Genomic DNA, 114,213 nt, shown 5'->3' with positions numbered 1-114,213 from the left:
GGCTTGTCGGAAACGTTGATGCTGATCGGAAACTTCAACGCCGCCGAGATGGAAATCCGGCCAGGCTCGATGGGATGGCCGCTGCCGGGCTTTGACGTGGCCCTGCTCGATGAGAACGGAACCCCAGTCGCCGACGGCGAAGTCGGACAAATTGCCTTTAACACCGACTCGATCCCGAACGTCTTTAAGGGGTATTGGAAAGACCCTGAAAAAACCGCCGAGCGGCTTGTTGGCCCTTGGTTTTTGACCGGCGATTTGGCGACAAAAGACGAAGACGGGTATTTCTGGTTCCAAGGACGGGCGGACGACATCATCTCGAGCGCCGGCTACCGCATCGGGCCGTTTGAAATCGAAAGCTGCCTCCTTGAGCATCCGGCTGTCGTCGAAGCAGCCGCCGTCGGGAAGCCGGATCCCGTCAAAGGGGAAATCGTCAAAGCGTTTGTCGTGCTCAGAGAAGGCTTTGCGCCGTCGGACGAGCTGGCCGACGAGCTGTCCTTGTTCGTCAAAACGCGCTTATCCAAGCATGAATACCCGCGCGAAGTCGAATTTGTCGCCGAACTGCCGAAAACGCCAAGCGGAAAAATCCAGCGGTTCATCCTGCGCAATCAAGAGCGGGAAAAATGCATCAAGGCTTGATGAATGAAAGAGGATGCCCGCAGCGGGCATCCTCTTTTTCGCTTATGTTCTCTTTTCGTCAACGCGGCGCCCTATCCTTCCGAATCTCCCTCACGACATGCCCAAGCTCCGGCAAAATGAGCTTCGTCATCGCGAGGCGCACAGCGCCGGTGGAGCCGGGAGTGCAAAAGACGGCGGTGTCCATCGCCACGCCGGCGACGGCGCGCGACAGCATGGCGGCCGGGCCGATGTCTTCGGTGTAGCTCAAGAAGCGGAACAGCTCGCCAAAGCCGACGAGTTCTTTCTCAAGCAGCGCACCGACCGTTTCGATCGTCACGTCGCGCTTGGCGATGCCGGTGCCGCCGTTCGTGAGCACGGCATCGACATCGGCGCGGCGGCAACCGTCAAGCACTGCCTCGCGAATGGCGTCCGCTTCGTCTTTGACGATCTCATAGCCGACGACCTCATGCCCGGCTTCCGTGAGCAGCTCGATCATCAGCCGGCCGCTTCGGTCGGTTTCCTCCGTTCTCGTGTCGCTGACGGTGATGACTTTGCAGCGGACGGTTTGGGGGGCTTCTTGTTTATGTTCGGTCGTGCTCATCCGTTTATGATCCCCTTTCGTTTCTTTATCTCTATCGTACACAATGGAAATACGGTTCGCAAACCATTTGTATCATAATAGACAGAATTGTTATAATATTATTAATATATATCACCACGATGATCATAGGACTTTCCGCAACCGGTTTCTCTTGTTTCCAACATCTTTGCACTCGTTTTTCTCTCCCGGCATCAACCAACATCCGACGCCCATGACGCCCAATTGTATGGAACGATCGATACACGAAACGGAAGCAATGATATCGTTTGGACAAAAAACAAGAAAAAAACTTAAGGAGGGAAAACGAATGGACTTGCGCTTGTCAATCCGATTGGACGCCATTTTGAAAGAAGGATGGGAGATGATTCGGAAACACCGCGACGACATTTTATCCGCTTGGCTGGGCAAATGCCGCGAACTGGAGGACAAGCAGCATGCCGCGGCCCAGCCTTTGCGGCTTGCCGTTGACGTGTTCTCTTCGCAATGGCTTGATCCCATGAATGATATCGATGAATGGCTGGCGTCATTTCGCCGCGAGTGGGAAAAGCGAAACGGCGGGCTGTCACCCAACCAGTCCACCGCCATTTTATCGATGATGGAAAACGCGGTTCACGAAGCCATTCAATCGGACGGTATTGTGGAATTTCGCGTTCATCAAGCCATTCAGTACGTTTTTTCGAAGCTTCATGAGTCCGTCAATGCTTCTGGCTGCCCCGAATTCGATTTGGAGCAGTTTCTTTCGCAAATCGTTTCATCCAAGCAGCTGCCGATCGCCTGGATCGCCCAGCTGGCAAGAACAGCGGACGGTGGATTCATCGTCGCCAAATGGCATGGAAGCGCGGCCGATGTGCTCACAGAAGGCGCGATGTATGGAGAGACGATTTTCGCTTTATGTGAACGCATTCTTTCCCGCATGGACGCGGGTGGAATGCGATTGATTCCGCTCCCATGGGGGAGCGATCTTTTGCTCGTTTGCGCAGAAGGGGAAGAACAACTCGTCATCCCGTTTCTTCTTCACGCTCTCGAACAGTCTCATGCCGCCCAGAAGGCCGTCATTCGCACAAAAGAGCAACATCTTTGGAAAGACGCCGTCTTGTTGTTTGACCAATGGATTATGCGGGCCAAATCGCTGAACGAAGCGATCGAGTACATTTCAACCGGATTTGTCGCTTACTTGCCGTTTGAACGATGTGCCCTGTTCGCCTATTCAAGCACTCATGAAAGCGGATTCGGATTGTACGGTTATCAACTGAACAATCATGACATCAAAAGCATTCACGAACACATCGACAGCCTTCCGTTCATTAAGCAATACATCCAGCGGCTGCAGCTGCTCGGCCGCCAGATGACGAACGTGCCGCCCATTTATGTCCGCCATGCCGCGCAAGGATTGCCGATGAAATACGTCAAGCAGTTTCAACTGGAATCGATTGTCATCGCTCCCATTTACGCGCCGTCGGAAAATCGGCTTATCGGCGCCGCCATTTTGGATTGCGGTCCGAAGACGTCCTTTCAATTGTCCAATGATCTTTACACGGCGGTGATGAAATTCGGACAAAGCGCGGGGGAGATTTTGGCCAAATGCAGCGGAGGGCGTTCCGATCTTGTTCAGCCGACGCCGCATTTATCGCCGCGGGAAATCGAAGTGCTGAAGCTCGTCGCCGAAGGGGCGTCAACGTACGAGGCGGCAAAGCGTCTCCATTTGAGCGAATACACGGTGCGCGATTATGTGTCTGCCATTTTGCAAAAAATGAACGCCAAAAACAGGACTGAAGCCATTGTCAAAGCGATTCGCGACGGAATCATTTAACATCTTTCCGAAAGAAGTCTCCCACTTTGAAACGAAGTGAAAGTGGGAGATGAATGTCGGTTGGCGTTAGCCAACGAATAGGATAGNNAGCCCCCATCTCTAAGCGAAGCGTAGGTGGTGGGTAGTTCACCGTAGCGTCGGCATGCGCGCTTCTTGCTGAAATCGGTCCACACCAACAGGGCAAGGAGCCAAACGCCTTGCCCTCTTGTTTTCTATAAGGTTGGTGAAAAAACCACCATTGCGCGAACTTGTCGCTTTCAAGTGAAAAAAGCGTTGTAGAGTTTCGCAGTTCAAGAAGAGCATTTCTTTTCTATCATTACCAACCTTCTATGTCTTTACCGTTTCCCTTCCTCATCTGCTCCCGGCGAAGGAAGCGGGGGCTGAGAACGTCCGTCCGCGCTGTTCGCTTCGGCAGCCGGTTTGGACTTCCACCATTCAACTACTGCATTCAGCCGCTGTTCAAGCTCGTTCGCCGTTTTGCGCCAAACTGCTCCGTCCGTTTCCAGCTTGTCAAGCTGTTGTTTGACGCGATCAAGCGACGAGCGCAAAGCCGAAAGAAGATTCATCGCTTTTGATTGTTCTCCAAGCTTCAACGTTTCTGTTGCATACGAAACTGCGTTCTTCCATAGAGCGTCTTGTTCCTTCCATTTCTCGATATCTTGGCGGATGGCGGCCGTTTGTTGATCGATCATTTCGTTCCACTCCTGCAGTCGAACCTTGATTTCTTCATATTGCGCTCTTTCTTCGCTTCCAGCTGTTTGTCCGCCCGCCATGGCCCGTTCAAGCTGTTGGAGAGAAGCCGAAACAGCGTTCAGCTTTTCTGCGAGCGTCCCCCATTCATCCGTTCTCGCCTTGACACGCTTCTCCAACGCTGGGACGTTTGCTTGCAGCGTCTCAACCATACGGGCGGCGCTGTTATCGCCTTGCTTTTGTTCATCCAGCTGCCAGATGAGCCGTTCCGCTTCTTGCGCGAGATCTGTTTGTTCGAGTGCGCTTTGCTCCGCTTGCGCTAGAGTTGCACCAGAAAATGAGGCCGACAGCGACATGCCGGGGATGGAGAGACGGGAGGCCGTCATCTTCGTCGCCACCAACGTGACGTCTCTCAAGCACTGCTTAATGGGAAACCCATCCAAGCAAAGGCCCCCGAACTTCAATTTCGTCACATCGAGCTTCATCCAAGTGGCGCTCGCTGTTCCTTCCGAGCGAATCGACAGCACGATGGTTCCTTGCGGCGTGTCGATGGCCCGTTCCATTGACAATCCGCTGATGTCTGCTTGGATGAACGCAATCGGAAGCTTGCCGACGATCACTTTCGGCGAACCAAGGATAATGCCCCCTAAATCGAGGATGCCGACGACTTTATCAGCATGAATGACAAATCCTTGTTCCTCCCCTGCAGCGAGTGAACGCGAACCGCCAAGCGGCAAGCAGAGGAGAAGCAGCAACGCAAGAAACGACATTTTGAGCCATTTGATGGATTTCATTGGGTTCCTCCTTTATCCTGTCATCGTTGGCGAATGCGGCGGGATCGGAGAGGCGGGGGGAGAAGAATCACTGCTTGTTTTTTCTTCCTGTTTCCCGCTCCATCCGACCACAAGCGCACCTCCTAAAAGCCCGATCACCCCTCCGATGATCAGACCTCCTGCTGCACCGACGAAAGACAGAATGGAAGCAAGAATAAGAAAGCTGCCGATGGTGACATGGCTTTGCGGTTTGATCATGCTTAAAATGGACAAAACGATCATCACCAGCCCCGTGACCAGCCCAGCCCACATCAGCCCGCTTCCAGGAAGCAGCAACATCGGAAACACGCTAATGCCAACGATCAAGACGAATATCGCGCCAATCATCCCGAGCACCGATCCTAACACAGGACGATAGCGGTTTTTAGCAAGCAAAAGCCCGACGGCGCACGGCAGCATCCAACCTAAGGCATACGACAACAGCGGCCCGACAAAGCGGGCTGCATCGTGAACAGACCAAAGGCCATAATGGAACATCGAAGCGGCGGCGATAAGCAGCAACCCTCCAACCAGCAGCGCTCCCCCCGCCCGGCGGGCAGCCGACCGCGCTTGCCGCCATGTCTCGGTCTTTCTCTTTTGCCAGCCGATGCAAATCATATATCCAAGCAACACGAAGGCAAGAACGATGGAGGACTGAACGGCCATCGGAATCGATCGCGCCCATGTTTGCCACGGCGCCGCCCTCTCAGCGACAAACAGGGCGTTTAAAGCGAAAAACGTCACGAGGGATCCACCAAAAAACAGCCAGACGTAATGAAAACGCGTGCGGATATAACGGCCTTGTTCTTCCTGGCGCACGATGAGGCGAGAGGCAACAAAAGCAGCCAGCGCGCTGCTCGCCGCCCCTCCCACCGCTGCCCCAACAACCCCGATCGACAGCCATTGACTCCCGCCAACAAGCATGCCGGGCAAAAAAGCCGCCGCTCCATATTTCGCTCGCATCAAAGCAGTTGGGCGTTCGAGAAGCGGCCAAACGGCCGCCGCGAGAACAGCGGCCAGCGCCAGTCCACCCCACAGCGCTCCTTCAATCCCTCCTTGGAGCACGATTCCGCCGATAAACGCGCCCGTCAGCGCCCCTATGACCGCAATTTGCCCAATCTCGAACATCTTTCCCATGGTCTTGCCTCCCTTTACCCGTTTTCATCTTCTCTCTCGGCAAGTGACAGCAGCGGACAAGCTGAACACTCCGCCGTCCCTCTTTCCGTCACCCCTTTGATCCACAGTTGATGCAACTTTCGACACAAGGAACAAGATCACAGATCATCCAATTCATTTTGGGAGGAATAGGAGATGAACCGCTCTCATTCAAATGATGATCAGACCGGATTAAAAGTCGCCGACACGGCTTCCGTCCTTCATGTTGGCGATCACTTTCAACTTCATGTTCGGAATCGTGATCGACCCAGCCGACATGTAATGCGTGTTCAAGCTCGGTTTGTCAAGAGTCAAGCTCGGCGCGCTCAAATCGATAACATTGAGCGGGTTGTCGGTTTTATGCTCTTGCGTCTCCAAGCCGGCAAATGACGTGCTGTCCGCTTGAATGCCGGTGACGCGCAATTTTAAATTTTGCCCGCTCACATTGCCGCCGGTAACGACAACATCGATGCTTTTAATGCCGTAAGCGCCGAGAGCCGATTCGGTGTTGATGTTTTTCGTCAGCACCAAATTGGTGATGTTCGCCGACGCCAAGTCGACGGCGGCCTGTCCCCAAGCCCCTCTTTGTTCGGTTTCACCGATGGCGGGATACAGTTTAAACCCGGTTCCCGTAATTTTATCAGCGCTGATCGTAAATCCCCCAACTCCTGAAAGCGGAAACGCCGCAAACGCCGTCCCTGACAGAAGCAACATGGCAACCAAAGCGATGACGGCGAGAAATCCCGTCCCACCCGCAATGGCAAATCGTTTTGGATTGACCGCAAACAAGCTCCCCATTTTTTCATGCCCCCTTTGTGTTCCTTCATCCGACAAGCTTTGATTCATCCCTATTCCCCCCAAAATAAATACCTTGCTCCCCTTGAAGGCAGCAGCGGTCTTGCCCACATGCCGCACAAACCGGCTGCGCCCTCCCTCGCACCTATTTCGCGCCCAATCTGGAAAAATACTGGATGAGACGCTTTCTCCCCTGTTTTTTTAGAAGATTGGTGAAAAGCCGCGTTTTCTTCAAAAAGATGGGTCCCCGAATGCACGAAAGAGCTGTTGACCAAGCTGCTCCTTGCTGGTGCATTTTCCCCAAATCACCGACCTTTTCTAGATGCGGGCGGGGGGAGGGGGCCACCCGCCCGTCCGCTCATGACTCAGCAGCCGTTTTTTCGAGCTCCTCAACGACGTCGACGCGCTTCGTGCGGCTGATTTGCTTTTTGCGGAGGTTGAACTGTTTCACCACATATCGATTCAACAAATCATAGTCGATCTCGAGCGCATATGTGCGGGCGAGCTGCTGCTGGCGCTTTCCGAGCTCGGTCAAATAGGCGACATAGCCGATGACATGCGGCCATAATTCATCCATATACTGGATAAACAACTCGTAATACCGCTCATTTTCATTGACGAGCCGCTGGATCGTATAAAGGCCGAATTGGATATGGCGGCCTTCATCCATGTTCAAGTAATCGATCCCTTGCAAAAGGCCAGGGAACAGCCCGGCTTTTTTATAAATTTGTCGGAACGTGTAATAGCCTGATTCGGCAAGCGTCCCTTCGACGATCATGTTGTAGACGGTGGCGGCGCGGATGACCGCTTCCGGCGAGTCGTCGGTGTACAGACGGTTCATCGCTTCCGGCAGCGCTTCATAAAAGATGCGTTTGTAATCATCGTTATGGAAGACGGACAAATCCATTTGCCCGATGCCGACCGCCTGCTGCCAGCGGGAAAACATCTCGACATGTTTCGCTTCATCATGCATAAACGTCGTCAAAAACAAGACATCCTCCAGCCGCCCTTGGCGCGCGAGGGCGTGGGCCATCGGCAAAATGTCGAGCGTCACCGCCTCTTCGCCGGCCGAGAAACCGGCAACAAGCGGCAGCGCGGAAATTTTTTCTTCGCTCGTCAAGCTGGCAAAATCCTTCTGATCTTGGCTGAAGTCGATGTCGGCTGGGTTCCATTTGCCGTTCCGCTTCGCTTTTTCATACAACTTATACATCGGATGCTCCCAGTCAATCGTTGCTTTCACAGTTTGAAAGCCGTCATGATGGACCATCATTATTCCCTCCTTATATCGTTCAGCTTTGATGAAATCGATCCGTCCGAATGTCCTTCGAAAGTAAAAACGTTCCGACAAGGTTTTCCCCTGCTGTTAAAACAACGTCATCGGCCGGTCATTCAAGTCGCAAATAACCGTTTTCGTCTCGAGATAGGCATCAAGCGCCTGCATGCCAAGCTCTCTCCCGAGGCCGCTTTGCTTGTACCCGCCAAACGGCGCAGTCGGCGACAGCACTTGGTACGTGTTGATCCACACGGTTCCGCTTTTCACCCGCCGCGCTAAGCGGAGCGCCCGTTTGATGTCATTCGTCCAAACCGCCGCCGCCAAGCCGTAAATCGTATCGTTGGCAATGGAGGCGGCTTCCTCTTCATCTTGAAACGGAATGACAGCGGCGACCGGCCCGAAAATTTCTTCACAGGCGATGCGCATCGATGGCGATACATCGGCAAAAACCGTCGGTTCGATGAAATAGCCGCCGCCAAGCCCCTCCAAAGCTCTTCCGCCCGCCGCGAGCCGTGCTCCTTCCTGCTTGCCGATGTCAATGTAGCGCAACACTTTCTCGTATTGCTCCCGGCTGATGACGGGGCCAAGGTCGCTGCGCGCATCCACGCCAGGCCCGACTTTCAGCTTTTTCGCTTTGCTGGCCAACAGCTCGACAAACGTTTCGTAAACCGACCGTTCGACTAAAATGCGGCTTCCCGCTTGGCACACTTGCCCGGAGTTGTAGAACACGCCAAACAGCGCGCTTTTCGCCGCCTGTTCCAAGTCGGCGTCGGCAAAGATGATGTTCGGCGACTTGCCGCCGAGCTCGAGCGTCACCCGTTTGATGTGCGGCGCGGCCGCTTGCAAAATATGGCGGCCGGTCGCCGTCTCGCCGGTAAACGCGATTTTCGGCACGCCAGGGTGGCTGACGAGCGCTTTTCCGGCCTCATCGAGTCCAGGCAGGACGTTGATGACGCCTTCCGGCACGCCGGCCTCATGGCAAATCTCAGCAAGCTTCAACGCCGTCAGCGGCGTTTCCGGCGCCGGTTTTAACACCATCGTACAGCCGGCAGCGAGCGCTGGGGCGATTTTCCATGACGGCATCAAAAGCGGAAAGTTCCACGGGGTGATGAGCCCAGCCACCCCGATCGGCTCCTTCATCGTCCACGCCATATAATCCGGCGCCGAGCCGGCGACGGAAAACGGCAGCACCTCCCCTTGCGGCTTGACGACGAGCGAGGCGAAAAAGTCGAAGCAGTCGGCGGCAAGCGGAATTTCAATAAACAACCCTAGATTGATCGGCATGCCGTTTTCCCGCGTCATGAGTTGCGCCAGTTCGTAGTGGTGCTGGCGGATCAGTTCGGCGATGCGCCGCAAGATGCGCCCGCGTTCGAGCGGCGGAATCGACAGCCAACGCCGGTCCGAAAACGCCTCTTCGGCGATGGCGACCGCTGCGTCGACATCTTTTTCCCCGGCGTTGGCCACACGGGCCGTCACTTGGCCTGTCGCCGGGTCGATGACGTCAAACATCGCGCCATCCGCCGCCGGCCGCCATTCTCCTCCAATCCATAAACCAGCTTCTGTTGTTTTCATAGAAATCATCGTCGTTTCTCCTTTCCCAACCGCTATATCGGGCGCAAAGCCGATGGAGACAGCGCGTTTTCAAGTGCTTACAGCGCCCCCTGGCGACATCCCGCCATGCATTCCCAAGCTCGCCTGCTATAGCAACAAGTCGCTCCGTCCGATTTCCTGCAAATATTCGCGGTACGCCGGGTAAATGGCGTCAAGCTGCGGCAATACTTTCAAGGCGTTCACAAGCGGCCCTTGCACTTTGATTTGCTGGCGGGCGAGCGCCTGCTGCAAATCGAGCTTCCCGAGCCAAAATTTATGCCCGACATCCGCCGTCTGCTCAAAAATGAGCTCCGGGCGCAGCGCTGTTTCGCCGCAGACAATTTTCAATTTCCTGTTTTCCTGCGCCCATGTAATTTTCGCTTCCGGCTTATGGAAAATGTATTGGACAAACGCGTCATATCCGGGCCCGAGCTCCGTCGCCGCAATCAATTCTTTTGACTCTTCCGTTTCGGCCACGCGTTCAAAAAAGCGGCCGAGAACGTCGTATACTTCCTGCTCGCTTTGAAACACCGGCATGTCAATCCCCCTCTCGTCTCGATCGTTCCACGTTTTTTCGATCCCCTTGTTTGCCCGTCCAAACACCGGCCTTCCCGTTTTCGTCCAAGGGCGGATGGAACGCCCTCTTTCCGACCGCCCAACAGCTTCTCTTGTTTGTTCACCCAAACGCACGCGGGGCGGCTTGTCGTCTCATTCTTCAAAGCGAATGATGCCGCGAATGTTTTGCCCGCTCTTTAAGGCGGCGAATCCGTCGTTGATTTGGTCGAGCGAATAGACGGCGCTGATGAGCGGTTCGAGCTTCAGCTTGCCCGCCGCGTACAAATCAAGCAGCTTCGGGTAGTCAACCGGCGGATTGCCTTGGCCAAGCCACGAACCGGTCAACGTTTTGGATTGGGACGGCAGCGAAAAGGCGTTGATCTCCACCGTTTCATGCGGCGCGGCGATGCCGACGATGACCGTCGTTCCCGCTTTTCGCGTCATGTTGTATGCGTCGGCCATCGTCTCCGGGCGGCCGATCGCTTCAAACGCATAGTCGACGCCGATGCCGTCGGTCAAGTCGAGCACGGCGCTGACGGCATCGTCCTCGCGGGCGTTGACGGTGTGCGTCGCCCCGAACGTTTTCGTCATCGCCAATTTTTCATCGACGACATCAATGGCTATAATTTGTTTCGCCCCCGCTAACGCGGCTCCTTGAATGATATTGAATCCGACGCCGCCGGCGCCGATCACCGCGACCGTGCTGCCCGGGCTCACCTTGGCCGTGTGAATGGCGGCGCCGACGCCGGTGATGACGCTGCAGCCGATCAAGGCGGCCACTTCAAACGGCACGTCGCGGCGAATCGGAATGACGGCCTGCTCAGGCACAACGGTATATTCACTGAACGCGCCGGTTGTTAAAAACTGATACACTGGCTTCCCTTGCCAAGAAAAGCGCGTCGTCCCGTCGGGCATGGTCCCGGTCGCCGTCAGCCTTGCCGCCTCCTCGCATAGATCGGGCCGCCCGGTGCGGCAATAGCTGCACGTCCCGCATGACGGCACCCAATTGAGCACCACATGGTCGCCTTGTTTGACACTTGTCACCCCTTCCCCGACCTCTTCGACGATGCCCGCCCCTTCATGACCAAGCACGATCGGCAGCGGCAGCGGGAGCGTTCCGTCGATGACGTGCCAATCGCTATGGCATAGGCCGGCTGCTTTCAGTTTCACTTTCACTTCCCCGCGCTTCGGGGCTGCCACTTCCACTTCCTCGATGAAAAGCGGCTCCCCGTAGCGGTGCAATACTGCGGCTTTTGCCATGTCGTTCCCTCCTTTTCCATCCGCCCATTACGCCCGCTTGCCGGCCATATCCGCTTCCTCTTCACGGATGCCGCGGCCCCGCAATGCATCCAAATAGGCGTCCCATTCCTGCTTGAGCGTTTCTTTCAGCTTGAAAAGGCCGATGACGAGCGGCCGGGTCGAATGGTCTTGCAAAAACACATCGCGGATGACATCCTCAAACTCTTCCTTTTTCCCCGGCAGGCCGTGGTCTTTCCCATACAGCAAATGCTTATCGAGCAACCGCCGGATCGTCGGGCTTCCCGGCCCGCCGCTTTGCCGGTAAAACGCTTCGATGCGCTTTGACATCGTCAGCTCTTCTTGTTCCTCGCGCATGTTCCTTCCTCCCTCTTTAAAATCGCGGCCGCTGTTTGCGCGTCCGGAACAGCCGCCAGCCAAGGAAAACGACCAAGATGACAGAAACGGCCAACCCGATGTTGGCGATCGTCGTTTTCTCCATGCCGAGAAACGTTCCGCCCGGGATGCTGGCGACAATAAACCCGGTGGCCATAATGATGGCAAACGCGATGAGGGAAAGCGCCAAACGGTTGGCGATTTGGTTGAGCGTATTGCGCGTCACCGGGTCGGTTTGGACTTGCACGGTCATGCGCCATTTGTTTTCGGCCATCGTCTCCAACACTTTGTTGAACCGGCGCGGGAAGGTGGCGATCATTTCCGCCGTTTCAGCGACAAGACTCGCGTTGGCGCGAAAATTAAAGCGCTTTCCGAGGATGCTTTTTAAAATTGGAATTTCATACGCCTCCACGACTTCGCCGTACGAAATTTCCGGGCAAATCCAGCGCGCCGTCCCTTCGGTGGCGGAAAATCCTTTCGCCCAAAGCGCCAAGCCGTTCGGGACTTTGCAGTAGTTGCGGAGCCCGATCGCCGTCGCTTCAAGGACGAGGCGGCCGTAGTTGTAGCGGCTGCTCCCTTGATGGGCGGACACATAGTTTAACGTCAACGTCCGCAGTTCATCTTTCAATTTGACAACATCGGTGTAAATGGTGGGCGACATCAGTTCCATAAACACTTCGGCGGCGTCTTCCGCCTGGTTGAGCTGGATGTGCAAAATGACACGCATCAAAATTTGCGCCATCACGCTGTCCATCCGCCCGGTCATCCCCCAGTCGATGATGACCGCCTTTTTCGTCCGCTTGTCAATCATAATGTTGGAACCGTGGGCATCCGCATGATAATGGCCGTCGAGCATCGTTTGCACGTAATGATGGACAAGATCGATCATGATGTTGACCCGCTCTTCGAAGGTGAGAAAATCGACAGGGAAGTCTTTAATGAGCCAGCCGTCAATGTATTCCATGATCAAGACGCTTTTCGTCGCTTCATACACGTGCGGAACCGTGACATGTTCAGCCCTCCTTTCGTACTTTTGCTTCATTTCTTGCATTTTTCTTGCTTCTTCCGTCATGTCGAGCTCATCCATGGCGCTGCTGTAATAATCTTGCACGAGCCCCCCAAGATCGAGGGCGGCCTGCAGCTCGGGCGGCAGCCGCTTTTGCAGGCGGGCGGCCATTTTTTTGATAATGGCGATATCGGTTTGAAACAGCTTTTCGACCGTCGGGCGCACCACTTTCACGGCGACGACCGGACCGTCTTTCAGCTTCGCTTTGTATACTTGGGCGAGCGACGCTGAACCGAGGGGCGTTTCGTCGATCCACTCAAACGTCTCGAGGCCGTCGGACAGCTCGCGTTCGAGAATGTATTGAATTTTGGCAAACTCGATCGGCGGCACCCGGTCGAGCAGCTTCTCAAGCTCGAGTGTCACCGGCTCCGGCAGTAAATCTTGCCTGGTGACGAGCACTTGCCCGAGCTTGATGAACGTCGGGCCGAGCTCCTCAAACGCCAGGCGCAGCCTTCGGCCGACATGGCGCCAATAGTCGTTGTCCCCTCCCTTTCCCCGCAGCCTATGGGCGATGGCGTCGCCCAGCACCATGCCGAGCCCGTTTTTGACAAGCACAGCGATGATTTTCCGCCGTCGTTTTCCCGCCGTAATGGCGGCTAGCTCCTCTTCAATGGCCGCGCCAATCGCCGCCCAGTCGCGGGCCGGTTTTGGTTTGGCCGTTTCGATCGACGCGTGCAAACGGCTTCCCTCCTCTCTGCTTTACAGCCGTTCAATAATGGTGGCGGTCGCCATGCCAAAGCCGATGCACATCACTTGCAATCCGTATTTCCCGTCCATGTCCTCAAGCTCATGAAGCAGCGTCGTCATCAACCGGGCTCCGCTCGCGCCGAGCGGATGGCCGAGGGCAATCGCCCCGCCGCGCGGATTGACTTTTGCCATATCCGGCTCGAGCTCCCGCTCCCACGCCTTGACGACGGAAGCGAACGCTTCATTGATTTCGATCACATCGATGTCATCCAAACGCAGCCCGGCTTTGTCGAGCACGCGGCGCGTCGCGGGAATGACGCCGGTCAACATCAAAATCGGATCTTCGCCGACGACCGTGCGGGCGACGATGCGGGCTCTAGGCCGCAAGCCAAGCGCTGCCGCCTTTTCTGCCGACATGAGCAGCACGCCGGCCGCGCCGTCGCTCACTTGACTCGAGTTGCCGGCCGTAATGACGCCATCTTTCGGCTGGAACGACGGCTTGAGCGCCGCCAGCTTTTCAAGCGACGTGTCGCGCCGAATCCCTTCGTCGCGGGTGAAGGACACCGTCCCCTCCTCGCCCGGCACGTCAAGCGGAATGATTTCCCGCTCAAACATCCCACGGTCGGTTGCCGCCGCCGCTTTTTCATGGCTTTGCAAGGAAAACGCATCAAGCTCTTCCCGAGACACCCCCCATTTTTTCGCGATCATCTCCGCAGAAATCCCTTGCGGCACGATGTTGTACCGACTTGTCAGCTGGCGGCTGAACCGCCCCATGTCGCTTCCCATCGGAACGCGCGTCATGCTTTCGACCCCGGCGGCGATGGCGATGTCGATGTCGCCGGCCAAAATCGCCTGCGCCGCGCTATGAATCGCCTGTTGGCTCGAGCCGCACATCCGGTTTAAGGAAAACGCCGGCACTCCGACCGGAAATCCGGCGGCGAGCACCGCTTGGCGGGCGATGTTGCCCCCTTGCTCTCCGGTCATTGTCACACAGCCGACGATGACATCTTCCACCAGGCCGGCATCCAGCCCATTTCGGTCGACAAGCGCCCGCAGCACCGGAACAAGCAAATCGACCGGATGGACGCTTGAGAGCGCCCCTTTTTTCTTGCCGATCGCCGTGCGCACGGCGTCAACAATCACCACTTCCCTCATGCCGCTCCTCCTTTTCTGTCTGAACATCGAACTTCCTTCAGCACGCCCCGAAGCGCGGCGTCCGTTTCGTCAAAACGTAAACAATTCGATGCCGCCTGAAACATTCAACCCAATCCCCGTAATGTACTTCGCTTTATCGGAACAAAGGAACACGATGGCATTGGCGACGTCTTCCGGCTCGCCCGGACGGCGGAACGCGGTGCGCTGGATCATGCGCTCATTCATTTTCGGGTTGCCCATGCGAAACGCTTCCGTGTTGATGATGCCCGGGACGATGGCGTTCACCGTAATGCCGTAGCGCGCCCCTTCAAGCGCCATGCTTTTCGTAAAGCTCAGCACCGCTCCTTTCGTCGCCGAATAGCTCGCCTGGCCGAAGCCGCCAAGCGTCCCGGCGACAGACGACATGTTGATGATCCGCCCCCATCCTTGCTCTTTCATATACGGCCATACCGCTTTTGTACAGTTGTACGTGCCGGTCAGGTTCACCCGCAAATCGCGCTCCCAAAACTCATCGTTTTGCTTTTCGATTTGCGAAACGTGGTCGAGCGTGCCGGCGTTGTTGACCAAAATATCAATGGAACCAAACTCTTCTTTGACGCGGGCAAACACTTCTTTCACTTGCTCACGGTCGGTGACGTCCATTTTGAGAGCCAGCGCCCGCCGCCCCATGGCGCGAATGTCTTCCGCTGTCTTTTCGGCGTACACCACTTTTGTACTCTGCATCACTTGTGAGAGCGGTCCATATTTTTGCGCCGTCTGTTTGCTTTCTTCATCCGATTCGAGCAAAATATCGGTAATGACGACATCCGCTCCCGCTTCGGCAAGCGCCAAGGCATCCGCGCGCCCGAGGCCGCGTGAGGCGCCGGTGACGACCGCCACTTTTCCTTTCAGCAGTTCCGCCCATGACGACATCGGTGATCCCTCCGTTTAACGTAAAAATTGCGGTTGTTTCTTTTGGAAAAACGCCGCCAGCCCAATCGCCGGCTCTCCTGTCTTAAACGTTGCTGCAAATGACGCCGCTTCGATGCCAAATCCGTCTTCTGGAAGCCCTTCGGCCGCATAGATGGCCCGCTTGGCAAGCCCCATCGCCCGTACGGCCCCTTCTGACAGTTGCTCGGCAAACGCCGCCGCCTCTTCTTCCAACCGCTCCGGGGGCGTGATGCGATGAATGAGGCCGAGTTCGAGCGCTTCTTGCGGTTCAAGCCGTCTGGCGAGAAAAATGAGTTCCGTCGCTTTCGCCCGCCCGACGAGGCGCGTCAGCCGCTGCGTGCCACCCGCGCCAGGGATCAGGCCGAGCGAGACTTCCGTCAAGCCGATTTTGCCGCCGCCCATGATGCGGAAATCGCAAGCCAACGCCAATTCGCAGCCGCCACCGAGCGCGTAGCCGTTGATGGCCGCGATGACCGGCTTCGGCATCGTCGCGAATCGGTCGAAGCAGCGCTGCATGCGGGCGCTTTGTTCGGCGATGCCCGCTTCATTGCCGGCAAACTGGGTTCCTCGCTGAATCATATCCTTTAAATCAGCGCCGGCGAGAAACGTTTTCGGATGGGCCGACGCGATGACGACAACGCGCACCCCGCGGTCGGCTTCCAATTCATCGGCTGCTTTCTCCAATTCTTCCATTAATCGCTCGCTAATGGCGTTCGCCGGCGGGTTGTCGATCATCACCCAAGCGACTCCTTTGTTTCGCCGCTCGATGCGCAGCGTTTCGTAAGGCATCGGAATTCCCCCTTTCGTTCGATCGAACCGGCAACTTCATAAATGATCATCGCTCTCCACCGCGAGCGGAGATGTTTGGGTCGCCGCCTCGCTCTTCTATACGTGCACCCCGTATGGCGCATACAACCGCCTTGCGGTGACAAGGCGTTGGATTTGTTGCGTGCCTTCGAAAATATCGAACACTTTCACATCGCGGTACAATTTCTCGACCAAATGTCCGTCAAGGCCGACGGGCCCGAGCAGTTCAAGGCACATAGCGCATACATGAAGCGCCATTTTCCCGGCCACTGCCTTGCAGATAGCCGCTTCCATCGCATTCGGCTCGCCAATGTCGGCTTTCCACGCCGCTTCCCACGTCAACAGGCGAGCAACGTCAATCTCTTGCTCCGCCTCGGCAAGCAGGGCGGCTGCTTCATAGTACAACCGTCCTTGTTTCGGGTACTCGCTGCGAACGATGTCAAGCGTATATTCATAGGCGGCGCGGGCGATGCCGACGGCCATGGCCGCGACGATCGGCCTCGTGCTGTCAAACGTTTTCATCGCCACTTGGAAGCCGGACGGGCGATTTTCGTTTGCGCTGTACAGCTCTTCACCGCCAAGCAAATTTTCATCAGGAACAAAGCAGTCTTCAAACAAGAGCTCCGCCGTTTCATTGGCGCGCAAACCCATCTTATGGACGGTGCGGGTCGCGACAAATCCCGGCGTCCCTTTTTCGACGACAAACGCCCGGTGCCCGGCGCGGCCCAACTTCGGATCAACCGTGGCGAACACGACGACCCAAGAAGCGCGGGCGCCGTTGGTGATGAAAATTTTTTGCCCGTTTAAGAGATAGCCGCCGTCCACTTTTTTCGCCGTCGTGCGGATGCCGGACGCGTCCGAGCCGGCTTCCGGTTCCGTCAAGGCGTAAGCTCCCCAGCGCGGCTCCTCCTTCGTGAAAATGGACAAAAACCGCTGCTTTTGCTCGGGCGTGCCGCTCGATTGAATCGGCGGACCGCCTAAGCCAGGGCCGGGAAGGGAAAGGGCGATGCCTGGGCATCCCCACGCGAGCTCCTCAGCGGCGATGACGGCCACGCGGTTGCCTTCGCGCTCTTTTTTCTCCTTTTTCTTTTCCGAATCAGCCGAAGCACGCCCTCCGCCAAACGAAGACGCATTCAGCTGGATGCCCATTTTGTTGACTTTTTGCAGCCATTCGTCCGGCACCCGCCCGAGCCGGTCGGCCTCCAGCGCGATCGGGCGCACTTCATGTTTAGCAAACCAATGGACGAGTTCTTTGATTTGTTTTTGCTGCGGTGAGAATTCAAAGGAAATCATGGCGCCACCCTCTCTTTCCGTTTGCCCAGCAGCTGTTCGCCGCGGCGGATGAGCCAATCCGTTTCCCGGCCGTACAGCATCACTTGCGCCTGGGCGTCGCGCATCCATTTTTCAGCCGGGTATTCTTGCACGTACCCGTGCCCGCCGAGCATTTGCACGGCCTGATCGGTGACATAGCGCAGGGAACGATGAGCTCGCGACAACGCGCTCCAGGCGTAGCCGCCCGCCTGTTCATCCCCTCGGTCAACTGCAGCGGCCGCTTGCCATACAAGCAGTTTCGCCCCGCGGCATTCGAACGCCATTTCGGCGATCGTAAATGACACCCCTTGGAACTTGGCGATCTCCTGTCCGAACGCCTTTCTTCCCGCAGTGTATTCAATGGTGTAATCAAGCGCCGCCTCCATCAAGCCGACTTCCTTCGCCGCTTCGATGACTTGGTTTCGGGCGCGCATGCGGTTGAGCAATGCATCCGCTTCCGGGCCGCGGGCCACGAGTTGTTCCGGACCGGCGTACACTTCTGCGAATCGAAGGCGAGCGATGCCGGCAGCCAGCAGCCCAAGCCTGATGTCTCCTTCTTCGATCTCCCATACTCGCTCATCAAAGGCGAGCAATACCGTTTCCTCTTCTTCGTCCCTAGCGGCGATGACCGCCCAGTCGGCTTTCGACGCCAAGCGGACTGGAGACGACACCCCGTCCACAATATATCCGCTGCCGCGCCGGCGCACGCGAATCGCTTCCTTCAGCGGTTCTTTTTGTTCCGCTTCGTCGATCCAGGCGACAGTCGGCCATCCGCCTTTCGCCATCTCCCGGTACCGGTGCCACACGCGGTGCTCGGGAGACAGACGAAAGAGGGAAGACGCCTCCCCGGCCCCCGGAAGCCCTTGAATGACGCCTAAATCGCCATAGCTGAGCGCTTGCCAGATGATCGATTGCGACAGAAGCGGCAGTTCCAAGCCTCCCCACGATTCCGGAAGCTCGAGCGTTGACAAGCCGAGCTCATCCACCCGTTCGCTCACATCAACTGAAACCGTTCGATGTTTTTCACACTCTCTTGCGACCGGCCGAATTTTCTCAACGGCTAGGCTGCGGGCAACTTGAAAAAACGCCTGTTCTTCTTTCGACGGTTGAAAGGATATCACCTTGCCCCTCTCCTTTTCCATTACGATTGAACAGCGGGAATGAACTCGCTCGCCCATTCGCGCAGCTTCTTTTTGTCGATTTTGCCGATCATCGTTTTCGGCAAATAGCCGACCTTTTTCAAAAAGCGCGGGGTTTTGTATTTCGCCAACCGCTTTTGGCAAAACTCGATCAGCTCCGCTTCCGTCACTTGGGCCCCGCGCCGAACGACGACATACGCGGCGACTTCTTCGCCCATTTTCGGTGAAGGGACGCCGACGACGCCGGCTTCCAGCACGTCCGGATGGGACATCAGCAGCTCCTCGATATCGCGCGGGTAAATATTGAATCCACCGCGAATGATGACATCTTTTTTCCGATCGACGATAAACACATACCCGTCCTCATCGATGCGCGCCATATCGCCGGTATACAACCAGCCGTCGCGCAGCGCCTGGCGGGTCTCCTCGTCTTTTCCATAGTAGCCTTGAAAAACGTTTGGACCCGACACAATCAGTTCTCCGACTTCGTTTGGCGGCAGGGGATTTCCGTATTCATCGACGACCGCCACCCGAACCCCGGGAAGCGGCAAGCCGACTGATCCAAGCTTGATCGGTTTCGTCGGATCCGTCGCCGTCACAATCGGCGCCGCCTCGGACAGACCGTATCCCTCCAAAATAAGACAGTTGAACTTGCGCTGAAACTGCTCAGCAAGTTCGGGCGGCAGCGCCGCAGAACCGGATATGCAAGCCACCAAGCTGGAAGTGTCGTACCGGTCGGCCTCGGCATAATGGCATAAAGCATGAAACATCGCCGGCACCATCGCCGTATGCGTCACCCGATGCCGCTCGATCGCTTCGAGCGCTTTTTTCGGCTCAAAATACGGCAGAAGGACGACTTGATCCCCCAAAAGGAGCGCGACGTTCATCATCGTAAATCCGAACGCATGGGAGATGGGCAATACCCCAAGGCCGACGCGTGCAAATTCGGTCGGCAGCCGCTTCGCCATCTCAGCGGCCGCTTCCGCATTCGTGGACAAATTGCGGTGCGTCAACACAACCCCTTTCGGCTGGCCGGTCGTTCCCGACGTGTAAAGCAAAGCCGCAGGATCGTTTTCATTGACTTCCGACGTCGTCAGGCTGGCAGGAGCTTGTTCCATTCTCGTTCGCAAAGAGTGAGGAGAATCCGGAGCGTCCAGCGTGACGATCATCGGAGGCGCCGGCAAGCCATTGGCGGCCTCTTTCGCTTTCGCCCACAGCATTTCCGCCGTCAGCACCACTTTCGGTTGGCAGTCTTTAAAAATGTAATGGAGCTCCTGCGTCTGCAACAGCGGCAACACCGGCACGACAACCGCTCCTGCTTTCAAGACGCCGCTAAAGGCGATGATGACTTCCGGGCTGTTCGGCATCGTTACAACAACGCGGTCGCCCGGCTTGACCCCAAGTTCAATCAATGCATGAGCCAGCTGAGACGAACGGGTATCGCATTCAATGTTCGTATATTCTTTTCCTTCGAATACCAGCAACGGATACGGTCCATATTCCTCTATGTTTCGTTTCCAAATATCCGTCAAACGCATCGTCCGCTTCTCCCCTATCGGTTTGTCAGAGGACAGCCGATTTGTCGACCGCCCTCTTTTCCTCCGTTAAGCCTGCTTTGCACTGTTGTATGCGGCGAGCACTTCTTGAAGGCGAAGCGCCAGCCCCATATCTCCGTCAATGCGAAGCCGCCCGCTCATAAACGCCTCCGTTCCGTTCAATTCCCCTTCCGCCATTTTTTTAAAATCTTCACTGTCCATGCTTAACGTGCAATCAGAAGGCTCTTGCTCCCCTTCAATGACAAATCCTGCATCCGGCCGGAGCACGACTTGGTAGACGCCGGCTTCATCGCCGCTCAAATTGAATTGATACACGGCGACAATTCCTTCCGCTCGTGAAATGTCTTCTTTCAATTGTTGATCGATCATCTGAAACACTTCTTTCACACTGGGCATATCAGTACCTCCTTAATATTTTGAACTATCAGAAATTTTTTGGCCCACTTTTACTATAAACCGCTTTCAATCATTCATCCATCCCGATGATGCTCGGATTTTTCCTTTTGCTTTTGCGTTTTCACCCGACATTTGTCCGGCCATGAAAGCGGGCTACAAAAAATTTCCATCAAACCAAACATCTAAATGACGTTTGGGGCATCACCTTCCTGTCAGCGCCGAGCTCACAAGGCATGAAGAAGTCCATCCTCACCGATCAGCTCCAAATAGCGCCGATAAAGCGGAAACGCCGGCACGATGCGCGGCAGAAGCTGCAGCGCCTTCGCTTTCGATCCTTTTGCCTTCATTTTTCCGGTCATGAGCGCCAATGGAACGTTGATGTTGCCGCCCCAAAATTGGTGGGCGATATCGCCGGTCGTCTTGATGGCAACATCAGGCGCATCGATTGCCTGCCCGAAATAAATGGCGTAGTTTTCACCGGTTTCCGGCCGCCTCGCATCGATGCTGATGACCGCCTCCGGATCGGTCAAATAAAAGACGAACGCGGCGCGGGAACGGCGGATTTGTTCTCCAATCCGATTGATTTGCTCCACCTCGTTGCCGTATTCCTGATACGCTGGATGCTGTCCCCACCAGCTGCGCAGCTCCATTTCCGTCCTTGGGCGCGACGGAATTTGCATAAACTCGCCGATCACCCGATACACATGAGCATCATCACGAAACAATGCCATATCCGTTCACTCCCTTCAATCGAGTGTGCACTCTCATTTTGGCGCGAAACGACTCCCTCCAGCAATTCCGACAATTGCCGGGAGGAAACAGGCAAAACGAAGGGAACCCATGAACACTCAACAAAGCGTATAAGCGATGAAACAAAAAAATAGCCGCCCCGTTTGTTTGAGGCAGCTGTTTTGGCCAACATGGCTGCAACGATTCTTTTTAGGACAATCTTCAGCGCATCATTAATGGTGTAAACTCTCTTTTTGTTAACGCATGCTCGTTTTTTTATCGACAAAGAAAAAAGCAACCTCCTCCCACATTCGTAATCGAATATGAAAAAGGTTGCTTTAGCATGTTTTTGCTAGTTACAAATTACGTTTTTGTTTGTAAATCTCGTCAACCCCTACAAATTCGCCAGCCGCATGACGTCGCGGGCGATCATGACCTCTTCATTCGTCGGGATGACGAGCACTTTGACCGGCGAGTGCGGATAGCTGATGAACGCTTCTTTGCCGCGCACTTTGTTTAGGATGGGATCCCAGTACACCCCCATGAACTCGAGGCCGCGCAACACTTTCGCCCGCACGACTTCGCTGTTTTCGCCGATGCCGGCGGTGAAGATGATGGCATCGACCCCGCACATGCGCGCCGCATATGAGCCGATGTACTTATGAATGCGGTTCGCAAACACTTCAAGTGCCAGTTCTGCGCGCTCATTTCCTTCGGCGGCCGCTTTTTCCAAGTCGCGCAAATCGCTCGAGATGCCGGATATGCCGAGCATGCCGCTCTTTTTGTTCAGCACGTCAATCACTTCATCGGCCGTCATTCCCGTTTTTTCCATAATGTACGGGATGAGCGCCGGGTCGATGTTGCCGGAGCGCGTTCCCATCGCCACGCCGGCTAATGGCGTAAAGCCCATGGACGTGTCGATCGACTTGCCGCCTTCAACCGCCGCGATGCTCGCCCCGTTGCCTAAATGGCACGAGATGAGGCGCAGCTGTTCGATCGGCCGGCCGAGAAGCTCCGCCGCCCGCTGGGTGACGTATTTGTGCGACGTGCCGTGGAATCCGTACTTGCGGATGCCGAATTTCGTGTAATACTCATATGGCAAGCTGTATAAAAACGACTGTTCCGGCATCGTCTGGTGGAACGCCGTGTCAAACACCGCCACGGCCGGCACGTCCGGCAGCACTTCCTGAAACGCCCGAATGCCGACGAGGTTGGCCGGGTTATGGAGCGGAGCGAGCTCGGACACTTCTTCAATTTGCTTGATGACGTCCTCGGTGATGAGCACCGAATCACTGAACTTCTCCCCGCCGTGGACGACGCGGTGCCCGATGCCGTCAATTTCGTCAAACGAACGGATAATGCCGTAGCGAATGAGCTTATCAAGCAGCATTTTAACGGCCGCGGCATGATCCGGAATCGCCGTCACTTCTTGATGTTTTTCACCGTTTACGACAATGGTGAAAATCGCGTCGTCAAAGCCAATCCGTTCGACGACCCCTTTGGTCAACACCGTTTCTGCCGGCATCTCAAACAGCTGGAATTTCAACGAGGAACTTCCCGCATTAACGGCTAGCACTTTCGCCATCGAAAACACAGCTCCTTTTTTGCCAAAATCCGCTCGCGCTTACCGTTAGTGTGCGCGATTGGGCGCCGTTTCACTATGCCTTTTTCATTGTATGCCTCCCGTTTTCGCGTTTCAAGCGCGGCTTTGTTTCGCAACCGGTTGCAAGAAAAAGTTTTTATGTTGTGAAAAATGAAAACGGAGCTGACCGAAAAGGTCGGTGAAAAACAGCGATTCTTCGATGAAGAAAAGAGCAGCATTTATCATCTTGAGCCGAGAAGACCCCACTTCCACGCGTGAGCGCAAGGGGAGGAAGATGCAACCTCTCGTTTTGTGAAGGGGCTTGACGGCCTATACGGTGATCAAAAAGGGCGTCCCGCTGCGTTTGGGACACCCTTTCTTCAACGTTCTTTTTCCTCGGTGATCCAGGCGTCGATTTTCGCCATCATCGCCTGCATCGCCGATTTGTTGGAAAACCGCGGCAGCTCGACAAGCAGCACGTGTTTTGGCTTTTTGACGTTCGGCCCTTTCTTTTGCAAAATCAACACGCTTTTTGCCGCCTGATCGTTTTGAAACATCGACAGCGGCAGCTGCAAGACTCCTTGGACAATGGCCGCCTCTTTTAAAAATTCGTTCAGCTGCCCCGCCTGCGGGCTTGAGAACAACGTATTCGGGATGAGGAAAAACAAGTAGCCGCCCTCTTTCGTATAACGCAAGCTTTGCTCGATGAACAAATGATGGGCATACGACCGGCCTTCCTTCGCTTTTAAGGCGAAGCGGGCGGCATTGTCGTCATCCGGGTAATAGCCGACCGGCAGATCGCAGACAACGACGTCAACCGGCTCAACAAACAGCGGCCTTAGGCTGTCTTGGTTAAACAGCTGCACCGGATGCTTTTGCAAGTTCGCGTTGACGTACGCCAATTTGACAAGCAGATCATCGACATCGCTGCCGTAGCTCGCCGCCTGTTTTCCCCGAAGGCCGTTTAACACCGCCGTCAATAAATTCGCCGTGCCGACGGCCGGGTCGAGGATCTTAAGCGCCAAATGCGAGCGCGTAAACTCGCGGACCAAATACGCCAAAAACAAACTGACCGCATCCGGAGTCATTTGGTGGTGCGGCTGAACATGCTTGCGCATCCCTTTTAACACCGCAAGCTGAAACGCCTTGCGGATTTCTTCGTTTTGAAACCGTTCCAGCATCAGTTCGCGATACTGCTTTTTCAGCCGTTTCGCGTTCAGCTCGCTCACCTCATCTTGCAGCACGTCGCCGTGGAACAAATTCTCCCCCGTCTCCGCGACGGCTTCTAAATACGTGCATTGCAATTCTTCTTGCAAAAGTTGGGCCGTTTCATCGAATACCGTGAACAACCGTTCGACTGGCGTCATCATCTGTACGTCCCCACCTTTCTGCCAACGTCCCTTCTGTATATTGTACGGCCGTCCGCCTCGCGCCGCAAGAAAAGCGCCGATAGGAACGGAAAAGGCCCCGAACGGGTCGGGGCCTTTTCATTATTTCGCCGCTTTCGCCGCTTCAATCGCCGCTTCGTAGTTCGGATGGTTCGTCACTTCCGGCACGTATTCGACATACGTCACTGTGTCATGGCTGTCGATGACAAACACGGCGCGGGCAAGCAGGCGCAGTTCTTTGATCAAGACGCCGTATGCTTGTCCGAACGAAACATCGCGATGGTCGGACAACACTTGAACGTTCTCAATGCCGGCGGCGCCGCACCACCGCTTTTGCGCAAACGGCAAATCGACGCTGATCGTCAACACTTTCACATTGTCGAGCTTTGCCGCTTCCTCGTTAAACCGGCGCGTTTGCGCGTCGCAAACCCCGGTGTCGAGCGACGGAACAACGCTGATCAGGCGGACGTGTCCTTTCGTATCCGCGAGCGTCACTTCCTGCAAGTTTTGATCAAGCACGGTGAAATCCGGCGCTTTGTCGCCGACTTTCACTTCGTTGCCGACAAGCGTCACCGGCTGCCCTTTAAACGTCACATAGGCCATGGGTTCTCTCCCCCTTTAGAAAAAATATGTACTACTTCCATACTAAAACGCGGAACGGAATTTTTCAACGATTTTGTCCGTTCATGACAGCGGACAAACAAAAGGCCGGACGCCAACGGTCCGGCTAAATGTCAAAGTCGTCTGCTTTTTGGCCTGCGGCGCCGTCTTTCTTGTTTTTCTTCAGCATCGCCTGAATCTTCTCAAACGCCTGCGGCGCGACATCGAGAATTTTTTCGTATAAGTGCGTGCTTTCATCCAAATGGAGCAGCTTCACCCCGGACGAGTTGACGACGAGAAACGCAATCGGCGTAATCGAGACGCCGCCGCCGCTGCCGCCGCCAAACGGATGTCCGTTCCCTTGGGCCTGCCCGTTCCCGCCGGCTTGCGCCCCTTGGTGGCCGTTTTGCTGGCCGTCAAGCATAAACTCGCTGCCGCCGGCGGCAAAGCCAAACCCGACTTTCGAGACGGTCAAAATGACACTCCCGTCAGGCGTCTCCACCGGGTCGCCGATAATGGTATTGACGTCGATCATTTGTTTTAAGTTTTCCATCGCTGTTGTCATCAGCCCTTGAATCGGATGGTTCGTCATCGTCATTCCTCCTAGTAGCCTTCATTTGCCTGCTTGGCCGCCAATGGGTCCCGCTTTGGCGGCCGCTGTCCGCGCCAATGTTTGACCACTCGCAATCCTGCTACCATAGCATGCCCGATTCGAAACTGAATCATACATAAAAACACCGTTTCTGAAGCGGCCCGATCGTAGGCCGGAACGATGGCGACAGCCGGAGTTGTTTTCATGTTCATATAGCGGCTCGCAGCACCGATGATCATGTATTTCAGCGACCAGCCAAGCCCCACGAGCAAGCCCGTTGACGCGGCGTCGCCGGTGCCGATTCTCGTTTTCCACTCCCATTTCGTAATCGTCACGTGGCGGTAAAATTGTTTCATAATTTCATGCAAGTCGACGACTTGCTCGAGAAACCGTTTCAGCTGCCGAAACAGGTCGGCGATTTTTTTTAGGGTCAATTTCCCTTTCTTTTCCTCCTTCCCGCGCGTTCCCTCCACTCCTTTTTTATGGAGAAACGCCACCCCCGGCGCATCCGAATCCATTTCTACTTTGATGAGCGGAATGCGGACGGTATAGCGGAGGAGGCCAAACAGCGTGCGCACCACGATTTTGCATTCATCGTCGTCTTTCATATGGCGAAACACGACCGTCACCGATACTTTCATCCAGGCGACGAGAAGAAGCAAAAGAACAACCGTTGCGATGACCGCGATGACTGCTTTCAATGTCCGCCCTCCCTTTCATCATCCATTGTCGCCATCTAGAAAAAAAATAAACCTGCCGTTTCGGCAGGCGGACATTGGTTGACGGTCTGTTCTTGATGCAGGCGGATTGTTACTCGCGGACGACGATCGTATCCGCGAACTGGTCATGCATCCCTTTTTTCTTTTCGGAAAACGCAACAAACAAAAAACCGATGAACAGCAATTTTTTCGCGATGAATTTGCCGACGACTTCGCGAAACAACACGGTCAGCCAGGTGAGCGGCTCGCCGCGCTCATCGACCACTTTTAAGCCGAACACCATTTTGCCAAGCGTCTGCCCAAACGCTTTCGTCATCAACACGAAATAGGCGTAAAAGACGACGGCGGCCGCGACCGCCGCTGGCGCGAACAAACCGTCCTGCGCAAGCGGCCAATCGAACAGGCGAAAAAGCGGCCAAACGATGAGCCGGTTGAGGCTCGAGACAACAATGACATCAAGGCAATACGCCCAAAAACGAAGCCAAAAGCCGCCGTAGCAGAGGGGGCGCTCTGCCGGCGGGAGATGATCCGCCAGCGTCGCCGTTATTTGCATGTCCGTCATGTTTCCACTCCTTTATTCGGCGTATAAATACATAAGCCGCGGCGAGGATGGGCGCGACAACAGGCGGATGAGCCCGGCCGCCTCGCTGTCCGGCTTCATCCGGTTCGACACCATCTCAAAGAGAGAGCTCCACGGCGCATCGTTCACGTATTTTACGACTTGAGCGCCGGTTAAATGATGCTCTTTTTTGAGCGCAGCGATCGCGTCATCCAAGTAGCCGAACTCGTCGACAAGGCGGAGCGCCTTCGCCTGTCGCCCGTCATAAATGCGGCCGTCCGCCAGCTTGCGCACCGTGTCTTCCGGCAGCTTTCTCCCTTTGGCTACCACATCAACAAACGCATCATACGAATCATTGATCAGCTGCTGCAAAATCTCCCGTTCCGCTTCGGTCATTTTGCGCGCCGGATTCATGATGTCTTTGTACGGCCCGCTTTTGATCGTGACAAGCTCCACGCCGTACTTCTTTGCCAGCCCTTCATAGTTGACGCTTTGCATGATGACGCCGATGGAGCCGGTGATCGTCTCCGGGCTGGCGAAAATTTTATCGCCGGCCGCCGCGATATAGTAACCGCCCGAGGCGGCCATGGCCCCCATCGATACGTAAATCGGCTTGTTCGTCTTCTTTTTCAGCTTCATCAGCTGATCGTAAATTTCCGCGCTTTCCGCGACACCGCCGCCCGGCGAATTGATGTGCAAGATGATCGCTTTGACGTTTTGATCCTCTTTCGCCTGTTTGATCATTTGCAAAAACGTTTGGTGGTTGTACTGTGATGAGGAAAGAAACGACTCCGCTTCCCCCGCATCTTGAATAACTCCGTTCACTTCCAACACAGCGATTTTTTTCAACGGGTCGCCCTCGGCGATGACTTCTTCGCTAAATGGCGACTCCATGAGCGCCAGCCAGCTTTCCGACCAGCCGCCGGCCTTGTCGGACAAAAGAACGCCAACCGCTTGAACAAGCACCGAGATCACAAACAAGGCGGCGGCGATGGCCAACGCGGTCCATCGTTTTCGATTCATCGTCTTCCCCCCTGCATCGGCTGCCCATATTTTTAGAATCCTGGCAAACGTGGTACAATATTCATTGTACATCGATTGATTAGATGATGCCAGCAGGAGGGCAAAACATGGATATGGAACGCAACCGTCTTTATTTTTTTTATAAGCGCGACGACAAGCTCATCGAACGGGTGAAGCCGCTCATGGAGCTGGCAGAGCGCGGTCCGTTTGTTGTCGTCGACGACTATCGGGAAGCGAACATCATCGTCAGCATCGGGGATGACGGCGCGTTTTTGCAGGCGGTGCGGCAGACGGGATTTCTTCCTGACCGTTTGTACGTCGGCGTGTCCGTCTTGCCGGCGCGCGGGTTTTACTGCGATTTCCATATTGACGACATCGATCATATGGTGGAAGCGGCGAAAAATTGGAAACTCGAAGTGCGGCGCTACCCAATCATCGAAGTGACGATCGACGGCGCGGCTTCGTTTTTCTGCTTAAACGAATGTTCGATCCGCTCGCAAATCATTAAAACGATGGCGATCGACGTTTTCATCGACGACTTGCATTTCGAGACGTTCCGCGGCGACGGCATCATCGTTTCGACGCCGACCGGCAGCACCGGCTACAATAAATCGGTGCACGGAGCGGTCGTCGATCCGCTCTTGCCGTGCTTTCAAGTGAGCGAACTCGCCTCGCTCAACAGCAACCGCTATCGGACGCTCGGCTCGCCGTTCATTTTGAGCGGCTCGCGGACGTTGACGCTGAAAATGTCGGAAGAAACAAGCCATTTTCCGATCATCGGCCTCGACAATGAAGCGCTCAGCATCCAGCATATTGAGCGGATTGACATTCGTTTAAGCGACCGGGTGGTCAAAACGGTGCGCTTGAAAGACAATTCGTTCTGGGATAAAGTGAAACGCGTCTTTTTGTGAAGCGTGTGTCTGTTCTCCCGGCAAAACACCGGATCTAAAATGGCGAATCCGTTCGACGCGCATGCGGCAAGAGGGTGTCTCGCAACGAGACACCCTCTTGTTTGGTCGCCGCGCGGACATCGCTCCGCTTCTGGCAACGGCCAGCTCAACCGGCTCTTTCTGCTTACGACGACCGGCCGGCAAGGCGGGCTTCCCGCTCGCGCAGCTCGACGCGGCGGATTTTTCCGGACGCCGTTTTCGGCAAATCGTCGACAAACTCGATTTTACGCGGGTATTTGTACGGCGCCGTCAACTGTTTCACATGTTCTTGCAGGGCCGGAATCAGAGACGGATCGTCTTTGTCGACCCCGTCGCGCAGCACGACAAACGCTTTGACAACATGGCCGCGCACTTCATCCGGACTGGCGATGACGGCGCACTCTTTTACGGCTGGGTGCTTGACAAGCGCGTCTTCGACTTCAAACGGGCCGATCGTATAGCCGGCGCTGATGATGATGTCATCCCCGCGGCCTTCAAACCAGAAATAGCCGTCTTCGTCTTTGCGCGCTTTGTCTCCCGTAATGTAGTAGTCGCCGCGGAACTGCATCGCTGTCCGCTCCGGATCTTTGTAATAATACTTAAACAGCGCCGGCGTCTCGATATGGACGGCGATGTCGCCGACTTGTCCGGGCGGGCACGGCTCGCCGTTTTCATCGATAATTTCGACGCGGTTGCCTGGCGTCGGTTTCCCCATCGAACCCGGCTTGATGGGCATTCCTTTCATGACGCCGACAAGCAGCGTGTTTTCTGTCTGGCCGTAGCCGTCGCGCACTTCGACGCCGAAATGCTTGGCAAACGTGTCGATCACTTCGCGGTTGAGCGGCTCTCCGGCGGACACGGCGCTGTGCAAATGAGATAGATGATAGCGGCCGATGTCCGGCACTTTCGCCATCAAACGATACTCGGTCGGCGTGCAGCACAGCACATTGATGTTGTATTTTTCCAATAGCTGCAAATATTTTTCCGGCTCAAAGCGGCCGTAGTAGACGAAACCGGTCGCCCCCGAGCCGAGCACCGATAAAAACGGGCTCCAAATCCATTTTTGCCATCCCGGTCCGGCCGTCGCCCAAACGAGGTCGCCTTCTTCAATGCACAGCCAGTTTTTCGCAGCCGTGCGCAAGTGGGCGTACGCCCAACCATGGCAATGGACGACCCCTTTCGGATTGCCGGTCGTGCCGGATGTGTACGACAAAAACGCCATATCATCGCGCGAGGTATCCGCCGCCTCAAGCGTTTCGCTCTCTTTGGCCATGGCGTCTTCAAGCGGAATCCATCCGTCCCGGGGTTCCCCGATGACGAACTTCGTCAAACGTTCGATGCCGTCAATCGGCGCAAATTCGTCCGTATACGGCGCATAAGCGACAACCGCCTTCGCTTCGCTATGGACGAGCCGATATTGCAAATCCTTTGTCCGCAGCATCTCCGAGCTTGGGATGACGACAAGCCCGGCTTTGAGCGCCCCTATATACACTTCGTATGTTTCAATGAGGCGCGGCATCATGACGAGCACTTTATCGCCTTTTTCGAGCCCATGCGATAAGAAAGCGTTTCCAATTTGGTTGGCGCGCGCCATCAAGCGGCCGTATGTAATCTCTTTCGTTTCGCCTTGCTCGCTCTCCCATTTCAACGCGATCCGATCCGGGCCGGCGGCCGCATGCCGTTCCATTTCCGATGTTAAATTGTAGCGCTCGGGAGCAATCAAGTCTTCCCGCCTCATCGTTCCTCTCCCCCTCTGTCTTGTTTCACCTTGGTCGGCATCTTTATTATACAAAATAGTCGTTCTATTTTGAATACCGTTTTTCTCATATGAAAGCGGCGGGGAATGCCCCCGCCGCGTAAGCCATCATGATGAAATTAGAATTGGCGTGCGCCGCCCAATTGTTGCTGCGCCATGGCTACGAGACGTTTCGTGATCTCACCGCCGACCGAACCGTTGGCGCGCGAAGTCGTGTCAGCGCCTAAGTTCACGCCAAATTCTTGAGCGATCTCATATTTCATTTGCTCCAGCGCTTGTTGCGCACCCGGAACGAGCAGTTGATTGCTGTTGTTGCGTGCCATCTGTTTTCACCTCCTTGTACCTATAGAATGTGTGAAAACAGATGGCGATATGCAGCGATGCTTTTTGGTAAATTTTGAGATTCAAAACAGCTCGGCAAACTCATCGCCCTGCCCTGTTTCTTCATCAATGACGAGCGTTTCTGTGTCATTGACTGCCTTTTCCAGAAGCGGAGCGAGGTCGAGCTGGCTCTCATAATGGAGCACTTTTTCTTTTTTCGGCTTCGTTTTCGGCGCTCTTGGCGTAAAAATGGTGCAACAGTCTTCATACGGAAGAATGGAAATATCATGTGTGCCGATTTGCTTCGCCAGCTCGATAATTTCAAGTTTATCCATCGAAACAAGCGGGCGCAAAATCGGGGTATTTGTCACCTCATTGATCACGTACATGCTTTCTAGCGTCTGGCTCGCGACTTGGCCGAGGCTTTCGCCCGTGACGATCGCCAACGCCCGCTGGCGGCGGCGCAACGCATCGGTGATCCGAAGCATCGCCCGCCGAGTGGAAATGAGCGAGTACTCGTTCGGAACTCCTTGATAAATGGCTTGCTGCACTTCCGTAAACGGCACGATGTGAAGCTTGATTCTCCCGCCGTATGTCGTCAACTTGCGCACGAGGTCAATCACTTTTTGCTTCGCCCGTTCGCTTGTAAACGGCGGGCTGAAAAAGTGGACGGCCTCGATTTCCAAACCGCGCTTCATGGACAAATATCCCGCGACCGGGCTGTCGATGCCGCCGGAGAGCATGAGCATCGCCTTGCCGCTCGTTCCGACCGGCAGGCCGCCGGCGCCGAAAATGTCGCGGCATGTGACATATGTCCCGTCTTGGCGCACTTCAATGCGCACGTCGATATCCGGCTCGCGCACGTTGACCGTAAGTCCATCCGTATGCCGCAAAATATGCGCCCCCACCTCGTAGTTCAGCTCGTCGCTTCGATACGGAAACTGCTTGTCGACGCGGCGGGCGCTCACTTTAAACGTTTTTCCTTTGTATGGGAGCTGGCGGACGGCGGCGAGCGCCGTTTCCTTAATGGCGTCCAAATCGTTTTTGCACTTCATCGCCAGGCTGAACGAATGAATGCCAAAAACGGTTTTCAGCTTTTCGATGATCGGTTCATGCGGCTCGCCGTTTAATAAAATGTACATTCGGTCACGCATATATTCAATCTGAATCCGCTCGAACGCCTGCAGTTTGCGGGCAATGTTGTTTTTAAGACGTCGGACGAAGATGTTCCGATTTTTTCCTTTCGTCGTCATTTCTCCGTAGCGGATCAAAATGCGGTCATAGTTCCTCATCTTATTCCGTTACCTCGCTTAATGTTTTGATCGCCTGCTTGATCGCTGCCACCGCCGGCGCGATTTCTTCCCGGCTGTTGTCAAACGACAAGCTGATGCGAATGCCGCGCTCGGCTCGGTCTTCACCAAGTCCCATGGCCAAAAGCGTCTTGCTCGGCGCCTTTTTTTTCGATGAACAGGCCGACGTCGTCGAAACGTATATTCCATTTTTTTCTAGTTCATGAACAAACACTTCCGGCTTCACGCCGCGCTTTAACGAAAAGTTGATGATATGAGGAGCGACGCCATCGCGCGGCGTGTTGATCTCGATGTCTGGAATCGCCGAGAGCGCTTCAAGCCACTCGTCTTTCAATGCTTGAAGCCGGCCGATGTCCCGCTCATACCGCTCCATGGCCAAGCGAAGCGCCTTTGCCATCGCCACGATGGCGGCGACGTTCTCCGTTCCGGACCGAAGCTGCCGCTCCTGCCCGCCGCCGGCAATCAACGGCGCCAAGCGGACGCCTTCACGGACGTAAAGCAAGCCGGCGCCGCGCAATCCGTGAAATTTATGCGCCGATATCGTGCATAAATCAACACCGGCTTGCTTCAAGTCGAGCGGCACTTTGCTGATCCCTTGCACCCGATCGACGTGAAACAATGTTTTCGGATAGCGGGACAAGAGGGCGCCGATTTCTTCGATTGGCTGCACCGTGCCAACTTCGTTATTGACGTGCATGACCGACACGAGAATCGTATCGTCGCGCAGCGCTCGTTCCACTTGCTCAACCGATACCCTTCCTTCGCGGTCGACCGGCAAGTACGTCACCTCAAAACCAAGCTCCTCAAGCTGGCGGCACGGTTCAGCGACAGACGGATGCTCGATTTTCGTCGTAATGATATGCCGGCCGCGCCGCTCGTATTGCCAGGCGACCCCTTTGATGGCGAAATTGTTCGCCTCCGTTCCGCCGGAGGTAAAAACGATTTCATTCGGCTTAACGCGCAGCATGGCGGCGATTTGTTCACGCGCCTGCGCCAAAAGCCGCTCCGCCTTCATGCCCAGCCCATGGAGCGACGACGGATTGGCAAAATAGTTCGTTGCGACGGCGACGAACGAATCGACCACCTCGGGAAATGGTTTGGTCGTCGCACTGTTGTCAAGATAAATCATCGCTTCCATCCTCCGCTCATTGTCGGCAAAATATCGCTGTACATCGTCCATCTTAACCAAAACAGGCGCCAATCGGCAACGAAAACACACCGTCATTTACATTATTCACCAAAAACCCATTGAACAATCTCCCACCTGCGCTTAGAGGTGGGAGATTCTTGGGAACACCCGCCCCACGGCAGGCTGTCAGCCAAGCCATCCCCGTGCGTCCCACGGTTTGGCTGCCTTACGAAGACAGCAAACGAAGCCCCCTCATTCAAAATATTCCGGGCTTCGTTCCTGTTCGAGAGAAGAGGCAGAAAAGCTTGTGCTGTGTTTTTTAGTAAAATAATGGATAATCAATACTCGTGATCAGGTGGTTGATCACTGTTCCCGGCTGTTATCCTCCTGCCATAATTTCTGCACACGGTCAAACGCGCCCGGCTCGACTTCTTCAACGGCCGCCACCGCTTGCCGGAGCGCCTCCTCATAATCATAATGGCGAAATAAAAATTCGGCTTCTTCCAGCCCTTTGCGGACCGCTGGATAGCGGCGTCGGTAGCGGTTGCCGTATTGAATCGTCCGCTCCGCCAGCGTCGCCTGTTCGATCATTTCCACCGTCCGCTCATACAACCGTTCCACAGCCGCTTTCGCCTCCTCCAACGCTTGGTCGACCGCCGGCATGTCAAGCGGCTTTTCTTCAAGACGCGCGGCAACGGCTTGCAAGCTGCGTCTCGCTTCCGCCAATTCAAGCGCATACGGTTCAGGCAGCCCCGGCAGCCGGCTTTTTTGCACAAGGCGGAGCGCCTCGGCCAATGTTTTTCTCATGCCGTCAAGCTTTTCGCGGGCGATCAATTCGTCTTTGCGCAGCGTCTGCAGCATCGTTCGAAACTGTTCATGCTCTTCCTTCATGAGGTCGATTTGGGACACAAGCTGCTCAAGCTCCTCTTTCAGGAGCGAATACGCTGTTTTCGCCTCGGCAACGCGGTCTTGAATGAGAAAAAACCGCTTTTGCAACTGGTGCAGCTGCTTTTCGATGCTCCGGTACTTTTCGAGGTCGCTTGGCGCCAAATGGTAGCTTTGCTGGACGAACAGCGCCTCGGCCTCGGTTTCCTTCGCCTCGGCGGCAAGCTCCTGAAGCATGCCGCTGAGGCGCGGCATTTCCGTTTGCACATATTGATGCGCGAGCACTTCGTTTTCGAGCAAATCGTAGAGCGCGTCGATCTCTTCTTTCAGCTCAGCGACAATCTGCTTCGCTTCTTCGATGCGCAGCTCATGGATCATGGCCAGACATTGCTCGATTTTTTCCCGTTTTTCCTGAAGCGTGCGCTCCATGTGCAAATGGTCAAGGATGTATCCGCGCTCTTCCATCTCTCGATAGCCATCAGCCAACTCAGCGAGCTGAGCTGGCAACGACGTTTGGCATTCGCCAAGAATTTTAGGAATTTCTTCCATCATGGATGTGAGCCGGCCGAGCTCTTCCTTCAACGTCAGAACCACATCGCGCGCCGCCAAATAGTTGCCGGCTTCCGTCAATTCGGCAAACCGCTGAAACTGCTTTTCCGCTTCCGTTAAACGGACGTCAAGCAAGTCGGCAGCCGAACCGAACGTATAACGGTAAGCAAGCAGCGCCTTTTTCGCTTCCCGGTGAGCCGCACGCAGCTCCTCGATCTCCGCCCGGCTTTGTTCCTCGCTGCCGATCAACTCATTCACTTCATGAATGATTTCATGCACTTCTTCCTCAAGACGACGCAATCCGTCGGCGATCTGCCCAAGCAGCCGGCGCGCCTGCCGGTAGCGGTATTTGTCGAGCAGCCGCTCCGCGTCAAACAGCTGTTCTTCCACATTCGGCAGCTTCACTGCCACAATGTCGTCCCATTGCTGGCGCCATCGTTCAAACAGCTGCTCCGTCTCCCCTGTCATATTCAGCTGTTTCACTTTCGCCAGCTCATCCGGCACCGGCCGGTTCATCAAGTTGATTTTCCATTCCTCGAGCCGATCGATTTCCCGGTACATCCGCTTCCGGTACACATGATTATATATGATTGCCCCCGCTCCGAGGAGCAGAACGATCCATGCCATTCCCATCCGCTGATGCCCTCCTTGCATTCAAGCTACTTCTATCGAACAAACGAAAATAGCGGAGAAGGCAAAAATATATGTTTTTCAATGTTTTTATGATACCATGTTAACGACATTTTTTGACCAAAATTTTTATTTTTTTTACAAGAATCTTCACTATTTTTGCTATGATACATAAGGGAGAAAGGAGGAAAATCGATCATGCGCGACGGGCATATTCATACGCCGTTTTGTCCGCACGGAAGCCAAGATCCGCTTGAGGCCTATGTAGAGCGCGCGATCGAACTGGGCTATACCGACATTTCCTTTACGGAGCACGCCCCGCTTCCTGAGCGGTTTATCGATCCAACGCCCAACCAGGACTGTTCGATGAAGCTTAGCCAGCTTGAGCGCTATTTGCACGCCGTCGCTGAGGTGAAAGCCCGCTACCGAAACGACATTGCCATCCGTGTCGGGCTCGAAGTCGATTTTATTCCTGGCTTTGAGGAAGAAACAACCCGCCTGCTCGACGAGGTCGGCCCGCTGCTTGACGACAGCATTTTATCGGTTCACTTTTTGGCCCACGAAGGGCAATATGTATGCCTTGATTACAGCGAAGATATGTTCGCCGACATCGTCCGCTTGTTCGGATCGGTCGAACGCGTCCACCGCGCCTACTACGAAACGGTGCGGCAATCGATCCGCACGGAGCTTGGCCGCTACAAACCGAGACGCATCGGCCATATGACGCTTGTGCGCAAGTTCCAACGCCGTTTCCCATGCTTGGAACCAATGGATGAGTGGATTGTTGCCATTCTCGATGACATCAAGCAGTTCGGCTATGAATTGGACTACAACGGCGCCGGCGCCGCCAAACCGCTCTGCCTTGAGCCGTATCCGCCGGGCGGCGTGATCGCCGAGGCGCGGCGGCGGGGCATCCCGATCGTCTACGGATCCGACGCCCATCGCGCCGCCGACTTGCACCAAGGACGGGAGAGGATGGACCGCGAGGCTCTTTCGGTTGACAACCGCCCGCAGCCGTCATAAAATAGGCGAATCAGCCATTTCCCTGCTTGCATCCTGCTGGATGTTGAGGCCAGAGTCCTGCTCCAACCATGATGAAAAAGGAGGCTAGTTCTATGTTTCGTCCCATGGCTTACAACGGAACACGCGAAGAAAATTACGCGCTCGTCATCGAACAGCTGAAATCGCTCATTTCCGGGGAACCCAACTTCATCGCCAACTTGGCGAACGCAGCCGCCTTGCTCAACCAGTTTTTCACCGACATCAATTGGGTCGGGTTTTATCTCGCAGACGGCGAGGAGCTTGTGCTTGGCCCGTTCCAAGGCTTGCCGGCATGCGTGCGCATTCCGTTCGGCAAGGGGGTGTGCGGCACGGCGGCCGCCGAGCGGCGGACGGTGGTCGTTCCGGACGTTCACCAATTCCCGGGCCATATCGCCTGCGATGCAGCGTCTCAATCGGAAATCGTCGTGCCGCTCATCAAAGACGGACGCGTCATCGGCGTTCTTGACATCGACAGCCCGGTGAAAAACCGCTTCGATGACATCGACCGCCGCTACTTGGAGCAGTTTGCCAGCGTGCTCATGTCCGCCTGACGAAAAAAGCGCACCAAGCGCGAAGAAGGAATCCGCTTGCCCGGATTCCTTTTTTTACACCTTATACACATGACCGTCATCGTGCACAAAAATGCAGTTTTTTCCCATCTCCTTCGCCATATAAAGCGCGGCGTCAGCTCGTTTGAACAGCTGCTCTGCATCTTGAAAGCCGCCATGCCCCCACCATGATATGCCGCACGACACGGTCACCGCCGGGATCGTTTGCTCCCGCACTTTTTCCATGATGCGCCGGGCGACGGCAACGGCGTCGGACAGCGGCACGTTCGGCAAATACACCGCCAGCTCTTCCCCGCCCCAACGCGCCGCCACATCGCTGTCGCGAATGTTGGCGCGCATCGTCTCTGCCACTTGAACAAGCACTTCATCGCCTGTTTGATGGCCGTACACATCGTTGATTTGCTTAAAGTTGTCAATGTCAAGCAACATGAACGCTCCCGACGCATCGGTTCCCATCGACTGTTGGATCCGCTCGTCCAAGTAGCGGCGCGTATGCAGCTTTGTCAAATAATCGGTGACCACCATCTTCTCGAGCTCTTCGCGCAGCATCGCGTTCATAAACGCCAGCGTTGAATGTTGAACGAGGGATTCCAAGAGCTTGAACATCTCAAACGTAAAGCGGTACGGCTCGCTGGCGAGCGCAATGCACAGTCCCTTCGTTTCTTTGTTTTGCTGCATCGGCGCCGCCATGATGGAGCGAAATGGACCGAAAGCGGACACGCATACATCGCCGGCAAATAAAATGTCATTTCCGCTTTGGCGCCGCTTTTCCACCCATTCGATATAGGGCTCGGACCGATGGTCGAAAAAAAACGGCGTGCTGCCTGGAAAAAGCTCCCACTTGCCGTCGGCAAACCGGAAAAAACCGACTTCATCCGCGCCGAACGATTGTTGGATTTGCGATACCATGTACTCAATGGCTTCATGAAGCCGCGGCCGGGCGTTCAATTGGCGCATTGTGTCATTGATCAGCTGCAAATCGGAGACAAGCCGGCGCGACTGTTCATACAACTTGGCGTTCTCCAGCGCGCTTCCAGCCGTGCTCGCCAACAGCGAAATAAAATGAATCTCTCGTTTTGGAAATGGCGCAGCGTATGGGGCGATAATTTCAATCACCCCATACACCGCCTGCACCCCTTTAATCGGGGCGTACAGCACCGAGCGCGGCGGCGCCTCCATCTCCTCGCATTGCACTTGTCCAGTCAAAAACGCCCGCAACGCCGCCGTCTGTTTTTCCCTTTCATCCAATACAAGCGTTTTGATCGGCAAATTTCCGCGCAGATGGTTGTCATGCGACAACAGAAGGTGGTAGGTGAACGATGGATAGACGTTTTGCAGCGTGCGGATAATTTCTTCAAGCACAACATCGATATGCATCGAGGAATGAATTTTGGCGGCGAAGCGATGCAACTGTCCATACCGTTTCTCTTCGCCCTCTCCTTGCAGCACCGCGCTAAGCTTCCGGAACAATCGCGCCAAATCCGTCCGGATCTCCCACAACAACCGCTCGTCAAAACCGCCATCTTTTCGATACACGAGCTCGACCATCGCCGGCGTCTCATCAGAAAGCATGAAAAAGAGCCGGGCCGCCATATGCGGCCCACCGGCATCGACAACAGCGACTTTCCGCTCTCCATCAGCCGCGATCGGCAAAGCACTCGACTCCCCAACCGCTGCCGCTTCCGGATAAAAGACAGCCCGCACCGGGTCGTACAAATAAAAAACGGATTGCTCGAGCGCCAGCTCTTCTTTCAGCAGCGCGAGCAACTCGCCCGCCGCCGCCGAAAACGGCCCATCGTCCTGAAACGCTAAAAACCAGTGGAAAAATTTTTGTTTAAATGATTCATACCGCTTCATTTCTTCCTTGTTCATCGCCTTTTCCACCCAAACCGGCATCATCATTCCAAGCGAGAGAATGGGATGACAATTTTTTTCTAAAAATTGCATCTTTTATTATATCATACAAATCGAGAAGAGGGAAAACAAAATGTTGACTTTATCCTCTAAAAATCATATAATAGCCTTTGTGTAAAATATAGCAGCCTTTGTGCCCACCTTTATGGTTCATTTTGTTCCTCGGCCCGCCGAGGTGCATCGCGTAACTCTTAGCTGCGAGAGCGAGGATGCATGAAAACAAAATGGCCGTAATTGTTGGCGCACATCTGCTTTTATTTTACGGGAATAAAAGCGTAAGGAGGAGCAACGAATGGCTCGTTATACTGGCCCAATGTGGAAAATTTCCCGCCGCCTTGGCATCTCATTGAGCGGCACGGGGAAAGAATTGCAAAAACGTCCGTATCCGCCTGGCCAACACGGTCCAGGGCAACGGCGGAAATTGTCGGAATATGGCTTGCAGCTGCAAGAAAAACAAAAGCTGCGCCATATGTACGGCGTGAACGAACGCCAATTCCGCAAAACGTTTGAAGAAGCAGGCAAAATGCCGGGCAAACACGGCGAAAACTTCATGATTTTGTTAGAATCGCGCCTAGACAACCTCGTCTATCGCTTAGGGTTGGCCCGCACGCGCCGTCAAGCCCGCCAGCTCGTGACGCACGGCCACATTTTGGTCGACGGCAGCCGCGTCAACATCCCGTCGTACCGCGTCAAACCGGGACAAACGATCGCCGTTCGCGAAAAATCGCGCAACTTGCAAGTGATTAAAGAAGCGCTCGAAGCGAACAACTACATTCCAGATTACTTGACGTTCAATCCGGAAAAAATGGAAGGGACGTACACCCGCTTGCCGGAGCGTTCCGAACTGCCGGCGGAAATCAACGAAGCGCTCATCGTCGAGTTCTACTCGCGTTAAGGCGCAAAAAAGATCCGAAATGCATCGGCATTTCGGATCTTTTTTCTTAGGCGTAGCGAATCAAATAATACTTTTTCTTCCCGCGGCGGATGACCGTAAACCGCCCCTCAAGGCGGTGTTCAGCCGTTAATATGGCTCCGACGTCTTGAAGGCGCTCGCCGTTGACGTAAATGGCGCCGTTTTGGATGTCTTCGCGCGCTTGCCGCTTCGATGGCGAAATGCCGGCAGAAACGAGCAGCTCGACAAGCGGAACGTCGCCTCCTTCATGAACGAATGACGGCACATCTTTGAACCCTTGCTCAATTTCCGCCGCTGTCAAATTGCCAATATCGCCGCTAAAGAGCGCTTCAGAAATGCGAATCGCTTGCCTGAGCGCCTCTTCGCCGTGCACGAGCTTTGTCACTTCCTCAGCAAGCGCCTTTTGGGCCGCCCGCTTCTCTGGGGCCTCACGAAGCTCTTGTTCAAGCGCTTCGATTTCCTCTTTCGACAGGAACGTAAAGTACTTCAAGTAACGGATCACATCGCGGTCATCGGTGTTGATCCAAAACTGGTAAAACTCGTACGGCGACGTTTTCTCTTTGTCGAGCCAAATCGTGCCGCTTTCCGTTTTCCCGAATTTCGTGCCGTCCGCTTTCGTCACAAGCGGGATCGTCAAGCCAAACGCCCGCGCCTCGCCTTTCGTTTTGCGAATAAGCTCAAGCCCTGCCGTGATGTTGCCCCATTGGTCGCTCCCGCCGATTTGCAGGCGGCATCCTTCCGTCTCGTACAGGCGGAGAAAATCGTATGCCTGCAGCATCATATAGCTGAACTCGGTAAATGAAATGCCCGTTTCGATGCGCGATTGAACCGACTCTTTCGCCATCATGTAGTTGACGCTGAAATGCTTGCCGACGTCGCGCAAAAACGTAATGACATCCAGCGGCCCGATCCAGTCGTAGTTGTTTTTGATTTTCGCCGGATTGCCGTCCGCTTCAAAATCTAAAAAGCGGCCGAGCTGTTCTTTAATACGCGCGCTCCATGCCTCGACGGTTTCTTTGGCATTGAGCGTGCGCTCGCTTTTTTTCCCGCTCGGGTCACCGATCAACCCCGTCGCTCCGCCGACTAGGGCGATCGGCCGGTGCCCCGCCTGCTGGAAGCGGCGCAGCGTCAAAATGGCGGCCAAGTTGCCGATATGCAAACTGTCCGCCGTCGGGTCAAACCCGCAGTAGAGCGTCACCCGCTCCTCATTCAACAGCTTGCGCAACCCGTCTTCATCCGTCGTTTGGTTGACGAGCCCGCGCCATTGCAATTCCGCAAGCAAATCCATGTCCTTCACCTCTCTATGAATGTCATGAAAAAGAAAACACCCGCCCGTCATGAAGGGGCGAGTGTTCGTCGCGGTACCACCCTACTTAGAAAGCATGGTGCTTTCTCACTCATTTGGGTAACGGCGCCGGCCGGCGGATGGCTACTAGGTGCCAAAACCGTTCGCCATCGCTGCTCAGGGAGGTAATTCACGCCTGCCTGTGGACTGGCTCGCACCGTCCGCCAGCTCTCTGCACCAGGGAGACAGCCGCTACTTGTTCCCATCATCGCTTTCTCATATGAAATATATACATTCTTATTACCATAGCGATGCACTCGCTGTCAACCCTAACGCTTTTCGCACAAACGGCGAAAAATCGGCAAAATTCCACAATGCCTCCCCTTCCTATGGTATACTGATATATAATGACTTGCCGCATAGGGGGGCTGGCATGAAGCGAAACCAACTTTCCATTTCTCTTGAAAAAGCGTGGCATTATTTTTCCCTTACATACGATGTGGTTTGGAACGTCATCTTCATTTTGCTCGTCGCCGCACTCTGCCTTGTCTGCTTTGCCATCGGCGCCGGCGCCGGCTATTTTGCCTTTTTGGTCAAAGATATGCCCGTTCCCTCTCCCGACGAGATGAAAAAGGAGATTTACCATTACGGCGAAACGAGCCACATGTACTTTGCCAACGGTGTATATTTAGGCCGGTTCCGGTCCGACCTCGACCGCGAGGCGGTGCGCCTGTCCGACGTGTCTCCGTACGTCGTGCAAGCCATTATCGCGACCGAAGACGAACATTTTTATGAACATCACGGCGTCGTTCCGAAGGCCGTCATCCGCGCCGTGTTTCAAGAGCTGACCAACTCGCCGGTCAAAAGCGGCGGGAGCACGCTTACGCAGCAGCTCGTCAAAAACCAGATGTTGACGAACGAGGTGTCGTTTGAGCGGAAGGCGAAAGAAATGCTGCTTTCGCTTCGTCTGGAGAAATTTTTTTCCAAAGAAGACATTTTAGAGGCGTATTTAAACGTCGTTCCGTTCGGCCGCAATTCTTCAGGGCGCAACATCGCCGGCATCCAAGCCGCGGCCCAAGGCGTCTTTGGCGTCAACGCCAAAGAGTTGAATCTCGCTCAAGCGTCGTTTTTGGCCGGGCTCCCGCAAAACCCGTTCGTCTACACCCCGTTTGCCGCTGACGGCAGCGTCAAACCGGACCTCTCGGCGGGATTGAAACGGATGAAAACGGTGCTTTACCGGATGAAACGGGCCGGCTACATCTCGGAAAAACAGTATAAGGAAGCGCTTTCCTATGATGTGGCGAAGCATTTGGCCGCCCCGAAGCCGTCGCCGTTTGAACAATATCCGTTTTTGACGATGGAGATTGAGCGGCGGGCGAAAGAGGTGCTCGCCGAGACGTTCGCCAAGCGCGACGGTTATAAGCCGGAAGAAGTGCAGCGCGAACCCGCTCGTTTCCGCCGCTATCTCGGCGAAGCGGAAAAAGCGCTGCGCCAAGGCGGATATCGGATTTATACGACGATCGACAAAAAGATTTATGAACAAATGCAGCGCATCGCTGCCCGCTACCCGTATTACGGAAGCGACAATGTGTATTACACCAAAGACAAGAAAACAGGGAAAACGATCCCCCATCGCCAACCGGTCGAAGTCGGGGCGATGCTCATCGAAAACAAAACGGGAAAAATCATCAGCTTCGTCGGCGGACGCGATTATGGGCGCGAGCAGTTGAATCACGCCACCCAGGCGCACCGGTCCAACGGGTCAACGATGAAACCGCTCTTAGTATACGCGCCGGCGATGGAGATGGGCGTCATCCAGCCGGCGACGATCATTCCCGACTTGCCGCTTTCGATCGGTTCATATGCGCCGAAAAACGCGGACGGAAAAACGCACGGGCTCGTCACGGCGCGCTATGCCTTGCAGCAATCGTTCAACATTCCGGCCGTTCGGACGTATATGAGAATTCGATCCCGCCATCCGATCGACTATTTGCATAAAATGGGGATCACGAGCGTTTCGAAGCAAGAAGAAGCCAATCCGGCTTTGGCGATCGGCGGGACGCACATTGGCGTCACGGTCGAGGAAAACGTCAACGCCTATGCGACGTTCGCCAATTACGGATCGTTTGTGGACGCCTACATGATCGAGAAGATTGTGGACAAAAACGGAAAGATCGTTTACAAACATCAAAGCAAACCCGTCCCGGTGTTTTCGCCGCAAACGTCGTACTTGATGATCGATATGATGCGCGGCGTGCTTCACGGCGGAACGGCCTCGTCGGTGCCGCGCTACTTGACCTTTTCCGCCGATTGGGCGGGAAAAACCGGGACATCGCAAGACAAGCGCGATTCGTGGTTTATCGCCGTTAATCCGAACGTCACGTTCGGCGTTTGGATCGGCTATGACCGGCCGGCGCCGCTTGAATCCCGCTACAAAGGGCTTTCCTACAGCCAGCGCACCCAGCTGTTATGGGCGCGGTTGATCAATGCTGCCTATCAAGAAAACCCGAAGCTCATCGCTCCGCCGAAGCGGTTTCTCATGCCAGGCGGCATCGTCCGCCGCGCTTACTGCGCCGCGAGTGGCTTCAGCCCGTCGGCCGCGTGCGAAAAAGCCGGGCTCGTCCGTTACGATCTGTACAATACGAAGTTTGCGCCGCGGGAAGGAAGCGGCGAGGAAGTGATGGAAAGCCGGGTCGTCGTCATCGGCGGACGCCGCTATGTGGCGCTTGAGACGACGCCGGAAGAGTTTGTCACTCGCGAAGTGATCGTGAATCCGAAGCTTCTCGCCGATTGGGGGATCAACGGCGAGGGGCAGGCGGGCGATGCATCGCTCGTCTCCACATTAAAGGAAAACGGCCGTCCACCGGCTCCACCCGCCGCTCGGCTTGCAGGGGGCAAGCTCGTCTGGAATCGCCATAACGAGCCGGATGTCATCGGCTACCGCGTCTATCTAGTGAACGAAACGGGGGAACGACGCCTCGCCGCCGCTGTTAAAGCGGACGAGGCAGCCTCGTTTTCGCCGCTGCAGCCGGGCGCCGCGTACTGCGTCACTGCTGTGGACATCGCCGGACAGGAATCGGCGCCGTCGAACCCCGTTTCGCTGCCGTCCCATTCCGATCAGCAAAAGAGCGGGGGGCCGTCTTCTCCCCCGTCCTCAAGTGCCGCGGACTGACATGGCCGAACAGATGGGCTTTCTTTCAAAAATGCCGTTGTCGGCGCATGCATACGGGGATGGAAAAGGGGCTGATCCCAAAACGCAATCGCGTTTTGGGCCAGCCCCTTCTTCTCTCCCTATCAGTCTTCCATCGTCGACAAATCGCCGGTCGGCAAGTTGAGCTCCCACGCTTTTAAGACGCGGCGCATGATTTTCCCGCTCCGCGTTTTCGGCAGTTTGTCGCGGAACTCGATCTCACGCGGCGCGGCATGAGCGGCGAGCCCTTTTTTGACGAACTGGCGGATGTCTTCTTTCAGTTCCTCGGACGGCTCGTACCCTTCGCGAAGCGCGATGAACGCTTTGATGATTTCCCCGCGCACCGGATCCGGCTTGCCGATGACGCCGGCTTCGGCAACGGCCGGATGCTCGACGAGCTTGCTTTCGACTTCAAACGGCCCAACGCGCTCGCCGGATGTGTTGATGACATCGTCAACACGGCCTTGGAACCAGAAGTAGCCGTCTTCGTCCATGTAGGCCGAATCGCCGGATACGTACCAGTCGCCGATAAAGTACGATTCATATTTTTGCGGGTTGTTCCAAATCGTTTTCATCATCGACGGCCAGCCTTTTTTGATGGCCAAGTTGCCCATCCGGTACGGCGGCAGGACGTTTCCTTGGTCGTCGATGATCGCCGCCTCGACGCCTGGGATCGGTTTCCCCATCGATCCCGGCTTGATTTCCATGCACGGGTAGTTGCAAATGAGATGCGCGCCCGTTTCCGTCATCCACCACGTATCATGGATGCGGCGGCCGAACACTTTCATCCCCCAGCGGATGACTTCCGGGTTGAGCGGCTCGCCGACGCTCAAAATGTGGCGGAGCGAGCTTAAATCATATTTTTTCACGACTTCATCGCCGGCGCCCATCAGCATGCGGAACGCCGTCGGCGCGCTGTACCAGACGGTGACGCCGAAATCTTGGATCGTTTGATACCAAGCATCCGGGCTGAAGCGGCCGCCGACGATGACGCTTGACGCTCCGCACAGCCACGGGCCGAAGATGCCGTACGACGTCCCGGTCACCCACCCCGGGTCAGCCGTGCACCAGTAAATGTCGTCTTCTTTTAAGTCGAGCACCCATTTCGCCGTTTGATAGTGCTGAATCATCGCGTTATGGACGTGCAAAACGCCTTTCGGCTTGCCGGTCGAACCGGATGTGTAATGCAAAATCAAGCCGTCTTGGCGGTCGACCCATTCGATGTCGAAGTGCTTGCTTGCCTCATTCATCCGCTTTTTCAAATCGATGTACGGCCCTTCCTCGACAATGCCGTCGCCGACCAAAAAGACGTACTTCAACTCCGGCAAATCGCCGACCGGCACGCGCGGCAGAAGCTCCGGCGTCGTAATGATCGCCTTCGCCCCGCTGTCTTCAAGACGGTCGCGCACCGCTCCTTCCATGAACGCCTCAAACAACGGCCCGACGATGGCGCCGGTTTTAATGATCCCAAGCACCGCAAAGTACAGTTCCGGAGAACGCGGCATGAACACGAACACACGGTCGCCCTTCTGAATGTCCGCCGCCTGTTTTAAGACGTTCGCCACCTTATTGGACATCTCTTTCATTTCTTTGAACGTATATTTCTCGTTCCGCACCGCGTCGCGGTAATAGAGCGCCACTTTATTTTTACGGAACGACTCAGCATGGCGGTCGATCGCCTCATACGCCATGTTGACTCGGCCCGTTTCATGCCAAGAAAACTCTTTCTCCACTTCCGACCATTGAAACTGTTTATATGTTTCTTCGTAGTTTTTCAAATTGTAGTCCCCTTGTATGACAGGAAGCCGTTCTGTGTTCATTCTCCGATCCCCCTTATGTAAGTGATTACATTTCTATTATAGTCGATTGAAAACCATTTCTCAATTTTTAAAATATTCCTTGTCCCCGCTTTTTTGAAATTTTTTTGAACCGCGCCAGCCGGCGCCATTTTTATGTATAATGGAAGCAGAACGACCAATTCAGGTGGTGGACGAATGGAACATAAAAAAACGTATAACGCCAAAGAGCTGAAAACCCCGAAAGGAACGCTCCTCATCGAAGGACCGGTGACGCCGGAAGCGTTGGCCAGCTACGAATTCCACCATGACCTCACTTCCTTCCGCCCGCCTGCCAAACAGCACAAAGCGTTGATCGAAATCGCCAAGCTGCCGGAAGGGCGGATCATCATCGCCCGCCGCGGCGAGGTGATTGTCGGATATGTGACGTTTTTGTATCCCGATCCGCTTGAGCGTTGGTCGGAAGGGAACATGGAAAATTTGCTCGAGCTTGGCGCCATTGAAGTCATTCCGGAGTTCCGCGGGTTTGGCGTCGGAAAAAATTTATTGATCGTCTCGATGATGGACGACGCCATGGAAGACTATATCATCATTACAACGGAGTATTATTGGCATTGGGATCTAAAAGGCACGGGGCTGAACGTATGGGAGTACCGAAAAGTGATGGAGAAAATGATGAACGCCGGCGGGCTCGTCTGGTATGCGACCGACGACCCGGAAATTTGCTCCCATCCGGCGAACTGCCTCATGGTCCGCATTGGCAAACGGGTCGACGCCGAATCAATTCAACGGTTCGACCGGCTTCGGTTTATGAACCGCTATATGTACTAGCTGACATTCTCGGCTGTCCAGACGTTTGCGCCCGCCTTGCCGGTTGCGGGCGGCGCGCATGAAATGCCACGCACAAAGGGGAGAGGAGAACGATGCTTGTCGAACAAATCATGAAAACGCGGGTGGTGACACTCCGTCCCACGAATACGATCGCCGAAGCGCTGCAGCTGCTCAGACATCACCGCATCCGCCATCTGCCGGTCATCGATGAAAGCGGGAGATTGATCGGCCTTGTGACCGATCGCGATTTGCGCGACGCGAGCCCGTCCATTTTCCATCTTCATGAACATCTGGAAGACTTGCAAAAACCGGTCAGCACGATGATGAAAACCGACCTCATCGTCGGCCATCCGCTCGATTTCGTCGAGGAGGTGGCGGCGCTCTTTTACGAACACGGAATCGGCTGTCTGCCGATCGTCAATCACGGGAAACTCGTCGGCATCATCACGCAAACGGATTTGCTCCGCACGTTCATTGAATTGACCGGCGTTCACCAGCCGGGGTCGCAAATCGAGATCAAAGTGCCGAACGAAACCGGCATGTTAAGCAAAGCGGCGGCCATCATCAGCGAGCGCCATGTGAACATCGCCAGCGTCTTGGTGTATCCAGCTCCGGATCCGAATGAGAAAATTTTAGTTTTCCGCGTGCAGACGATGAATCCGCTTCCATTGATCCGCGATTTGCAAAACGCCGGCTATCGCGTGCTATGGCCGAACTTGCCGGGGGTTACGTCATGAGCCGAAACTGCGCATTCGTCTATAGCGAGCAATTTCTTCAGTACAAATTTCATGACGACCATCCGTTCAACCAGCTGCGGGTCAAAATGACATACGACTTGCTTTGCACGCTCGGCGCGCTCGAAGACCGCCAGATCGTCGCCCCGCGCATGGCGACCGATGACGAGCTCGCACTCATTCACGACCGCTCCTACATCGAGGCGGTGAAAGCGGCCGGGCGCGGCGAGCTGTCGGAAGCGGCGGCGCAAAACTACGGCCTTGGCACCGAGGATACGCCGATTTTCCCAAACATGCACGAAGCGAGCGCTCTTTTGGTCGGCAGCACCCTCACCGCCGTCGACGCGGTTCTTTCCGGAGCGGCCGAGCATGCGCTCAACCTTGGCGGCGGTCTGCACCACGGCTTCCGCGGCAAAGCATCCGGCTTTTGCGTCTACAACGACAGCGCGGTCGCCATTCAATACATCAGGGAGAAATACGGACTGCGCGTGTTGTACGTCGACACGGACGCCCACCACGGCGACGGGGTGCAATGGGCGTTTTACGACGATCCGAACGTTTGCACGTTTTCCATTCATGAAACGGGGCGCTATTTGTTCCCAGGGACCGGAAATGTCAACGAGCGCGGCTTAGGCGCGGGCTACGGCTATTCGTTCAACATTCCCGTTGATGCGTTCACGGAAGACGAATCATGGATCGCCGCCTATACGACCGCGCTTCGGGAAATCGCCGACTTTTTCCGCCCGGATGTCATCGTGACGCAAAACGGCGTCGACGCCCACTATTACGATCCGCTCACCCATTTGTCGGTGACGATGAAAACCTACCGCGCCATTCCGAAACTCGCGCACGAAATCGCGCATGAATATTGCGGCGGACGCTGGATCGCCGTCGGCGGCGGCGGCTATGACATCTGGCGCGTCGTGCCGCGGGCATGGGCGCTCCTTTGGCTCGAGATGACGGGACAAGCCGATGTGTCCGGCCCGCTGCCGGATGAGTGGCGCGAACGTTGGCAACCGCTTTCACCCGTCGCGCTTCCGCTCGAGTGGGACGACCCGGATGACTTGTATCCCCCGATCCCGCGCAAGGCGGAGATCAGCGAAAAAAATGCGCAAACGGTGGAAAAGGCGTTGTATTTCATTCGCAGTCAACGCCGGGCGGGGACTTGATTTTTTTTTCATTTAAAGAAAACAATGGATTTCTACGTCCTGTTTTCCTAGTCAACTTCCGTTTTCACCGAAAAACGGGCCGACTGCAAGGCGATTGCAGCTGTCAAAAAAGAAATGGAGCAAAGCAAGCAAGAAGCTGGCCCCCGTGTTGAGGCCAGCTTTTTTCATTTCGTCGACTCCCGCACTTCAAGCCGGTGCGGCAAGACAACGATATGGTGGTCCACTGGCTCTTTGTTCATATACTTCGTCAAGAGCCGCATCGCCACCGCCCCGATGTCGTACATCGGCTGCACGACGGTCGTCAGCCGCGGCCGCACCATCGTCGCCAATCGCGTGTTATCAAAACCGACGACTTCCAGTTCATCCGGCACGCGCACCCCGTGGTCTTGGGCGCTGTGGATGATGCCGAGCGCCATTTCGTCCGTGCCAGCAAACACCGCCGTCGGCCGTTCGGCAAGCTCTGTGATTTTCTCATACGCCTCCAAGCCGGAGTCGTACGAGTTGTCGCCCTCAATGACGAGCTCTTCCTCATACGGCGCGCCGTGTTCCTCAAGCGCGCGTCGGTACCCCGCCAACTTCCGCTGGTTGATCGGGTCATCGGTCGGACCGGTTACATAGACAATGCGGCGGTTTCCTTTTTCCAGCAAATACGTCACGGCTTCAAACGCCGCCTGCTCGTAGTCGATGTTGACCGAGGGAATCTCGTTCGGTCCCATCGTCGCCGCAAGCACGATCGGCACCGACGACTTTTGAAATTCGGCGACGTGCTCTTCGGTGATCGTCCCGCCCATAAACAACAGGCCGTCCACTTGCTTGGCGAGCATCGTGTTGAGCAAATGCAGCTCTTTTTCTTTGTTTTGGTCGGAGTTGCTCAAAATGATGTTGTACTTGTACATCGTGGCGATGTCCTCAATGCCGCGCGCCAGTTCGGCGAAGAAAATGCTCGAAATATCCGGGATGATCACTCCGACCGTCGTCGTTTTTTTGCTGGCGAGCCCCCGCGCCACGGCGTTCGGGCGGTAGCCGAGCCGTTCGATGGCCTCAAGCACTTTTTTCCTCGTCGACGGTTTGACGTTCGGGTTGCCATTGACGACGCGCGAGACGGTCGCCATCGAGACGTTCGCCTCCCGCGCCACATCATAAATCGTTACCGTCATTTTGTTTCACTCCTTTTCGCTCGATCCGATAACCGGTCAAATTCCGAATGTATGTACAACTATCATACGATACATTATCGCCAACTCGCAACGAAATCGCAACCATTTTGCCGGTTTGTTCACAAACCGTTCACGGGTAGTTTGCCCCAACACTCGCCATCTCATCAAAAAATCCCCTCGGGCAACAACCGAGGGGATCGTCTTACGCCTGAACAAACTGACGTTGGAACGCGCGCACTTCTTCCATAAACTCGTTGAATTGAGCGATGTCCATTTGCTGGGCGGAATCGGACAAGGCGACGGCCGGGTCCGGATGCACTTCGGCCATGACGCCGTCGGCGCCGATCGCCAAGGCCGCTTTGGCGCACGGGATGAGCAGATCGCGCCGCCCCGTTGAGTGGGTGACATCGACGAACACCGGCAAGTGCGTTTCTTTCTTCAAAATCGGCACAGCCGAAATGTCGAGCGTGTTGCGCGTCGCCCGCTCGTACGTGCGGATGCCGCGCTCGCACAAAATGATCTGCCCGTTTCCTTGCGACATGATGTACTCAGCGGCGTTGATGAATTCTTCGATCGTCGCCGCCAAGCCGCGCTTCAGCAAAATCGGCTTGTTCACTTGGCCGGCTGCCTTAAGCAGCTCAAAGTTTTGCATGTTGCGCGCGCCGATTTGGATGACGTCAATATAGTCCAAGGCGATTTCAATGTCCGCCGGGGTGACGATTTCACTGATGACCGCCAAATCAAACTCATCGGCGATCCGTTTCAAAATTTTCAGCCCTTCCACGCCGAGCCCTTGGAAATCGTACGGCGACGTGCGCGGTTTGTAGGCGCCGCCGCGCAGCAGCTTGATCCCTTGTTTTTTCACGGCCTCCGCCACCGCAGCGACTTGTTCATAGCTTTCCACAGCGCACGGGCCCATGACGAAATATTGATTGCCGTCGCCGATTCGCTCGCCTTTCACTTCAACAATCGTGTTTTCCGGATGCTTTTTCCGTGAGACAAGGAGCGCCTTGCGGTGATCGTCTTCCTGCAGCTCAAGCGCCGCTTTAAAAATTTCCTTGAAAATGTGCTGCAGCGTCGACGTTTCAAACGGCCCATCGTTATGCTCGGAAATGAGGTCGAGCATCTTCCGCTCGCGCACCGGGTCGTAGCGGTGCGTCCCTTGCGCTTCTTTAATTTTTCCGATCTCCTGAACGAGCCGTCCCCGTTCATTGATCAGTTTCAACAGCTGCAAGTTGATCTCATCGACTCGCGCCCGCAGTTCGTCTAATCTCTCATTGCTCATGCTTTTCTCATCCTTTCGCCAAGTGTCGTGCATTGTTTTCGCCGCTTGCCGGCAAGCGGTGCCCCCGTCTTGGAGAGCGAAGTCGTTTAATTAGTGTTTATTATAATCGATGGAGCTATCGTTGTCACGAAAAAAATGCTTTTTTGATTAAACGCTTTTAAGCAATAAAGCAAAAAGTGTGCAAAAAACCGCCCGCAATAAAGGCGGACGGTCAAGCGCCGACATGCTCCGAGAGCGCGCCATACGTAATGGCCCAATGGGACGCATGCCAGACGACGCGGCCGTTTTCAAACAGCAGCACTTGCGGCGACTCGTGTTTCACCCCGGTCGTTTCGGCGATATAGTTGGACAGCGGCCGCGCCTCTTGGACGTACAGACAATATATGGGAAGCTCTGGATGGTCTGCGGCGAACTTCTCGCATTCGCCAAACGCCGCCTGGCTGATCGGGCAGGTGAGGCTATGCTTGACGAACAAAAAACGCTCCGTTTCCTTCATGACGCGGTCAAACTGTTCGATCGTCTCCAGCTTCTCCATTCCCATCTCTCTCACTCCGCTTCTTTTCGCGATGTGATGCTTTGCTCGGCGTCATCAAGCGCCGCCTCGGCTTCCTCAAGCAGCTTTTGCAGCGTTTCCCGGTCGGCTGGCCCGGCGGATGGCGGAATCGGAATCGTCGCCTTCTTGGCTTCCTCTCCATCGTTTTCCCCGCCAGCTGGCACCGTCGAGGATTTCAACGGAATGAAGCTGGCGATTTCCTTCGTTTTCTCTTTCGCCGTTTCGATCCATTCTGCAGCCGTATCTTTTACGGGCTCCCATCTGCCTGCATGATTCCACTCCTCGAGCCATTTCCGCCCTTTTTCGCTCGTCAAAAACAACGCAGCAGCCGCGCCGGCGATGCCGCCGACCAGCGCGCCAAGCAAAAATCCACCGTTATTTTTCGCCATTCGATACACCCTCCTTTAACGATTGTTTTTTTCTCCATTTTTCCCGTAAATCGAGCAAAACATTTGTCCAGCGCAATGCCTTCACCCATTTTCCTTGCTCCAGGCCCGCCCGCGCCGACAAACCGGCAGCCGCCTGCCGAAGCGCGCGGTTGAGCGAACGGATCGTGCCGCCGATCTCTCCGACCGCTTCGATTGCGCCATTTAGCGTTTCTGCTTTTTTTTGCACATCGCTGGCGATGCCGTTAGCCGTATGGAGAAGTTCACGAACTTCTTTCGCCACCGTTTGCACTTGCTCATCGGCATGGTCGATCGCCGCTGTCAGCCGGCGCAGCGTTTCCTGCAAAACGATGAGCGTCTTGGCTATGTAAACGACAAGCAGCAAAAAAGCAAGCGCGATGAGCGCCACGCTTCCATACAAAAGCCATTCCACCCGATTCCCTCCTTGCCCATTCGAACGTTTCATTCCCTTTGTACCCATCTTTTCCCGCTTTCAAACTTCGACATAGAAAAGACGGCTTCCTTTTTGAAACAGGAAAAACGGGCCATCTTCATCACAGCCCGTTCCCTGTCGGCCGTCAGGCGGAAAGAACGGCCCGTTCGTACGCTTGTTGAAACTTTTGAATGTCGCCGGCGCCCATGAACACCAACACCGCGTCTTGATGCTGCTTCAACACGGCTACGTTTTGTTCCTCAAGCAGCTGGGAACGCGGAATTTGCGCCTGCAAATCACGGATCGTCAGCTTGCCCTCATGTTCGCGCGCCGAGCCGAAAATGTCGCACAAATACACGTGGTCCGCTTGCAGCAAACTTTCGGCAAACTCGCGCAAAAACGTCTGCGTCCGCGTATACGTATGCGGCTGAAAAATCGCCACCACTTCGCGCCCCGGATATTTTTGCCTTGCCGCCTCCAATGTCGCCGTAATTTCGCGTGGATGATGCGCGTAATCATCGATCAGCACTTGGCGCCCGACCGTTTTTTCACTGAAGCGGCGCTTCACGCCTTGGAACGTTTGCAGCCGCTTGGCGATCGTGCCCGCATCCACCCCTTCGTAGTGGCAGAGGGCGATCACGGCGAGAGCATTCAATACGTTATGAGTGCCGAAGCGCGGAATGGCAAACGAAGCGAAAAATGTGTTGCGCACGAACACATCAAACGCCATCCCTTCCGTCGTCTTGACGATATTGCGCGCCTGAAAATCGTTTTCTTCGCCGAATCCATAAAACAAAATCGGCACTTTCGCCTGAATGTTCGGCAAATACGGATCATCCCCGCAGGCGACGATCGCTTTTTTCACTTGATTCGCCATTTGCTGGAAAGCGGAAAACACATCGTCGACATTGGCAAAATAATCCGGGTGATCAAAGTCAATATTTGTCATGATCGCATAATCTGGAAAGTAGGAAAGGAAGTGCCGGCGGTATTCGCACGCTTCAAACACAAAGTATTTGCTCCCTGGTTCTCCTTTTCCCGTGCCGTCTCCGATCAAATAGGACGTTGGATGGGCTCCTTGCATCACATGGGCAAGCAACCCCGTCGTCGTCGTCTTTCCATGCGAACCGGTCACCGCGATGCTCGTAAACTTGCCTGCCAGCTGGCCTAAAAAGCGATGGTAACGAATGACAGGCACACCAAGCTGACGGGCCGCCTCGATTTCCTCATGCGTATCCGGAAATGCGTTGCCGGCAATGACCGTATAACCTGGACGAATATTGTCTTTCGAAAAAGGCAGCACCGGGATTCCCCGCTCTTCAAGCGCCTTTTGCGTGAAAAACCATTTCTCTACATCCGACCCTTGCACCGTATAGCCAAGGTCATGAAGCACTTGCGCGAGCGCGCTCATCCCCGTGCCTTTAATGCCTACAAAATGGTAAGCTGTCATCGTTAAGCCCTCCAACCATCGTCTCTCTGTAAGACAGTATATGATATCCATCTCGTTTTGCCATTTCTCTCATTGCGGTGCACCATTCATTTCCCCATTATAGCACGCAAGGAGGCAAAACACTACCGCCCGCCCAAAGGAGGCCGCCCGCCCTCAGCTGTTCTGCTCGCGCCAGCGCTCCCACTCATCCTCGCTCATCAACACATCGCGCGGTTTGCTGCCGCGCGCCTCCGAAATCAACCCTCGTTCCTCCATCATCTCGATCAACCGGGCAGCGCGGTTGTAGCCGATGCGGAAATGACGCTGCAGGCTCGATGTCGACGCCCCTCCTTGGGCGATGACAAACCGGCACGCCTCCTCGAACAGTTCGTCATCCTCGCCGCCCATCGACGCCGTTTGCCGAAAATCGTCCGGATCAAACAGATAGGATGGGCCTTGCTTCTCTTTCACGTGCGCTGCCACCCGCTCGATTTCCTCATCAGAAATAAAGCAGCCTTGCAGCCGCACCGGCTTGGCCGAACCATTTTCCAAAAACAGCATATCGCCGCGCCCAAGCAGCCGCTCAGCCCCATTCACATCTAAAATGGTGCGCGAATCGACTTGGGAGGAGACGGAAAACGCGATGCGCGTCGGAATGTTCGCCTTGATCAACCCGGTTAGAACATCGACCGACGGCCGCTGCGTCGCGATCAACAAATGGATGCCGCACGCCCGCGCCTTTTGCGCCAGCCGGCAAATCGATTCTTCGACATCGGCTGGAGCGGCCATCATGAGGTCGGCGAGCTCATCAATGACGATGACGATGTACGGCAGCGGCGGCTCGTTGCTTCCGCGTTCGCGAAGATGGGCGTTATACTTTTCAATATCGCGCACGCCGGCGTGGACAAACTGTTCATACCGCCGTTCCATTTCGCCGACCGCCCACTTGAGCGCCCCCGCCGCCGCCTTCGCCTCGGTGATCACCGGGCTGAGCAAATGCGGCAGCCCGTTGTACGGCGCCAGTTCGACCATTTTTGGATCAATGAGCAGCCATTTCACTTCGTGCGGCGCTGCTTTATACAACATGCTGATAAGCATCGCGTTCATGCATACGCTTTTTCCCGACCCGGTCGCCCCGGCGATCAGCCCATGCGGCATTTTTCGGATGTCAGTCACGACCGGCGCACCGCTAATGTCAAGCCCAAGCGCCACGGTAAGCGGCGATGGGCTTTTACGGAACGCTTCGCTTTCTAAAATTTCCCGCAGGCGCACCGGACGGCTCGTTCGGTTCGGCACTTCAATGCCAATCGTCCGTTTTCCCGGGATCGGCGCCTCGATGCGAATATCTTTCGCCGCCAGACTGAGTTTGATATCATCGATTAAACTCGTAATCTTGCTCACTTTCACTCCTAAATCCGGCTGCACTTCAAACCGCGTCACCGTCGGTCCTTGCGTCGCCCCAACGACTTTGGCGCCGATATGGAAGCTCGCAAACGTCCGGTCCAAACGCTGGCATTGGTCGCGAAGCCACTGCTCGTCGCGTTCGGCCGCTTTCTCGGGCGGTTCAAGAAGCGCCAATGGCGGCAGTACGCAGCCGTTCGATCGATTCGCCGCTTTTTCTTCGAGTTTGCGCCAATCTTGCTTTAACATGATCACATTATACGGGATGCGCGTTCGTTCGGGACGGGAAGCCTCTTCTCGGCGAACAGGCGCCGCCGAGTGACGGATTTCGCGATCTGGGGTCTTCTCCCGCTGTTCTGTCGAAGAAGCGCTCCCTCCGTCGCCATTCCTCATCTGTGACGGCACCCCTCGTCCTTCGCTCTCCAAGCCGCCGTCTGTTGCGTGCGGCGCGCGTTCGTTGCCTCGTTCGTCCAGCTCCTGCCCTTTCTTTTCATCCGCCTCGGCATCACGTTCTTCCTGCCCTGCCGCCGGCGCCAGCTCATGTTTTCCTTCCGTTTCCATAACAGCCGCGGGCATCGCTCCGCTCGCGTCTTCGTTCCATTCCTCTGCCCCCTTGGCCAAAGGCGCCTCTTCTTTTGGCGGTTCAGCCGCCCGGCTTTCCGTTCCCTCTCGCGCGTCTCGCCGTGTCGCTTCTCCGCGGAGGGCCTCTTCCCGAACCGCCTCATCGCTCCGATTCTCCATGCCCCCCGCGGTCAGCTCGGGTTCATCCGCTCGTTGCCGCTGTTTCCCCCGATTCCGATCATATCCAAAAACCGGGGATGGCACATCAGACGGGCGGAACGGCCGTTTTTCCGCTATTTCCCTTGAAACGCCAGCCGACGGGCGCCGACTCGGCAGCGGCCGGGATGCCTCGCTTTTCGCCCGCCCCGGCCTTTCCCGATTTTCACCCGGCTGGTCATCCGGAATCAACGGAAAGCGGAAGCGGCCTTGCGGATATTGGTAAATGACATTCACCGCGCCGCGTTCGGGCATGCCGGCCGACAGCCGGGAATTCGTTCGCTGTTCGTTCCCTTCCTCTTCCTCGTCGCTCGTGAGAAAACGAAGCCATCGTTTCCAAAATTTCATCCATCACGTCACTCTTTCTTTGCCTTCATTGTCGGAAAAAATGCCACTGGCGTCGTTCCAGTGGCGAAACAACAGTCGGAATCCGTCTGCACCGCCCGTCGGAACGTCAAAAAACGAACGGCTGGCCGACCTCATACTCATCGGACAGCACCAAAATGCCCTTCTCCTGCGGGGCGTTTGGCAGCCCAAGCTCGCGGGCCGAACAAATCATGCCGGATGACCGGACGCCGCGCAGCTCGCTTTCTTGAATGACGAGGCCGTTTGGCATCACGGCGCCGATTTTGGCGACGACGACTTTTTGCCCTTCGGCGACGTTCGGCGCTCCGCAGACGATTTGCAGCACCTCACCGCCGACATCGACTTGGCAGACGCTCAATTTATCGGCGTTCGGATGCTTCGTTTTCTCTTTCACATATCCGACGACAAACTTCGGCGACAAGTCAGCTTCGATCGGTTCGTCAAAACCGTTTTTCGCCAAGATGTCGTTGATGACGCCGACGAGCTCCTCATTCACTTCCAGCGGACCGTTGCCGGAAAACGGATAGTACGAAGACGCGGAAAAAATGTTATAGCCGACCGTCTCGCCCGTCCGTTCGGACATGATGCGGACGACATCGCCTTGTCTGACAAACGTCCGTTCCTCATCCGCCGCCGGTTTCAGCGACACAAGCAACACGTCGCCGACCCCTTCTCGGTTGTAAAACACGTTCATCGCTCTCTTCCTCCTTGTCGCTACGTTCTCCGTTTTTTTCCTAAAATGAAAATCGGTTCAAGTTTCCCATTTTCGTATAAAAACGACAGCGCCGTGATCGGCACGCGGCCGCCGGCAAAAAAGCTCATCGTCATTTGCGCGAGCACGTCATAACCGATGTCGTTGCGCACATCAGCGATAACAAGCACATCTTGATGCGGAACAGCGACGGCCATCGTTCCTTCCACGCGCGCCCGCATATCGGCCAAAAACGATTCGTTTAAAATGCGGCTCGCATCATACCCGTCATTGGTGTTCACAAAATAAAACACGTTGTCCGCCACCCGGTCCTCTTTCACCGGCGTCGACAACGACCTGACGTTGAAACGGGCGATTTCCTTCACCCGCTCGCGGCTCCAGTTGTCTTTCTCCAGCATGCGCTCATCAATCAAGCGATACGTTTTGCCGAGATCAAGCGCATAGTAAATGCGCGTTTCGGCTGTATGATCATCAAACAGCAACGGGACGCCTTCTTTCGTCTCCGTCGGAAACGACGCCGAGCGAATGACGGGATAAATGTTCCGCTCGTTTCCGGAAAGCGCCGCGTCTTCCTCCATCGTTTTCAACGTTTGCTCCACATAATAAACGACTTCGCGCACCGCCTCGTCTTTTTGTTCGTGCCATTTGGCAATCACGCCGGGAAGCGAGATCGTGACGCCTTTTTTCGTGCGGCGGTCTTCGACGCGCATCGCGTCTTGCTTGGCGTCAAAGCGAAACGTCCAGTGTGGGTGGGCGACGAGACGTTCTTTAATCTTCTCATACATTTGCCGGCTGTTCATTCGTGTTCCTCCTTGTTTTGCCGGCGCCCGTGCCTTCCGTTTCCCCCTTTCGGCCGGGGCTTCGCCAAGGGCGCATCCGGCGTTGACAATGCCTGGCCATGCCCGCGCGGCGTTTTCACCGTTTGGCGCCGCCCCTCGCTTTGCCGGCCGCTCGATCCAGCTCCTTGGTGGAACGCGGCCCGCTCATTCAGCCGGCCGCCATCATCGGCATGACCGTTCGTTATTTATCATACATGGAACGACCCGTTTTGACAAAGCCATTCATATTGACCGGCCAAAAGCTCGACGATGTGGGAAAACATCGCCGATCGGTCAACGCGCCCGTTCGTCAACACGCCGACCGCACCTTCTTTCCGCCGAACGTTCCTCCTCCCGGTGTACGCTTCCATCACGTCGCCGAGCTCGCGCCCCGCCTCGATGCCGGCCCCGACGTCCGGCGGGAGGGCGAGGCGGGCGCCGGCGGCGGCCACCACCACTCCGTTTCGGTCAGCGAGCGCCCCCCAGTTGCACAGCCACCATTGCCCATCGATCTTCGTCACGCCGCCTTCCAATCCGATGCCGATGTCCGCCTCCGCCGCTTCGAGCGCCCGTTTGGCGCGCCCGATGGCGCCAAGCCGCGTCTCCTCATCGGACAGCGGCTGTGCGGAAACGCCTGATGGCACCTCAAGCGATACAATGCGGTATTCCTTTTCCGAAAGCACCGCCCGAACGGCGGCGATTTTCGCTTCATTGTTCGTTCCGACCGCAACAGTTTTCATCCAGTGCCCTCCTTGTCATGGAAAAGGAGAAGCGTTCGCTTCTCCTCAGCTGTTTTGGCGAATCGTCTCGACCGTCGTCCGGTCGCACCGTTTGACGAGCTCAACGATGAGCTGTTTGGCCGCCGCGTAATCATCGATATGAATGATCGACGCATGCGTATGAATGTAGCGGGCGCAAATGCCGATCACCGCCGACGGCACGCCGCGGTTGGCGATATGCACCCGCCCGGCGTCGGTTCCGCCGCCTGGGGAAATGAAAAACTGGTACGGGACGCCGATCGTTTCCGCCGTATCAAGCACAAATTCGCGCATGCCGCGGTGCGTAATCATCGTCCGGTCGTACAAGCGGATGAGCGCCCCTTTGCCGATATGGCCGAACGCCTGCTTGTCGCCGGACATGTCGTTGGCCGGGCTGGCTTCCAAGGCGAAAAAGATGTCCGGGTTGATCATCGCTGCCGCCGTCTGGGCCCCACGCAGCCCGACCTCTTCCTGCACAGTCGCTCCAGCGTACAAGACGTTCGGCACTGTTTCGCCGTTCAGCTCTTTTAACAGCTCGATCGCCAACCCGCAGCCAAACCGATTGTCCCACGCTTTTGCCATCACGGTTTTTCCGTTGGCCAACACCGTGAATGGGCTGACCGGCACGATCGGCTGACCGGGGCGGACGCCGACTCGTTCGGCATCTTCACGGCTTTCCGCTCCGATGTCAATCAACATGTTTTTCATCTCCATTGGTTTCTTGCGCTGCTCCTCATCAAGCAAATGCGGCGGAATCGACCCGATCACGCCGATGACCGGCCCTCCGTCCGTGATAATCTGCACGCGCTGGGAGAGCAGCACTTGATCCCACCAGCCGCCGAGCGGCTGAAACCGAATCATGCCATTGTCGGTGATCGCCGTCACCATAAATGCGACTTCATCCATATGGCCGGCAACCATCACCGTCGGGCCCGCCTCATCGCCGCGTTTGACGCCGAAAAGGCTCCCGAGGCGGTCTTGCACAATGTCATCGGCGTATTTCTCGAGCTCTTTGCGCATAAACTGCCGCACCGGATGTTCATAACCCGGTGCGCCTGGAAGCTCGGTCAACGTTTGGAATAATTGCAGCGTGTCCTCATTCATCACGCGTCTCCCTTTCTATGTTCGATTTCACCGTTCCGTTTCTTTCCGTCCTTCTTACATGTTCCGCCAAAATCGGCTATACTAAACCGTATCAAAGCGAGAAGGAGGAAAGAAACATGGCTTGGAAACAGTGGCTCGTCGGCGCCGCCGTCGGTGCGGCCGTCGTCTATGCCATCCGCTCCGCTTCCAAACCGGCGCTCCTTGCCCCGGAACAAGCGCTGGCCATGGCCAAACGCGCGCTTGGCGGTCCGCGCGCCATCCGCGGTTCCTGGATTCAATCCGCCCCGGAGCGGTATGAGAAAAACGGCCTGGCGTACACCGTATACCGCGGCGGCGTCTGCCGCGACGACGGGGATGACGAGTTTTTCATCAACGCCTACACGGGAGCCATCGTAGACGCCAAGCCGCTGTCATAGCGGCCGCTCCCGCTTCACGACGGCGGCCATCGTCCCGTCTTCCTGCCATTTCACAGCCCGATAGTAGGCATCATGGTAGAAGGTAAACCACGCATTTTGCTTTACGCCGTACGGGAGCCATCGCTGTTTGGCAAAAATCGAATCCATGGGGTAATCGTCGTACGCCATCACCCAAAGGACGTTTTGATGGGCGTGCGTGCCAAGCAAATCGCCAAGATGAATGGCCATCTCCCCGTCTGATTCGATGAGCACGATCGCATGCCCGGCGCTATGCCCGCCGGTATGGATGAGGCGGATGCCAGGAACGACTTCCGTTTCCTTTGTAAACGGAACGACTTGATCCGCGATCGGCTCCCAATTTTCTTTCCAATACGTATTGCGCGATCGGATGTTCGGGTTTCGCATTTCCTCCCACTCGACATCCGAGGTGATGATCGCCGCGCGCGGAAACGCCGGCACGAGCCGTCCGTCTTCCCAAACGGTCAATCCGCACGCATGGTCAAAATGCAAATGGGTCATGATGACGATGTCGATGTCGCGCCGCGTCAGCCCGAGCTTGGCAAGCGATTCATCAATCGCTGATTCTTCCGTGACGCCGAAGTTGCGCTTTTGCTTGTCGGTCAGCTTGCCGTTGCCGATGCCGGATTCAATGAGCAGCCGTTTTCCATAGGCTTCCACCAAAATCGGATCGGTGCGCAGCTCGATTTGATTGTTGTCGTTCGGAGGATATTTTTTCGACCAAAGCGGTTTCGGCACGACGCCAAACATCGCCCCGCCGTCAAGATGGGTGACGCCGCCCCGAAGCCATGTCAATGTGACTTGTCCAATTCGCAACTGTTCCATTTCCTCTCTCCCCCCTCCACTAGTGTACCATTTTCTCCATCAATCGGAAATAGAAAAAGACCCGACCAATCGGTTCGGGCCTATGACGACCGCCGCGGCGGGCGCACCGCCTCGCATCGGTAAATGCGGTTTCCTTTTAAGGAAAATTTTTCCTCATACTCTGTCATGACATTGTCCGTCATGCCGCTTTGATGCAAGTCGAGCTGGACCGATGCGAGCACAAACCCATATTGCGACAAACTGACAAGCGAGTATTCGAAAAACGATTGATTGTCCGTTTTCAAATGGATGTCTCCGTCTTCCGCCAAAATGCGGTCATAGAGCGCCAAAAAGCCCCGATACGTCAGCCGCCGCTTTTCGTGCCGCTTTTTCGGCCATGGGTCGGAAAAGTTCAAATAAAGGCGCGACACTTCCCCGTCGGCAAAAAACGCAGTCAGATCTTTCGCATTGGCGTTCAGCAGCTTGACGTTCGCGAGCCCGCTTTCGATCAGTTTGTCAAGCGCGGACACGAGCACGCTCGGGTACAGCTCGATGCCGATGAAATTGACATCCGGATGAAGTTTGGCCATTTCCGTGATAAATTTGCCTTTCCCCGTCCCGATCTCGACATGGATCGGCCGATCACGGCCGAACAGCTCGCGCCATCGCCCGCGCTTTGCTTCGGGATCGGGAATGACGTATTGCGGATACGCGGCGATTTTGTCTTTCGCCCACGGTTTGTTGCGCAAACGCATATTGACACCTCAGCCTTGTTTCCGTTTGTTGGTTTGACGATACCACACTCGCGCCAAAGAAGCAAACGCGAAAAAACGCCCGGGCCTGAACGCTCTCCCATCTACGCTCACGCGTGGAAGCAGGGGGTCTTTTCGGTTTCGAATCATAAACTCGGCTCGATCCGGGCATGATAAAACCGTACAGCCTGGCGAAAGGATGGTGACCAGCATGCCGCTCGACTATAACCATCAATTGACCGTACTTCGCGACATTTTATCCGAACATCAGCTCGATTGCTGCGGAACGGTTTCCGAATGCGAACAAATTGAACGGCTCGCCAAATCGCTGCTCGCCAACGATGAGGTGGACGGCCAAGTCAAGCAAATTCTCCCCCATATTTACGCTTATGGCCAAGGCGGGAAATACAGCGCTGACTTAAACGCCCACATTTCCGCCCACCAAGGCCAGCTCGCCGATTGGGTGAATGGGCTGTCCTGACCGCGGCGTCTCCGTCATCGACAGCGGAAACAAACGGCGCGGCGACAACCGAACGCAGCGATCGCGCCGCCCCCAGCGCCGGCCGTTCGGACGCTGAGGCCTCGCTTGGTCAACTCTCTACCATGACGCGCTTCAATAACCGAAGCGACTGCTCCTTTTCTTTTTGGCCGTCCTTCCCTTTCGGCCAAAACAGCGAGTGCAACGTATGAGCGATCGTATACCACTTTAGGCGGAGGCCAAGCTGCTCGCTCCATGCCCATCCATATCGGTCGAGCCATGCTTCCCATTCGACGCGCGGAATGTACAGATGAAGCAACATGCCGATGTCGATCGCCGGATCAGCGATCATCGCTCCGTCCCAATCGATCAAGTACAACGTGCCATCGTCGGCCAGCAGCCAATTGTTATGATTGATGTCACAGTGGCAGACAACATATTCGCCATCCGGCAATGACGAAACATGCTGTTCAAGCCAGTCAAGCGCCTGACAGACGACAGAACCACCGGCCGGATGGCGCCGCTGTTGCTCAGCGAGCGCAGCGAGCATCTTCTTCGCGCGCAGCGGAGATTTGCCGAGCCGCTTCAGCATCGTCACCAGCTCTTTTGAACGATGGATTTTCCTTAGCAGCGCCGCCACTTGCTCGCTTCCCATCTCCCACGGCTTCAGCTCCCGGCCGTTCAGCCATTGCTGGGCCGTAAACACATCGCCGTTTTCGAGCCGCTTCGTCCATACAAGCTTCGGGACGATGCCCTCGGCCGACAATACAGCAAGAAACGGAGAAGAATTCCGCTTTAAAAACAATTTCTTTCCTTCATATTCCGCAAAATACGCATCCCCTGTAGCGCCGCCAGCGGGAGTGATCTCCCACTCCTTACCTAGTAACTGTTCCAAGCGTGTTCACCTGCGACTTAAAAATAGAAACGTCTCCGTTTGCTTCTCGCGCCCAAATAAAAAGGACGGCCAGGCCGCGTCCTTCTTCCGTCCATTTTACTTGTATTATACTGAAATACCGCTCCGGCATGCAAACATTTTTCTCGGCAAACACCTTGCTTAAAACTGCCAAAGCGGAAGCGCCCCGCGGCTCCCACTCCGGTCGGCCGCCCTTTCCCGTTTCGTCTCAACGGCGGCATGTTTCATCAAATCGATAACCACCGCTCCTCTGCAAACCTTGAGACAATTCCCACGCGCCGTCTGAGCGATTACCCCGCAGGCTGGACGAGCACCCATGTGCCGACGCCGTCGAGCCGAAGCATGCCGCGCGCTTGGCCAAAGGGCGTTGTCCCGCATCGCTGTCCGTCGCATACAACCGCCCACTCGCGCTCGTCGGGGAGCGCAATGGCGGTCTCTTTCTCCTCGTTATGATGCACGACGATGATGTCCTCCCAAGGCCCATAGACGGCGACATCATGCAGCCGATAGGCGATGACCGACGGCGGCAACGGCTCAAGAAACGTGAAATGACGCAGCACTTCCGCTTCCGTCGCGAGGCGGAACGCGCCATGCGCGCGGCGAAGAGCGATCAATCCTTGAACGTAGCGGACGTCGTCTTCATAGCGGCTTTTCCGCCCCCAATCCAGCTGATTGACCGCATCGGGCGATCGGTAGCTGTTCCCATCGCCGCCTTTCGTCCGATAAAACTCTTGGCCGCTGTGCAAAAACGGAATGCCTTGCGCCAACAGAACGATCGCCGTCGCCAGCTTTTGCCGCTTCCTCCGGAGCCATTCCGGCTCATCATGGTTGGCCGCCTCCATCTTATCCCAAAACGTATGGTTGTCATGGCATTCGACGTAATTGATCGACTGACGCGGGTGGCAAAACAGCCCGCCGAGCGCTCGCAAGCTCCCGGCAATGGCGAGCTTCACCTGTTCTCGCCCGCCTGGGTTGCCGAGGGCGAATCCACGGTCCGGCAAATGAAAGGTGCTCCCTTTCACCGCATCGCGAAACCGGTCATTGAAATAAGCGAAGCGCGGCAGCTGCTTGGCGTTGGCCATCGTCGCCTTTTGTTCCGGAGGAAGGGGCGTCGGCAAGTCCCAACCTTCCCCATACACAAGGATCGACGGATCGATGGCGTCGAGGGCATCGCGCACCGCTTTCATCGTCTCGATATCGTGCACGTCCATCAAATCAAAGCGGAACCCGTCAATGCCATATTCTTTCGCCCAAAATACAACCGAATCGACGATCCAGCGGCGCGCCATCCGCCGCTCCGAAGCGATGTCGTTGCCGACGCCGGTGCCGTTGGCCGGTTGGCCATAGGCGTCGTAGCGAAAGTAATAGCCGGGAACGAGCTTCTCAAGCGGCGATTGCTCCCGATCGTAGACATGGTTGTAGACCGCATCCATCACGACGCGCAATCCGTTTTCATGCAACGTGCGGATCGCCTGTTTCAACTCGATGATGCGCGCGTATGGATCCGCTGGATCGGTCGCATAACTCCCTTCCGGCGCATATAGATGAAGGGGATTGTATCCCCAGTTGTAAGCCGCTTGTGGGTCGCGCTCATCAACCCCGGCAAAATCGGTAAACGGCATGAGCTGCACATGGGTGACGCCCAGCTCTTTGACATACGAAAGCCCGGTGGCCGTCCCGTTTGGCCCGCTTGTGTTCGTTTCAGCCAGCCCGAGATACTTCCCTTTATGGACGGCGCCGCTGTCCGGGTGGCTCGTAAAGTCGCGGATGCTCAGTTCATAAATGATGGCATCCGTCGGCGAACAGAGCGGCGGAAGCGGCGAAGAAGGCGGCGCCAGCTTCGTTTTCTCCCAGTCGATCACGACGCCGAACTCGCCATTGATCGAAACAGCAGTCGCATACGGGTCCACCGCCTCGCGCCATACGCGGTTGATGCAGGCGATATACGTGTAACACGCTCGCTCCCAATCGCCGGGGACGGCGGCTGACCATACGCCGCGCTCGCCGCGCTCAAGCGGCACGCAATGAACCTCGCCGAGATGCGGATGAACAAGCTTGACGTTGACCGCGGTGGCAGTCGGCGCCCAGACGCGAAATACGGTCTGTTCTTTGAAATACTCCGCTCCTAACGGCCCATCATAGAAAAACCGATCATCAAATGCAGGAGTGCGCACAACGGCGCCGATTTGAACATCGGTCTCCTCCCCGCGGCAAGAACGCACCCAGTATGTCGCTCCAAACTCGAACGCGGATGCAAACCGGCACACATATTTCACCGTCTCCCCAACATCCTCGACGTGCTGCACGGACAGCGGAATCTCCTCGCCGCTCGGCGCCACGAGCGTAAACGGCGCCATTCCATCAAAGCCGAGCGATTTCGGCGCAAGCACAACGATTTGATCCATCTCGTCCAAATAGGCGGCAAACGTTCGGCTGATGTGAAGCATGTGCGTTCACCCCTTTTTTCTCCGGTTAATACCATCATACGTAAAAGAAAAAGGGCGGTGCCAAATCATCGGCCGGTCGCCCTATCGATGCACAGATGTTTCTATTGTTGCCCTTCCTCGCTGTTCATATTCTCGTCTTGCCGGCGGTCGTAAAAGCTGGCGCAATGGCGAAGCAGCGCCTCAGCCGCTTTCAGCTGCCCGTGCCGAAGCGGGAGAGCTGAGCGGCGCAGGCGGGAAAACCACTCGTCATAATTTCGCTTATCAATATAGCGGATAAACGGAAAAAGACCGCCGCTGTCAATGTAGCCGGAGCGGTTTAACAGCACGAGATGGATCGGCCAATCAACCCCATGTTTGCGAAAAATCTCCGAAACGATCTGCTCCGTCCGCCGCAGCGACACGACCGGGTTGACCAGCCTCGTTTCGTTCGTTCCGGCTTGTTCCACCCAAAACCGGCCGGTTGACGCCATGACGATGTTATCCGGCCTTCCTTCGACAAAGGCAATGCACCAGAGCGCGGATGGCGTCAACATCATCGTCTCCAGCTCCACCGGCGCCTTGCCGACCATCGCCACCGGCCGGTAAAAGCATAAATGCGTATCCGGAAACCGCTGCAAAAAATATTTCAACGTCTCATCGCCATACACGGCCTCATCGAGGGAGGAAACGTACATCATCGTGGAACTCGCCCATTTCAGCTGCAACTCGAACAACTCATCCAAAAACTGCTGTTTCAATTCCTCCAGAGTAGCCGCCGGACGAGCCATCGGCGCAAGAGAAAACGGCTCTTCTTCCGTAAGCGCGGCACGGCGGCGCCATCGTTTCGTCAGCCGTTCCCACCATGACGGTTTGTCAAGCCAAACATCCCACGTCTCGCCCGTTTCAAGCCATCCGCTGGCCTCAGCCGTTCGTTCGGCTTGCCACCGCGCTTTTGCCTGCTCCCATTGCCGTTGCTTGAGCCGGATGAATTCCGGTACATAATAGTACACATCCGTTTCGTAACGGGAAATGCAATCCATGAGTTTCACGAGCTGACCCATTGTTTCACCTGCTATTCCCGGTCATTCATCGGCGCGCCAAGCAACGGGAACACGGCGATCGCTTCGTACTTCGGCGTCCGTTCCATATTCGTCCGATACAGCACGATCTCAGGCACCGAAAACACCACCTTGGCCGCGGCAAGCGAACGGAGGCGATCCGGGCGAAACGGTTCGGCTCCCTGCCATTTGCGGGCGATCGTAATATGCGGGGCAAACGGACGCCGGTCCAAGGAAAACCCAAGCTTCATGCACGCTTCATACACGTCGCGCCGCAATCCATTCAACGCTTCTTCCGTTTCGACTCCTTGCCAAAAAACGCGAGGCGCCGTCCGCTCTCCGAACGTCCCAAGCCCGGCAAGCGCGAGGGAAAACGGGGCGCTTTTGGCGGCGACGGCGGCCATCGCCTCGCACAGCGGCGCCATTTTTTTCGGCGGCACATCGCCTAAAAACGCGAGGGTGATATGATAGTCCTCTTCATGCACCCATGTGCGAAACGGCAGCGACGACGCCGCATCCCCCGAAAATCGGGCAATGGCTTGTTTCGCTTCAGACGTCAGCGGAACAGCGATAAAATAATGGCTTCGTTTCACTTCTCTTCACCTGCCGTTCGTTCTCGTTTTGCGAGCAAAAGGAGCACGAGCACACCCACGATCGTGCAGATGCTAAAAAACAAGTAGACAGCGCCGATTTGCCAACGCTCAAACAAATATCCGCCCACCAACGTGCAAAACCACGCGCCAAGGCCATTGCCGACCGCTGAGTATAACGCCACGGCCGTCGCCTGCACCCGCTCCGGCGCCAAGCGGCGCGCATATTGAAGCGCCGTCGGGATCGCCAGCCCGACCGAGCAGCCTTGGACGACCGTCGTTACATACACAAACCAAAGAGGCGGGTCGACCGCGTACGACAGCCAGCGAACCACGGAGATGAGCGCAGCCAATAGAAGAAGCCGCACCATGCCGAAACGGCCGATGAGCCGATCCGCCGCTTTCATAAACGGCGCCTCGCTGCCGGCGGCAAACAAAAAGGCGAAGCCGATGCCAGTTAACGTCCCGCCCAACTCATGAATGAGCAGCCCGAAATACGAGTTATTGGCCAAAATCGGACCAAACAGCAAAAATGTTGCGACAAGCAAGAGCTGAAACGAGCGGAAGGACAGCAGCCGGCGCACATCCCGAAGCGTCAACGCCCCCGGCGCCGCCATCGGGTAGCGCGGCAGACGGGCGGCCAAAGCCAACGCGGCCAGCAGCGCCACAGAAAAGGCGTAAAAAATGACCACAAACGCGACATGATCAGACAGCCATCCGACAACCAACACGGCCGCGGCAAACCCGATCGATCCCCAAAGCCGAATCGCCCCGTAGTTTCCGCCCGAGCGGCGCACATGATGAAGAGCGATGCTGTCGGAGAGTGGAACGATCGCGCTTTGCGCCGCCGACAGCAGCACGGTCAAGGCGACGAACACCCGGTAGCTTCCGGCCAGCGAATAAAGAAACCCAAACAGCGCTGTCACCCCGAGCGCCAGCGTCAACAGTTCGACCGGTTTGCGCGTATAATCGGCCGCCGTGCCCCAAAGCGGCTGGGCCGCCATCGTCACGATCGGGGGAAGCGACATGATCCAGCCGATCGCCGCCCCCGAAAGGCGCGCCTCTTCCTGCAAATAGACGGACAAAAGCGGAAACAACGCGCCAAAAGCAAAAAAGATGAGAAAATAAAAGAGCGGAAACACCTGTTTTCGCACCGCCGCCTCCCGTTTGAACGCCGCTTCCATCCCGTCCCCCCTTTCGTTCAAACAACGCCCGCCCCGCTCTCTTTTTCGCCGGGGCGGCGGACCGCCGTTTATTTCGCCAGCTCGTAAATCGCCTGCGCGTAAATGGCGGTCGCTTTCACCAAATCGTCGATTTCGATATACTCATCTTTCTGGTGGGCGACATCCGGACGGCCCGGAAACAACGCGCCAAACGCCACCCCGGCGTTCAAGGCGCGGGCGTATGTGCCGCCGCCGATGGCCAAAAGCCGGGCCGGCTCGCCCGTCTGCTCTTCGTAGACGCGCTGAAGCGTGCGGACAAGCTCGTGGTTGGGGTCGATATAATGCGGCTTCGTATCGCTGAACCGGCTGAGCGCGAATCCATGTTCAGCCGCGGCGCCAGCGAGCGTCCGGCGGATCGCCTCGCCGTCGGCCGTCACCGGATAGCGGATGTTCAGCCCAATCGTTCCGCCATGCTGCCGGTCATACGACAGCACCCCGACGTTGACGGTCAAGTCGCCGCTTTGTTCGTCGCGATACGCAAGGCCAAGCCGCCGGCCGCGGGCATCGCCGAAAAAGGCGGAGGCCACAAACTGAATGAACGGCCGGCTTCGGCCATCGAGCGGAAGCGACGCCAAAAACTGCGCCAAATAGACGCCGGCGTTTTTGCCGCGCTCCGGCTCGGCGCCATGAGCGGACACCCCTTCCAATTGAAAGACGACGGCCCCTTCGCTTTGCCTGATGCTCCCCTTTACGCCGCGCTCCCGGCAAAACTGTTCATAGAGGCCAAGCAGCTCCTCCGTCCGTCCCGCTCCTTCCACCACCGCTTCGGCCGCATCCGGCACCATATTGTAGCGGCGCCCGGCTTGGAATGAGGCAAGCGCGAGCCCTTCCGCCTCCGCCGATTCAAGCGGGCGGTACGACAAATCGGCGTCAATGATTCCTTTTTCGGCATGAATGATCGGAAAATCAGCATCCGGCGCAAATCCGACATCCGGCATTTCTTCATGACGAAAATAGTGCTCTACGCACCGCCAGTCGCTTTCCTCATCGCCCCCGATGATAAGCCGCACCCGCTTGCCAAGCGGCAGCCCGAGGTCACGGATGATTTTCATCGCGTAAAACGCCGCGACGGTCGGCCCTTTGTCATCGATCGCGCCGCGCCCGTAAAGGCGGCCATCGCGCACCTCAGCGGCAAACGGATCCATCGTCCAGCCGTCCCCAGGCGGCACGACGTCGATATGGCCGAGCACGCCGACAAGTTTCTCCCCATGCCCCATTTCGATATGCCCGGCAAACCCGTCCACATTTTTGACGCGAAACCCTTCCTCCCGGCCGCGGCGAAGCATATGCTCAAGCGCCTCGGCCACCTTGGGCCCAAACGGCGCGCCCGGCTGCGCCTGCTGATCATCGCGGACGCTCGGAATGCGGACAAGCGCTTGCACGTCGCGGACAAGATCGTCTTTTCGTTTCTTCGCTTCGTTCATCCAGTCGATGTTCAACGCCATTCTTCCTTTCCTTATTCAACACCCTTTGTTGCCAACGTATCATATCAAAAACAGGAAGTCAAAATGTTTCATTCGTTGCAAATCGATTTCCGTTTCATGACAAAATGTTGAAATTTTTCGTGAATAGAGGCAACCGGGTAGCATTTTCCCTCTCATTTCGTGTACAATGGTAGTAAACAGACAAAGACATCTCTCATCTGCTAGCAGTCGGTTGTGCCATGCGAATGATGCTAAGATAGGGAGTGGTCTTTTGAAACCTTCAACACATCGGATGCTTACCCGCATCAAATCCGTGTATATGTACATTAGCGAAAAAGGAACGGTTACGACCCAAGAGCTTGTTGATGAGTTCGGCACCACCCCACGAACGATCCAGCGCGACTTAAACGTGCTTATGTACAACGATCTCGTTCGCAGCCCAAGCAAGGGCAAATGGACGACCACAAACAAAAAAGTGCGCATCTCTTCGTAAACCCGGTGCCAATAGGGTAGGCAAGATGGGAGATGAACGCGAACCATTTTTCCACAGATGAATATCCACTATTTTTCCATAAAAAAGGAACCGCGTCAGGTTCCTTTTTTTTCGTCCGTCTCTGGCCGGTATTGCTTCAACATGTCCACCTCTTCGTCCGTCAATTCCCGATACTCGCCGACGGCCAAATCCGGGTCAAGGGCGAGCGGCCCCATTTGAATTCGTTTTAAATAGACGACCCGCTTGCCGACCGCTTGAAACATCCGCTTCACTTGATGGAACTTCCCTTCGGTGATCGTCACCTCGACATCGGAACGAAGGCCGGATTTCAACACAACGAGCTTGGCCGGCTTTGTTTCATAGCCGTCATCAAGGACGACGCCGCGCTGAAACGCCGCGACATCCGCTTCCGTCACTTCCCCGTCCACGACGGCAAAATACGTTTTCGGCACGTGTTTTTTCGGCGACAACAGCTGATGGGCGAGCTGGCCGTCATTCGTCAAGAGCAGCAGCCCTTCCGTATCTTTGTCAAGCCGCCCGACCGGAAACGGGGAAAATGCCCGGTCTTCTTCTTCAAGCAAATCGACGACCGTCTCTTCCACGGCATCTTCCGTCGCGGAAACGACCCCCGAAGGCTTATTCATCATCAAGTAAATGAATGGCTTGTACTCGACCGTTTCTCCCCAAACGGTCACGATTTGCTCATCCGGCCGCACTTTCGTTTTCGCATCACGAACCGGCGCGCCGTCCACTTTCACCGCTCCGGACTTGAGTAGCTTTTTCACTTCCTTCCTCGTCCCATACCCCATATGGGCGAGCAGCTTGTCAATGCGCAGCTCCACAAATCTCCCTCCTAAAAATATGGCCTTCATTAGGCGTTCATCTAGTCCGCTTCCGCCTTCCCCCCATACACTGTGAAGGAAACATCAAGAAGGGGGATTTGCCGATGAATGAATATTACTATTATGTCCCAACGTTGGATGATTACCGTCAACAGCCGCCAGCCAGCCAATTTTGGCCCGGATACCCAGGCGGGCCATTCGCCAACTGGGCGCGGCGCATCGAACGGCTTGAGCGGGCCGTCGAACGGCTCGACCGCCGGCTCGACCGGGTGGAAAGCCGCCTCGATCGCGTCGAACGCCGGCTCGGCCTGTCGTAAGCGAAATGGAGAAAGAAGGCGGGGACGACCGCCTTCTTCTTTTTTTGCCACAAGCCGAACGGCATGGGGGAGGGCGAAAAACAGCCGTCGTCGAACCCTTTCGCTCGGGCGCCGCGATGTTCGCAAGAAGCGCCGTCCGCCAGGCTCCCGGCCTAAACGAGCCGCTTCTAGGAAACGGCCGATCCCCCCATACACCCTCGTCTACGATACCGCCTTTTTCTCTTTCCGGCGCCAAAACGCAAACCGGTCGCCAAACAGCGCCGAAAACAACCCGGAGCGGATGCTGAGAAACAAGTAGATGGCCGCCCCGACCGCTGCGCCGATGGAAACAGCGCCCACCGATTCAGCGGTGCCGGCGCGGTAATCGATCCATCGGGACGCCAGCGCCTCGACCCCCATAACCGCCGCTGACATCGCCGCCGTCAGGATGGCCATAAACGCCGTCCGGCGGGCGACAAACCGATAGCGGTAGCGCGTGCGGCGCTGAATGACCCATAAGTTGAACGCCACCGAGACGAAATAGCCCGCCATCGTGGCCACAATGGCCCCGACGGCCGACCATTTCATAATGAGCGGCGTGTTGAGCAAAAGCTTCACAAGCAAGCCGGCTGTCAAACTGACGACCGTAAACCGCTGCTCGTTGATGCCTTGCATGATCGCCGCCGTCACAGAAAACAAAGCGTACAAAATCGCCGCCGGCGCATACCAGCGCAACACTTGTTCACCAAGCGGATCATAGCTGTAAAACGAGCTGTACACCGGCCCTGCAAGCACCGCCATGCCAATCACCGCCGGGAGCGTTAAAAACATGAGCACTTGAAACGTCTGGTTCAAATATTGCCGCAGCGCTTTCCGGTCTTGCGCGACATACGCTTTCGTAATCGTCGGGATGAGCGCCAAGCTGAACGAGGTCGCGAGCGTCACGGGGATGACGACGAGCTTTTGCGCCCACATGTTGAACACGGAATACGCGTGCTCCGAGATGCTCCCGCGGCCCGCCGCCGCCATCGCGTGATTGAACGTAAACTGATCGACGAGCTGGTACAGCGACATCGACAAGCCGACAAAAACAAACGGAATCGAAGAAAGAAGCAGCTCTTTATACATCGCCAAAAGCGACACGTCCGCTTCGCCGCGGTCACGCGCAAGCAGCGACTGCAAATACGGACGCCGCTTCCACCAATAGACAAGCAACACCAAAAGCCCCGCCGCCGCCCCGACAAACGCGGCAAACGTCGCCGCGCTCACAGCGGAGACGATCGAGCCGTCCATCAGGCGCAAAATGACGTAGCACGCCCCAAGCAAAAACGCGATGCGCGCGATTTGTTCGACGACTTGCGACAGCGCCGTCGGGCCCATCGACTCATGTCCTTGGAAAAATCCGCGGATCAAGCTCATCACCGGCACGATGAGGAGCGCAAAGCTGACCGCGCGGATGACGGCCGTGACGTCGTCGACCGAGTTGACGTTCGTTTTCGCATCGATGACGTGCGGCGCCAAGATGGGCGCCAGGGCGTACAAAATGAGCCATGAGGCGATGCCGCTTGCGATCATCAAGACAAGGCCGGAGCGAAAGAGCCGATAGCCAACGCCGTATTCCCCAAGCGCGTTGTATTTCGACACAAACTTTGACACCGCCACCGGCAGCCCGCCGGTCGCCAAGCTCAAAAAAATTTGGTACGGCACATAGCCGTATCCGTACAGCGCCCCGCCGCGCTCGCCGACAAGATGGTAAAACGGGATGACGTAAAATAAACCAAGAAGGCGAGAAATCATCACGCCAGCCGTTAAAATAAACGTGCCGCGCAGCAGTTTCGATGTTGACATATGACCCCTTCCCTAGCCATGGACGTTGAAAATGACAACGTATCTATTTTACCATAGTTGTCAATGGAACGAAAAATATCGGCCACGCGCAAAAAAGAAAGGGTGGAATGAACATGGGATACGACGTCATCATCATCGGCGGCGGTCCGTCCGGGCTCATGGCGGCCATCGGCGCCGGCGAAGAAGGGGCGAAGGTGCTCTTGTTGGAAAAAGGAACGAAGCTCGGGCGCAAGCTCGCCATCTCCGGCGGCGGACGCTGCAACGTGACGAATCGGCTGCCGGTGGATGAAATGGTCCGCCATATTCCCGGCAACGGCCGCTTTTTATACAGCGCCTTTTCCGTATTTAACAATGAAGACATCATCCGCTTTTTTGAGCGGCTCGGCGTGCCGCTCAAGGAGGAAGACCACGGCCGCATGTTTCCCAAAAGCGACAGCGCCCAGTCGGTCGTCGACGCGCTTGTTCGCGAATTGTCGCGCCTTGGCGTCGATGTTCGGCTTGAATCGCCAGTGGCGGACGTGTTGTATGAACAAGGAAAAACAGTCGGTGTCACGCTGAAAAGCGGGGAGACGATCCACGCCCGTGCGGTTGTCGTCGCCGTCGGCGGCAAATCGGTGCCGCAAACCGGCTCAACGGGCGACGGCTATCCGTGGGCGGAAAAAGCGGGCCACACGGTGACCGAATTGTTTCCAACCGAAGTTCCGATCGTCTCGCATGAGCCGTTCATCAAAGAGCGGACGCTGCAAGGCTTGTCGCTGCGCGACGTCGCGTTAAGCGTCTTAAAGCCGAACGGCAAGCCGATCATCACCCACCGGATGGATATGCTGTTTACGCACTTCGGCATTTCCGGCCCAGCTGCTCTCCGCTGCAGCCAGTTTGTCGTTAAGGCGTTGAAAAAAGCGGCGGACGGCGCGGTCGAAATGAGCATCGACGCGCTTCCGGACGTGACGCAGGAAGAACTGTTTCAACATTTCGCCAAGCTGTGCAAAGAGGAGCCGAAAAAGGCGATGAAAACGATCGCCAAAACGGTGCTTCCCGAGCGGTACGCCGTCTTTTTGCTCGAGCGTGCCGGCATCGACCCGCACGCCTCTGCCGGCACGGTGAGCCATGACGCCTTGCGGGCGTTCGTCCGCCTGTGCAAACAGTTCACCTTCCATGTCCACGGCACGCTGCCGCTTGAGAAAGCATTCGTCACCGGCGGCGGCGTGTCGGTCAAAGAAATTGAGCCGAAAACAATGGCCTCCAAATGCATGGCCGGCCTTTACTTTTGCGGGGAAATTTTGGACATTCACGGCTACACGGGCGGCTACAACATCACCGCCGCCCTTGTCACCGGGCGGCTCGCCGGCGTGAACGCCGCCCGCTATGCATTGGCGGAAAAAAACGGGGCGAGCGGCTCCGCGGGGCAGACAGCAACGAATTGACCGCCGTCCTCATGCCCCTCGGGTGCTCCGGGGCGTCCGCTGACATTCCGACAACGCCCGTCTTCAAGGCGGGCGATCGCAAAATTTCGCCGCCTGAAATGGAAATGCCGCAACGAAAAAAGCGTCGCCCGCTTTGGGGGGATCAGCACGAAAACGGCCAAAGAATCCCACAGTCTGGAGCCGTGTGAAGTGTCAAGTCCGGTAAATGACCATGGCGGAAAAACAGTAGATTTGCTCGCCTTCCGATTCCATCGCCGCCACGCTGTACTTGACATCGATCAACTGTCCGTCTTTCAATCGGGCTAAAAAATCATTGACCGCCGCTTCCAAATCTTTTTCATGCTCTTTATCAAACACTTTCACTTTGTACATCGCCATTCCCCCGTTTTCTTTTTCCTTTTCCACGCATTTAGGGAAAATCCTGCCCACAAAAGGCGTCACGCGCCCCCGAACAGCGGGACGCGTGACGTCAGAAACTTCATTCGTCTTAATACACGCCAACCGCATTGAACGCCTGTTTCACCGAGTTGACTTCTTGGCTTGTCGACCCGTACAAATCAGCGGCCGCTTGCACGCAGGCGGCGCGCAGCTGGCTGAAGTTCGACGTCGGCGTCAAATAGTAGACAAGCGCCCGGTAGAAACTTTCATCAAGCGGGCGAATTTCAAGCGGTCGCCGAGTTTCAACAGAGAGCTCCTCCTTCGAACAAGTGTCTGATTTTACCGAAAATTATATCCTTTCCTTTTTTTTCTTTCATCACACTTTGGTACTAAAACAAAATGGAAAAAGCGCCCCAAAAAGCTGGGACGCTTTTTCGCTCATGCAAGACCAGCGGCAAACAACCATTGGACCGTGCGGGAAGAACAATATTCACCGTTGAGAAACGCGGAACCGCCCGACTCCCCACTATACGCCGACCGAAGACGCGCAAGCCGCCGGACGCATGAAAAGGCCGGCGCCAGCAAGCCATTCCTCTTGACCGAGCGGGGCTGTTCCATCCGCTGACACGTTCGGTCGTTTTGGTCTCGACAAAAACGGGATCACTTTGGATGATGGCCCACCGCCATGCCCTGTTCTTTGAGCCGAAAGCGCTTATTGCTTCGGCGCCGTTTCGCCTTCCCACTCGAGCATGCCGCCCGTCATGTTGCGGACGCGATAGCCGAGCTCTTGCAAGTAGCGGCAGACGTTTTCGCTCCGCCGTCCGGAGCGGCAGACGAAAATATATTCTTCATTGCGGTCGAATTCCTCAAGCCGATCGGGGATGTCGCCCATTTTAATATGTTTGGCGCCGGGGATCATGCCGAGGGCGACTTCTTCGTCTTCGCGCACATCGACAATGTTCAGCTTTTCCCCGCGTTCGAGTTTTTCTTTCACTTCAGCCGGCGTGATTTCCTTGATCTCTTCCATGGCAGATCGACCCCTTTCGTTGGTGGATCAGGAGCGGGCCGAAGCCCGCCCTCATCATTAGTTGGCGACGATATTGACGAGCTTGCCGGGGACGGCGATCACTTTGCGCACCGTTTTGCCCTCAAGCTGCTCTTTGATTTTTTCATCGGCGAGCGCCCGCTCCTCGAGCGCTTCTTTTGGCAAGTCAACGGGCACGTGCAAACGCGACCGCACTTTGCCGTTGATTTGCACGACGATTTCCACGACGTCCTCGACAAGCTTCGTTTCATCATACGTCGGCCACGGTTCATAGGCGATCGTGTCCGTGTGGCCAAGCTTTTGCCACAGCTCCTCGCCGATGTGCGGACAAACCGGTGACAACAGTTTGACAAACCCTTCCATGTATTCTTTTTTCATTTGCTCGGCTTTATACGCTTCGTTGATGAACACCATCAGCTGCGAAATGGCAGTGTTAAAGCGCAATGCTTCATAGTCTTCCGTCACTTTTTTCACCGTTTGGTGATAGACGCGCTCGAGCGTGTCGTTCGCCGGTTCGTCGACAATGTTCGGGTTCAGTTCGCCATGTTCGGTGACAAAGAGCCTCCAGACGCGGTCAAGGAAACGGCGCGCGCCGTCGAGCCCTTTCGTCGACCAGGCGATCGACGCTTCAAGCGGCCCCATGAACATTTCATACAGCCGCAGCGTGTCGGCGCCATGGCTTTCGATGATGTCGTCCGGGTTGACGACGTTGCCTTTTGATTTGCTCATTTTTTCATTGTTTTCGCCTAAAATCATCCCTTGGTTGAACAGCTTTTGGAACGGTTCTTTCGTCGGCACGATGCCAAGGTCATAAAGAAACTTATGCCAGAAGCGGGCGTACAGCAAATGCAAGACCGCGTGCTCCGCCCCGCCGATGTAGACGTCGACCGGCAGCCATTTTTTCAATTTCTCCGGATCGGCGAGCTGCTTGTCGTTGTGGGGGTCGATGTAGCGCAAGTAATACCAGCAGCTGCCCGCCCATTGCGGCATCGTGTTCGTTTCACGCCGCCCTTTTTTGCCGGTTTTCGGGTCGACGACGTTGACCCATTCTTCGATGTTGGCGAGCGGCGATTCGCCCGTTCCCGACGGTTTAATTTCATCCGTTTTCGGCAACACAAGCGGCAATTCCTCTTCCGGCACCGGCGTCATCGTGCCGTCTTCCCAATGGATGATCGGAATCGGCTCGCCCCAGTAGCGCTGGCGGCTGAACAGCCAGTCGCGCAGCCGGTACGACACTTTTTTCCGCCCTTTGCCGTGCTCCTCAAGCCAGGCGATCATTTTGTCGATCGCTTCCTGCTTGTTCAAGCCGTTCAAAAACTCGGAGTTGATATGCTCACCATCTCCGGTGTACGCTTCCTTTTCGATATTCCCGCCGGCAACGACTTCTTTGATCGGCAAGTGGAATGTTTTCGCGAATTCATAGTCGCGCTCGTCGTGCGCCGGCACGGCCATGATCGCCCCAGTGCCGTAGCCCATCAAGACGTAGTCGGCGATCCAAATCGGAAGCCGATCGCCGGTGACCGGGTGAATGGCGTACGCGCCGGTGAACACGCCCGTTTTTTCTTTCGCCAAATCGGTGCGCTCAAGGTCGCTTTTGCTTTGAATTTCCTTTAAGTAGGCGTCAACGGCTGGCTTTTGCTCCGGCGTCGTGATTTTTTCAACGAGCGGATGCTCCGGCGCCAAGACGGTGTACGTCGCGCCAAACAGCGTATCCGGACGCGTCGTGAACACGGTGAATGTTTCGTCATGGCCGTCGACGGCGAACTCGATTTCCGCTCCTTCCGAACGGCCAATCCAGTTGCGCTGCATCTCCTTAATGCTTTCCGGCCAGTCGAGCTCTTCCAAATCTTCAAGCAAGCGGTCGGCATAGGCGGTGATTTTCAGCATCCATTGCCGCATCGGCTTGCGGATGACCGGATGCCCGCCGCGCTCGCTCCGGCCGTTGATCACCTCTTCGTTCGCCAGCACCGTGCCGAGCGCCGGGCACCAGTTGACCGGCACTTCATCCATGTAGGCGAGCCCTTTTTCATACAGCTTCAAGAAAATCCATTGCGTCCATTTGTAATAGTTCGGGTCGGTCGTATTGATCTCCCGGTCCCAGTCGTACGAAAAGCCAAGCGATTTGATTTGCCGGCGGAAATTGTCGATGTTTTTTTGCGTAAACTCCGCCGGGTCGTTGCCGGTATCGAGCGCATATTGCTCGGCCGGCAGCCCGAACGCGTCCCAGCCCATCGGGTGAAGGACGTTGTACCCTTGCATCCGCTTCATGCGCGCCAAAATATCGGTCGCCGTATATCCTTCCGGATGGCCGACGTGCAAGCCGGCGCCGGATGGATACGGGAACATGTCGAGAACGTAAAACTTCGGCTTGTCATCATCATCGGACGTGCGGAACGTTTTGTTTTTCTCCCAATAGTCCTGCCATTTTTGTTCAATTTCGCGGTGGTTGAAGCTCATCGCAGCACTCCTCCTATCAAGTTCTACTTGCATCATTGACGAAAATATGTACAAAAAAACCCCCCCATCCCCACAGCAAAGGGACGAGAGGCGCGCTTCCCGCGGTACCACCCTTTTTGGCGCGCCAAACGGCGCACCCGCTTTCTTCCTTAACGCGGATGGACGGCCGGCGCTGTCGATGACCGTTCACGCCGGCAACTCCGAGGCGAGTTCACGAGCCGACTTCGGTTGACTCGCACCATCCGTCAACTCTCTGCCGTCCGTCGGGCCCGCTACTGCTCCTCTTCACCGTTATTCGCCTTATTCGCACGTCAACTACCCCCACTTCGCTAACGCTTGAAGTGGGGGCTTGCAACTCCCCAGAAGTGCNNTTGGCAGTACTTGGCTTCCACACACAACAGACAGACCTACGCTCATGTTTTACGGTTGCAACGTTTCCTGCAACCAACTCCATCCATCGAGCAGCCGTTATTGGAGTGCCTTTATTTAACAGTTTTCTCCACGTCTTTATTCTATCATACACAAAAGAAAGGGGGAACGCACATTCCTCTCCCACTTACTCCCTTTGGTCGTTGAAGTGGGAGTCTCCTGCGCGAAATAGGATGAATCGAGCGATGAGTGGACAGAATGACAAATTTATTATTATTTTAAAAAATTTGTCGATCAATTGCAAGCCGAAATCTATACGGAAGCCGCGGTTTTTTCATCCGCGTTCTCCGTCCGCTTCGGGAGCCGACGATCATGCAAAAGCGCGGCCAGCACCGCCAATAAGGCAAACAATGCTAACATCATGATGAGCAGCTTCATTCCAAACAGATCGGCGACCGAGCCGCCGATGACCGGTCCGATCATCCGTCCGGCCGTGGCCGTTCCGTTGACGATTCCTTGGTAAAACCCGGCCTTCCCCGGGGGCGCCCATTCGTTCACCGCGGCCGGAATCGCCGGCCAGACGATCATCTCGGCGATCGTGAGCACCATCATGGACGCGGCAAACTCTGCAAACGAATGCGCCCCCAACAGCATGGCAAACGAAACGGCGAAAATCAGAAAACCGATCACGATTTGCCGCTTCAACGTCGGCATGAAGCGGCGGATGACCGCTGACAACAGCGGCTGGGCCAAGACGATCAACGCGCCGTTGATCGTCCAAAGCAAACTGTACTGCCCGACCGGTATCCCGAGCTCGCGCGTATAGGCGGCGATCGTCGTCGACCATTGGACATAGCTCAACCAGCACAGTCCATAGCCGGCGCAAAGAAGGACGAGGGCGCGGATGTGTGCCCGGGACGCCTCGTCCCCCGTCCGGCCCTCCCGCTCTTTTTTCCGCCGCGGCGGCAACGGAACGCGGCGCAGCCCAGCCACAACCGTAAACAAAAACGCGGCATACAACAAAAGGTTGGCGAAAAAAACGAGCGAGAACGAATATGAAGCAACAAGCCCGCCAAGCGCCGAACCGACGGCGACGCCGATGTTTTGCGCGACATACAAGGCGTTGAACGCCCGCCGTCCCCCTTCCGGCCAAATCGCCCCAGCGTACGCCGACGCCGCCGGAAAGACGACGCCGCTGCCAACGCCGACAAACGCCAAAAACACCGCATAATGCGGCCAACCGTGCCAAACGCTTAAGCCGGCAAGCGCGGCCATCGTCAACACCGCTCCGGCCAACAAAACGCGAAACCCGCCGATCCGGTCAAACAAAAAGCCACCGGCCAAGCTGCCGATGACGCTTCCCCCAGAGTTGAGCATGAGCACGACACCAGCGACAGCGAGCGGCTGGCCGAGCTGTTCGTGCAAATAGATCGTGTTTAGCGGCCATAGAAACGACGCCCCTGTCACATTGAGCGCCATGCCGACAAGCAGCCACCAAAGAGCGCGGGGCATCGGTCATCATCCTTTTCTGGCTTTTATTTTGAGTTCCGAAATAATTGTAGGGGAAAACAGGAAAAAATGCAATCAAAAAGGCGGAGCGTTCCGATGCGTCCGCCACTTTTTTGCCAAACTAACTCCCCACGGAAACAATGGCTTTTGAAGCGGTGCTCCTGCGCGAAAAGAAGAACAAGACGGAGCGGCTTCCGGCCCTTTGGCTTGTCGTCACCCGTTCCGCTGCTTGGAGCGGATCGGTTGGCCGCCCGTTTCCTCGTATTGCTTTTTCGCCAGCTTCACCGGGTCAAAGTCTTGACCAAGCTCAAGATCGTTATTGTTTTGGCCGCTAGGTGTTTTTTGTTCCGGATTCGTTTGTTTCAAGCGTCGCTTCATGTCGTGTTCCTCCTCGTTTCAGCGGTCAAGCAAAATCATGTCGTTTTGCAATTGCTCCAGTTGGAGCCGCATCCGATGCAGCTGCTCGCGCTGCTGGGCGTTGCAGCTTCGCGCCAAGTGCGCCAAATCGATGACCGTCTGCTCGAGCATCTGCTGGGCGTTGGTGTATTCGGTGATGTTGTAATGCTCCTGCTTTTGCGCTTCTGTATATTGCTCTTTCGCGTAGCGGATCACATCTTCACACCGCTGCAAAAATTCCTCAACGGATTGTCTTGTCGCCATGCGCTCACCTCGTTTCGTGATATTCCCTCATGTTTACTATGCGCCGCATAGGCCGGCCGTATCACGCCAATGATTGGCAGCGATCGATTTTCCATGAAGTTTTTGTTACAATGCCGACGTGGGGATCTTCGTTCAGCTCAATCAGGCCGATGTCGGTCAGCTCAAGGTTTTCTGTCACGTCGGCGCAGAGGATGGCGAGGCTTTAGAGGACTGGTGAAAAACGACCGATTTCGCCGAACCCGCTGTTTTCGGCTGAAAGAGAAGCGTTGATGTTACAGGACTTCCCCATTTGAGAAGAAAGTCCGTTTTCCGCGACTTTTCACTAAATCACCAGTCTTTTAGGGAAAAACGATGGCATCCGGCATCTTTGGCGCAGCGACACGCCTGCCAACGTAAACGATGAAACGATCACAAGGAGGGGCCAACCGATGGCTTTGATGAACATTTTGCCGTTTGCCCGCTTTTTGCTTGATCAAGCGGTCAACGAAGGCGACATCGCCGTCGACGCGACCGTCGGCAACGGGCACGACACCGTGTATTTGGCCGAACGCGTCGGGGAGACAGGCCATGTGTTCGGCTTTGACATTCAGCCTGAGGCCATCACCGCCGCTTCCGCCCGCCTCGCGGAACATGGGCTATGCGGGCGGGCGACGTTGTTCGAGCGAAGCCATAGTGAACTGCTTGAGGCGCTTCCCGCCGATGTACACGGGCGCATCGCCGGCGCGGTGTTCAACCTCGGCTATTTGCCGGGCGGCAATAAGCAAATCGTCACCCAGCCGGAATCGACGATCGAAGCGGTCCGCCAGTTGCTTTCCGTCATGAAGCCGGGCGGCGTCATCGTTCTTGTCGTCTACCACGGCCATCCGGAAGGAAAGCGCGAACGCGACGCGCTCCTTGATTACGTCCGTTCTCTTGATCAACGGCGCGTCCATGCCTTGAAATACGAATTCATCAATCGGCAAAACAACCCGCCGTTTTTGCTCGCGCTCGAGAATCGGGCGGATGGGGGCGCCTGATTCCGTCCGATCCGCCGACGAACCACTGCTCTTGCCAATACAAGCAAACGGCCGCCCTTATGAAAAGGACAGCCGTTTTTGCCGCTCCTGCCAAAAGCGGTATGCTTTTCCGTTCCAATAGAAAAACTGCGACGCCGCCCCGCCGGCGCGGACGAGCCGGCGCGCCAGCCGGCGCAGCCCGCGCTGCTTTTTCACCTTGGCATCCGACAAATACAACCCAAGAAGCCCTCGGTGAATAAGGCGGTGAAACTCGCCGTGCGGAAGGGCGCCGACATGGCGGTCGGCCTCTTCGATGAAATGGCAAAGCCGCTCAAGCATCACCGTTTCATTCGGATAGTAAAAGCAAAAGTTTAAATCGCCGCCGTCCCGGTCTTCCTCCTGGTCGATCAAATAGTCGAGCAAAATGTGCAGTCCTTGAATGTACGGAAAATAACCGTCGCGCACTTGTCTCGCCATCTCCGGCGGCAGCGATTCGCCAAACGCATAGGCGACGAGGCAGAAAATGCCGAGCGTCGAACCGGAGCAGGCGGAAAACTCATACCATTCCATCGGCGGCAAGGCGTCTTTGTATTGCGCGAACCATTTCTCCAGCCGCGGCACCCGATCGCTCGCTTCGACATGTTTATGCACTTGCAAGTCGCAATAATATCCGGCCAATTCATGCAAAAATGGGGCGATCGTCTCATAATGGCGCACCGTCTCGAGCACCTCTTGGCACGTGCGGACGAGCGCCGGCAAATAGCCGCCGTCTTCCTGTTCGCGGCGATGGCGGTAATAGTTCGACGGCTCCGCGCCGATCGTCAAAGCGTCCGGCATCGAATCGTGCAAGGCGCGAAAGTCGAGCGGATCGAGCGAGGTGCTGCGGTCGCACAAATTATCCAAATAATCGCTGATCGTCTGGTAAGCCACGATAAAGCGGATGCAATCCTCCATGTTTTCTCCGGCCAAGAGCGCCAAAATGGAGCCGCCTTCGCAATGGAACGTTTTCGAAGCGATGCTCGCCAAGGCCTGGCGCCGCAATTCCGGGTCGGGAATGCGCTCGGCCTGGCGCCGCCAATAGGCAAGCTCGCGGTGGACAAGCGGAAGCACGTCACGATACACCATTTTCATCAAGGCGATGGGGTTTTTCGGAATGTTCAATCGGCTCACCTCAGGTGCAAACACCATGGTCTCGTCTCCTAGCATTTCCATCTTATCAGCAACCAAAATCGTTTCGCGTCTGAACAGCCTGCGATCTCGTCTTCCAGTATTGCCATCAATGCGGCCGGGGCAAACCATAAAAGGGTTGGCGATGGAATGAAAAAACCGCTCAACAACGGTTCTTCTCACGTTGAGAAGCTTTGTGAAATCGGATCTTCTTTCCCGATCCCAACCACTCATCGGGCGAAACGAAACGTTTTTCACCAATCCCGATCAGGCGCGCTCACTTTCGTTGGCGATTTGGACGCAGCGTTGTACAATACATGGTGAACGATCGATTTTGCAGCAGAAAGGAACGAACGCCCATGATTTACCCATACAAAGGCAAAACGCCGCAAATTGCCGCCTCCGCCTTTATCGCCGACTATGTGACGATCACCGGCGATGTCGTGATCGGCGAAGAGACGAGCATTTGGTTCAATACCGTCATTCGCGGCGATGTGGCGCCAACGGTGATTGGCAACCGGGTCAATATTCAAGATAACTCAATTTTGCATCAAAGTCCAAACAATCCGCTTATCATTGAAGACGGTGTAACAGTCGGCCATCAAGTCATTTTGCACAGCGCCATCGTTCGCAAAAACGCGCTCATCGGCATGGGCTCGATCATTTTGGACCGCGCGGAAATCGGGGAAGGCGCGTTTATCGGCGCCGGCAGTTTAGTGCCGCCGGGCAAAAAAATTCCGCCCAACACGCTCGCCCTCGGCCGGCCGGCGAAAGTCGTCCGCGAACTGACGGAAGACGACATCCGTGAAATGGAGCGCATACGCCGCGAATATGTCGAGAAAGGGCAGTATTACAAAGCGCTGCAGCAACAGCGGACATCGTGCGCCAACAAAAAAGAGCTGCCGTGATCAGGCAGCTCTTTTTCTTTCATCACTTGTCCGCCAACGCCAGCGCTTGTTCTTTCAACAAGGCGGCTTTGTCGGTGCGCTCCCACGGCAGGTCGATGTCCGTACGCCCAAAATGGCCGTAAGCAGCCGTCTGTTTGTAAATCGGGCGGCGAAGGTCGAGCATTTTGATGATGCCCGCCGGGCGGAGATCGAAGTTGTTGCGCACGACCTCAATCAAAATGTCTTCCGACACTTTGCCGGTGCCGAACGTATCGATCGAAATCGAAACTGGGCGGGCGACGCCGATCGCGTAGGCAAGCTGCACTTCGCATTTGTCGGCCAGTCCTGCCGCGACGATGTTTTTCGCGACATAGCGGGCCGCATACGCCGCCGAGCGGTCGACTTTCGTCGGATCTTTGCCCGAGAACGCGCCGCCGCCGTGGCGGGCGTAGCCGCCGTACGTATCGACGATGATTTTGCGCCCCGTCAACCCAGCATCCCCTTGCGGACCGCCGATGACAAACCGTCCTGTCGGGTTGATGAAATATTTCGTGTTCTCATCAAGCAGCTCTGCGGGCACGACCGGCTTGATGACCTGTTCTTTAATGTCGCGCTCGATTTGCTCTTGCGTAATTTCCGGATGGTGCTGCGCGGAAACGACGATCGTATCGACGCGCACCGGTTTGCCGTTTTCATCGTATTCGATCGTCACTTGCGTTTTCCCGTCCGGCCGCAAGTACGGCAAGACATCCGTTTTGCGCACTTCCGCCAATCGGCGCGCCAAGCGGTGCGCAAGCGAAATCGGCAACGGCATCAATTCTTCCGTCTCATTGCAGGCGAACCCAAACATCAATCCTTGGTCGCCGGCGCCAATCGCTTCAATTTCCTCGTCAGTCATCTGACCTTCGCGCGCCTCAAGCGCCCGGTTCACCCCCATCGCAATGTCCGGCGATTGTTCGTCAATCGACGTCAGCACCGCGCACGTATCGGCGTCAAATCCGTATTTGGCGCGCGTGTAGCCGATCTCCCGGACCGTATCGCGGACGATGCGCGGAATGTCCACGTATGTTGATGTCGTGATTTCCCCGCTCACGAGCACCAGCCCGGTCGTGACGCTCGTTTCGCAGGCGACGCGGGCGTTCGGATCTTTTTCCAAAATGGCATCCAAAATGGCGTCAGAAATTTGGTCGCAAATTTTATCCGGATGTCCTTCCGTCACAGACTCTGAAGTAAACAAGCGGCGTTTGGCTGACATTCGGTTTGTTTCCTCCTCTTGGCATAATGTGGCAACACGGAACTCATTTCCCTTTTTCCCTTCGCAATATAAAAAACCTTTCCTGTAACGGCTGAGGAAAGGTCATGGCAATCGTATTGCTTCCTTTCACTCTTATCGTTCAAGGACTGCGCCTTGCCACAGGTTAGCACCATTTCACACATGTACAGTTGTGACGGTTGCTGGGCTTCATCGGGCCTGTCCCTCCACCGGCTCGGGATAAGAGTATCCGTTCAATGACTTATCTTATCGCAATGGAATCGGCAAAGTCAACTATCAAAATTCATTTTTTATCATTTCCAGCCGAGAAAATTCTTTCCTCAAGGAAATCGACACATTGGGCAAAATAAAGTTTGAAAAACCCACACAATTAGTATGGACTATTAATAAAAATGTGTTATACTATTTTCAAGAGTGATTTCAAAAAGAAGGCAGGTTTTGAATATGGGGATCGCAAACATGACGAATAAGCTTGATGTATTGCTGCAAAAACCGTACGTGCATCATCAACTGTCCGTCGCCGAGCTCGTCGAGAAAGTCCTGCAGCGGAACGAAGGACGGCTGACGCACACCGGAGCCGTCGCGGTCACGACCGGCAAGTACACAGGGCGGTCGCCGAAAGACAAATACATCGTCGAAGAACCGTCAACGAAGCAAACGATCGACTGGGGAGCGGTCAACCAGCCGATGTCTCCGGAGACGTTTGATAAACTGTACGACAAAGTGCTCGACTATTTAATGAAGAAAGATGAACTGTTCGTGTTTAAAGGCTTTGCCGGCGCCGATCCGAAATACCGGCTGCCGATTCAAGTCGTCAACGAATTCGCCTGGCACAACTTGTTCGTCCATCAGCTGTTCATTCGGCCGAACGCCGAAGAGCTCGCCGTGCATGAGCCGCAATTCACCGTCATTTGCGCGCCGAACTTTAAAGCCGACCCGAAAGTCGACGGCACGCGCTCGGAAGCGTTCATCATCATCTCGTTTGAACGGCGCACCGTGTTGATCGGCGGCACCGAGTATGCCGGCGAAATGAAAAAATCGATTTTCTCGGTGATGAACTATTTGCTGCCGGAACAAGGCATCCTGCCGATGCACTGCTCGGCCAACGTCGGCCAGGAAGGCGACGTCGCCCTCTTTTTCGGCTTGTCGGGAACGGGAAAAACGACGCTCTCGACCGACCCGAACCGCCGCTTGATCGGCGATGATGAACACGGCTGGTCAAGCCGCGGTATTTTCAACATCGAAGGCGGCTGCTATGCGAAATGCATCAACCTATCGCGCGAGAAAGAGCCGCAAATTTTTGACGCCATCGGCTTCGGCGCGGTGCTCGAAAACGTCGTCCTCGATGACGCGACGCGGGTGCCGAATTACGACGACGGCACGCTGACGGAAAACACGCGCGCCGCCTACCCGCTTCAGGCGATCCAAAACATCATCGACCCGAGCGTCGCCGGCCATCCGTCCACGATCGTGTTTTTGACGGCTGATGCGTTCGGCGTCCTGCCGCCGATCAGCAAGCTGACGCGCGAACAAGCGATGTACCATTTCTTAAGCGGCTACACAAGCAAGCTCGCCGGCACCGAACGCGGCGTCACCGAACCGGAAGCAACGTTCTCAACGTGCTTTGGCGCACCGTTTTTGCCGCGCCCGGCCGTCGAATACGCGGAAATGCTCGGGCAAAAAATCGCCGAACACAACGTCCGCGTCTTTTTGGTCAACACCGGTTGGACAGGGGGGTCGTACGGCGTCGGCAGCCGCATGAAGCTCGCCTACACCCGGGCGATGGTGCAAGCCGCCGTCGAAGGGGAGCTCGACAACGTCGAAACAGTCAAAGATCCGATTTTCGGCCTCGCCATCCCAACCCGCGTCCCCGGCGTGCCGGATGACGTCCTGCAGCCGCAAAACACATGGGCCGACAAACAAGCATACGAACAAAAAGCAAAAGAGCTGGCGCAAAAATTCCGCGCCAACTTCCAAAAATTCGCCCACATCGATCCGTCCATCGAAAAACTCGGCGGACCGCTCGTGTAACAAGAACACGGCCGGACAGGGTATTCCCTGTCCGGCTGTTTTTTATTTCTTTCCGTTGCTTTGGGCCTCCCATTTCGCCTCCTTCCCACGAAAATCGGGAGGATTTTTTCATTCCGATGCCGAACAAATCCTTGACAAACAAGGGAAGTTGTGGTAATAAAAAATAGACTCTGCACAAGAATAAGGGGGAGGCTTCCATTGCTTCAGTATATCCATTCGCCTTTAGGAAATTGTTGAAAATCCATCCGCTTTCCTTCGCCCCCTTGCTTGGGGGCGCGACAAAGAGCGCGTTTTATCAAAAACTGAAGAGCTGGCTTTTGGTTCGTGTTTACGATTCCATCACCAATCGTTTCGATGATCAAAGAGAGGATTGAGGAGGAGAAATCACGGGAACTATTTTGTGAGCTCCCTCTGTAAATGATCACTTTATTTCAGAACAAAGCAAAGGAATCAGTCTTGCTTCATCATATGGCAGAGTGCAAACCGAAGGATTGTTTGCGCTCCTGCCTTTTCAACATTAGAATCAAAACGCCAATCGGGACGATGAACGTCACCGACAAATTCTGTCAATAGACTTTACCCTCGATGGCCGTAAGGTTCGAACGCATAAAATGATTGTCGTCGATCCCCCGGGGTTTTGGCACGATTGGGGGTCGACGACAATGCGAAGGCGGGTTTACTTCTTCAGCTGTTCAATCTTTTCCGCCGGCAACCCGGTCAGCTCGTGGATCGTGTCGACATCGTACCCTTTCGCCAACATTTTCTTCGCGATGTCGATTTTCCCTTCCTCGATCCCTTTTTGGCGTCCCTGTTCAATCCCTTGCTTCATCCCTTGCTTTATTCCTTGTTTCAACCCTTGTTCGATTCCTTGTTTGACTCCTTGTTGAATGCCTTTCTCGATTCCCCGCTGTTCGTATGAGATGATGAGCTCCATCACTTGTTTCGCTTCCTTCGTCTCCATTTGGCTCACCTCGTTTCGCAGTTGGATTTCCTCCGCTTCGGACAACCGCAAATACGTTTCAAAAAACCCAAACAACAGCCGCTGCTTCGCCTCATCGAGCTCGAGGCGGACTAGGATGCGCAAAAACTCCTTTTTCACTTCCACCTTCTCGCTTTCATTATACCCCATTTTGCTTAACAAGGCGGCGGCAACCGGATTGTCACGGCGGATGTACTCGCGCCACGGCAGTTTGCGCAGTTCCACCGTCAGAAAGCGGAAGTCAAGAACCATCAAAAATGGAAATTGAATCATCAATGAGGAAGGTTCGTCGCGGCGTTCGTCGTAGCTGAAAATGGCGATCGGGAGGATGCGGCGGCGGTGTTTTTGAAACAAGCGGCTGAAGTAGAGGAACATTCGCTCGGGGAACGTCCGCTGCTTATAGCTTTGATGTTCGACGTGAACGATGACGAGCCCGTCCTCCCCTCTTACCTTTGTTTCGACCAACAAGTCGACGCGGTGCTTTTCCCCAGCTGTCACGTCGGTGAACAGCTCTTCGGAGAGAAAGGAAAGATGATGGATGTCGATGTGCTCGTACACGTCAGGAAAGAAAAGAAGCAAAAAGTCTTCGAAAAACGTCGACAGCAGCTCCTTGAACAACCGGTCGTGATCGATTCGCTTTTTCGCCACGTTTTCCCTCCTTGCGGCATCGAATTCATCGTATGATATTCGCTCTCCGCGGCCAAACTCCTTCTCCTCCCCCCTACTTTTTTTATGGTATGATCAAACGTCGCACAGGAAGTCCTCAAGCAAAGGCTATTTTTATGCTTGTCTGAATCGGCCTGACGCCACAAGTTAACTATAGACGGAAAAAACTTGAGCCAAGAGCGCAAACCGTTCTTCCGTTTGCGCTCCTGTCCGATGAACCCGTTCAGCTCTCATTCAGCCGCTTCGTGGTGTGCAGCCTCGTTCAATTCGTCGAATACAGGCTGACGAGCTCATACGTCACCGTCGTCCGGCTGTCTTTCCACTCAAGCTTTCTCACGACCGCAACGCCGCTCGCTTCGCTTTGCACCGTCCGGCGCACTTCAAGCGGCACGTCAAGCGGATACAAGCGGTATCCTTCTTTTTCCAACACAAACACATTTCCTTGAACGCGCTGTTCCTTTCCTTTTGTCACAATGACCGTCTGCAGCTCCATCGGCATGCCCATATGATTCCAACCTCCTTGGCACCCCATCGATTCGTTGGCGGCCGCGCCGCCACCCGAGCGGCGCGCGCAGCCGCCCCTCTAGTTGTATCGTATCACATTGTCAGCTGTTGTTTCATCCATTCCGTGAGCCTTTGCACCGTCTCGCGATTGGCTTGCGGCGGAAAATAGTGGGTGAACTCAGGGAAGTACCAAGCCGTGACCGGTTTGCCGAGCTGCTTCAGCCGCCGCTCAAGCCGATAGGCGTGCTCAATCGATACGTTCTCATCGCGCCCGCCGTGGATGATGAGCACCGGGGCTTGGAGCCGCTCGAGATAATAAAGCGGGGTTCGATGCCGGTAGCGCTCCGGGCATTTGTTCGGCGTCCCGCCGATGACGCGCTTCATCATTCGCCGCAAGTCAGGCCGCTCCCAATACGTAAGCTCCAGATCCGCCACCCCTCCCCAGACCGCCACCGAACAGACCCCCTCGGCCATTAGGGCGGCATGGAGCGCCATCGCCCCGCCGCGGGAGAAGCCGAACATGTGAACGCGCCCGGGATGGACGAGCGGATGGCGGCGAAGGAGATAAAACCCAGCAAGCGCGTCATAACGGTCGTCGCCGGCGAAATCTTCGTTTCCTTCTCCGCCCCCATTGCCGCGGTAAAGCGGAGCGAAGACGACAAACCCTTGCGAAGCGAATTGGACAAGGCGCGGCACTCGCACCTGCCCCACATTTTTAATCCCGCCGCGCAAATACAAGAAGCCGTCATACACCTTATTTTGTTTCGGCGCCGCTAAAAATCCTTTCACCTTCAGCCCTTGGGACATATAGGTGACAAAGAACACATCGATTCCCGGATGCGGCGACGGAAACCGGTATTGGTCGATGATGTCCCCGTCCATACGCCTGCCTCCTTCCTATGCGAAAACAGATGATGCGAACCACCCGTCATCATCCCCCAACGCCTTCTTTCATTAGGACAAGTGGGGATGTCCGACTGCCTCGCCGCTCTTGCATGCCTCCCCTTGGCCGAGCGTCATCTTGAAAAAGCCCTGGAGCGCGAGGAGCGTCCCGACCGCCGCCCGTTCTCGGCTGACCGCCCATTTTTTCTAGGCATTCACACATTTTTGCTGCGTGCATACGATAAGGTGAAACCACGGTTTACCGCATGCGAACCAAGGGGGTTAACGAACATGAAAAAATGGGCCGTATGGTTATGCTCGCTTCTCTTGCTTTTGCCGCTTTCCGCCTGCACGAATGACGGGGGCCAAAGCGAAAAGCCGCTCAAAAAAGTGCGGCTCGCCGAAGTGACGCACTCGATTTTTTACGCGCCGCAGTACGTCGCCCTGGCAAAAGGCTTCTTTCAAGAAGAGGGGCTGGATGTCGAACTGACGACGACATGGGGCGGCGACAAAACGATGACGACGCTGCTTTCCGGCGGCGCGGACATCGCCCTTGTCGGCTCGGAAACATCCATTTATGTCTATGCGCAAGGGACGGACGATCCGGTCATCAATTTCGCGCAGCTCACGCAAACCGACGGGACGTTTCTTGTTTCCCGCGAGAAAATCGACCACTTTACATGGGAGATGCTGAAAGGAAGCACGTTCCTCGGCCAACGGAAAGGCGGCATGCCGCAAATGGTCGGCGAGTTTGTGCTGAAAAAACACGGCATTGACCCGCATCAAGATTTGAAGCTGATCCAAAACGTTGATTTCGCCAATATCGCCAACGCCTTTGCGAGCGGGACGGGCGATTTCGTCCAGCTGTTTGAACCGACGGCGAGCATTTTTGAACAAGAAGGAAAAGGCTATATCGTCGCTTCATTCGGCACCGAATCCGGGCGCGTGCCGTACACGTCGTATATGGCGAAACGAAGCTACATCAAAGCGAACAAAGACGTCATTGAAAAATTTACGCGCGCGATCTACAAAGCGCAGCAATGGGTCGAATCGCACAACGCCGCCGAGATCGCGAAAGCTATTCAGCCGTATTTCAAAGACACCGATTTGGCTTTGATCGAAAAAGTCGTCGACCGGTACAAAAGCCAAGGGACCTACGCGACCGATCCGATTTTGGATGAAGAAGAATGGAACCACTTGCAAGACATTATGGCCGAAGCCGGCGAGCTGCCGAAGCGCATCCACGTTGACACGCTTGTTGATTCGTCGTTTGCCAAAAGCGCGATGAACAAGTGACGAAAGCGGGTGAACGAAATGTTTCTTGTCATCGACCGCCTCTCGCACACGTATTTGACAAAAACGACCGCTGTCACTGCACTCGATGATGTGTCGCTGTCCGTCGAGAAAGGGGAGTTCGTCTCCTTTCTCGGCCCTAGCGGCTGCGGCAAAACGACGCTGCTTTCGATCATCGCCGGATTGATCGAACCAACGGAAGGGGCGGTGCTCATAGAAGGCGAACCGCTCTGGTCGGGCGGATCGGACGCCCAAACGGCGCGGCGTGCGGTCGGCTACATGCTTCAGCAAGACTACCTATTCCCTTGGAAAACGATCGAGGAAAACATTTTGCTCGGACCCCACATCACGGGAACGTTGACGCCGGAAACGAAAAAGCGGGCGCTCGCCCTGCTCGCTGAGATCGGCCTTGGCGGCGTCGAGTCGTATTACCCGAGCCAGCTGTCCGGCGGCATGCGCCAGCGCGCGGCGCTTGTGCGCACGCTCGCGACTGATCCGAAACTGTTGTTGCTCGACGAGCCGTTTTCCGCCCTCGACCAGCAGACGAAGCTGAAATTGGAAGAGCTCGTCTGGGCGACGCTGCGGCAATACGAAAAAACAGCCGTCTTGGTCACCCATGACATCGAAGAAGCCATCGCCATGAGCGACCGCATTTTCTTGTTTTCACCGCGCCCTGGGCGCCTTGTGCGGACGTTTGTCATCCCGGATGAACTGCGCGGCCGCCCGCCGCTTGCCGCCCGCCAGCATCCGGCGTTTTCGCCATTGTTCCAATCCATTTGGAAGGAGATGGAGGACCTTGAAGCCGCTCCATGATCGCATCGAATCGCTGCACCGTGAATACCTCGCCGCATTGCGCAAAGAGCGGCGGGTGATCCGCCTTTGGCAGACGGCGCTGCTTGTCGCCTTTTTCGCCGTCTGGGAAGCGGCGAGCCGCTTCCATTGGGTCGATCCGCTCCTATTCAGTTCGCCGTCCGCCATCGCCAAGCTGTTTGGCGAAAAACTTGGCGATCATTCGCTGTTTGTCCACACGTGGGCGACATTGTTTGAAACGTTGCTCGGCTTTCTTATCGGTACCGCCGGCGGGGCGCTCATCGGCGCGGTCCTTTGGTGGTTTCCGCGCCTGGCGAAAACGCTCGATCCGTATTTGGTCGTCTTCAACGCCATGCCAAAAGTCGCCCTCGGGCCGATTTTGATCGTCGCTCTCGGACCGGGATTTACGTCCATCATCGCCATGGGCGTCGTCATTTCCATCATCATCACGACGATTGTCGTCTATTCGGCGTTCCAAGAAGTTGACCCGAACTATTTGAAAGTGCTGCGGACGTTCGGCGCCACCCGCTACCAATGCTTTAAAGAGGCGGTGCTGCCGGCGTCGTTCCCGGCGATCATTTCGACGTTGAAAGTGAACGTCGGCCTCGCTTGGGTCGGTGTCATCACCGGAGAGTTTCTCGTCTCCAAGCAAGGGCTTGGGTATTTAATCATTTACGGCTTCCAAGTGTTCAACTTCACGCTCGTATTGATGAGCCTGCTCATTGTCGCTTTGTTGTCGACTGTTATGTACCAACTTGTTGCCATCGTCGAGAAAAAATGGGGCAGCCGTCGTTAAGAGACGTTCGTAAACGATCGACGGGCGTCTCTTTTCATTCCTGACGTCGGGCCGGCATCCGCCCATCCCCCCTTGGCTTCTTCCTTCATGGAACCGGATGACCAACAAAAGCCGTCTAAAATCATCACCGTTCTCCGCTTCTTTCCCCTCGGCTGATCAGTCCGCGCTGTTTCAACTCGGCAAGCGAAAGCGAAAGGACATCGTCTTTCATGATATAGCTGAACCGTTCATCCGTGCGGATGTCATCCGGCAGCGCCTCAAGCAGCACCGGGCCGTTCGTTTCCAAATACGACCCCCGCTCGACGAGCGCAGCGATGTCGGCAAAATAAATGTTTTTCACGATATCCGGCTCCACTTTATATTGGCCGATGTATTCGAGCCGGCCGACGATTCCCCCCGTTTCTTCCATCACTTCGCGGACCGCGGCTTCCGCCGCTGTTTCCCCTTCTTCCACCTTGCCGCCGGGAAACTCAAGGCCGCGGCGCGGATGATCCGTCAACAGCCATCGCCCGCCATAGCGGCAAATGACCCATACATGCCCGGGGGAGGGGGAAAACGGATGATCCGCAAAGGCCAGCCGAACGCGATGTCCGTAATAATCGCGAAATTCATGCATCGGACTCTCCCCTTTCCTCTCCCCATTATACAGAAAAACGCCGCTCGACTCGCGGCGTTTACTCTTCTTTTTCGTCCGGGAGAATGCCCATCGAGCGGATGTGCGCTTTCGCTTCGTCGTTGCCGAGCTCATAAATCATTTTGTAAATGTCGACCATCGTCCGGTCGTACGCATCGTTTTCCCGATCATAGTGGTATTGGATGTACGGCACATGGGTGCGCCAAAACGCCTGCCAGTCGGTGGAGTAGTTTTGGTCAAAATACTCGCGCAGGCGTGCGATTTCCTCGTCGGTCGCCTCAATTTGAAAGTCCCACGGCGATGCCGTTTTCAACTGGGAAATTTCCCCGTGCGCCATTGAGACGTAATACGTCTTTTTTTGTTCATCTGCCACCTTCATCCACTCCTTCTTTTGCTCTTTTTGCTTAGTGTGGGGCAATCGGGGAAAAATATGCTTATTTTATTTCATCTTTCAACAGCTCGATCGCCTTGCGCAGCACGGACGGGATCGGAACGCCCGCCCGGCCGGCGTTTTCCACAATCGAGATAAACTCATTGGCGATATAGAAAAAAATGATCGCATCGCGGATGACATGCATGTTCCATCCAATGGCCAAATCGACGAGATGCGACGCCGCCACCAGAACGAAAATCAACAGTTTGCGGATGATGCCGCGAAAGCCGACTTGACTTGATAGCTTGCCTTCGACCGCGCTGGCGGCAATGCCGGTAAGGTAGTCGACAATGACCAAAGCAAGCAAAATCACGACAAATGAGTCCACGCTGCCGACAAACAGCGACAGAAACGAACCGAACAGCGACACGGCAACCATCGGGATCGGCTTGTTCACGCTCCCCCCTCCTTGAACATAGGATACGCGTAACTATCGTATGCCCGGAGGGGAGAACGCGGCGCGGCGCATTCCCTAAAAAATCGCCCTTTTTCGACAAAGAAAGGACAAAGCAAAAGGCCGTCCCCCGGCCTGAGGACAGCCTCCTCTTCTTATCGTCCTAAGAACGATTTCAACATCCAGACGTGTTTTTCCAAGCTGCGATGAATGCCAAGCAGCATATCCCCCGTCGTTTCATCGTTCACTTCATCCGCCAGCTGCATGCCTTCTTTCAATTCGCCGATCATCGTTTCAAAGTCGCCGACAATCGAAGCGACCATTTGCTCCGCCGTTTCCGTCCCGGCTGCTTCTTTGACGGACGCCTGCTTGAGGCAGTCTTTCATCGTCGCCACAGGCTTGCCACCCAAGGCCAACAGCCGCTCGGCCAGTGCGTCAATGTGGGTCGCGGCTTCGTTGTACAACTCTTCGAATTTTTCATGCAGCGTGAAAAACTGCGGCCCGGTGACATACCAATGATAGTTGTGCAATTTCACGTACAACACAGTCCAGTTGGCGATTTGCTTGTTGACAAGATCGATCAGTCGAGTTGTCATCCTCTCACTCCTCCTTATGGTTCTTGTACCCAGCTGGCTTGTTGGTCAACTACCCCCACTTCGCGAACGCTTGAAGTGGGGGCTTGCAACTCCCCAGAAGTGCGAGCGGACTTCGTCCTCCTTCCTTGACTTGGGGTTGCATCAGGGGCAGGTTGACAACTGCCCAACGATGCAGGTCATGCCTGCATCGTTGCCGATTCTCTCGGTGTGTCTGTTGGCAGTACTTGGCTTCCACACACAACAGACGGACCTACGCTCGATGTTTTACGGTTGCAACGTTTCCTGCAACCAACCCCATCCATCGAGCAGCCGTGAGTGGAGTGCCTTTATTGAACAGTTTTCTCCACGCCTTTATTCGATCATACACAAAAGAAAGGGGGAACGCGCATTCCTCTCCCACTTACTCCCTTTGGTCGTTGAGTGGGAGTCTCCTGCGCGAAATAGAGATGAAACATGGAAAACGTGTCGATGGATAGCTTGCCCGATTTCACCGGAAATATGAACGCCAGCTCTGCCAGATATGGTATAATAAAAAGAAAAAAGGCGGGCGTCATGATGTACTGGACCTTGATCGTTTGCCTCATCATCGCCGCTGTCGTTCTCGTGCTGGCGGTCGTCACGACGTCCAAAGCGTATGCCTACAAGCATACGGTCGATCCGCACCCGAATGAACACGGCGGCGAACAACAAGCCGGCCCGAAGCAGCCGCAGTAGCGGCGCGGGGCTGGCTTGTTCATCAACCAAACACCTTTTTCAACTCTTCTTTCTCTTGCGAAAGCCAAAAGCGCATCAGCTGTTTGGCCGCCTCTAGATCATGCAGCTTCGCTTGGCCGCATTGCCGCTCGGTCGCGGCTGGCACTTCCGTCGCGGCGAGCGCGTCCTTCATGGCTTCTTCCAACAAATCAATGATCTCGTCCACGGTCGGCGAGCCGCTCACGACAAGATAAAACCCGGTTTGGCAACCCATAGGCGAGATGTCGATAATATCGAAATGATCATATTTGGCCGCATGTCGGCGCAGCGTATACGCCAACAGATGTTCGAGCGTATGAATCGCGGCCGGGTCCATCGCTTCTTTGTTCGGCTGGCAAAAGCGAATGTCAAACTTATTGACGACGCCGTCACTGCCGACTTTGTGAACGCCGCAATGCCGAACGTACGGCGCTTTGACCGCGCAATGGTCCAATTCAAAGCTTTCCACCGGTGAAGGCATGTCAATCACTCCTAGCTATTTTGATCCTCTTTCTTTATCATAACCAAAACGAGGGGCGTCCCGCATCTTTTTTGCCTCTCGCTTGGCGTCTATGCCCAAAAAGCAAGGTCTGGGCGAGCGCCCCCATTCCGAGCGAACGACAGTCGTTTTGCTTGAACAAAAGAAAGGTTTGTTCTATTGTAATCATGATGATCACAGAAAGGAGAACTGGGCATGGGCCAATGGCTGATTTGGTGCATCCGCTTTTATCAACGCTTCCTTTCTCCGCTCAAGCCGCCGACATGCCGCTTTTATCCGACCTGCTCGAACTATGGCATCGAAGCGATCCGGCGCTTTGGCGCCATAAAAGGGGGATGGCTGACGGCGAAGCGCATTTTGAAATGCCATCCGTTCCATCCGGGCGGTTTTGATCCCGTTCCTGAATCATCAGAACACGCGAAAAGAAACAAAATCACTTAATGGCCTTGCCATTTGCTTTATTTTTTTGTATGATCGATCTTGTAAATCGTAATGATTACGATATAATAAATGCGGACATCTTGATTCCAGAAAGGAGTTCAACATGAGAGCAACGTCCATCATTTTGTCTTTCCTTTTGGCGACGAGCGCCTTGCTATACGGCTGTCAATCGAAGCCAGAAACAAAAGAGGGCCAAACATCGAACGATCAGCTAACGATTTATACAACCGTCTATCCGCTTGAAGACTTTACGAAAAAAATCGGCGGCGACGCCGTGAACGTCAAAAGCGTTTACCCGCCGGGAGTGGAAGCCCATACGTTCGAACCGACAACCAAAACCGTGCAGCAGATTGCCGATGCGGACGCCTTCATTTACATTGGCCACGGGATGGAACCGTTCGCCGAAAAACTGCAGGAAACATTACAAAATGAGCACGTCCGATTTCTCGTTGCTACAAACGGCATCGAATTGCTTGAATCGAACCATGAACAGGAGCATGCGCATGGCGAAGGGCACAAAGACGAACACGGAGAGGGACATGAGAAAGAACATGGCCATGAACACGGAGACAAAGATCCTCACGTATGGCTTGACCCCATCCGCTCCATTGCGATCGCCAAGAACATCCGCGATTTGCTGATTGAACTGAAACCTGAAAAAAAAGACCTGTTTATGCAAAACTTTGAAACGTTAAAGATGAAACTCGAGCGCCTTGACGGGCAATTCCGTTCAACAGTGGAGAAAGCTCCTAGAAAAGAGATACTCGTTTCCCATCAAGCCTACGGATATTGGGAAGACCGCTACGGAATCAAACAGCTGAGCGTTTCCGGGCTTTCTCCGAGCAACGAACCATCGCAAAAAGAGCTGACTCAGCTCATCCAGACAGCCAAACAGCATCACATCCGCTATGTCATTTTCGAACAAAATGTTCATCCCAAAACGGCGGAAGTGATTCAGAACGAAATCGGCGCCAAGCCGCTCCGTCTGCATAACTTGGAATCGCTGACCGATGAAGATCGAAAAGCCCACAAAGATTACTTTTCCCTTATGGCCGAGAATCTCCGCGTGCTGCAAAAAGCCCTTCATTGAAATACAACCGCCTGCCTCTTTCGATTGAGGCAGGCGGTTTCGTTTCCTTTTCCCCATCCGGATACATTCCGGGCGCTGTTTGCCTCCTACATCGTGGGCTTTCTCATTTTGTTTCCCGGCTTCGTCTATTTCTGGCGTTTGTTTATGCACGATAAGCGCTATGTACGGCCAAAATAACAAGGAAAAAGGTGTCCCCAACACGCGTGGGACACCTTCCTTTATGACGGTGCTATCTTCTGCCCTGCAGAAAGAAAAGCCCCCTTTTCCTCACCCATCACTCTCACTATTGCAGCGAGCGGACATAGGCCGCAATGGCCGCAATTTCTCCCGGCGTCAATGTTTGCACTTCTTTCGTCCGATGGCGCCGGATTGCTTCCTCGATCGTTTTCGCGCTGCCGTCATGCAAATACGGGGCTGTCGCCCATACGCCGCGCAGCGTCGGCGTATCCCACTGCTTGGGCGTCCGCGGGTTTGTGAACCGGGCGCGGGCGTCGCCTTTGGAGGCGCGGTCCTTCGGATTGGCCGTGCCGATGTCGTGCAAGTAGGCGGTATTGGCAGTCGTCAATTTCCCGTCCGGCCCGACCGCCTTGACGCTGTCGGTGAAATACTCGCCCCCATGGCAGCTTAAGCAATTCCCTTTCCCGTTAAACAGGCGCTCCCCTTCCTTCGCTTCCGCCGTCAAGCTGCCGTCGCGGTTCCGGTACGGGCTTTTCGGCACGGGGAACGAGCGCGGGTCGTTCAAGTAGGCGAGAATGGCGTCAAACATATGCTGGACGTTCGGCGGCAGCGGCTTGGACGGGTCGATCGCCGTCATGCCGCCCATCTCGCCTTGCACGGTATGAATGTAGTCGGTAAAATCGTCGCGCGACCCATCCCACATAAACAGCCCGGTTTTCGTCGCCAAAATATTGCTCGGCACGTTGCGCGGCCCTTTCGCCGTCATGAGCGTCAAGCCGTTGATGTCGCCGTCGCTATGGCACGAAGCGCAGCTCATCCAATTGTTCCCTGTGATGTTGATGGCAAACTCGTCGCTGTTGGCGCTGTAAAAGATCGTTTTTCCTTCACGCACGAGCGGGGAGAGCGAATCTTTCGCAATGAGGCGGATCGTGCCATCTTCCTGCTTCGCTTTCGCATATGGGCTTTTTCCTCCGGTTTTGATCACGGCCAAATCATGGCTCATGGCGTTGTGGACGTAAAGCGTCTTCCCATCCGGCGAAATCGCGATCCCGCGCGGATTGTTGCCGTGGATGCGGCGCAAAATTTGCGTCGCCTTGCCGCCGCGTCGCAAGTCAAAGACGACGAGGTCCTCGCTTCCAGACATGACCGCGTACGCTTTGCCGCCGTCCGGGGAAAACGCCACATCGTACGGATTGGAGACGATGATCGTCTCGTTATGAACATCCGTGACATTGATCGCGGCAAACAGCTCTTTCCGCTCGTCCGGCAACTCAACGTCTTTCGTTGCATCAATGACCGAGATGGCCGGAAAGACCGTTTCCTCAAATTGGATCGGCGTATCGATGTTCGTCAATAAGTGCGGAATATACGCTTTTTTGCCGTCCGAGGCGATGACGATTTGCTCAAGCGTGTTCGGAACGCCTTGGCTCTTTTTTCGATCGGCTTTGTCCGGCGACGGGGCGAGGGCGATTTCCTTGACCGCCCGCCGTTTCTTTGTGTCAATCACGGTGACTTTGGCCGCCAAATATTGCGTCACGTACAGCTTCCTTCCGTCCGCTGTCAGCGCCAGCGCCCGCGGCCGATCGCCCGCTTGGATGTCTTTCGTCCGCTTCCCGCTCTCGGCGTCAAACACCGAGACCGTGCCCGAGCGGTAGTTGGCGACATATACTTCCGCCCCATCCGGACTGGTGACGATGCCGAACGGCTCGATCCCCGTTTTCCAACGGTCGACGACTTTCCGCTTGTCAAGCGACACGACGTCCACTTCATCATCGTACATGCAGGAAACATACAGTGTCCGTCCATCCGGGCTGAGCGCCAGCTGGCGCGGTTCGCGGCCGACGGGAATTTCCGCTTCCTTCGTTTTCGTTTTCGCGTTGATGATTGTCACTGTATCCACATCGATGTTGGCGGTGTAGACATAGCGCCCGTCGCTGCTTACGGCGATGTTGTCGCCGTGCGCCGGGGCATGTCTGACCACTTTCGGCTGCTCATGCCATGCCTTTTCGTCCTGACAGCCGGCCAACAGCGTGGCGATCGCCGCGGCGAACCACCATTTTCGCATTTCAATATTCCCCCGTTTTTTCACGAAAATGATAACCATCCTCAATTTTACAAAGAAAAGCGGCGAATCTCAATCGTATTCGCCGCTTTCTTTCTGTTATTTGTTGGCGGATCCAACGTTGACCTTGACCGTCCGCAACACCGGCGCCACGCCGTATGGGCCGCCGGCCGCCTGCACTTGCGGGACATGGTCATGATCGGTGTTGCCCAATTTTTTCCCTTTGATGTAGACATCTCCCGTATCCCAAAACTCGCTTGCCTGCATCCCTTCCTGAAGCGTCGGGCCGTCGACGATTCGGTCGTAAAAGTCGACGTAGCGGGAGATGATCGTTTCGCGGTCAAGGGATTTCGCCGTCTCATCCGCTTGGTCGTTGTTCAAGTTTTGCAAGGCCACGCGGAACACCCCCGACAACGCGCCGGCGAGCCACGGGGTGTACTTGTCCTCTTTTTCTCCCGTATGGTACACGTGCCATTTTTGATCCCAAAAATGTTTGTTCATTGCCTCATAAACACGGCGCGCCGCATCGCGGTATGCTTCGTCTTTCGTCGCCAAAAATGCCGCCGTCAGCCCGCGGATCGCGCCAAGCTGGGCAAGAAGCGTCGGCTCGTCTTGATCCGGCCCTTGGCCGATCGTATAGCCGTTTTCGACAAGTCCGTCTTTTCGCATCAAGTTGTGCATGATAAAATCCGCTTGCCGGCGGATGAGCTCGAGCGCCCGCTTTCCTTCCGGCGTGCCGAGCCCTTTGGCGCTCTCTCCGCTCGCATAGCCGACCGGCATCCCGTCAATCGCCCGTTCGAAGATGCGGAGCGCTTCCATTGTATAGCCGGCTTGGAACGTATCGACCCGATTTCCTTGCGTTCGCCCGTCATGTTCGGTCACAAACGCGCCCGCTTTTTCATTGAAATGCATGGCATCGATGTTGCGAAACACTTGCAGCAGCACGTCGCGGTTGACGGAATACGGGTCGTCGGCCACGCGGTCGTTCGCCGTCGTCGCGTCAAGGTTTTCCTTTGGCGCGCTTGGGAACGGTTTTCCGTCAAACACGGCCAAAAACGCGGGGTTTTGGTTTTTGTTTTCCGGCCGCTGGTCGGTCATGCCGAAAAACTCCGCCGCCGGCCATAGCATGAGCCATTGGTCCTCAAGCAAGCTGCGGGGATCTTTGACGACCAACTTCGCCGCATCCGGCGCCAGCTCGCTTCCCCCTTCAGCCACTTCCACCGCGTGCGGCAAATAGACAAATCCCCCGCTTGGGTTGTAGCGGCTGCCGGCTGCCTTCGTCAACGCCTGTTGCTTCGCATCATAAAATAAATGGTCACGGATAAAAGCCAGCTTGTTCCATATTTGTTCCGTCAAAATCATCCCTTGCATCCCGTCGGCGGAGCTGACGCCAAGAGCGATGTTCCCGCTTTGATCGTCGTTTGGCGTTTTCGCCTCCACCTCTTCATCGCTGTCTTTTTGATGAAAATTCCCCAAAAAGTCGCCGGCCCAAAGCGCTTGCTTCAAAAAGACGCCGCCGTAAGCCGATGGCGTGAGCACTTTGTCCATTTTTCCGCGATCCCAGCGAAGCGATTGGAAATCGACTTGATAGACGGGAACATATGTACCGTCATCATTTTCCGCATACACGCCCGTGTCAACCTTTTGTGCATAATGCGGATCGCCGCCGGCGTACTCGATGAAGGTTGGGAACATGTTGCGGAAAAGTTCCTCGCGCGGATAGCCGACGCTGTCCGCAAGCTCATAAAAACGGTCGGCGAGCGCCTGATCGGCTGGCTGATGCCGCTGTTCGGCCCGCTGCTTCGCGATCGGGCCGTTGATGAGATGAAGCCCCAGCCCTGACTTTTCCGTCACTTCGTACATCGCCTCTTCGGAATACTCGTATGACTCGATGCCAGCCGTATAGTCGAATTTCGTCGGTTTATCAGGTTTTCTCGCGTCAAGGGTGTCCAAATCAAGCCCGAGCCCTTCAGCGAGCGGTTCGCCCGAAAGTTCAAATTCCGAGTAGGCAAACATATTGCCGGCCGTATCAAAATGATCGTCCGCCACCGGCACGTGCAGGCGCGGCGCTTCCGATGAACGGCCGTTCTCTTTCTCCCCGACGGCGGAACAGCCGGACGCCAAAAGCAGCGAGGCCGCCGCCGACGTGGCCATGACTTTCCAAGGCATGCGTTTCATGGCTTGCTCCTCCATTTTTAAAATAACGATTTTCATTCTCACTAACGTTTATTATACGCCGTCCCTTCCTCTTTGTTCAAGCCAAAATTGATTCGACAACGCTTTGCCTATAAAACGGCGCTTTTCATGCCTGTGGTCCTTCCATTCAAGCCGAAAGCCACTCAACGCGGCGTCCGCCCGTCCATAAAAAGCAGCATTCCAGTTCGTTCGGGCAACATCCGATCGCGTCCCTGCATAAGGACGACGCCGTTTCTTTGCATCGCCGAATGGCTTCCTCTTCCTCGCACCACAGCAGCACACGAACCCGGTCGCGGTAAACGATGTACAACGCTCGATCCGCCTCTTCCCCCAATCCGCCGTCCGCCAACAATAGCGGCTTGCACGCCGCCTCTTCCATCGAACCAAAAAACTGCAGCAAATGATCCGTCACCTTGGCCAACACTAGTGCATAATGCAACGGCGTCGGAAACATCGACAAAGGAAGGAGCGAACGGTGCTGATCAATCAGCCGGAGCAAGCAAAGCGGAGACCGCAGCGAAGGCGCGGTGTCGCAATACGCTTGAATGACGCGGCGAAGAAACCGGCGCAGCGCACACGGCCAGACATCCAACGTCTCGTGATGGATAGGCACCATGGCTCGCCTCCTGTTTGTTCATGCATGTTTTTCCAGCTGCTCCAACACGGCGTTGATCGAGCTCCATGACCGTTTCGCAAAATAAATAGGCTTGTCTTTGCTTTTCGCCTTCTCTTTCACTTTCTTCGCCAAATTATGGTTCACGTAATCGATCATGACCAATATGGCGTCGACATGCTCCGGAATGTCGCGTTTCACCATATTCACTTTTCGTCCATTGAGATGAATGATTTCCCGGAATCCGGAACGCTCCAATTTATCGGTAATATGGCCTAAATGATCCGCTCCAACGACAAGAAGCGATGCCATCATAAAATCCTCCTTTGTTCTCTTCTTTTTTCTCTTTTATTTTAATTGAGAATGATTTTCTGTGTCAATTAAAATAAGAAAGATTTTCATCTATTTTTAGGCCATGATGTCCTCTTCAACAGCGGCACGAGGCAAACACCATTTCTGCACGAAGCCCTTCTTTCCATTTGGGACAGCGTGAAGCAACGGGCGCAACGGAAGCTGTCGATTGCCCCTGCCTCCGTTGATCCCAAGCGGGAGTCTTCTCGGTTAGAGATGGATAAAATGCCTGCAAATGCGTCAAACTATAGATGCGGGCGATTTCATCACGACAAGGGGGATGACCATGGCGAAAGATGTTCTTTGCGAAGTGCGCAACTGTCGTTATTGGGCAGAAGGGAATCGCTGCAGCGCTGAAGCCATTTACGTGGTCAGCCATGCCGGAAACATGGCGTCTGATTCCACGGAAACAGACTGCAAAACGTTTGTTCCGGCCCATGAAGCATAATGCGAGACCAACGAGGCGCTGCCCGGCCGACCGGGCGGCGCTTGCATCGTTCGAGGGGGATGACGATGGACAAACGCGCCAGCCTCATTCAAGCGCTGCAAACGGAAATGAAGCGGGCCGCTTTAGGAACATACCCAGCTTGCATCGACTCCTTCGCCCGTTTGTGGGATTATGAGTTCGGTTCGTTTGATCAGCTCCCACCTGAGATTGAACGGCTCGTCGCCCATCGGGCCGCTGAACTCGGGTGGATGGATGACGTTTGAGGGCCGTCCATTTCGAAACCAACGCCAGATGGAGTAAAAAACATCGTTGGATGGCCATCCCTATGTTTCCATCTGCGCGATGGAAATCGGCCGTGCAAGGGATGACGTTTGACTGCCGTCCTCCAACAGGGGACAAAGCGGATGGATGAAGCTGGATCGCAGCGGTCTAAAAGCAAGGGCTTCGATTCGGCGAACGCCATGCCTCCCGGTCGGAACGCCGCAGGAATGGCAGCGGCAAAAAGGCAGGAAACTCGGCCTAGGCGAGTTCCTGCCTTTTCTGCTTCCGAACAGATGTTTCTACTCCTATCAAAATGTTTGTTCTGTTTTTGGAATGAGCCTTTTCAGTTCGCGGCGCAGCAGTTTTTGCGCGGCGTTGCGCGGCAGTTCGTCGACGAAGTAAATGCGGGCCGGCACTTTATATTTCGCCAGCCGCTCGCGGCAAAACGCGCGAAGGGCCGCTTCGTCTGGCGACGCTCCGCGTTTCAGGCGGACGAACGCATACGGCACTTGCCCCCACGTTTCATCCTCGACGCCCGTCACCCCGGCTTCTTCCACATCGGGATGCGACAGCAGCACCGCCTCCACCTCAGCGGGATAGACGTTTTCGCCGCCGGAAATGATCAAGTCAGAACGGCGGTCAAGGACGTACAAAAATCCCTCTTCATCAATATAGCCGATATCGCCGGTAAAAAACCAGCCGCCGCGGATCGCTTGCGCCGTCGCTTCCGGGCGATGCAAGTATCCTTTTGTCACATTCGGCCCTTTGACGACAATTTCTCCCGCTTCATGCGGCGCAGCCGGCTTTTCGTCTTTTAGGATGCAAAGCTCCGCCGGAAAAAGCGGCTTGCCGGCCGAACCGAGCTTCGTCAAACTGTATTCCGGCGCGAGCGTTGCGATTTGCGACGCCGTTTCCGTCATCCCGTACGTCTGGTACACCGGAATGCCTTTTTCTTTGCACGCCTCAAGCAGCGGGCGCGGCGCCGGCCCGCCCCCTAGCAGCATGCAGCGGAACGTATCGGGGTAGCGCGCTTCCCCGAGCTCCGATATCATCCGCTGAAGCATGGCAGCCACGACCGACATGATCGTCACGTCGCCGCGCATGATCCATTCGTTCGCTTCCTTCGGGTCGAATGACGTTTGCAGCCGCATCGGCATGCCGTAAATGACGCTGCGCATGGCGATCGACAGGCCGCTGATATGAAACAGCGGCACGGCGGCCAGCCAGCAGTCGCGCTCATGCAACCCTAAATTGAGCGCCGAACCGACGGCGCTCCACCAATGATTGCCGTACGTTTGCAAGACGCCTTTCGGAGTGCCGGTCGTCCCGGACGTATACATGATCGTGGCGGTTTCCTCCAAATCGCATGTTTCCTTGAAGGAAACGTCCGCTTCGGGCAACGCGGCCAACGCACCGACGGTCAGAACGCGCCCGTCGCCGTCAAGACTCCCGGCCAGCTCCTCATCGGCGATGACAAGCCGCGCGCCGCTGTCATCCAGCTGCCAGCCAAGCTCATAGGACGTCAGGCGCACGTTTTGCAGCAGGACGCGGGCGCCGAGAAAAAACAACGCATGGATGATCTCGATCATCTCGATGCGATTTTTCATCAGCAAGGCGACAATATCTCCTTCCTTGACGCCCGCCCGCGCGAGGCGCCGCGCCCAGACGGCAGCCGCTTCATACAGCTCGGCAAACGTTTTGGTCCGCCGCCCGTCGCTCACGGCGATTCGCTCCGGGGTTAAAAACGCCCGCTGCTTCAGCCAGTTTGGCATCGTTGTCATCTAGCGTTCCTCCTTTCTTGCCGCTCTCGCCCATCGGCCATCATTCCTCGCTTTGAAAAAGCGGCAAAAAGCAGCTTGATTCTTCATCAAGCTGCTTTATTCCCATCACGGAAAGCGCGGGAATTGGCTGAAGTCCGGCTTCCGTTTTTCTTTGAACGCCCGCATGCCTTCCTTCGCCTCTTCGGTCGTGTAGAAGAGAAGCGTCGCGTCGCCGGCGAGCTGTTGGATGCCGGCCAAGCCATCGGAGTCGGCGTTGAACGCCGCTTTTAAGAAGCGAATGGCCGTCGGGCTTTTCTCCAAAATTTCCTGCGCCCATTTGACCGTTTCTTCTTCAAGCTGCTCAAGCGGCACGACTTTGTTGACCAGCCCCATTTCGAGCGCTTCTTGCGCCGTGTACTGACGGCATAAATACCAAATTTCCCGCGCCTTTTTATGGCCGACGATGCGGGCCAAATAGCCGGCGCCATAGCCGCCGTCAAAGCTTCCCACTTTCGGCCCGGTTTGGCCGAAGATGGCGTTGTCCGCGGCGATCGTCAAATCGCAGACGACATGAAGCACATGCCCGCCGCCAATGGCGTAGCCGGCGACCATCGCAATAACCGGCTTCGGAATGACGCGGATGAGCCGTTGCAAATCAAGCACATTGAGGCGCGGAATTTCATCCTCGCCGACATAGCCGCCATGGCCGCGCACTTTTTGGTCCCCGCCCGAGCAAAACGCCTTGCCGCCGGCGCCGGTCAAAATGATGACGCCGATATTCGAATCATCGCGCGCTTTCGTAAACGCATCGATCATCTCGTTCACCGTTTTCGGCCGAAACGCGTTATGTACTTCCGGACGGTTGATCGTAATTTTGGCGATGCCGTTGTACGTTTCGTAAATAATATCCTCATAGTCGTACTGCTTCACCCATTCAAACGGCATTTACACTTCCCCCTTTGTCATGAATTCACTTACTATTTTAGCAAAAATGCCGGGCTGTTCCACGTGAATTGCATGTCCGGCTTCTTTTACACAGATAAGTTCGCTGTTGGGCAGCCGCTCGTGCATTTGGGCAGCGATGCGGCAAAACTTCTCATCGTGCTCCCCGCAAACAAGGAGCACAGGCATGGCAAGTTCGCCAAGCCGCTCCCAAAACGACGGCTGCACGCCGGTCCCCATCCCGCGCAAACTGTTGGCAAGCCCCGTTGCCGTATGACGGAGCCGCTCGCGGCGAATCGCCGCCCGCACCGAATCCGGAAGCGCCTGCTGAGTGGCAAACAGCGGGATTTTTTCCCAATCATCGACAAAAGCACGGACGCCTTCCGTTTCGATCTTTCGCGCCAACGCCTCATCCGCTTCCCGCCGCGCGCGCCGCTCCTCCTCTGTCTTCAAGCCGGGCGAACTGCTTTCCAGCACTAAGCGGCGAACGCGGTGCGGATGCCAAACGGCGAACGCCAACGCGAGCCGGCCGCCCATCGAGTAGCCGAGCACGTTCACTTGTTCGACGCCCCATTCGTCAAGGAGCGCCGCCAAGTCAGCCGCCGCGTGTTCGATCCGATACCGTCGGGCGTCCTTTGGCGCCTCGGTCCGCCCATGGCCCAACAAGTCGACGGCCATCACACGGAAGTCCGGCCAAAACGGGGCGAGCGGCCGCCACGTGTCCGCGCTGCCCGTAAACCCGTGAAGCAACAGAAGCGGCTCTCCTTCTCCGTATTGTTCCGCATGGTAACAAACCCCATTCACCATCATGGTCATGCCAATCCTCTTCATTCGAGACATTTCGCGATTTCCCGGGCAACCTCGTTCCACAACAATCGATGCATTCGGACATTTTCCGCGCGCGACGTGCGCACTTCAATGACATGAAGCCCGCCTGACGACAGCGATTCCGATACATGGCGGCGGAACTCCGCCCAATTGTGCGGCACCGTATGGCGGCCGCCGTACATCTCGACGGCGTGGGCAAACGACAAATCCGTCGGCGTGCCAAACAGCGTTTCAAACGCCCCTTTATGGCGCGCCTGCGGCAAAAACGAGAAAATGCCGCCGCCGTTGTTGTTCAACAACACAATGGTAGCTGACAACGAATGCATCTTCGCCGCCAACAAGCCATTTAAATCGTGGTAAAACGACAAGTCGCCGATCACCAGCACAAGCGGGTTCGCGGCAACGCTTGCGCCCAAGGCGCTCGAGACGACTCCGTCAATGCCGTTGGCGCCGCGGTTGGCCAAAACGCGAAGCGGCTTGTCCGTCGCAAAGAGAAACGTATCCGCATCGCGAATCGGCATGCTGTTGCCGACAAACAGCGCCGCCCCGGCTGGAAGCAAATCGGCAAGCTCCGTGAACACGTTCCCTTCAAACCATTCTTCTTTCGGCAGATGGCGCTCAAGCGCCGCGCGGGCGATCGCGTTCATCTCGCGCCATATCGCCGACCACGCGCTTTTGTTTTCTTTCGGTTTCGCCCATTCAAGAAGCTGGCGGCAAAGAATCCATTCATCACTCTGAACGAAGCTGTCCGCGGACAACGTCGGATCACGCCAGCCGCCGTCGTCGACAACAATTTGACGAATCGCGCGATGGCGCTTGAGCCATAAAAAGAGCGGCTTCGACACCGGCATGGCGCCGAACCGAAGCACCACATCCGGAACAAGCTTGGAAGCGGCGGTTTCCTCCCGCAATATGGCGTCATAGCTGTCCAGCACGTACGTTTTGTCATGCGTACCGGCGCGCAACTGGGAAAGCGGATCGGCCAAAATCGGAAAATCAAGCGCCCGCGCCAACTCGGTGACCGCCTCGGCAAACCCAGGGCGATCGAGCGGCCCGCAGACGATCAACCCGCGTTCCGCCGCCGATAGCTGCTCATACAGCGCCGATACGCTCTCTTGCGGCAGCGCTGGGCGGCCGCGCCATACTTGCGGCGCTCTCGAAACGGACCGCACCCGCTCCCAAACCGCCTCATCGATATGCGGGACAAGCGGCTCGCGAAACGGCGCGTTCACATGCACAGGCCCGCACGGTGCACCGGCGGCCGTTTGGACGGCTCTTGCCGCCATCGTCCGCGCGTATCGCAGCATATCATCCGCCTCTTCCGGCAGCGCCAAGTCCACAAACCACTTGGCGTAGCGTCCGTATAAGTGCAGCTGATCAATCGCCTGCGGCGCCCCGACATCGCGCAGTTCATGCGGCCGGTCGGCCGTCAGCACCACGAGCGGCACGCGCGAATAGTATGCCTCGACAACCGCGGGCCCATAGTTGGCCGCCGCCGTTCCGGACGTGCATACGAGCGCGACCGGACGCTGCTTCGCTTTCGCCAAGCCGAGGGCGAAAAACGCGGCCGACCGCTCATCGATATTCATATATAGTCGAAGGCCAGGGTGGGCCGCCATCGCCATCGCAAGCGGCGTCGAGCGCGAACCGGGGCTGATCACCGCCTCCGCCACCCCGGCCTGCGCCAATCCGTCCACCAATGCCGCTACATAAACAGACAAGGCATCAGCCATCGTTCATCACTCCCAACGCCGATAACATCGGAGCCATTTTCACATTTGTCTCTTCATATTCGCTGTTTGGGTCGGAATCGGCGACAATGCCGCAGCCGGCAAATAGCATGGCTTCCTTCCCGGCGAGCAAGGCGGAGCGAATGGCGACCGCCCATTCCCCATTGCCTTCGCCATCCACCCAGCCGATCGGCGCTGCATACCATCCGCGGTCAAGCGGCTCAAGGGCGCGGATCACCTCCAGCGCCCGATCGCGCGGCGTTCCGCCGAGCGCGGGTGTCGGATGCATCATTTCCACTAAGCGGAGCACCGAGCGCTCGCGGCAGCCACGGCCGACAACCGGAGTGCATAAATGCTGGATGTGCGGCAGCTTGAGCAGCTGCGGCGCGGGCGGCATCTCGACCGTCTCGCAGACGGAAGAAAACAAGCGACCGATCATTTGCACAACAAACTGATGTTCTTCGTTGTTTTTTCGATCTGCCCGCAGCCAAGCGCCAAGCCGCTCGTCTTCCTCCATAGCGGCCCCGCGGCGCACCGATCCGGCGAGGCAAACCGACCGGCACATTTTCCCTTCTTTTTGGACAAGCTGCTCAGGGGAAGCCCCGATAAAACAGCGGCCGTCCTGTTCAAACGCAAAAATGTAAGCAAACGGCTGCTGCTCGCGAAGCCGCTGGAGTACGGCCGCGGCATCCAACGTTTTGGCAAACGCCAGGCGCCGAGCGCGGGCGAGCACCACCTTGTCCAACGCCCCCGCCCGAATCGAGGCGATCGCTTCGCGAACAGCCGCCAACCATCGTTCTTTCTCTTCTTCTTCGTCTGACACAAGGCGCGGAAGCCGCTTTGGAGCGGCCATAGGGTCGCTGATCCGCTCAAGCAAGCGCCCGACCCGCTCCCAGTCCCGTCCTCTTTTGTCCGTTGGGACGGTGACGGTCAACGTCGTTTTGCCGTTTCTTACGGCAAGAAGCGCGGCCGGCGCCACGAGCTTCCCGGCCGGAAAGCCGCGCCACATGTCGGTGCCCGGCCGATAGGGGTCAAACGAAAATCCGCCAAACAATAACGGCGGCGCATCGGCCGCGCCGTATGGCTCCATCTCCTTCTCCCATCGGCGCCGGCCCGCTTCCACGTCATCAAACCGGCTGTCGGCCTTCTCCGTTTCGATCGCATAAACGGAGCCGAGGCCGACCAATATCGTGCCTCCGGTTCGATCCGCCCAAAAAAACCGTTCGCGGAAGCCGCATGACGGCCCTTGCATAAAAAAAGAAACCGGATCAACGCCCTCCCACGGTTCCGTCCAGCTGACAAACGGCCGCCCTGCATTCACCGCCAATCTATGCAATTGTTGCTGCAGGTGATGTCGAAATCCAATCGCCACGTTCCTCACGCTTTCTGTCGTAAAATTCCCCCTCCATCCCCACTTCCCATTATAATATAATAGGAAATCATTTATCTATCGGGAAGGGTTGACATGCTTTCAACGTTTGCCTACACTTATTTTGGACATAAACGAATGACATTTTCACAGAATCTAAGGGGAATGAATATGCAATCATTCACACATATGGACCATCGCCCGCCGGCGCGCCGCGACTGGCGCGTCTTTTGGCGGCTGACGCGCCCGCATACGCTGACGGCGGCATTTGTGCCCGTATGCGTCGGCACGGTGCTGGCGCTTGGCGAAACATCGATTGATTGGCTGCTGTTTGCCGCGATGATGATCGCCTCTTTGTTGATTCAGGCGGCGACGAACATGTTCAACGAATACTACGATTATCAACGCGGCCTCGATTCACCGGAGTCGGTCGGCATCGGCGGCGCCATCGTCCGAGACGGCCTCAAGCCGAAAACGGTGCTGGCGTTGGCGTTTGGCTGTCTTGGGTTGGCTATGCTCATCGGCGTCTACATTTGCGCCGAAAGCAGTTGGTGGCTCGCCGTTGTCGGAACGATTTGCATGGCGGCCGGTTATTTTTACACCGGAGGGCCGGTTCCGATCGCCTATACGCCGTTTGGCGAACTGGCGGCTGGGTTTTTTATGGGCTTTGTCATCATTTTGATTTCATTTTTCATCCAAACGGGCCATATCAGCGGCGGCGCCGTGCTCACCGCCATTCCGATCGCGATTTTGGTCGGCGCCATTTTGCTGGCGAACAATATTCGCGACTTGGACGGCGATCGTGAAAAAGGGCGAAAGACGCTCGCCATTTTGATTGGCCGCGATTGGGCCATCCGCCTGCTCGCCGCCATGTTCGCCGTTGCCTTTCTTTGGACGGCCGCGCTTGCGGCGTTTCAGATCGTGCCATTTTGGGCGCTGCTCGCTTTATTGAGCATTCCAAAAGCAATCGCCGCGACGCGCGGATTTATCGGCAAAATCAAGCCGATCGAGATGATGCCGGCCATGAAGGCGACGGCGCAAACGAATACACAGTTCGGCTTTTTGCTCGCCGCTGGCTTGCTCATTGCCCATTGGCTGTAACACGGTCAACATGACCGTGTTTTTTTTTTGATTTTCGCCCATACTACACCATATAGACGCTACTGCGAAGGAAGGGATTGCGACTGATGCTGACGAACGAACAGCTTGCCGCCCTCCGCTCAAGACTGCTCGACATGAAACGGGAGACGGAAGACCGGCTGAAGCAAAACGACCATTTCGGCATGATCCGCAGCCACGCCCACGATGCGGTCGGTGAGCTGGCGAGCTACGACAACCATCCGGCCGATGAGGCGACAGAGCTGTATGAGCGGGAAAAAGATCTCGCCCTAAAGGAGCATGCCGAGCGCGAACTTCGCGAGATTGAACGGGCGCTTGGCGCCATCGCCGACGGCACATACGGAACGTGCCGCGTATGCGGCCGGCCGATCCCATACGAACGGCTCGAGGCGCTGCCGACAACACTCTACTGCCGCGAGCACAGCCCGGATCAAACGGTGTCGCAAAAGCGCCCGCTTGAAGAGGGCGTGCTCATGCCGCCGTTTGGCAAATTCGATTTCGATGACCGCACGGAATCGGTCGCTTACGACGCAGAAGATGCATGGCAGGAAGTAGCCCGCTACGGCACATCCGACACCCCTTCCGACCTTGGCAAAAACGTCGATTCCTACAGCGAAGTGTATGCCGAGTCGGAAGAGAACGTCGGCTATATCGAAGACTTGGAAAATTTCGCGGCCGTCGATTTGCATGGCCAACACGTACGTGTGTACCCGACGCGGGAGCATGAGCTGCTGGAAAACATATTGGATGACGAAGGCATCATGTCGAACATCGGCGATTTGCCGGCGTATGAAAAAGACCCGTATACATCGAAAGACAGCTACCGCCGGTACGATGAAAGACCGTCCCAGCAGCATTTTGGGGAAACGACTCCATGAAAAAGGCCATCGGCAAGATGGTCTTTTTTGTGAAACGGGCCAATGCCGTTTTCCGTAGTACAGAGCAGAACGTCATATGATCTGAATGGAGGCGAAATGATGAACGCACATGAGATCGATTACCGGCTGTACGGCGATGACATGCAGTTTGTCGAAATCGAGCTCGACCCATACGAAAGCGTGGTCGCGGAAGCGGGCGGGATGATGATGATGGATGACGGCATCGTCATGGAAACCGTATTTGGCGACGGCTCCTCGTCCGGAAAAGGGCTGCTTGGCCGCCTTGTCGGCGCGGGGAAGCGGCTGCTCACCGGCGAAAGCTTGTTCATGACCGTGTTTACCAACCAAGGAAACGGCAAGCGCCGCGTCGCCTTCGCCGCTCCGTATCCGGGAAAAATCATCCCGGTCGATTTGAGCGAACTTGGCGGGAAGCTCATCTGCCAAAAAGACTCCTTTTTGTGTGCGGCAAAAGGCGTCTCCGTCGGCATTGAGTTTCAGCGCAAACTCGGCGCTGGCTTTTTCGGCGGCGAAGGGTTTATTATGCAAAAGTTGGAAGGTGACGGGCTTGCCTTTTTGCACGCCGGCGGAACGATCCATCGCCGCGACTTGCAGCCCGGGGAAACGCTTCGCATTGACACCGGCTGCCTTGTCGCCATGACGAAAGACGTCAACTACGATATTGAATATGTCGGCAGCATCAAAACCGCCTTCTTCGGCGGCGAAGGATTGTTTTTGGCCACCGTCACCGGCCCCGGGGCGGTGTGGGTGCAGTCGCTTCCGTTCAGCCGGCTCGCTGACCGCGTCCTCGCTGCCGCCCCGAGCGCCGGCGGACGGTCGGTCGGCGAAGGCAGCATCCTCGGCGGCATCGGCGACTGGCTCGACGGCGACGACTAAGCGAGAAAGGGCGCTCCGGCCAAACGGAACGCCCTTTTGCTTTTATGCCTTCTCCCTCGAAATTCCCTAAAAGGACGATGATTGAGTCAACTGCCCCCACTTCGCTAACGCTTGAAGTGGGGGCTTGCAACTCCCCAGAAGTGCGAGCGGACTTCGTCCTCCT

108 protein-coding genes, 2 pseudogenes, 1 riboswitch and 2 other annotated features (1 of these 113 only partly in view) are annotated in these 114,213 nt (G+C 55.8%); of the genes and pseudogenes, 30 read left to right on the top strand and 80 right to left on the bottom strand.

Annotation, left to right across the window (positions count from 1 at the left end; all coding sequences use genetic code 11):
• On the top strand, positions 1–636 hold the 3' portion of the coding sequence (locus tag ETR37_RS08825; protein ID WP_033006570.1) for an acetate--CoA ligase. It extends 1,023 nt beyond the left edge of the window; 636 of the gene's 1,659 nt are visible here — the last part of the coding sequence; its start codon lies beyond the left edge, outside the window; it ends in the stop codon at positions 634–636.
• A gap of 58 nt (positions 637–694) precedes the next feature.
• On the opposite strand, the gene ETR37_RS08820 is transcribed toward ETR37_RS08825, so the two are convergent.
• Positions 695–1,216, bottom strand: a complete 522-nt coding sequence (locus ETR37_RS08820; RefSeq protein ID WP_015375608.1) for a MogA/MoaB family molybdenum cofactor biosynthesis protein — start codon at positions 1,214–1,216, stop codon at positions 695–697.
• A 307-nt stretch (positions 1,217–1,523) separates the two neighbouring features.
• Between ETR37_RS08820 and ETR37_RS08815 the strand changes: the two genes are divergently transcribed.
• Positions 1,524–3,026, top strand: coding sequence for a response regulator transcription factor (locus tag ETR37_RS08815; RefSeq protein WP_033006571.1), 1,503 nt, complete (start codon positions 1,524–1,526; stop codon positions 3,024–3,026).
• Positions 3,027–3,361: 335 nt separating this feature from the next.
• Here ETR37_RS08815 and ETR37_RS08810 read toward each other — a convergent pair whose 3' ends face one another.
• The 24 genes from ETR37_RS08810 to sppA all read right to left on the bottom strand — a co-directional run bounded on the left by ETR37_RS08810 (position 3,362) and on the right by sppA (position 27,767).
• The gene (locus tag ETR37_RS08810) at positions 3,362–4,510 is read right to left on the bottom strand and encodes a hypothetical protein (RefSeq protein WP_015375610.1); all 1,149 of its coding nucleotides are present in this window, start codon (positions 4,508–4,510) and stop codon (positions 3,362–3,364) included.
• A 12-nt stretch (positions 4,511–4,522) separates the two neighbouring features.
• On the bottom strand, positions 4,523–5,665 hold the full coding sequence (locus tag ETR37_RS08805) for a DUF6114 domain-containing protein (protein WP_015375611.1): 1,143 nt from the start codon (positions 5,663–5,665) through the stop codon (positions 4,523–4,525).
• 210 nt (positions 5,666–5,875) lie between these two features.
• Positions 5,876–6,481, bottom strand: a complete 606-nt coding sequence (locus ETR37_RS08800; protein ID WP_015375612.1) for a DUF6230 family protein — start codon at positions 6,479–6,481, stop codon at positions 5,876–5,878.
• Positions 6,482–6,836: 355 nt separating this feature from the next.
• Positions 6,837–7,745: a R2-like ligand-binding oxidase gene (locus ETR37_RS08795; RefSeq protein ID WP_033005187.1), complete on the bottom strand. Its 909-nt coding sequence runs from the start codon at positions 7,743–7,745 to the stop codon at positions 6,837–6,839.
• 96 nt (positions 7,746–7,841) lie between these two features.
• The gene (locus ETR37_RS08790) at positions 7,842–9,332 is read right to left on the bottom strand and encodes an aldehyde dehydrogenase family protein (RefSeq protein ID WP_129447151.1); all 1,491 of its coding nucleotides are present in this window, start codon (positions 9,330–9,332) and stop codon (positions 7,842–7,844) included.
• Between the two features lie 117 nt (positions 9,333–9,449).
• Positions 9,450–9,878: a hypothetical protein gene (locus ETR37_RS08785; RefSeq protein ID WP_033005185.1), complete on the bottom strand. Its 429-nt coding sequence runs from the start codon at positions 9,876–9,878 to the stop codon at positions 9,450–9,452.
• Positions 9,879–10,049: 171 nt separating this feature from the next.
• Entirely contained in the window at positions 10,050–11,156 is a 1,107-nt protein-coding gene (locus ETR37_RS08780) for a Zn-dependent alcohol dehydrogenase (protein WP_015375616.1), read from the bottom strand.
• Between the two features lie 27 nt (positions 11,157–11,183).
• A complete protein-coding gene (locus ETR37_RS08775; RefSeq protein WP_011232249.1) occupies positions 11,184–11,510 on the bottom strand; it encodes a hypothetical protein in 327 nt (108 codons plus the stop codon).
• A gap of 16 nt (positions 11,511–11,526) precedes the next feature.
• Positions 11,527–13,272 carry an ABC1 kinase family protein gene (locus ETR37_RS08770; protein WP_015375618.1) on the bottom strand — a complete coding sequence of 582 codons (1,746 nt, stop codon included), beginning with the start codon at positions 13,270–13,272 and terminating at the stop codon, positions 11,527–11,529.
• Positions 13,273–13,293: 21 nt separating this feature from the next.
• On the bottom strand, positions 13,294–14,436 hold the full coding sequence (locus tag ETR37_RS08765; protein WP_015375619.1) for a thiolase family protein: 1,143 nt from the start codon (positions 14,434–14,436) through the stop codon (positions 13,294–13,296).
• Between the two features lie 69 nt (positions 14,437–14,505).
• Positions 14,506–15,348, bottom strand: a complete 843-nt coding sequence (locus tag ETR37_RS08760) for an SDR family NAD(P)-dependent oxidoreductase (protein WP_011232252.1) — start codon at positions 15,346–15,348, stop codon at positions 14,506–14,508.
• 15 nt (positions 15,349–15,363) lie between these two features.
• Complete coding sequence (locus ETR37_RS08755; RefSeq protein ID WP_015375620.1) at positions 15,364–16,155, bottom strand: enoyl-CoA hydratase/isomerase family protein; 792 nt, start codon at positions 16,153–16,155, stop codon at positions 15,364–15,366.
• A 96-nt stretch (positions 16,156–16,251) separates the two neighbouring features.
• The gene (locus tag ETR37_RS08750; protein WP_015375621.1) at positions 16,252–17,466 is read right to left on the bottom strand and encodes an acyl-CoA dehydrogenase family protein; all 1,215 of its coding nucleotides are present in this window, start codon (positions 17,464–17,466) and stop codon (positions 16,252–16,254) included.
• Positions 17,463–18,605: an acyl-CoA dehydrogenase family protein gene (locus tag ETR37_RS08745; RefSeq protein WP_033005181.1), complete on the bottom strand. Its 1,143-nt coding sequence runs from the start codon at positions 18,603–18,605 to the stop codon at positions 17,463–17,465. The genes ETR37_RS08750 and ETR37_RS08745 overlap by 4 nt, the downstream gene beginning before the upstream one ends.
• 20 nt (positions 18,606–18,625) lie before the next feature.
• The gene (locus ETR37_RS08740) at positions 18,626–20,161 is read right to left on the bottom strand and encodes a class I adenylate-forming enzyme family protein (protein WP_015375623.1); all 1,536 of its coding nucleotides are present in this window, start codon (positions 20,159–20,161) and stop codon (positions 18,626–18,628) included.
• Positions 20,162–20,227: 66 nt separating this feature from the next.
• A complete protein-coding gene (locus ETR37_RS08735) occupies positions 20,228–20,575 on the bottom strand; it encodes an SCP2 sterol-binding domain-containing protein (RefSeq protein ID WP_015375624.1) in 348 nt (115 codons plus the stop codon).
• Positions 20,576–20,799: 224 nt separating this feature from the next.
• Positions 20,800–21,306, bottom strand: coding sequence for a hypothetical protein (locus ETR37_RS08730; RefSeq protein ID WP_015375625.1), 507 nt, complete (start codon positions 21,304–21,306; stop codon positions 20,800–20,802).
• Positions 21,307–21,698: 392 nt separating this feature from the next.
• Positions 21,699–22,889: an acetate kinase gene (locus ETR37_RS08720; RefSeq protein WP_060788014.1), complete on the bottom strand. Its 1,191-nt coding sequence runs from the start codon at positions 22,887–22,889 to the stop codon at positions 21,699–21,701.
• Between the two features lie 377 nt (positions 22,890–23,266).
• Positions 23,267–24,256 (bottom strand): class I SAM-dependent methyltransferase, encoded by a 990-nt coding sequence (locus ETR37_RS08715; RefSeq protein ID WP_060788015.1) that lies wholly within the window; start codon positions 24,254–24,256, stop codon positions 23,267–23,269.
• A gap of 120 nt (positions 24,257–24,376) precedes the next feature.
• Complete coding sequence (tpx, locus tag ETR37_RS08710; RefSeq protein WP_015375628.1) at positions 24,377–24,877, bottom strand: thiol peroxidase; 501 nt, start codon at positions 24,875–24,877, stop codon at positions 24,377–24,379.
• A gap of 124 nt (positions 24,878–25,001) precedes the next feature.
• On the bottom strand, positions 25,002–25,466 hold the full coding sequence (ytfJ, locus tag ETR37_RS08705) for a GerW family sporulation protein (RefSeq protein ID WP_015375629.1): 465 nt from the start codon (positions 25,464–25,466) through the stop codon (positions 25,002–25,004).
• Between the two features lie 11 nt (positions 25,467–25,477).
• Positions 25,478–26,167: a DUF2953 domain-containing protein gene (locus ETR37_RS08700; RefSeq protein ID WP_129447150.1), complete on the bottom strand. Its 690-nt coding sequence runs from the start codon at positions 26,165–26,167 to the stop codon at positions 25,478–25,480.
• Between the two features lie 109 nt (positions 26,168–26,276).
• On the bottom strand, positions 26,277–26,747 hold the full coding sequence (locus tag ETR37_RS08695) for an RDD family protein (protein WP_013524344.1): 471 nt from the start codon (positions 26,745–26,747) through the stop codon (positions 26,277–26,279).
• 12 nt (positions 26,748–26,759) lie between these two features.
• On the bottom strand, positions 26,760–27,767 hold the full coding sequence (gene sppA / locus ETR37_RS08690; RefSeq protein WP_060788017.1) for a signal peptide peptidase SppA: 1,008 nt from the start codon (positions 27,765–27,767) through the stop codon (positions 26,760–26,762).
• 107 nt (positions 27,768–27,874) lie between these two features.
• Between sppA and ETR37_RS08685 the strand changes: the two genes are divergently transcribed.
• Positions 27,875–28,678 carry an NAD kinase gene (locus ETR37_RS08685; RefSeq protein ID WP_063193152.1) on the top strand — a complete coding sequence of 268 codons (804 nt, stop codon included), beginning with the start codon at positions 27,875–27,877 and terminating at the stop codon, positions 28,676–28,678.
• A 163-nt stretch (positions 28,679–28,841) separates the two neighbouring features.
• Here ETR37_RS08685 and mbcS read toward each other — a convergent pair whose 3' ends face one another.
• From mbcS to ezrA, 5 genes are all read right to left on the bottom strand, one after another.
• Entirely contained in the window at positions 28,842–30,434 is a 1,593-nt protein-coding gene (mbcS, locus tag ETR37_RS08680) for an acyl-CoA synthetase MbcS (protein ID WP_060788019.1), read from the bottom strand.
• Positions 30,435–30,571: 137 nt separating this feature from the next.
• The gene (locus ETR37_RS08675) at positions 30,572–30,775 is read right to left on the bottom strand and encodes an alpha/beta-type small acid-soluble spore protein (protein WP_011232268.1); all 204 of its coding nucleotides are present in this window, start codon (positions 30,773–30,775) and stop codon (positions 30,572–30,574) included.
• Positions 30,776–30,856: 81 nt separating this feature from the next.
• Positions 30,857–32,065: a tRNA uracil 4-sulfurtransferase ThiI gene (thiI, locus tag ETR37_RS08670; RefSeq protein WP_081212655.1), complete on the bottom strand. Its 1,209-nt coding sequence runs from the start codon at positions 32,063–32,065 to the stop codon at positions 30,857–30,859.
• A gap of 1 nt (position 32,066) precedes the next feature.
• Positions 32,067–33,212 carry a cysteine desulfurase family protein gene (locus ETR37_RS08665; protein ID WP_063193860.1) on the bottom strand — a complete coding sequence of 382 codons (1,146 nt, stop codon included), beginning with the start codon at positions 33,210–33,212 and terminating at the stop codon, positions 32,067–32,069.
• A gap of 363 nt (positions 33,213–33,575) precedes the next feature.
• Positions 33,576–35,279, bottom strand: coding sequence for a septation ring formation regulator EzrA (gene ezrA, locus ETR37_RS08660; RefSeq protein WP_033004883.1), 1,704 nt, complete (start codon positions 35,277–35,279; stop codon positions 33,576–33,578).
• 195 nt (positions 35,280–35,474) lie between these two features.
• Between ezrA and hisJ the strand changes: the two genes are divergently transcribed.
• Together hisJ and ETR37_RS08650 are read left to right on the top strand one after the other, a co-directional pair.
• Positions 35,475–36,299, top strand: coding sequence for a histidinol-phosphatase HisJ (gene hisJ, locus ETR37_RS08655; RefSeq protein WP_015375635.1), 825 nt, complete (start codon positions 35,475–35,477; stop codon positions 36,297–36,299).
• A 92-nt stretch (positions 36,300–36,391) separates the two neighbouring features.
• Entirely contained in the window at positions 36,392–36,868 is a 477-nt protein-coding gene (locus ETR37_RS08650; RefSeq protein WP_015375636.1) for a GAF domain-containing protein, read from the top strand.
• 54 nt (positions 36,869–36,922) lie between these two features.
• On the opposite strand, the gene ETR37_RS08645 is transcribed toward ETR37_RS08650, so the two are convergent.
• Positions 36,923–38,782 carry a sensor domain-containing diguanylate cyclase gene (locus ETR37_RS08645; protein WP_081132779.1) on the bottom strand — a complete coding sequence of 620 codons (1,860 nt, stop codon included), beginning with the start codon at positions 38,780–38,782 and terminating at the stop codon, positions 36,923–36,925.
• A gap of 310 nt (positions 38,783–39,092) precedes the next feature.
• On the opposite strand from ETR37_RS08645, the gene rpsD reads away from it, so the two are divergent.
• A complete protein-coding gene (gene rpsD / locus ETR37_RS08640) occupies positions 39,093–39,695 on the top strand; it encodes a 30S ribosomal protein S4 (RefSeq protein WP_011232276.1) in 603 nt (200 codons plus the stop codon).
• A gap of 46 nt (positions 39,696–39,741) precedes the next feature.
• Here rpsD and tyrS read toward each other — a convergent pair whose 3' ends face one another.
• On the bottom strand, positions 39,742–41,001 hold the full coding sequence (tyrS, locus tag ETR37_RS08635; RefSeq protein WP_060788022.1) for a tyrosine--tRNA ligase: 1,260 nt from the start codon (positions 40,999–41,001) through the stop codon (positions 39,742–39,744).
• 50 nt (positions 41,002–41,051) lie between these two features.
• Positions 41,052–41,276 (bottom strand) — a binding site (T-box leader).
• A gap of 155 nt (positions 41,277–41,431) precedes the next feature.
• Between tyrS and ETR37_RS08625 the strand changes: the two genes are divergently transcribed.
• A complete protein-coding gene (locus tag ETR37_RS08625; protein ID WP_081212684.1) occupies positions 41,432–44,170 on the top strand; it encodes a transglycosylase domain-containing protein in 2,739 nt (912 codons plus the stop codon).
• A 122-nt stretch (positions 44,171–44,292) separates the two neighbouring features.
• On the opposite strand, the gene acsA is transcribed toward ETR37_RS08625, so the two are convergent.
• Entirely contained in the window at positions 44,293–46,008 is a 1,716-nt protein-coding gene (gene acsA, locus ETR37_RS08620) for an acetate--CoA ligase (protein WP_020756151.1), read from the bottom strand.
• A 174-nt stretch (positions 46,009–46,182) separates the two neighbouring features.
• On the opposite strand from acsA, the gene ETR37_RS08610 reads away from it, so the two are divergent.
• From ETR37_RS08610 to ETR37_RS08600, 3 genes are all read left to right on the top strand, one after another.
• Positions 46,183–46,815 carry a GNAT family N-acetyltransferase gene (locus ETR37_RS08610; protein ID WP_011232281.1) on the top strand — a complete coding sequence of 211 codons (633 nt, stop codon included), beginning with the start codon at positions 46,183–46,185 and terminating at the stop codon, positions 46,813–46,815.
• Between the two features lie 92 nt (positions 46,816–46,907).
• Positions 46,908–47,552, top strand: a complete 645-nt coding sequence (locus tag ETR37_RS08605) for an acetoin utilization AcuB family protein (RefSeq protein ID WP_129447149.1) — start codon at positions 46,908–46,910, stop codon at positions 47,550–47,552.
• Positions 47,549–48,718, top strand: coding sequence for an acetoin utilization protein AcuC (locus ETR37_RS08600; RefSeq protein ID WP_011232283.1), 1,170 nt, complete (start codon positions 47,549–47,551; stop codon positions 48,716–48,718). Before ETR37_RS08605 ends, ETR37_RS08600 begins: the two co-directional genes overlap by 4 nt.
• Positions 48,719–48,882: 164 nt before the next feature.
• Here ETR37_RS08600 and ccpA read toward each other — a convergent pair whose 3' ends face one another.
• The 11 genes from ccpA to ETR37_RS08540 all read right to left on the bottom strand — a co-directional run bounded on the left by ccpA (position 48,883) and on the right by ETR37_RS08540 (position 59,897).
• A complete protein-coding gene (ccpA, locus tag ETR37_RS08595; protein ID WP_015375640.1) occupies positions 48,883–49,875 on the bottom strand; it encodes a catabolite control protein A in 993 nt (330 codons plus the stop codon).
• Between the two features lie 202 nt (positions 49,876–50,077).
• A complete protein-coding gene (locus ETR37_RS08590) occupies positions 50,078–51,160 on the bottom strand; it encodes a bifunctional 3-deoxy-7-phosphoheptulonate synthase/chorismate mutase (RefSeq protein WP_011232285.1) in 1,083 nt (360 codons plus the stop codon).
• A 211-nt stretch (positions 51,161–51,371) separates the two neighbouring features.
• Positions 51,372–51,701, bottom strand: coding sequence for a bacillithiol system redox-active protein YtxJ (gene ytxJ, locus ETR37_RS08585; protein ID WP_013524360.1), 330 nt, complete (start codon positions 51,699–51,701; stop codon positions 51,372–51,374).
• A gap of 5 nt (positions 51,702–51,706) precedes the next feature.
• Entirely contained in the window at positions 51,707–52,102 is a 396-nt protein-coding gene (locus ETR37_RS08580; RefSeq protein WP_129447148.1) for a YtxH domain-containing protein, read from the bottom strand.
• The gene (locus ETR37_RS08575) at positions 52,089–52,532 is read right to left on the bottom strand and encodes a DUF948 domain-containing protein (protein ID WP_013144450.1); all 444 of its coding nucleotides are present in this window, start codon (positions 52,530–52,532) and stop codon (positions 52,089–52,091) included. The genes ETR37_RS08580 and ETR37_RS08575 overlap by 14 nt, the downstream gene beginning before the upstream one ends.
• A 145-nt stretch (positions 52,533–52,677) precedes the next feature.
• Positions 52,678–53,982, bottom strand: coding sequence for a UDP-N-acetylmuramate--L-alanine ligase (murC, locus tag ETR37_RS08570; protein WP_011232289.1), 1,305 nt, complete (start codon positions 53,980–53,982; stop codon positions 52,678–52,680).
• A gap of 153 nt (positions 53,983–54,135) precedes the next feature.
• A complete protein-coding gene (locus tag ETR37_RS08565) occupies positions 54,136–56,487 on the bottom strand; it encodes a DNA translocase FtsK (RefSeq protein WP_129447147.1) in 2,352 nt (783 codons plus the stop codon).
• Between the two features lie 106 nt (positions 56,488–56,593).
• On the bottom strand, positions 56,594–57,199 hold the full coding sequence (gene ytpR, locus ETR37_RS08560) for a YtpR family tRNA-binding protein (RefSeq protein ID WP_013144448.1): 606 nt from the start codon (positions 57,197–57,199) through the stop codon (positions 56,594–56,596).
• A 20-nt stretch (positions 57,200–57,219) separates the two neighbouring features.
• Entirely contained in the window at positions 57,220–58,017 is a 798-nt protein-coding gene (locus ETR37_RS08555) for a DUF1444 domain-containing protein (protein ID WP_129447146.1), read from the bottom strand.
• A gap of 227 nt (positions 58,018–58,244) precedes the next feature.
• Positions 58,245–58,775, bottom strand: a complete 531-nt coding sequence (locus tag ETR37_RS08545; RefSeq protein ID WP_013524367.1) for a DUF84 family protein — start codon at positions 58,773–58,775, stop codon at positions 58,245–58,247.
• Between the two features lie 45 nt (positions 58,776–58,820).
• A complete protein-coding gene (locus tag ETR37_RS08540; RefSeq protein WP_033006862.1) occupies positions 58,821–59,897 on the bottom strand; it encodes a M42 family metallopeptidase in 1,077 nt (358 codons plus the stop codon).
• A gap of 116 nt (positions 59,898–60,013) precedes the next feature.
• On the opposite strand from ETR37_RS08540, the gene ETR37_RS08535 reads away from it, so the two are divergent.
• Entirely contained in the window at positions 60,014–60,313 is a 300-nt protein-coding gene (locus tag ETR37_RS08535; RefSeq protein ID WP_033006861.1) for a PepSY domain-containing protein, read from the top strand.
• Here the strand turns inward: ETR37_RS08535 and ETR37_RS08530 are convergent.
• Positions 60,308–61,156 carry a YtnP family quorum-quenching lactonase gene (locus ETR37_RS08530; RefSeq protein WP_129447145.1) on the bottom strand — a complete coding sequence of 283 codons (849 nt, stop codon included), beginning with the start codon at positions 61,154–61,156 and terminating at the stop codon, positions 60,308–60,310. The genes ETR37_RS08535 and ETR37_RS08530 overlap by 6 nt on opposite strands.
• Positions 61,157–61,236: 80 nt before the next feature.
• Positions 61,237–61,890, bottom strand: a complete 654-nt coding sequence (gene trmB / locus ETR37_RS08525) for a tRNA (guanosine(46)-N7)-methyltransferase TrmB (RefSeq protein WP_020756861.1) — start codon at positions 61,888–61,890, stop codon at positions 61,237–61,239.
• Positions 61,891–62,098: 208 nt separating this feature from the next.
• Here trmB and ETR37_RS08520 point away from each other — a divergent pair, with 208 nt between their 5' ends.
• Positions 62,099–62,368: a YtzH-like family protein gene (locus ETR37_RS08520; RefSeq protein ID WP_015375643.1), complete on the top strand. Its 270-nt coding sequence runs from the start codon at positions 62,099–62,101 to the stop codon at positions 62,366–62,368.
• Positions 62,369–62,477: 109 nt separating this feature from the next.
• Here the strand turns inward: ETR37_RS08520 and ETR37_RS08515 are convergent, their stop codons facing one another.
• The 6 genes from ETR37_RS08515 to pepV all read right to left on the bottom strand — a co-directional run bounded on the left by ETR37_RS08515 (position 62,478) and on the right by pepV (position 70,020).
• Positions 62,478–63,260: a phosphotransferase family protein gene (locus ETR37_RS08515; RefSeq protein ID WP_081133065.1), complete on the bottom strand. Its 783-nt coding sequence runs from the start codon at positions 63,258–63,260 to the stop codon at positions 62,478–62,480.
• Positions 63,261–63,568: 308 nt separating this feature from the next.
• The gene (gene pulA / locus ETR37_RS08510) at positions 63,569–65,725 is read right to left on the bottom strand and encodes a type I pullulanase (RefSeq protein ID WP_020756857.1); all 2,157 of its coding nucleotides are present in this window, start codon (positions 65,723–65,725) and stop codon (positions 63,569–63,571) included.
• 101 nt (positions 65,726–65,826) lie between these two features.
• Positions 65,827–66,765 carry a hypothetical protein gene (locus ETR37_RS08505; RefSeq protein ID WP_015375646.1) on the bottom strand — a complete coding sequence of 313 codons (939 nt, stop codon included), beginning with the start codon at positions 66,763–66,765 and terminating at the stop codon, positions 65,827–65,829.
• An 11-nt stretch (positions 66,766–66,776) separates the two neighbouring features.
• On the bottom strand, positions 66,777–67,355 hold the full coding sequence (thpR, locus tag ETR37_RS08500) for an RNA 2',3'-cyclic phosphodiesterase (RefSeq protein WP_015375647.1): 579 nt from the start codon (positions 67,353–67,355) through the stop codon (positions 66,777–66,779).
• Positions 67,352–68,536 carry a maltose permease gene (gene malA, locus ETR37_RS08495; protein ID WP_015375648.1) on the bottom strand — a complete coding sequence of 395 codons (1,185 nt, stop codon included), beginning with the start codon at positions 68,534–68,536 and terminating at the stop codon, positions 67,352–67,354. The genes thpR and malA overlap by 4 nt, the downstream gene beginning before the upstream one ends.
• Positions 68,537–68,604: 68 nt before the next feature.
• Positions 68,605–70,020: a dipeptidase PepV gene (gene pepV / locus ETR37_RS08490; protein WP_020756853.1), complete on the bottom strand. Its 1,416-nt coding sequence runs from the start codon at positions 70,018–70,020 to the stop codon at positions 68,605–68,607.
• 250 nt (positions 70,021–70,270) lie between these two features.
• On the opposite strand from pepV, the gene ETR37_RS08485 reads away from it, so the two are divergent.
• Positions 70,271–70,492: a DeoR family transcriptional regulator gene (locus ETR37_RS08485; RefSeq protein WP_008880936.1), complete on the top strand. Its 222-nt coding sequence runs from the start codon at positions 70,271–70,273 to the stop codon at positions 70,490–70,492.
• A gap of 95 nt (positions 70,493–70,587) precedes the next feature.
• Here ETR37_RS08485 and ETR37_RS08480 read toward each other — a convergent pair whose 3' ends face one another.
• On the bottom strand, positions 70,588–71,334 hold the full coding sequence (locus ETR37_RS08480) for a pseudouridine synthase (protein ID WP_044744751.1): 747 nt from the start codon (positions 71,332–71,334) through the stop codon (positions 70,588–70,590).
• Between the two features lie 104 nt (positions 71,335–71,438).
• Here ETR37_RS08480 and ETR37_RS08475 point away from each other — a divergent pair, with 104 nt between their 5' ends.
• A complete protein-coding gene (locus tag ETR37_RS08475) occupies positions 71,439–71,651 on the top strand; it encodes a hypothetical protein (protein WP_033006856.1) in 213 nt (70 codons plus the stop codon).
• Between the two features lie 201 nt (positions 71,652–71,852).
• Here ETR37_RS08475 and ETR37_RS08470 read toward each other — a convergent pair whose 3' ends face one another.
• On the bottom strand, positions 71,853–73,478 hold the full coding sequence (locus ETR37_RS08470) for a putative polysaccharide biosynthesis protein (protein WP_081133060.1): 1,626 nt from the start codon (positions 73,476–73,478) through the stop codon (positions 71,853–71,855).
• Between the two features lie 113 nt (positions 73,479–73,591).
• Between ETR37_RS08470 and ETR37_RS08465 the strand changes: the two genes are divergently transcribed.
• On the top strand, positions 73,592–74,902 hold the full coding sequence (locus ETR37_RS08465) for a BaiN/RdsA family NAD(P)/FAD-dependent oxidoreductase (protein ID WP_081133059.1): 1,311 nt from the start codon (positions 73,592–73,594) through the stop codon (positions 74,900–74,902).
• A 192-nt stretch (positions 74,903–75,094) separates the two neighbouring features.
• On the opposite strand, the gene ETR37_RS08455 is transcribed toward ETR37_RS08465, so the two are convergent.
• The 7 genes and pseudogenes from ETR37_RS08455 to ETR37_RS08420 form a co-directional block, all read right to left on the bottom strand.
• Entirely contained in the window at positions 75,095–75,274 is a 180-nt protein-coding gene (locus ETR37_RS08455) for a sporulation protein Cse60 (RefSeq protein ID WP_008880941.1), read from the bottom strand.
• Positions 75,275–75,389: 115 nt separating this feature from the next.
• Positions 75,390–75,542 (bottom strand): annotated as a pseudogene (locus ETR37_RS08450) (M4 family metallopeptidase); the annotation flags it as partial.
• Between the two features lie 450 nt (positions 75,543–75,992).
• On the bottom strand, positions 75,993–76,307 hold the full coding sequence (locus tag ETR37_RS08445) for a rhodanese-like domain-containing protein (RefSeq protein ID WP_011232313.1): 315 nt from the start codon (positions 76,305–76,307) through the stop codon (positions 75,993–75,995).
• Between the two features lie 57 nt (positions 76,308–76,364).
• The gene (gene leuS, locus ETR37_RS08440) at positions 76,365–78,782 is read right to left on the bottom strand and encodes a leucine--tRNA ligase (RefSeq protein ID WP_129447144.1); all 2,418 of its coding nucleotides are present in this window, start codon (positions 78,780–78,782) and stop codon (positions 76,365–76,367) included.
• Between the two features lie 76 nt (positions 78,783–78,858).
• Positions 78,859–79,080 (bottom strand) — a binding site (T-box leader).
• A 383-nt stretch (positions 79,081–79,463) separates the two neighbouring features.
• Positions 79,464–80,663 (bottom strand): MDR family MFS transporter, encoded by a 1,200-nt coding sequence (locus ETR37_RS08430; RefSeq protein ID WP_129447143.1) that lies wholly within the window; start codon positions 80,661–80,663, stop codon positions 79,464–79,466.
• A gap of 210 nt (positions 80,664–80,873) precedes the next feature.
• On the bottom strand, positions 80,874–81,038 hold the full coding sequence (locus ETR37_RS08425; RefSeq protein WP_013144424.1) for a hypothetical protein: 165 nt from the start codon (positions 81,036–81,038) through the stop codon (positions 80,874–80,876).
• Positions 81,039–81,056: 18 nt separating this feature from the next.
• Positions 81,057–81,320 carry a YtzC family protein gene (locus ETR37_RS08420; protein WP_011232317.1) on the bottom strand — a complete coding sequence of 88 codons (264 nt, stop codon included), beginning with the start codon at positions 81,318–81,320 and terminating at the stop codon, positions 81,057–81,059.
• Between the two features lie 428 nt (positions 81,321–81,748).
• On the opposite strand from ETR37_RS08420, the gene mnmM reads away from it, so the two are divergent.
• Positions 81,749–82,336 carry a tRNA 5-(aminomethyl)-2-thiouridylate-methyltransferase MnmM gene (mnmM, locus tag ETR37_RS08415; protein WP_014196591.1) on the top strand — a complete coding sequence of 196 codons (588 nt, stop codon included), beginning with the start codon at positions 81,749–81,751 and terminating at the stop codon, positions 82,334–82,336.
• Between the two features lie 57 nt (positions 82,337–82,393).
• Here the strand turns inward: mnmM and ETR37_RS08410 are convergent, their stop codons facing one another.
• Positions 82,394–83,503 (bottom strand): tetraprenyl-beta-curcumene synthase family protein, encoded by a 1,110-nt coding sequence (locus tag ETR37_RS08410; RefSeq protein WP_015375658.1) that lies wholly within the window; start codon positions 83,501–83,503, stop codon positions 82,394–82,396.
• Positions 83,504–83,841: 338 nt separating this feature from the next.
• On the opposite strand from ETR37_RS08410, the gene ETR37_RS08405 reads away from it, so the two are divergent.
• A complete protein-coding gene (locus ETR37_RS08405) occupies positions 83,842–84,390 on the top strand; it encodes a gamma carbonic anhydrase (protein WP_013144421.1) in 549 nt (182 codons plus the stop codon).
• Between the two features lie 22 nt (positions 84,391–84,412).
• On the opposite strand, the gene metK is transcribed toward ETR37_RS08405, so the two are convergent.
• On the bottom strand, positions 84,413–85,624 hold the full coding sequence (gene metK, locus ETR37_RS08400; protein ID WP_014196594.1) for a methionine adenosyltransferase: 1,212 nt from the start codon (positions 85,622–85,624) through the stop codon (positions 84,413–84,415).
• Between the two features lie 129 nt (positions 85,625–85,753).
• Positions 85,754–85,868, bottom strand: a riboswitch (SAM riboswitch).
• Positions 85,869–86,086: 218 nt separating this feature from the next.
• Here metK and pckA point away from each other — a divergent pair.
• Complete coding sequence (gene pckA / locus ETR37_RS08395; RefSeq protein WP_033006351.1) at positions 86,087–87,673, top strand: phosphoenolpyruvate carboxykinase (ATP); 1,587 nt, start codon at positions 86,087–86,089, stop codon at positions 87,671–87,673.
• A gap of 676 nt (positions 87,674–88,349) precedes the next feature.
• On the opposite strand, the gene ETR37_RS08390 is transcribed toward pckA, so the two are convergent.
• From ETR37_RS08390 to ETR37_RS08380, 3 genes are all read right to left on the bottom strand, one after another.
• Positions 88,350–89,300: an Rpn family recombination-promoting nuclease/putative transposase gene (locus ETR37_RS08390; protein WP_129447142.1), complete on the bottom strand. Its 951-nt coding sequence runs from the start codon at positions 89,298–89,300 to the stop codon at positions 88,350–88,352.
• 280 nt (positions 89,301–89,580) lie between these two features.
• Positions 89,581–89,823: a DUF2584 domain-containing protein gene (locus ETR37_RS08385; protein WP_015375661.1), complete on the bottom strand. Its 243-nt coding sequence runs from the start codon at positions 89,821–89,823 to the stop codon at positions 89,581–89,583.
• A 92-nt stretch (positions 89,824–89,915) separates the two neighbouring features.
• Positions 89,916–90,704 (bottom strand): alpha/beta hydrolase family protein, encoded by a 789-nt coding sequence (locus ETR37_RS08380; RefSeq protein WP_060788433.1) that lies wholly within the window; start codon positions 90,702–90,704, stop codon positions 89,916–89,918.
• Between the two features lie 291 nt (positions 90,705–90,995).
• Between ETR37_RS08380 and ETR37_RS08375 the strand changes: the two genes are divergently transcribed.
• From ETR37_RS08375 to ETR37_RS08365, 3 genes are read left to right on the top strand one after another with little or no spacing between them, the layout of a single operon-like run.
• Positions 90,996–92,000 carry an ABC transporter substrate-binding protein gene (locus ETR37_RS08375; RefSeq protein ID WP_081212690.1) on the top strand — a complete coding sequence of 335 codons (1,005 nt, stop codon included), beginning with the start codon at positions 90,996–90,998 and terminating at the stop codon, positions 91,998–92,000.
• Between the two features lie 18 nt (positions 92,001–92,018).
• Positions 92,019–92,810 carry an ABC transporter ATP-binding protein gene (locus ETR37_RS08370; RefSeq protein ID WP_015375664.1) on the top strand — a complete coding sequence of 264 codons (792 nt, stop codon included), beginning with the start codon at positions 92,019–92,021 and terminating at the stop codon, positions 92,808–92,810.
• Positions 92,794–93,603, top strand: coding sequence for an ABC transporter permease (locus tag ETR37_RS08365; RefSeq protein ID WP_020756175.1), 810 nt, complete (start codon positions 92,794–92,796; stop codon positions 93,601–93,603). Before ETR37_RS08370 ends, ETR37_RS08365 begins: the two co-directional genes overlap by 17 nt.
• A 124-nt stretch (positions 93,604–93,727) precedes the next feature.
• Here ETR37_RS08365 and ytkD read toward each other — a convergent pair whose 3' ends face one another.
• The 4 genes from ytkD to ETR37_RS08345 all read right to left on the bottom strand — a co-directional run bounded on the left by ytkD (position 93,728) and on the right by ETR37_RS08345 (position 95,660).
• Positions 93,728–94,219 carry an RNA deprotection pyrophosphohydrolase gene (ytkD, locus tag ETR37_RS08360; protein ID WP_015375666.1) on the bottom strand — a complete coding sequence of 164 codons (492 nt, stop codon included), beginning with the start codon at positions 94,217–94,219 and terminating at the stop codon, positions 93,728–93,730.
• A gap of 58 nt (positions 94,220–94,277) precedes the next feature.
• A complete protein-coding gene (locus tag ETR37_RS08355) occupies positions 94,278–94,610 on the bottom strand; it encodes a hypothetical protein (RefSeq protein ID WP_041470577.1) in 333 nt (110 codons plus the stop codon).
• A 61-nt stretch (positions 94,611–94,671) separates the two neighbouring features.
• Positions 94,672–95,067: a phage holin family protein gene (locus ETR37_RS08350; protein ID WP_013524459.1), complete on the bottom strand. Its 396-nt coding sequence runs from the start codon at positions 95,065–95,067 to the stop codon at positions 94,672–94,674.
• Between the two features lie 152 nt (positions 95,068–95,219).
• A complete protein-coding gene (locus tag ETR37_RS08345) occupies positions 95,220–95,660 on the bottom strand; it encodes a Dps family protein (RefSeq protein ID WP_011232333.1) in 441 nt (146 codons plus the stop codon).
• A gap of 552 nt (positions 95,661–96,212) precedes the next feature.
• Here ETR37_RS08345 and ytzI point away from each other — a divergent pair.
• Positions 96,213–96,374 carry a YtzI protein gene (gene ytzI, locus ETR37_RS08335; RefSeq protein WP_015375668.1) on the top strand — a complete coding sequence of 54 codons (162 nt, stop codon included), beginning with the start codon at positions 96,213–96,215 and terminating at the stop codon, positions 96,372–96,374.
• Between the two features lie 22 nt (positions 96,375–96,396).
• Here ytzI and ETR37_RS08330 read toward each other — a convergent pair whose 3' ends face one another.
• Entirely contained in the window at positions 96,397–96,873 is a 477-nt protein-coding gene (locus ETR37_RS08330) for an S-ribosylhomocysteine lyase (RefSeq protein WP_011232335.1), read from the bottom strand.
• Positions 96,874–97,086: 213 nt separating this feature from the next.
• On the opposite strand from ETR37_RS08330, the gene yidD reads away from it, so the two are divergent.
• The 3 genes and pseudogenes from yidD to ETR37_RS20795 all read left to right on the top strand — a co-directional run.
• The gene (gene yidD, locus ETR37_RS08325) at positions 97,087–97,332 is read left to right on the top strand and encodes a membrane protein insertion efficiency factor YidD (protein ID WP_011232336.1); all 246 of its coding nucleotides are present in this window, start codon (positions 97,087–97,089) and stop codon (positions 97,330–97,332) included.
• Positions 97,333–97,435: 103 nt separating this feature from the next.
• Positions 97,436–98,422 carry a metal ABC transporter substrate-binding protein gene (locus ETR37_RS08320; protein WP_015375669.1) on the top strand — a complete coding sequence of 329 codons (987 nt, stop codon included), beginning with the start codon at positions 97,436–97,438 and terminating at the stop codon, positions 98,420–98,422.
• 48 nt (positions 98,423–98,470) lie between these two features.
• Positions 98,471–98,599, top strand: a pseudogene (locus ETR37_RS20795) (cytochrome d ubiquinol oxidase subunit II); the annotation flags it as partial.
• A gap of 106 nt (positions 98,600–98,705) precedes the next feature.
• Here the strand turns inward: ETR37_RS20795 and ETR37_RS08315 are convergent.
• The 4 genes from ETR37_RS08315 to ETR37_RS08300 all read right to left on the bottom strand — a co-directional run bounded on the left by ETR37_RS08315 (position 98,706) and on the right by ETR37_RS08300 (position 103,782).
• Positions 98,706–100,664 carry a beta-propeller fold lactonase family protein gene (locus ETR37_RS08315; protein ID WP_015375670.1) on the bottom strand — a complete coding sequence of 653 codons (1,959 nt, stop codon included), beginning with the start codon at positions 100,662–100,664 and terminating at the stop codon, positions 98,706–98,708.
• Positions 100,665–100,760: 96 nt separating this feature from the next.
• Positions 100,761–102,839, bottom strand: a complete 2,079-nt coding sequence (locus ETR37_RS08310; RefSeq protein ID WP_015375671.1) for a hypothetical protein — start codon at positions 102,837–102,839, stop codon at positions 100,761–100,763.
• A gap of 145 nt (positions 102,840–102,984) precedes the next feature.
• Positions 102,985–103,473, bottom strand: coding sequence for a hypothetical protein (locus ETR37_RS08305; RefSeq protein WP_015375672.1), 489 nt, complete (start codon positions 103,471–103,473; stop codon positions 102,985–102,987).
• Between the two features lie 18 nt (positions 103,474–103,491).
• The gene (locus ETR37_RS08300; RefSeq protein WP_013524471.1) at positions 103,492–103,782 is read right to left on the bottom strand and encodes a DUF2325 domain-containing protein; all 291 of its coding nucleotides are present in this window, start codon (positions 103,780–103,782) and stop codon (positions 103,492–103,494) included.
• A gap of 325 nt (positions 103,783–104,107) precedes the next feature.
• Between ETR37_RS08300 and ETR37_RS08295 the strand changes: the two genes are divergently transcribed.
• A complete protein-coding gene (locus tag ETR37_RS08295) occupies positions 104,108–104,269 on the top strand; it encodes a DUF1540 domain-containing protein (protein ID WP_015375674.1) in 162 nt (53 codons plus the stop codon).
• A gap of 65 nt (positions 104,270–104,334) precedes the next feature.
• Entirely contained in the window at positions 104,335–104,532 is a 198-nt protein-coding gene (locus tag ETR37_RS08290) for a hypothetical protein (RefSeq protein WP_015731616.1), read from the top strand.
• A gap of 306 nt (positions 104,533–104,838) precedes the next feature.
• On the opposite strand, the gene ETR37_RS08285 is transcribed toward ETR37_RS08290, so the two are convergent.
• The 5 genes from ETR37_RS08285 to ETR37_RS08265 all read right to left on the bottom strand — a co-directional run bounded on the left by ETR37_RS08285 (position 104,839) and on the right by ETR37_RS08265 (position 111,162).
• Positions 104,839–106,311: an o-succinylbenzoate--CoA ligase gene (locus tag ETR37_RS08285; protein WP_129447141.1), complete on the bottom strand. Its 1,473-nt coding sequence runs from the start codon at positions 106,309–106,311 to the stop codon at positions 104,839–104,841.
• A 105-nt stretch (positions 106,312–106,416) separates the two neighbouring features.
• On the bottom strand, positions 106,417–107,235 hold the full coding sequence (menB, locus tag ETR37_RS08280; RefSeq protein WP_011232345.1) for a 1,4-dihydroxy-2-naphthoyl-CoA synthase: 819 nt from the start codon (positions 107,233–107,235) through the stop codon (positions 106,417–106,419).
• The gene (gene menH / locus ETR37_RS08275) at positions 107,236–108,048 is read right to left on the bottom strand and encodes a 2-succinyl-6-hydroxy-2,4-cyclohexadiene-1-carboxylate synthase (RefSeq protein ID WP_033006475.1); all 813 of its coding nucleotides are present in this window, start codon (positions 108,046–108,048) and stop codon (positions 107,236–107,238) included.
• An 11-nt stretch (positions 108,049–108,059) separates the two neighbouring features.
• On the bottom strand, positions 108,060–109,793 hold the full coding sequence (menD, locus tag ETR37_RS08270; RefSeq protein ID WP_015375677.1) for a 2-succinyl-5-enolpyruvyl-6-hydroxy-3-cyclohexene-1-carboxylic-acid synthase: 1,734 nt from the start codon (positions 109,791–109,793) through the stop codon (positions 108,060–108,062).
• Positions 109,786–111,162 (bottom strand): isochorismate synthase, encoded by a 1,377-nt coding sequence (locus tag ETR37_RS08265; RefSeq protein WP_033006477.1) that lies wholly within the window; start codon positions 111,160–111,162, stop codon positions 109,786–109,788. Before ETR37_RS08265 ends, menD begins: the two co-directional genes overlap by 8 nt.
• Positions 111,163–111,330: 168 nt before the next feature.
• Between ETR37_RS08265 and ETR37_RS08260 the strand changes: the two genes are divergently transcribed.
• The 3 genes from ETR37_RS08260 (at position 111,331) to ETR37_RS08250 (ending at position 114,050) form a co-directional block, all read left to right on the top strand.
• A complete protein-coding gene (locus ETR37_RS08260) occupies positions 111,331–112,260 on the top strand; it encodes a 1,4-dihydroxy-2-naphthoate polyprenyltransferase (RefSeq protein WP_081133201.1) in 930 nt (309 codons plus the stop codon).
• Between the two features lie 86 nt (positions 112,261–112,346).
• Positions 112,347–113,156 (top strand): yteA family sporulation protein, encoded by an 810-nt coding sequence (locus ETR37_RS08255; RefSeq protein ID WP_033006922.1) that lies wholly within the window; start codon positions 112,347–112,349, stop codon positions 113,154–113,156.
• A gap of 99 nt (positions 113,157–113,255) precedes the next feature.
• On the top strand, positions 113,256–114,050 hold the full coding sequence (locus ETR37_RS08250) for a TIGR00266 family protein (protein WP_033006918.1): 795 nt from the start codon (positions 113,256–113,258) through the stop codon (positions 114,048–114,050).
• Positions 114,051–114,213: the final 163 nt, after the last annotated feature.

The sequence above is a fragment of the Geobacillus sp. PK12 genome (assembly GCF_004123125.1).
GTDB lineage: Bacteria > Bacillota > Bacilli > Bacillales > Anoxybacillaceae > Geobacillus > Geobacillus zalihae.
Note: the sequence above shows the minus strand (reverse complement) of the source record. Positions and strands in the feature narration are given on the sequence as shown.

What these genes read in the sequence shown, in the direction of transcription:
- ezrA (WP_033004883.1), bottom strand. Translation starts at nt 35,279, where the DNA reads ATGGGAATGGCATGGATCGTTCTGCTCCTCGGAGCGGGGGCAATCATA.
- ETR37_RS08675 (WP_011232268.1), bottom strand. Translation starts at nt 30,775, where the DNA reads ATGGCACGCAACAACAGCAATCAACTGCTCGTTCCGGGTGCGCAACAA.
- mnmM (WP_014196591.1), top strand. Translation starts at nt 81,749, where the DNA reads ATGGCTTTGATGAACATTTTGCCGTTTGCCCGCTTTTTGCTTGATCAA.
- ETR37_RS08805 (WP_015375611.1), bottom strand. Translation starts at nt 5,665, where the DNA reads ATGGGAAAGATGTTCGAGATTGGGCAAATTGCGGTCATAGGGGCGCTG.
- ETR37_RS08420 (WP_011232317.1), bottom strand. Translation starts at nt 81,320, where the DNA reads ATGGCGACAAGACAATCCGTTGAGGAATTTTTGCAGCGGTGTGAAGAT.
- ETR37_RS08750 (WP_015375621.1), bottom strand. Translation starts at nt 17,466, where the DNA reads ATGATTTCCTTTGAATTCTCACCGCAGCAAAAACAAATCAAAGAACTC.
- ytpR (WP_013144448.1), bottom strand. Translation starts at nt 57,199, where the DNA reads ATGAACGTGTTTTACAACCGAGAAGGGGTCGGCGACGTGTTGCTTGTG.
- ETR37_RS08430 (WP_129447143.1), bottom strand. Translation starts at nt 80,663, where the DNA reads ATGCCCCGCGCTCTTTGGTGGCTGCTTGTCGGCATGGCGCTCAATGTG.
- ETR37_RS08465 (WP_081133059.1), top strand. Translation starts at nt 73,592, where the DNA reads ATGGGATACGACGTCATCATCATCGGCGGCGGTCCGTCCGGGCTCATG.
- ETR37_RS08625 (WP_081212684.1), top strand. Translation starts at nt 41,432, where the DNA reads ATGAAGCGAAACCAACTTTCCATTTCTCTTGAAAAAGCGTGGCATTAT.
- ccpA (WP_015375640.1), bottom strand. Translation starts at nt 49,875, where the DNA reads ATGACGGTAACGATTTATGATGTGGCGCGGGAGGCGAACGTCTCGATG.
- ytfJ (WP_015375629.1), bottom strand. Translation starts at nt 25,466, where the DNA reads ATGACGAACCATCCGATTCAAGGGCTGATGACAACAGCGATGGAAAAC.
- ETR37_RS08720 (WP_060788014.1), bottom strand. Translation starts at nt 22,889, where the DNA reads ATGGCGAAAGTGCTAGCCGTTAATGCGGGAAGTTCCTCGTTGAAATTC.
- ETR37_RS08295 (WP_015375674.1), top strand. Translation starts at nt 104,108, where the DNA reads ATGGCGAAAGATGTTCTTTGCGAAGTGCGCAACTGTCGTTATTGGGCA.
- metK (WP_014196594.1), bottom strand. Translation starts at nt 85,624, where the DNA reads ATGTCAGCCAAACGCCGCTTGTTTACTTCAGAGTCTGTGACGGAAGGA.
- ETR37_RS08555 (WP_129447146.1), bottom strand. Translation starts at nt 58,017, where the DNA reads ATGAACAGCCGGCAAATGTATGAGAAGATTAAAGAACGTCTCGTCGCC.
- ETR37_RS08795 (WP_033005187.1), bottom strand. Translation starts at nt 7,745, where the DNA reads ATGGTCCATCATGACGGCTTTCAAACTGTGAAAGCAACGATTGACTGG.
- ETR37_RS08740 (WP_015375623.1), bottom strand. Translation starts at nt 20,161, where the DNA reads ATGCGTTTGACGGATATTTGGAAACGAAACATAGAGGAATATGGACCG.
- ETR37_RS08790 (WP_129447151.1), bottom strand. Translation starts at nt 9,332, where the DNA reads ATGATTTCTATGAAAACAACAGAAGCTGGTTTATGGATTGGAGGAGAA.
- ETR37_RS08470 (WP_081133060.1), bottom strand. Translation starts at nt 73,478, where the DNA reads ATGTCAACATCGAAACTGCTGCGCGGCACGTTTATTTTAACGGCTGGC.
- ETR37_RS08345 (WP_011232333.1), bottom strand. Translation starts at nt 95,660, where the DNA reads ATGACAACTCGACTGATCGATCTTGTCAACAAGCAAATCGCCAACTGG.
- ETR37_RS08425 (WP_013144424.1), bottom strand. Translation starts at nt 81,038, where the DNA reads ATGAAGCGACGCTTGAAACAAACGAATCCGGAACAAAAAACACCTAGC.
- ytkD (WP_015375666.1), bottom strand. Translation starts at nt 94,219, where the DNA reads ATGCATGAATTTCGCGATTATTACGGACATCGCGTTCGGCTGGCCTTT.
- ETR37_RS08765 (WP_015375619.1), bottom strand. Translation starts at nt 14,436, where the DNA reads ATGAGGGAAGTGGTGATTGTTGACGCCGTGCGCACGGCGATCGGCAAG.
- trmB (WP_020756861.1), bottom strand. Translation starts at nt 61,890, where the DNA reads ATGCGTTTGCGCAACAAACCGTGGGCGAAAGACAAAATCGCCGCGTAT.
- ETR37_RS08580 (WP_129447148.1), bottom strand. Translation starts at nt 52,102, where the DNA reads ATGGCGAAAAATAACGGTGGATTTTTGCTTGGCGCGCTGGTCGGCGGC.
- murC (WP_011232289.1), bottom strand. Translation starts at nt 53,982, where the DNA reads ATGACAGCTTACCATTTTGTAGGCATTAAAGGCACGGGGATGAGCGCG.
- ETR37_RS08475 (WP_033006856.1), top strand. Translation starts at nt 71,439, where the DNA reads ATGAATGAATATTACTATTATGTCCCAACGTTGGATGATTACCGTCAA.
- ETR37_RS08650 (WP_015375636.1), top strand. Translation starts at nt 36,392, where the DNA reads ATGTTTCGTCCCATGGCTTACAACGGAACACGCGAAGAAAATTACGCG.
- ETR37_RS08545 (WP_013524367.1), bottom strand. Translation starts at nt 58,775, where the DNA reads ATGAAAACTGTTGCGGTCGGAACGAACAATGAAGCGAAAATCGCCGCC.
- ETR37_RS08330 (WP_011232335.1), bottom strand. Translation starts at nt 96,873, where the DNA reads ATGCCTTCACCGGTGGAAAGCTTTGAATTGGACCATTGCGCGGTCAAA.
- leuS (WP_129447144.1), bottom strand. Translation starts at nt 78,782, where the DNA reads ATGAGCTTCAACCACCGCGAAATTGAACAAAAATGGCAGGACTATTGG.
- ETR37_RS08820 (WP_015375608.1), bottom strand. Translation starts at nt 1,216, where the DNA reads ATGAGCACGACCGAACATAAACAAGAAGCCCCCCAAACCGTCCGCTGC.
- ETR37_RS08385 (WP_015375661.1), bottom strand. Translation starts at nt 89,823, where the DNA reads ATGGGCATGCCGATGGAGCTGCAGACGGTCATTGTGACAAAAGGAAAG.
- pepV (WP_020756853.1), bottom strand. Translation starts at nt 70,020, where the DNA reads ATGGCGTTGAACATCGACTGGATGAACGAAGCGAAGAAACGAAAAGAC.
- ETR37_RS08565 (WP_129447147.1), bottom strand. Translation starts at nt 56,487, where the DNA reads ATGAAATTTTGGAAACGATGGCTTCGTTTTCTCACGAGCGACGAGGAA.
- ETR37_RS08520 (WP_015375643.1), top strand. Translation starts at nt 62,099, where the DNA reads ATGCCGCTCGACTATAACCATCAATTGACCGTACTTCGCGACATTTTA.
- ETR37_RS08540 (WP_033006862.1), bottom strand. Translation starts at nt 59,897, where the DNA reads ATGAATGAGGACACGCTGCAATTATTCCAAACGTTGACCGAGCTTCCA.
- ETR37_RS08610 (WP_011232281.1), top strand. Translation starts at nt 46,183, where the DNA reads ATGGAACATAAAAAAACGTATAACGCCAAAGAGCTGAAAACCCCGAAA.
- pckA (WP_033006351.1), top strand. Translation starts at nt 86,087, where the DNA reads ATGGGGATCGCAAACATGACGAATAAGCTTGATGTATTGCTGCAAAAA.
- ETR37_RS08370 (WP_015375664.1), top strand. Translation starts at nt 92,019, where the DNA reads ATGTTTCTTGTCATCGACCGCCTCTCGCACACGTATTTGACAAAAACG.
- ETR37_RS08785 (WP_033005185.1), bottom strand. Translation starts at nt 9,878, where the DNA reads ATGCCGGTGTTTCAAAGCGAGCAGGAAGTATACGACGTTCTCGGCCGC.
- ytzI (WP_015375668.1), top strand. Translation starts at nt 96,213, where the DNA reads ATGATGTACTGGACCTTGATCGTTTGCCTCATCATCGCCGCTGTCGTT.
- ETR37_RS08445 (WP_011232313.1), bottom strand. Translation starts at nt 76,307, where the DNA reads ATGGAAGAGATCAAGGAAATCACGCCGGCTGAAGTGAAAGAAAAACTC.
- ETR37_RS08300 (WP_013524471.1), bottom strand. Translation starts at nt 103,782, where the DNA reads ATGGCATCGCTTCTTGTCGTTGGAGCGGATCATTTAGGCCATATTACC.
- malA (WP_015375648.1), bottom strand. Translation starts at nt 68,536, where the DNA reads ATGGAAGCGGCGTTCAAACGGGAGGCGGCGGTGCGAAAACAGGTGTTT.
- ETR37_RS08755 (WP_015375620.1), bottom strand. Translation starts at nt 16,155, where the DNA reads ATGCCTTACGAAACGCTGCGCATCGAGCGGCGAAACAAAGGAGTCGCT.
- pulA (WP_020756857.1), bottom strand. Translation starts at nt 65,725, where the DNA reads ATGCTTCACATCAGCCGAACGTTTGCCGCCTATTTGGACGAGATGGAT.
- rpsD (WP_011232276.1), top strand. Translation starts at nt 39,093, where the DNA reads ATGGCTCGTTATACTGGCCCAATGTGGAAAATTTCCCGCCGCCTTGGC.
- tyrS (WP_060788022.1), bottom strand. Translation starts at nt 41,001, where the DNA reads ATGGATTTGCTTGCGGAATTGCAATGGCGCGGGCTCGTCAACCAAACG.
- ytxJ (WP_013524360.1), bottom strand. Translation starts at nt 51,701, where the DNA reads ATGGGAATGGAGAAGCTGGAGACGATCGAACAGTTTGACCGCGTCATG.
- ETR37_RS08375 (WP_081212690.1), top strand. Translation starts at nt 90,996, where the DNA reads ATGAAAAAATGGGCCGTATGGTTATGCTCGCTTCTCTTGCTTTTGCCG.
- ETR37_RS08645 (WP_081132779.1), bottom strand. Translation starts at nt 38,782, where the DNA reads ATGCCGGTTTGGGTGGAAAAGGCGATGAACAAGGAAGAAATGAAGCGG.
- ETR37_RS08505 (WP_015375646.1), bottom strand. Translation starts at nt 66,765, where the DNA reads ATGGGTCAGCTCGTGAAACTCATGGATTGCATTTCCCGTTACGAAACG.
- ETR37_RS08775 (WP_011232249.1), bottom strand. Translation starts at nt 11,510, where the DNA reads ATGCGCGAGGAACAAGAAGAGCTGACGATGTCAAAGCGCATCGAAGCG.
- ETR37_RS08405 (WP_013144421.1), top strand. Translation starts at nt 83,842, where the DNA reads ATGATTTACCCATACAAAGGCAAAACGCCGCAAATTGCCGCCTCCGCC.
- yidD (WP_011232336.1), top strand. Translation starts at nt 97,087, where the DNA reads ATGGGCCAATGGCTGATTTGGTGCATCCGCTTTTATCAACGCTTCCTT.
- ETR37_RS08800 (WP_015375612.1), bottom strand. Translation starts at nt 6,481, where the DNA reads ATGGGGAGCTTGTTTGCGGTCAATCCAAAACGATTTGCCATTGCGGGT.
- ETR37_RS08780 (WP_015375616.1), bottom strand. Translation starts at nt 11,156, where the DNA reads ATGGCAAAAGCCGCAGTATTGCACCGCTACGGGGAGCCGCTTTTCATC.
- ETR37_RS08260 (WP_081133201.1), top strand. Translation starts at nt 111,331, where the DNA reads ATGCAATCATTCACACATATGGACCATCGCCCGCCGGCGCGCCGCGAC.
- ETR37_RS08410 (WP_015375658.1), bottom strand. Translation starts at nt 83,503, where the DNA reads ATGGTGTTTGCACCTGAGGTGAGCCGATTGAACATTCCGAAAAACCCC.
- ETR37_RS08590 (WP_011232285.1), bottom strand. Translation starts at nt 51,160, where the DNA reads ATGAGCAATGAGAGATTAGACGAACTGCGGGCGCGAGTCGATGAGATC.
- mbcS (WP_060788019.1), bottom strand. Translation starts at nt 30,434, where the DNA reads ATGAGGCGGGAAGACTTGATTGCTCCCGAGCGCTACAATTTAACATCG.
- menD (WP_015375677.1), bottom strand. Translation starts at nt 109,793, where the DNA reads ATGGCTGATGCCTTGTCTGTTTATGTAGCGGCATTGGTGGACGGATTG.
- menB (WP_011232345.1), bottom strand. Translation starts at nt 107,235, where the DNA reads ATGCCGTTTGAATGGGTGAAGCAGTACGACTATGAGGATATTATTTAC.
- hisJ (WP_015375635.1), top strand. Translation starts at nt 35,475, where the DNA reads ATGCGCGACGGGCATATTCATACGCCGTTTTGTCCGCACGGAAGCCAA.
- ETR37_RS08250 (WP_033006918.1), top strand. Translation starts at nt 113,256, where the DNA reads ATGAACGCACATGAGATCGATTACCGGCTGTACGGCGATGACATGCAG.
- ETR37_RS08310 (WP_015375671.1), bottom strand. Translation starts at nt 102,839, where the DNA reads ATGAAACGCATGCCTTGGAAAGTCATGGCCACGTCGGCGGCGGCCTCG.
- ETR37_RS08305 (WP_015375672.1), bottom strand. Translation starts at nt 103,473, where the DNA reads ATGGTGCCTATCCATCACGAGACGTTGGATGTCTGGCCGTGTGCGCTG.
- ETR37_RS08255 (WP_033006922.1), top strand. Translation starts at nt 112,347, where the DNA reads ATGCTGACGAACGAACAGCTTGCCGCCCTCCGCTCAAGACTGCTCGAC.
- ETR37_RS08730 (WP_015375625.1), bottom strand. Translation starts at nt 21,306, where the DNA reads ATGGCATTGTTTCGTGATGATGCTCATGTGTATCGGGTGATCGGCGAG.
- tpx (WP_015375628.1), bottom strand. Translation starts at nt 24,877, where the DNA reads ATGGCCTATGTGACGTTTAAAGGGCAGCCGGTGACGCTTGTCGGCAAC.
- thiI (WP_081212655.1), bottom strand. Translation starts at nt 32,065, where the DNA reads ATGAGGAACTATGACCGCATTTTGATCCGCTACGGAGAAATGACGACG.
- sppA (WP_060788017.1), bottom strand. Translation starts at nt 27,767, where the DNA reads ATGAATCGAAAACGATGGACCGCGTTGGCCATCGCCGCCGCCTTGTTT.
- ETR37_RS08810 (WP_015375610.1), bottom strand. Translation starts at nt 4,510, where the DNA reads ATGAAATCCATCAAATGGCTCAAAATGTCGTTTCTTGCGTTGCTGCTT.
- ETR37_RS08320 (WP_015375669.1), top strand. Translation starts at nt 97,436, where the DNA reads ATGAGAGCAACGTCCATCATTTTGTCTTTCCTTTTGGCGACGAGCGCC.
- menH (WP_033006475.1), bottom strand. Translation starts at nt 108,048, where the DNA reads ATGACCATGATGGTGAATGGGGTTTGTTACCATGCGGAACAATACGGA.
- ETR37_RS08380 (WP_060788433.1), bottom strand. Translation starts at nt 90,704, where the DNA reads ATGGACGGGGACATCATCGACCAATACCGGTTTCCGTCGCCGCATCCG.
- ETR37_RS08535 (WP_033006861.1), top strand. Translation starts at nt 60,014, where the DNA reads ATGGCTTGGAAACAGTGGCTCGTCGGCGCCGCCGTCGGTGCGGCCGTC.
- ETR37_RS08815 (WP_033006571.1), top strand. Translation starts at nt 1,524, where the DNA reads ATGGACTTGCGCTTGTCAATCCGATTGGACGCCATTTTGAAAGAAGGA.
- ETR37_RS08455 (WP_008880941.1), bottom strand. Translation starts at nt 75,274, where the DNA reads ATGTACAAAGTGAAAGTGTTTGATAAAGAGCATGAAAAAGATTTGGAA.
- ETR37_RS08685 (WP_063193152.1), top strand. Translation starts at nt 27,875, where the DNA reads ATGGATATGGAACGCAACCGTCTTTATTTTTTTTATAAGCGCGACGAC.
- ETR37_RS08760 (WP_011232252.1), bottom strand. Translation starts at nt 15,348, where the DNA reads ATGTCGTCATGGGCGGAACTGCTGAAAGGAAAAGTGGCGGTCGTCACC.
- ETR37_RS08315 (WP_015375670.1), bottom strand. Translation starts at nt 100,664, where the DNA reads ATGCGAAAATGGTGGTTCGCCGCGGCGATCGCCACGCTGTTGGCCGGC.
- acsA (WP_020756151.1), bottom strand. Translation starts at nt 46,008, where the DNA reads ATGAACACAGAACGGCTTCCTGTCATACAAGGGGACTACAATTTGAAA.
- ETR37_RS08715 (WP_060788015.1), bottom strand. Translation starts at nt 24,256, where the DNA reads ATGATGACGCCAGTCGAACGGTTGTTCACGGTATTCGATGAAACGGCC.
- ETR37_RS08530 (WP_129447145.1), bottom strand. Translation starts at nt 61,156, where the DNA reads ATGGAACAGTTGCGAATTGGACAAGTCACATTGACATGGCTTCGGGGC.
- ETR37_RS08735 (WP_015375624.1), bottom strand. Translation starts at nt 20,575, where the DNA reads ATGCCCAGTGTGAAAGAAGTGTTTCAGATGATCGATCAACAATTGAAA.
- ETR37_RS08285 (WP_129447141.1), bottom strand. Translation starts at nt 106,311, where the DNA reads ATGACAACGATGCCAAACTGGCTGAAGCAGCGGGCGTTTTTAACCCCG.
- ETR37_RS08605 (WP_129447149.1), top strand. Translation starts at nt 46,908, where the DNA reads ATGCTTGTCGAACAAATCATGAAAACGCGGGTGGTGACACTCCGTCCC.
- ETR37_RS08290 (WP_015731616.1), top strand. Translation starts at nt 104,335, where the DNA reads ATGGACAAACGCGCCAGCCTCATTCAAGCGCTGCAAACGGAAATGAAG.
- ETR37_RS08665 (WP_063193860.1), bottom strand. Translation starts at nt 33,212, where the DNA reads ATGATTTATCTTGACAACAGTGCGACGACCAAACCATTTCCCGAGGTG.
- ETR37_RS08600 (WP_011232283.1), top strand. Translation starts at nt 47,549, where the DNA reads ATGAGCCGAAACTGCGCATTCGTCTATAGCGAGCAATTTCTTCAGTAC.
- ETR37_RS08695 (WP_013524344.1), bottom strand. Translation starts at nt 26,747, where the DNA reads ATGACGGACATGCAAATAACGGCGACGCTGGCGGATCATCTCCCGCCG.